This is a genomic window from Nocardioides sp. Leaf307 (genome assembly GCF_001423135.1).
Classification (GTDB): domain Bacteria; phylum Actinomycetota; class Actinomycetes; order Propionibacteriales; family Nocardioidaceae; genus Nocardioides; species Nocardioides kribbensis.
The window spans coordinates 622,046-733,784 of sequence record NZ_LMNY01000001.1 but is presented as its reverse complement, the minus strand read 5'-3'; the positions used below and the strand labels follow the sequence as shown (position 1 = coordinate 733,784).

The 111,739-nt window shown below is 74.1% G+C and carries 109 protein-coding genes, 1 tRNA gene and 1 riboswitch (2 of these 111 cut by a window edge); of the genes, 53 read left to right on the top strand and 57 right to left on the bottom strand.

All coding sequences use genetic code 11. The annotated features are described in order from the left end of the window. Nucleotides 1–985 carry the 5' portion of a CaiB/BaiF CoA transferase family protein gene (locus ASF50_RS03425; RefSeq protein ID WP_082500575.1) on the bottom strand. Its footprint begins 251 nt before the window's first position, so 985 of the gene's 1,236 nt are visible here — the first part of the coding sequence; it begins with the start codon at nt 983–985; its stop codon lies off the left edge, out of view. Between the two features lie 17 nt (nt 986–1,002). Next, entirely contained in the window at nt 1,003–2,331 is a 1,329-nt protein-coding gene (locus ASF50_RS03420) for an SLC13 family permease (RefSeq protein ID WP_056903486.1), read from the bottom strand. A gap of 105 nt (nt 2,332–2,436) precedes the next feature. Between ASF50_RS03420 and ASF50_RS03415 the strand changes: the two genes are divergently transcribed. Both ASF50_RS03415 and ASF50_RS03410 read left to right on the top strand, forming a co-directional pair. Continuing rightward, nucleotides 2,437–3,159 carry a FadR/GntR family transcriptional regulator gene (locus ASF50_RS03415; protein ID WP_056865872.1) on the top strand — a complete coding sequence of 241 codons (723 nt, stop codon included), beginning with the start codon at nt 2,437–2,439 and terminating at the stop codon, nt 3,157–3,159. Then, nucleotides 3,156–3,920: a sulfite exporter TauE/SafE family protein gene (locus tag ASF50_RS03410; RefSeq protein WP_056903485.1), complete on the top strand. Its 765-nt coding sequence runs from the start codon at nt 3,156–3,158 to the stop codon at nt 3,918–3,920. The genes ASF50_RS03415 and ASF50_RS03410 overlap by 4 nt, the downstream gene beginning before the upstream one ends. Here ASF50_RS03410 and ASF50_RS03405 read toward each other — a convergent pair. Together ASF50_RS03405 and ASF50_RS03400 are read right to left on the bottom strand one after the other, a co-directional pair. After that, a complete protein-coding gene (locus ASF50_RS03405; RefSeq protein WP_056903484.1) occupies nt 3,917–4,771 on the bottom strand; it encodes an SDR family NAD(P)-dependent oxidoreductase in 855 nt (284 codons plus the stop codon). The two genes, ASF50_RS03410 and ASF50_RS03405, sit on opposite strands and share 4 nt — an antisense overlap. A 9-nt stretch (nt 4,772–4,780) precedes the next feature. Continuing rightward, nucleotides 4,781–6,193 (bottom strand): amidase, encoded by a 1,413-nt coding sequence (locus tag ASF50_RS03400; protein ID WP_056903483.1) that lies wholly within the window; start codon nt 6,191–6,193, stop codon nt 4,781–4,783. A gap of 86 nt (nt 6,194–6,279) precedes the next feature. On the opposite strand from ASF50_RS03400, the gene ASF50_RS03395 reads away from it, so the two are divergent. Then, a complete protein-coding gene (locus ASF50_RS03395) occupies nt 6,280–6,669 on the top strand; it encodes a tautomerase family protein (RefSeq protein WP_056903482.1) in 390 nt (129 codons plus the stop codon). 12 nt (nt 6,670–6,681) lie between these two features. On the opposite strand, the gene ASF50_RS03390 is transcribed toward ASF50_RS03395, so the two are convergent. From ASF50_RS03390 to ASF50_RS03365, 6 genes are read right to left on the bottom strand one after another with little or no spacing between them, the layout of a single operon-like run. Then, on the bottom strand, nt 6,682–8,508 hold the full coding sequence (locus tag ASF50_RS03390) for an ABC transporter ATP-binding protein (protein ID WP_056903481.1): 1,827 nt from the start codon (nt 8,506–8,508) through the stop codon (nt 6,682–6,684). After that, on the bottom strand, nt 8,505–10,313 hold the full coding sequence (locus ASF50_RS03385; protein ID WP_056903480.1) for an ABC transporter ATP-binding protein: 1,809 nt from the start codon (nt 10,311–10,313) through the stop codon (nt 8,505–8,507). Before ASF50_RS03385 ends, ASF50_RS03390 begins: the two co-directional genes overlap by 4 nt. Before the next feature lie 43 nt (nt 10,314–10,356). Then, nucleotides 10,357–15,279, bottom strand: coding sequence for an NAD-glutamate dehydrogenase (locus tag ASF50_RS03380; RefSeq protein WP_056903479.1), 4,923 nt, complete (start codon nt 15,277–15,279; stop codon nt 10,357–10,359). Nucleotides 15,280–15,289: 10 nt separating this feature from the next. Then, entirely contained in the window at nt 15,290–15,598 is a 309-nt protein-coding gene (locus ASF50_RS03375) for a hypothetical protein (RefSeq protein WP_056903478.1), read from the bottom strand. Continuing rightward, nucleotides 15,595–16,335: a hypothetical protein gene (locus ASF50_RS03370; protein ID WP_056903477.1), complete on the bottom strand. Its 741-nt coding sequence runs from the start codon at nt 16,333–16,335 to the stop codon at nt 15,595–15,597. Before ASF50_RS03370 ends, ASF50_RS03375 begins: the two co-directional genes overlap by 4 nt. After that, nucleotides 16,332–16,676 (bottom strand): hypothetical protein, encoded by a 345-nt coding sequence (locus tag ASF50_RS03365; RefSeq protein WP_056865862.1) that lies wholly within the window; start codon nt 16,674–16,676, stop codon nt 16,332–16,334. The genes ASF50_RS03370 and ASF50_RS03365 overlap by 4 nt, the downstream gene beginning before the upstream one ends. 93 nt (nt 16,677–16,769) lie before the next feature. On the opposite strand from ASF50_RS03365, the gene ASF50_RS03360 reads away from it, so the two are divergent. Beyond that, nucleotides 16,770–17,129, top strand: coding sequence for a hypothetical protein (locus ASF50_RS03360; protein ID WP_056865861.1), 360 nt, complete (start codon nt 16,770–16,772; stop codon nt 17,127–17,129). 27 nt (nt 17,130–17,156) lie between these two features. Here ASF50_RS03360 and ASF50_RS03355 read toward each other — a convergent pair whose 3' ends face one another. Further along, on the bottom strand, nt 17,157–17,876 hold the full coding sequence (locus ASF50_RS03355; RefSeq protein ID WP_056865860.1) for a GntR family transcriptional regulator: 720 nt from the start codon (nt 17,874–17,876) through the stop codon (nt 17,157–17,159). A 104-nt stretch (nt 17,877–17,980) separates the two neighbouring features. Here ASF50_RS03355 and ASF50_RS03350 point away from each other — a divergent pair, with 104 nt between their 5' ends. The 6 genes from ASF50_RS03350 (at nt 17,981) to ASF50_RS03325 (ending at nt 23,242) form a co-directional block, all read left to right on the top strand. After that, nucleotides 17,981–18,424: an SRPBCC family protein gene (locus tag ASF50_RS03350; RefSeq protein ID WP_056903476.1), complete on the top strand. Its 444-nt coding sequence runs from the start codon at nt 17,981–17,983 to the stop codon at nt 18,422–18,424. 61 nt (nt 18,425–18,485) lie between these two features. Continuing rightward, nucleotides 18,486–19,100, top strand: coding sequence for an alpha-ketoglutarate-dependent dioxygenase AlkB (locus ASF50_RS03345; RefSeq protein ID WP_056903475.1), 615 nt, complete (start codon nt 18,486–18,488; stop codon nt 19,098–19,100). 60 nt (nt 19,101–19,160) lie between these two features. Continuing rightward, the gene (gene gndA, locus ASF50_RS03340) at nt 19,161–20,615 is read left to right on the top strand and encodes an NADP-dependent phosphogluconate dehydrogenase (RefSeq protein WP_056903474.1); all 1,455 of its coding nucleotides are present in this window, start codon (nt 19,161–19,163) and stop codon (nt 20,613–20,615) included. A gap of 1 nt (nt 20,616) precedes the next feature. Continuing rightward, a complete protein-coding gene (locus ASF50_RS03335) occupies nt 20,617–21,468 on the top strand; it encodes an aldo/keto reductase (RefSeq protein ID WP_056903473.1) in 852 nt (283 codons plus the stop codon). A 29-nt stretch (nt 21,469–21,497) separates the two neighbouring features. After that, the gene (locus ASF50_RS03330) at nt 21,498–21,863 is read left to right on the top strand and encodes a lipopolysaccharide assembly protein LapA domain-containing protein (protein ID WP_056865855.1); all 366 of its coding nucleotides are present in this window, start codon (nt 21,498–21,500) and stop codon (nt 21,861–21,863) included. Nucleotides 21,864–21,922: 59 nt separating this feature from the next. Next, nucleotides 21,923–23,242, top strand: a complete 1,320-nt coding sequence (locus ASF50_RS03325) for an MFS transporter (protein ID WP_056903472.1) — start codon at nt 21,923–21,925, stop codon at nt 23,240–23,242. Here the strand turns inward: ASF50_RS03325 and mftF are convergent. After that, nucleotides 23,190–24,644 carry a mycofactocin biosynthesis glycosyltransferase MftF gene (gene mftF / locus ASF50_RS03320; protein ID WP_056903471.1) on the bottom strand — a complete coding sequence of 485 codons (1,455 nt, stop codon included), beginning with the start codon at nt 24,642–24,644 and terminating at the stop codon, nt 23,190–23,192. The genes ASF50_RS03325 and mftF overlap by 53 nt on opposite strands. A 182-nt stretch (nt 24,645–24,826) precedes the next feature. On the opposite strand from mftF, the gene mdo reads away from it, so the two are divergent. The 3 genes from mdo to mftM are packed head-to-tail and all read left to right on the top strand — an operon-like array spanning nt 24,827 to nt 29,878. Beyond that, nucleotides 24,827–27,382: an NDMA-dependent methanol dehydrogenase gene (gene mdo, locus ASF50_RS19585; protein WP_235557538.1), complete on the top strand. Its 2,556-nt coding sequence runs from the start codon at nt 24,827–24,829 to the stop codon at nt 27,380–27,382. A gap of 4 nt (nt 27,383–27,386) precedes the next feature. Further along, entirely contained in the window at nt 27,387–28,925 is a 1,539-nt protein-coding gene (locus tag ASF50_RS03310; RefSeq protein ID WP_056903470.1) for a VWA domain-containing protein, read from the top strand. Beyond that, nucleotides 28,922–29,878: a mycofactocin oligosaccharide methyltransferase MftM gene (gene mftM / locus ASF50_RS03305; protein ID WP_056903469.1), complete on the top strand. Its 957-nt coding sequence runs from the start codon at nt 28,922–28,924 to the stop codon at nt 29,876–29,878. The genes ASF50_RS03310 and mftM overlap by 4 nt, the downstream gene beginning before the upstream one ends. Before the next feature lie 2 nt (nt 29,879–29,880). On the opposite strand, the gene ASF50_RS03300 is transcribed toward mftM, so the two are convergent. From ASF50_RS03300 to ASF50_RS03285, 4 genes are all read right to left on the bottom strand, one after another. Continuing rightward, complete coding sequence (locus ASF50_RS03300) at nt 29,881–30,564, bottom strand: MadR family response regulator transcription factor (RefSeq protein WP_056865848.1); 684 nt, start codon at nt 30,562–30,564, stop codon at nt 29,881–29,883. Then, complete coding sequence (locus ASF50_RS03295; RefSeq protein WP_056903468.1) at nt 30,552–31,955, bottom strand: MadS family sensor histidine kinase; 1,404 nt, start codon at nt 31,953–31,955, stop codon at nt 30,552–30,554. The genes ASF50_RS03300 and ASF50_RS03295 overlap by 13 nt, the downstream gene beginning before the upstream one ends. Next, entirely contained in the window at nt 31,952–33,187 is a 1,236-nt protein-coding gene (locus ASF50_RS03290; protein ID WP_056865846.1) for an iron-containing alcohol dehydrogenase, read from the bottom strand. The genes ASF50_RS03295 and ASF50_RS03290 overlap by 4 nt, the downstream gene beginning before the upstream one ends. A gap of 83 nt (nt 33,188–33,270) precedes the next feature. After that, nucleotides 33,271–33,540: a DUF4242 domain-containing protein gene (locus ASF50_RS03285; RefSeq protein WP_056903467.1), complete on the bottom strand. Its 270-nt coding sequence runs from the start codon at nt 33,538–33,540 to the stop codon at nt 33,271–33,273. A gap of 165 nt (nt 33,541–33,705) precedes the next feature. On the opposite strand from ASF50_RS03285, the gene idi reads away from it, so the two are divergent. The 3 genes from idi to ASF50_RS18310 are packed head-to-tail and all read left to right on the top strand — an operon-like array spanning nt 33,706 to nt 37,711. Beyond that, nucleotides 33,706–34,338 carry an isopentenyl-diphosphate Delta-isomerase gene (gene idi, locus ASF50_RS03280; protein ID WP_056903466.1) on the top strand — a complete coding sequence of 211 codons (633 nt, stop codon included), beginning with the start codon at nt 33,706–33,708 and terminating at the stop codon, nt 34,336–34,338. Further along, the gene (locus tag ASF50_RS03275; protein WP_056903465.1) at nt 34,335–35,858 is read left to right on the top strand and encodes a phytoene desaturase family protein; all 1,524 of its coding nucleotides are present in this window, start codon (nt 34,335–34,337) and stop codon (nt 35,856–35,858) included. The genes idi and ASF50_RS03275 overlap by 4 nt, the downstream gene beginning before the upstream one ends. Then, entirely contained in the window at nt 35,855–37,711 is a 1,857-nt protein-coding gene (locus ASF50_RS18310) for a DUF5914 domain-containing protein (protein WP_082502714.1), read from the top strand. Before ASF50_RS03275 ends, ASF50_RS18310 begins: the two co-directional genes overlap by 4 nt. A 16-nt stretch (nt 37,712–37,727) precedes the next feature. On the opposite strand, the gene ASF50_RS03260 is transcribed toward ASF50_RS18310, so the two are convergent. From ASF50_RS03260 to ASF50_RS03205, 12 genes are all read right to left on the bottom strand, one after another. Continuing rightward, a complete protein-coding gene (locus ASF50_RS03260) occupies nt 37,728–39,242 on the bottom strand; it encodes an FAD-dependent oxidoreductase (RefSeq protein ID WP_056865889.1) in 1,515 nt (504 codons plus the stop codon). A 58-nt stretch (nt 39,243–39,300) separates the two neighbouring features. Continuing rightward, nucleotides 39,301–40,107 (bottom strand): class I SAM-dependent methyltransferase, encoded by an 807-nt coding sequence (locus ASF50_RS03255; RefSeq protein ID WP_056903464.1) that lies wholly within the window; start codon nt 40,105–40,107, stop codon nt 39,301–39,303. Further along, on the bottom strand, nt 40,104–40,448 hold the full coding sequence (locus ASF50_RS03250; RefSeq protein ID WP_056865841.1) for a lycopene cyclase domain-containing protein: 345 nt from the start codon (nt 40,446–40,448) through the stop codon (nt 40,104–40,106). Before ASF50_RS03250 ends, ASF50_RS03255 begins: the two co-directional genes overlap by 4 nt. Continuing rightward, nucleotides 40,448–40,828 (bottom strand): lycopene cyclase domain-containing protein, encoded by a 381-nt coding sequence (locus ASF50_RS03245; RefSeq protein WP_056865840.1) that lies wholly within the window; start codon nt 40,826–40,828, stop codon nt 40,448–40,450. The genes ASF50_RS03250 and ASF50_RS03245 overlap by 1 nt, the downstream gene beginning before the upstream one ends. Nucleotides 40,829–40,983: 155 nt before the next feature. After that, entirely contained in the window at nt 40,984–41,730 is a 747-nt protein-coding gene (locus ASF50_RS03240) for an SRPBCC family protein (protein WP_056903463.1), read from the bottom strand. Between the two features lie 5 nt (nt 41,731–41,735). Continuing rightward, entirely contained in the window at nt 41,736–42,590 is an 855-nt protein-coding gene (locus ASF50_RS03235) for an FAD binding domain-containing protein (protein WP_056865838.1), read from the bottom strand. Further along, nucleotides 42,587–45,091 (bottom strand): xanthine dehydrogenase family protein molybdopterin-binding subunit, encoded by a 2,505-nt coding sequence (locus ASF50_RS03230; RefSeq protein WP_056903462.1) that lies wholly within the window; start codon nt 45,089–45,091, stop codon nt 42,587–42,589. Before ASF50_RS03230 ends, ASF50_RS03235 begins: the two co-directional genes overlap by 4 nt. Continuing rightward, complete coding sequence (locus tag ASF50_RS03225) at nt 45,088–45,594, bottom strand: (2Fe-2S)-binding protein (protein ID WP_056865836.1); 507 nt, start codon at nt 45,592–45,594, stop codon at nt 45,088–45,090. The genes ASF50_RS03230 and ASF50_RS03225 overlap by 4 nt, the downstream gene beginning before the upstream one ends. 95 nt (nt 45,595–45,689) lie before the next feature. Then, nucleotides 45,690–46,931 (bottom strand): histidine kinase, encoded by a 1,242-nt coding sequence (locus ASF50_RS03220; protein ID WP_056904209.1) that lies wholly within the window; start codon nt 46,929–46,931, stop codon nt 45,690–45,692. A gap of 136 nt (nt 46,932–47,067) precedes the next feature. Further along, entirely contained in the window at nt 47,068–48,216 is a 1,149-nt protein-coding gene (locus ASF50_RS03215) for an XdhC family protein (protein WP_056865835.1), read from the bottom strand. After that, the gene (locus ASF50_RS03210; RefSeq protein ID WP_235557537.1) at nt 48,209–49,396 is read right to left on the bottom strand and encodes a vWA domain-containing protein; all 1,188 of its coding nucleotides are present in this window, start codon (nt 49,394–49,396) and stop codon (nt 48,209–48,211) included. The genes ASF50_RS03215 and ASF50_RS03210 overlap by 8 nt, the downstream gene beginning before the upstream one ends. Then, nucleotides 49,393–50,274 (bottom strand): AAA family ATPase, encoded by an 882-nt coding sequence (locus ASF50_RS03205; RefSeq protein WP_056865834.1) that lies wholly within the window; start codon nt 50,272–50,274, stop codon nt 49,393–49,395. Before ASF50_RS03205 ends, ASF50_RS03210 begins: the two co-directional genes overlap by 4 nt. Nucleotides 50,275–50,335: 61 nt before the next feature. On the opposite strand from ASF50_RS03205, the gene ASF50_RS03200 reads away from it, so the two are divergent. After that, complete coding sequence (locus tag ASF50_RS03200; protein WP_056903461.1) at nt 50,336–50,716, top strand: DUF2256 and DUF3253 domain-containing protein; 381 nt, start codon at nt 50,336–50,338, stop codon at nt 50,714–50,716. 5 nt (nt 50,717–50,721) lie between these two features. Here ASF50_RS03200 and ASF50_RS03195 read toward each other — a convergent pair whose 3' ends face one another. From ASF50_RS03195 to thrC, 11 genes are all read right to left on the bottom strand, one after another. Further along, a complete protein-coding gene (locus ASF50_RS03195; RefSeq protein ID WP_162242361.1) occupies nt 50,722–51,678 on the bottom strand; it encodes an aminoglycoside phosphotransferase family protein in 957 nt (318 codons plus the stop codon). A gap of 11 nt (nt 51,679–51,689) precedes the next feature. Beyond that, complete coding sequence (locus ASF50_RS03190) at nt 51,690–52,259, bottom strand: NTP transferase domain-containing protein (RefSeq protein WP_082500570.1); 570 nt, start codon at nt 52,257–52,259, stop codon at nt 51,690–51,692. A gap of 10 nt (nt 52,260–52,269) precedes the next feature. After that, nucleotides 52,270–52,971 (bottom strand): hypothetical protein, encoded by a 702-nt coding sequence (locus ASF50_RS03185; RefSeq protein ID WP_056903459.1) that lies wholly within the window; start codon nt 52,969–52,971, stop codon nt 52,270–52,272. Beyond that, nucleotides 52,968–53,540, bottom strand: coding sequence for an RNA polymerase sigma factor (locus tag ASF50_RS03180; RefSeq protein WP_056903458.1), 573 nt, complete (start codon nt 53,538–53,540; stop codon nt 52,968–52,970). The genes ASF50_RS03185 and ASF50_RS03180 overlap by 4 nt, the downstream gene beginning before the upstream one ends. A gap of 93 nt (nt 53,541–53,633) precedes the next feature. Further along, nucleotides 53,634–55,262 carry a chaperonin GroEL gene (gene groL / locus ASF50_RS03175; protein ID WP_056865829.1) on the bottom strand — a complete coding sequence of 543 codons (1,629 nt, stop codon included), beginning with the start codon at nt 55,260–55,262 and terminating at the stop codon, nt 53,634–53,636. A 193-nt stretch (nt 55,263–55,455) separates the two neighbouring features. Further along, entirely contained in the window at nt 55,456–56,325 is an 870-nt protein-coding gene (locus ASF50_RS03170; protein WP_056903457.1) for an ATP-grasp domain-containing protein, read from the bottom strand. Nucleotides 56,326–56,351: 26 nt separating this feature from the next. After that, nucleotides 56,352–57,221 carry an SGNH/GDSL hydrolase family protein gene (locus ASF50_RS03165; RefSeq protein WP_082502711.1) on the bottom strand — a complete coding sequence of 290 codons (870 nt, stop codon included), beginning with the start codon at nt 57,219–57,221 and terminating at the stop codon, nt 56,352–56,354. A gap of 1,345 nt (nt 57,222–58,566) precedes the next feature. Next, nucleotides 58,567–59,508 (bottom strand): hypothetical protein (locus tag ASF50_RS19580; RefSeq protein ID WP_235557536.1); only part of this gene is annotated, 942 nt, incomplete at its 3' end. Next, a complete protein-coding gene (locus ASF50_RS18775; RefSeq protein ID WP_156718052.1) occupies nt 59,417–59,722 on the bottom strand; it encodes a hypothetical protein in 306 nt (101 codons plus the stop codon). The genes ASF50_RS19580 and ASF50_RS18775, both read right to left, overlap by 92 nt. Nucleotides 59,723–59,954: 232 nt before the next feature. Beyond that, nucleotides 59,955–60,230, bottom strand: coding sequence for a MoaD/ThiS family protein (locus tag ASF50_RS03150; protein ID WP_056863510.1), 276 nt, complete (start codon nt 60,228–60,230; stop codon nt 59,955–59,957). A 60-nt stretch (nt 60,231–60,290) separates the two neighbouring features. Further along, on the bottom strand, nt 60,291–61,526 hold the full coding sequence (gene thrC / locus ASF50_RS03145; RefSeq protein ID WP_056863601.1) for a threonine synthase: 1,236 nt from the start codon (nt 61,524–61,526) through the stop codon (nt 60,291–60,293). A 66-nt stretch (nt 61,527–61,592) separates the two neighbouring features. Beyond that, a riboswitch (SAM riboswitch) is annotated at nt 61,593–61,737 on the bottom strand. A 200-nt stretch (nt 61,738–61,937) separates the two neighbouring features. On the opposite strand from thrC, the gene ASF50_RS19230 reads away from it, so the two are divergent. Next, nucleotides 61,938–63,725 (top strand): PHP domain-containing protein, encoded by a 1,788-nt coding sequence (locus ASF50_RS19230; protein WP_056903454.1) that lies wholly within the window; start codon nt 61,938–61,940, stop codon nt 63,723–63,725. Further along, complete coding sequence (locus ASF50_RS03135; protein WP_056903453.1) at nt 63,722–64,333, top strand: hypothetical protein; 612 nt, start codon at nt 63,722–63,724, stop codon at nt 64,331–64,333. The genes ASF50_RS19230 and ASF50_RS03135 overlap by 4 nt, the downstream gene beginning before the upstream one ends. Before the next feature lie 43 nt (nt 64,334–64,376). Here the strand turns inward: ASF50_RS03135 and otsB are convergent, their stop codons facing one another. From otsB to ASF50_RS03120, 3 genes are read right to left on the bottom strand one after another with little or no spacing between them, the layout of a single operon-like run. After that, nucleotides 64,377–65,222, bottom strand: coding sequence for a trehalose-phosphatase (gene otsB, locus ASF50_RS03130; RefSeq protein ID WP_056863507.1), 846 nt, complete (start codon nt 65,220–65,222; stop codon nt 64,377–64,379). A gap of 26 nt (nt 65,223–65,248) precedes the next feature. Then, nucleotides 65,249–65,764 carry a LytR C-terminal domain-containing protein gene (locus tag ASF50_RS03125; RefSeq protein ID WP_056863506.1) on the bottom strand — a complete coding sequence of 172 codons (516 nt, stop codon included), beginning with the start codon at nt 65,762–65,764 and terminating at the stop codon, nt 65,249–65,251. A 54-nt stretch (nt 65,765–65,818) separates the two neighbouring features. Continuing rightward, nucleotides 65,819–66,109 carry a DUF3263 domain-containing protein gene (locus ASF50_RS03120; protein ID WP_056903452.1) on the bottom strand — a complete coding sequence of 97 codons (291 nt, stop codon included), beginning with the start codon at nt 66,107–66,109 and terminating at the stop codon, nt 65,819–65,821. A 121-nt stretch (nt 66,110–66,230) separates the two neighbouring features. Here ASF50_RS03120 and ASF50_RS03115 point away from each other — a divergent pair, with 121 nt between their 5' ends. From ASF50_RS03115 to ASF50_RS03095, 5 genes are all read left to right on the top strand, one after another. After that, the gene (locus ASF50_RS03115; protein WP_056903451.1) at nt 66,231–67,295 is read left to right on the top strand and encodes a Gfo/Idh/MocA family protein; all 1,065 of its coding nucleotides are present in this window, start codon (nt 66,231–66,233) and stop codon (nt 67,293–67,295) included. Nucleotides 67,296–67,375: 80 nt separating this feature from the next. Then, a complete protein-coding gene (locus ASF50_RS03110; RefSeq protein WP_056903450.1) occupies nt 67,376–68,800 on the top strand; it encodes an alpha,alpha-trehalose-phosphate synthase (UDP-forming) in 1,425 nt (474 codons plus the stop codon). Nucleotides 68,801–68,822: 22 nt separating this feature from the next. After that, entirely contained in the window at nt 68,823–69,923 is a 1,101-nt protein-coding gene (locus tag ASF50_RS03105; RefSeq protein ID WP_056903449.1) for an alpha/beta fold hydrolase, read from the top strand. 9 nt (nt 69,924–69,932) lie between these two features. Then, nucleotides 69,933–70,625, top strand: coding sequence for a uracil-DNA glycosylase (locus ASF50_RS03100; RefSeq protein WP_056903448.1), 693 nt, complete (start codon nt 69,933–69,935; stop codon nt 70,623–70,625). A 34-nt stretch (nt 70,626–70,659) separates the two neighbouring features. Then, on the top strand, nt 70,660–71,469 hold the full coding sequence (locus ASF50_RS03095; RefSeq protein ID WP_200920026.1) for a dioxygenase: 810 nt from the start codon (nt 70,660–70,662) through the stop codon (nt 71,467–71,469). A gap of 16 nt (nt 71,470–71,485) precedes the next feature. Here the strand turns inward: ASF50_RS03095 and ASF50_RS03090 are convergent, their stop codons facing one another. Continuing rightward, the gene (locus tag ASF50_RS03090; RefSeq protein ID WP_056863500.1) at nt 71,486–72,025 is read right to left on the bottom strand and encodes a GNAT family N-acetyltransferase; all 540 of its coding nucleotides are present in this window, start codon (nt 72,023–72,025) and stop codon (nt 71,486–71,488) included. 46 nt (nt 72,026–72,071) lie between these two features. Between ASF50_RS03090 and pdxY the strand changes: the two genes are divergently transcribed. From pdxY to ASF50_RS03075, 3 genes are all read left to right on the top strand, one after another. Next, a complete protein-coding gene (gene pdxY / locus ASF50_RS03085) occupies nt 72,072–72,923 on the top strand; it encodes a pyridoxal kinase PdxY (protein ID WP_056903447.1) in 852 nt (283 codons plus the stop codon). Between the two features lie 22 nt (nt 72,924–72,945). Beyond that, a complete protein-coding gene (locus tag ASF50_RS03080) occupies nt 72,946–73,380 on the top strand; it encodes a hypothetical protein (RefSeq protein WP_156718051.1) in 435 nt (144 codons plus the stop codon). Nucleotides 73,381–73,453: 73 nt separating this feature from the next. Then, the gene (locus ASF50_RS03075) at nt 73,454–74,149 is read left to right on the top strand and encodes a DUF305 domain-containing protein (protein WP_082502709.1); all 696 of its coding nucleotides are present in this window, start codon (nt 73,454–73,456) and stop codon (nt 74,147–74,149) included. A gap of 21 nt (nt 74,150–74,170) precedes the next feature. On the opposite strand, the gene ASF50_RS03070 is transcribed toward ASF50_RS03075, so the two are convergent. Then, nucleotides 74,171–74,246: transfer RNA gene (locus ASF50_RS03070), tRNA-Thr, on the bottom strand. An 88-nt stretch (nt 74,247–74,334) separates the two neighbouring features. Here ASF50_RS03070 and ASF50_RS03065 point away from each other — a divergent pair. Beyond that, on the top strand, nt 74,335–76,212 hold the full coding sequence (locus tag ASF50_RS03065; protein WP_056903445.1) for a glycoside hydrolase family 13 protein: 1,878 nt from the start codon (nt 74,335–74,337) through the stop codon (nt 76,210–76,212). A gap of 40 nt (nt 76,213–76,252) precedes the next feature. Next, entirely contained in the window at nt 76,253–77,464 is a 1,212-nt protein-coding gene (locus tag ASF50_RS03060) for a DUF4032 domain-containing protein (protein WP_056903444.1), read from the top strand. Between the two features lie 22 nt (nt 77,465–77,486). Here ASF50_RS03060 and ASF50_RS03055 read toward each other — a convergent pair whose 3' ends face one another. Then, nucleotides 77,487–79,040, bottom strand: a complete 1,554-nt coding sequence (locus ASF50_RS03055; RefSeq protein ID WP_235557535.1) for a metallophosphoesterase — start codon at nt 79,038–79,040, stop codon at nt 77,487–77,489. A gap of 121 nt (nt 79,041–79,161) precedes the next feature. Between ASF50_RS03055 and ASF50_RS03050 the strand changes: the two genes are divergently transcribed. Further along, nucleotides 79,162–80,220, top strand: coding sequence for an aldo/keto reductase (locus tag ASF50_RS03050; protein WP_056904205.1), 1,059 nt, complete (start codon nt 79,162–79,164; stop codon nt 80,218–80,220). A gap of 10 nt (nt 80,221–80,230) precedes the next feature. On the opposite strand, the gene rlmB is transcribed toward ASF50_RS03050, so the two are convergent. Both rlmB and cysS read right to left on the bottom strand, forming a co-directional pair. After that, on the bottom strand, nt 80,231–81,184 hold the full coding sequence (gene rlmB, locus ASF50_RS03045) for a 23S rRNA (guanosine(2251)-2'-O)-methyltransferase RlmB (RefSeq protein WP_056863494.1): 954 nt from the start codon (nt 81,182–81,184) through the stop codon (nt 80,231–80,233). Further along, nucleotides 81,174–82,592: a cysteine--tRNA ligase gene (cysS, locus tag ASF50_RS03040; protein ID WP_056903443.1), complete on the bottom strand. Its 1,419-nt coding sequence runs from the start codon at nt 82,590–82,592 to the stop codon at nt 81,174–81,176. The genes rlmB and cysS overlap by 11 nt, the downstream gene beginning before the upstream one ends. 85 nt (nt 82,593–82,677) lie before the next feature. On the opposite strand from cysS, the gene ASF50_RS03035 reads away from it, so the two are divergent. Then, nucleotides 82,678–83,991 (top strand): C39 family peptidase, encoded by a 1,314-nt coding sequence (locus ASF50_RS03035; RefSeq protein ID WP_056903442.1) that lies wholly within the window; start codon nt 82,678–82,680, stop codon nt 83,989–83,991. A 4-nt stretch (nt 83,992–83,995) separates the two neighbouring features. Here ASF50_RS03035 and ASF50_RS03030 read toward each other — a convergent pair whose 3' ends face one another. Continuing rightward, entirely contained in the window at nt 83,996–85,558 is a 1,563-nt protein-coding gene (locus ASF50_RS03030) for a molybdopterin-dependent oxidoreductase (RefSeq protein WP_056903441.1), read from the bottom strand. A gap of 31 nt (nt 85,559–85,589) precedes the next feature. On the opposite strand from ASF50_RS03030, the gene ispF reads away from it, so the two are divergent. After that, nucleotides 85,590–86,117 carry a 2-C-methyl-D-erythritol 2,4-cyclodiphosphate synthase gene (ispF, locus tag ASF50_RS03025; protein WP_056903440.1) on the top strand — a complete coding sequence of 176 codons (528 nt, stop codon included), beginning with the start codon at nt 85,590–85,592 and terminating at the stop codon, nt 86,115–86,117. Nucleotides 86,118–86,138: 21 nt separating this feature from the next. Here ispF and nirD read toward each other — a convergent pair whose 3' ends face one another. Next, on the bottom strand, nt 86,139–86,510 hold the full coding sequence (gene nirD, locus ASF50_RS03020) for a nitrite reductase small subunit NirD (protein ID WP_056863489.1): 372 nt from the start codon (nt 86,508–86,510) through the stop codon (nt 86,139–86,141). Nucleotides 86,511–86,718: 208 nt separating this feature from the next. Between nirD and ASF50_RS03015 the strand changes: the two genes are divergently transcribed. The 12 genes from ASF50_RS03015 (at nt 86,719) to ASF50_RS02960 (ending at nt 96,382) form a co-directional block, all read left to right on the top strand. Beyond that, nucleotides 86,719–87,696, top strand: coding sequence for a thiamine pyrophosphate-dependent dehydrogenase E1 component subunit alpha (locus ASF50_RS03015; protein ID WP_200918988.1), 978 nt, complete (start codon nt 86,719–86,721; stop codon nt 87,694–87,696). Between the two features lie 43 nt (nt 87,697–87,739). Beyond that, nucleotides 87,740–88,765 (top strand): alpha-ketoacid dehydrogenase subunit beta, encoded by a 1,026-nt coding sequence (locus ASF50_RS03010; RefSeq protein WP_056863487.1) that lies wholly within the window; start codon nt 87,740–87,742, stop codon nt 88,763–88,765. Continuing rightward, nucleotides 88,765–90,069, top strand: coding sequence for a dihydrolipoamide acetyltransferase family protein (locus ASF50_RS03005; protein WP_056903439.1), 1,305 nt, complete (start codon nt 88,765–88,767; stop codon nt 90,067–90,069). Before ASF50_RS03010 ends, ASF50_RS03005 begins: the two co-directional genes overlap by 1 nt. A gap of 203 nt (nt 90,070–90,272) precedes the next feature. Beyond that, on the top strand, nt 90,273–91,259 hold the full coding sequence (locus tag ASF50_RS03000; RefSeq protein WP_056863485.1) for a sugar-binding transcriptional regulator: 987 nt from the start codon (nt 90,273–90,275) through the stop codon (nt 91,257–91,259). Nucleotide 91,260: 1 nt separating this feature from the next. Continuing rightward, nucleotides 91,261–91,665, top strand: coding sequence for a transcriptional regulator GutM (locus ASF50_RS02995; protein WP_056863484.1), 405 nt, complete (start codon nt 91,261–91,263; stop codon nt 91,663–91,665). Between the two features lie 152 nt (nt 91,666–91,817). Next, nucleotides 91,818–92,444, top strand: coding sequence for a PTS glucitol/sorbitol transporter subunit IIC (locus ASF50_RS02990; protein WP_082500122.1), 627 nt, complete (start codon nt 91,818–91,820; stop codon nt 92,442–92,444). After that, nucleotides 92,441–93,037, top strand: coding sequence for a PTS glucitol/sorbitol transporter subunit IIB (locus ASF50_RS02985; protein WP_082500121.1), 597 nt, complete (start codon nt 92,441–92,443; stop codon nt 93,035–93,037). Before ASF50_RS02990 ends, ASF50_RS02985 begins: the two co-directional genes overlap by 4 nt. Nucleotides 93,038–93,069: 32 nt before the next feature. Beyond that, nucleotides 93,070–93,441, top strand: a complete 372-nt coding sequence (locus ASF50_RS02980; protein WP_056863483.1) for a hypothetical protein — start codon at nt 93,070–93,072, stop codon at nt 93,439–93,441. Nucleotides 93,442–93,443: 2 nt separating this feature from the next. Further along, nucleotides 93,444–93,845: a PTS glucitol/sorbitol transporter subunit IIA gene (locus tag ASF50_RS02975; protein WP_162242360.1), complete on the top strand. Its 402-nt coding sequence runs from the start codon at nt 93,444–93,446 to the stop codon at nt 93,843–93,845. Further along, nucleotides 93,842–95,173, top strand: coding sequence for an NAD(P)H-dependent oxidoreductase (locus ASF50_RS02970; RefSeq protein WP_056903437.1), 1,332 nt, complete (start codon nt 93,842–93,844; stop codon nt 95,171–95,173). The genes ASF50_RS02975 and ASF50_RS02970 overlap by 4 nt, the downstream gene beginning before the upstream one ends. Before the next feature lie 112 nt (nt 95,174–95,285). Further along, on the top strand, nt 95,286–96,077 hold the full coding sequence (locus tag ASF50_RS02965) for an IspD/TarI family cytidylyltransferase (protein WP_228942833.1): 792 nt from the start codon (nt 95,286–95,288) through the stop codon (nt 96,075–96,077). Next, complete coding sequence (locus ASF50_RS02960; protein ID WP_056863480.1) at nt 96,074–96,382, top strand: hypothetical protein; 309 nt, start codon at nt 96,074–96,076, stop codon at nt 96,380–96,382. The genes ASF50_RS02965 and ASF50_RS02960 overlap by 4 nt, the downstream gene beginning before the upstream one ends. Nucleotides 96,383–96,403: 21 nt before the next feature. Here ASF50_RS02960 and ASF50_RS02955 read toward each other — a convergent pair whose 3' ends face one another. The 3 genes from ASF50_RS02955 to ASF50_RS02945 all read right to left on the bottom strand — a co-directional run bounded on the left by ASF50_RS02955 (nt 96,404) and on the right by ASF50_RS02945 (nt 98,343). Continuing rightward, on the bottom strand, nt 96,404–97,111 hold the full coding sequence (locus ASF50_RS02955; protein WP_082502705.1) for a 2-C-methyl-D-erythritol 4-phosphate cytidylyltransferase: 708 nt from the start codon (nt 97,109–97,111) through the stop codon (nt 96,404–96,406). 31 nt (nt 97,112–97,142) lie between these two features. Next, nucleotides 97,143–97,739: a hypothetical protein gene (locus ASF50_RS02950; protein ID WP_056903435.1), complete on the bottom strand. Its 597-nt coding sequence runs from the start codon at nt 97,737–97,739 to the stop codon at nt 97,143–97,145. A 118-nt stretch (nt 97,740–97,857) separates the two neighbouring features. Continuing rightward, entirely contained in the window at nt 97,858–98,343 is a 486-nt protein-coding gene (locus ASF50_RS02945) for a CarD family transcriptional regulator (protein ID WP_056863477.1), read from the bottom strand. A 268-nt stretch (nt 98,344–98,611) separates the two neighbouring features. Between ASF50_RS02945 and ASF50_RS02940 the strand changes: the two genes are divergently transcribed. The 3 genes from ASF50_RS02940 (at nt 98,612) to ASF50_RS02930 (ending at nt 101,077) form a co-directional block, all read left to right on the top strand. Further along, on the top strand, nt 98,612–99,577 hold the full coding sequence (locus ASF50_RS02940) for a UbiA family prenyltransferase (RefSeq protein ID WP_056903434.1): 966 nt from the start codon (nt 98,612–98,614) through the stop codon (nt 99,575–99,577). Nucleotides 99,578–99,641: 64 nt separating this feature from the next. Continuing rightward, nucleotides 99,642–100,322: a hypothetical protein gene (locus ASF50_RS18765; RefSeq protein ID WP_056903433.1), complete on the top strand. Its 681-nt coding sequence runs from the start codon at nt 99,642–99,644 to the stop codon at nt 100,320–100,322. 2 nt (nt 100,323–100,324) lie between these two features. Beyond that, the gene (locus tag ASF50_RS02930; RefSeq protein WP_056903432.1) at nt 100,325–101,077 is read left to right on the top strand and encodes a phosphoglyceromutase; all 753 of its coding nucleotides are present in this window, start codon (nt 100,325–100,327) and stop codon (nt 101,075–101,077) included. A 28-nt stretch (nt 101,078–101,105) separates the two neighbouring features. Here the strand turns inward: ASF50_RS02930 and phoU are convergent, their stop codons facing one another. Beyond that, the gene (gene phoU, locus ASF50_RS02925) at nt 101,106–101,762 is read right to left on the bottom strand and encodes a phosphate signaling complex protein PhoU (RefSeq protein WP_056863473.1); all 657 of its coding nucleotides are present in this window, start codon (nt 101,760–101,762) and stop codon (nt 101,106–101,108) included. A gap of 121 nt (nt 101,763–101,883) precedes the next feature. Between phoU and ASF50_RS02920 the strand changes: the two genes are divergently transcribed. The 3 genes from ASF50_RS02920 (at nt 101,884) to ASF50_RS02910 (ending at nt 104,739) form a co-directional block, all read left to right on the top strand. Next, nucleotides 101,884–103,032, top strand: a complete 1,149-nt coding sequence (locus ASF50_RS02920; protein WP_056903431.1) for a sensor histidine kinase — start codon at nt 101,884–101,886, stop codon at nt 103,030–103,032. Then, on the top strand, nt 103,029–103,706 hold the full coding sequence (locus tag ASF50_RS02915) for a response regulator transcription factor (protein ID WP_056863471.1): 678 nt from the start codon (nt 103,029–103,031) through the stop codon (nt 103,704–103,706). Before ASF50_RS02920 ends, ASF50_RS02915 begins: the two co-directional genes overlap by 4 nt. Before the next feature lie 79 nt (nt 103,707–103,785). Beyond that, nucleotides 103,786–104,739, top strand: coding sequence for a DMT family transporter (locus ASF50_RS02910; RefSeq protein ID WP_082502703.1), 954 nt, complete (start codon nt 103,786–103,788; stop codon nt 104,737–104,739). A gap of 36 nt (nt 104,740–104,775) precedes the next feature. On the opposite strand, the gene ASF50_RS02905 is transcribed toward ASF50_RS02910, so the two are convergent. Together ASF50_RS02905 and mshA are read right to left on the bottom strand one after the other, a co-directional pair. Next, nucleotides 104,776–105,291 (bottom strand): YbjN domain-containing protein, encoded by a 516-nt coding sequence (locus ASF50_RS02905; RefSeq protein WP_056863469.1) that lies wholly within the window; start codon nt 105,289–105,291, stop codon nt 104,776–104,778. Next, on the bottom strand, nt 105,288–106,541 hold the full coding sequence (gene mshA / locus ASF50_RS02900; RefSeq protein ID WP_056903430.1) for a D-inositol-3-phosphate glycosyltransferase: 1,254 nt from the start codon (nt 106,539–106,541) through the stop codon (nt 105,288–105,290). Before mshA ends, ASF50_RS02905 begins: the two co-directional genes overlap by 4 nt. 204 nt (nt 106,542–106,745) lie before the next feature. Between mshA and ASF50_RS02895 the strand changes: the two genes are divergently transcribed. Both ASF50_RS02895 and ASF50_RS02890 read left to right on the top strand, forming a co-directional pair. Further along, nucleotides 106,746–107,546 carry an SDR family NAD(P)-dependent oxidoreductase gene (locus tag ASF50_RS02895; protein WP_082502701.1) on the top strand — a complete coding sequence of 267 codons (801 nt, stop codon included), beginning with the start codon at nt 106,746–106,748 and terminating at the stop codon, nt 107,544–107,546. Nucleotides 107,547–107,579: 33 nt separating this feature from the next. Then, nucleotides 107,580–108,269 carry an aspartate/glutamate racemase family protein gene (locus ASF50_RS02890; RefSeq protein ID WP_056903429.1) on the top strand — a complete coding sequence of 230 codons (690 nt, stop codon included), beginning with the start codon at nt 107,580–107,582 and terminating at the stop codon, nt 108,267–108,269. A gap of 16 nt (nt 108,270–108,285) precedes the next feature. On the opposite strand, the gene ASF50_RS02885 is transcribed toward ASF50_RS02890, so the two are convergent. Continuing rightward, nucleotides 108,286–109,647, bottom strand: a complete 1,362-nt coding sequence (locus ASF50_RS02885) for a protealysin inhibitor emfourin (RefSeq protein WP_056903428.1) — start codon at nt 109,645–109,647, stop codon at nt 108,286–108,288. Between the two features lie 184 nt (nt 109,648–109,831). Between ASF50_RS02885 and ASF50_RS02880 the strand changes: the two genes are divergently transcribed. Next, nucleotides 109,832–111,397, top strand: coding sequence for a sulfatase (locus tag ASF50_RS02880; protein WP_056903427.1), 1,566 nt, complete (start codon nt 109,832–109,834; stop codon nt 111,395–111,397). A 31-nt stretch (nt 111,398–111,428) separates the two neighbouring features. On the opposite strand, the gene ASF50_RS02875 is transcribed toward ASF50_RS02880, so the two are convergent. Beyond that, nucleotides 111,429–111,739, bottom strand: partial view of a PPOX class F420-dependent oxidoreductase gene (locus tag ASF50_RS02875; RefSeq protein ID WP_056863465.1) — the 3' portion only. The gene runs 160 nt beyond the window's last position; only the last 311 of its 471 coding nucleotides appear in the window; its start codon lies beyond the right edge, outside the window; it ends in the stop codon at nt 111,429–111,431.

Below are 111,739 nucleotides of genomic sequence, written 5' to 3'. Positions count from 1 at the left end.
GCCGCGCGAGCAGGGGCTCGCTGTCCCAGTCGGCGAAGACCGACTCGACTAGGGCCACGACCTGCTCGCGCACGGCGACGCGCTCGGGGTTGGTGGCCAGGCCCTCGGCCTCCGGGTCGAGTCCGAAGCCGGCGCAGAAGCGGCGCCACAGGCCCTCGCTGCCCAGCGCGATCTGCACCGCGCCGTCGCGGCAGCGGAACAGGCCGTAGGGCGAGATCGAGGGGTGGTGGTTGCCCTGGGCGCGGCCGACCTCGCCGGCCACGGTCCAGCGGGTGCCCTGGAAGGCGTGCACGCCGACCAGCGAGGCCAGCAGGGACGTGCGCACGACGCTGCCGCGCCCGGTGCGGTGGCGCTCGTTGAGGGCGGCCAGCACGCCGTAGGCGCCGTACATGCCCGACAGGAGGTCGGCGATGGGCGTGCCGACCCGCTGGGGGTCGTCGGGCCCGGAGCCGGTGAGCGACATCAGGCCGGCCTCGCCCTGGGCGATCTGGTCGTAGCCGGCCCGCCCGCCCTCGGGACCGTCGTGGCCGAAGCCGGTGATGGAGAGCACCACGAGACGCGGGTTGCGCCGCTGCAGCTCCTCGATGCCCAGGCCGAGCCGCTCGAGGACGCCGGTGCGGAAGTTCTCCACCAGCACGTCGGCGCGGTCGACCAGGCGCAGCAGGACCTCGCGGTCGCCGCCCTCGCTGTCGTCCTTGAGGTCGAGGGCGATCGACTCCTTGTTGCGGTTGGCGGAGAGGAAGTACGTCGACTGCCGCTGGTCGGGCTCGCCCACGAAGGGCGGGCCCCAGCCGCGGGTGTCGTCGCCGCCCTGCGGGGTCTCCACCTTGACCACGCGGGCGCCGAGGTCGCCCAGCATCATCGTGGCGTGGGGGCCGGCCAGGGCGCGGGTCAGGTCGACGACGAGCACGTCGGCCAGGGGGGTGCCGCTGGGGCCGGCACCGGGGGTCCGGCCGGGGGTCTGGTCGGGGGTCTGGTCGGTCATCGGTGTGGTCGTCCCTCTCACCAGTGCGGCAGCACGAGCGCGGCCCAGACCAGGAGCGGTCCGAGGACGACCACGATCACGCTGTAGGTCAGGATCTGCTTGTAGTAGACGGGCTCGCTGATGGTGTCGGGCCGGTTGGCCAGCATCAGGGCGCCGTTGGTCGAGAACGGGCTCACGTCGACGATGGTCGAGGAGACCGCGAGGGCCGCCACGAAGAGCGCGGCGTTGATGCCGCCGTCGGCGATGAGCGGCACCGCGATCGGGATGATCACCGGCAGCAGCGCCGTGGAGGAGGCGAAGGCCGAGACCACACCACCGACGTAGCAGAGGATCAGCGCGCCGAGCGCGGCCGCACCCAGGCCGGCGGCCCACGTGCCGACGAACTCCGGGGAGCCCGCGGTGGTGAGGATCGTGGCGTAGGTGCTCACGCCCGCGACCAGGAGCACCGTGGGCCAGGCGACCTGCTTGACGGCGTCCTTGTGCTGGTTGGGCGAGAGCATGGCCAGGATGACCGCGGCCGTGATGGCCACGAAGCCGATGTTCTTGTCGAAGGCCAGCGCGATGACGGCGACCGCGACGAAGGCGATGAGCGTCAGCACCTGGTCGCTGCGCACGCCCAGCGACTGCGTCGGCGTCGCGGTGGTGGTGCCCGTGCCGCGGGCCGGGATCGAGGCGCCGCCGCGGTGGAGGTCCTCGGTGAGGGTGTCGGGCCCCTGGGCCTCGTCGGCGTCGATGCGGCGGCTGACGAGCTCGCGACCGCCGAGGACGGCGAAGAGCACGACCGCGAGCAGGAAGTTGACGATCAGGCTGGAGAGGAACACCACGATCTCGTTGGACGGCAGACCGGCGTCCTCCATCACCGAGTTGGTGATGATGCCGTAGATGCTGATCGGCGAGAACCCGCCGGCCTGCGCGCCGTGGACGACGAACATGCCCATCATCAGCGGGCTGATGCGGTAGCGACCGGCGAACCCGAGGGCGATCGGGCCGATGATGGCGCAGGCGGCCGGGCTGGCCGCGCCGATCGCGGTCAGCAGCGCGGTCACGAAGAACATCACCCACGGGATGAGCGCGACGCGCCCGCCCACGGCCCTGACCGCGCTGCGCACGATGAGGTCGACGGTGCCGTTGTTCCTCGCGATCGCGAACAGGTAGGTGACGCCGATCAGCGTGAGGATCAGGTCACCGCTGACCCCGGCCAGGATCTCCTTCTCGTCGAGCTCCAGGGCGTACATGCCCACCAACCACGCGGCGACGTAGGCCAACGCTCCCATGTTGATCGGCAGCAGCGTGCCGATCACGAACAACGCGACGAGCGCGATGATCGCTACCCATTCCGGTCCCATCAGGTCCCTCTCTCCCGAGCCCCGGCGGTCCCGGTGACCGCGATCACATCTGGCTCAGTGGCCTAGCCAATAGCCCAATGACCCATTAGTCAATACGCTGGCCGCATGTCCGACGCCGCCTTCCCGCGCCGCCTCGCCCGCACCCGGCTCTACGAGCAGGTGGCGGAGCAGATCACCGGGTGGGTGCAGGAGAACGGACTCGTGGCCGGCGACCGGCTGCCGCCCGAGCGCGAGCTCGCGACCCGGCTCGGGGTGAGCCGCGCGACGCTGAGCCAGGCCCTGGTGGCCCTCGAGGTCATCGGGGTGGTCGCGGTGCGCCACGGCGACGGCACCGTGGTGACCGGTTCCCCGGGCTCCCCGGGCGTGCCGGCCACCACCCGCATCACCGACGCGATCCGCGCCCACGCCGACCGGCTGCCCGAGATCCTCGAGACGCGCGACGCGCTCGAGACCAAGATCGCCTCGCTCGCCGCGGCGCGCCGCACCGACGACGACCTGGCGCGCATCCACGACGCCCTGGCCGCCATGGAGGCCGACATCGCCGCCGGTGGTCGCGGCGTGGAGGGCGACGAGCGCTTCCACGGCGCCGTCACCGCGGCCGCCCACTCGCTGCTGCTGGCCCGGCTGATGGGCGAGATCGGCGACCTCGTCCGCGAGTCGCGCATCGAGTCGCTCTCCCAGCCCGGGCGCCCGCGGGACTCCCTGGCCGGCCACCGCGCCATCGCCGACGCCATCGCCGCGGGCGACCCCGTCGCCGCGGCGGCGGCGATGCACCGCCACGTCGAGATGGTCAGCGACGTCGCCGTGCTGCGCGACGAGGAGCGGTGAGCGGGCTCGAGCAGCTGGCCGTGCTGGCCGCCGGCCTCGGGGCCGGCGTGCTCACCTCGACGGTGGGGGTGGCGTCGCTGCTGAGCTTCCCGGTGCTGCTCGCCGTCGGGCTGCCGCCGGTGGTGGCCAACGCCTCCAACACCGTGGGCCTCCTGCCCGGCGCCGTCAGCGGCTCGCTGGGTTACCGCGCGGAGCTGCGCGTGCACCCGCGGCTCACCTGGTCGGTGCTGCTGGCCTGCGGCACCGGCGCGGTGGCCGGGGCCTTCCTGCTGCTCTCCCTGCCGGCCGAGGTCTTCGGGGCGGTGGTGCCGTGGCTGATCCTCTTCACGTGCCTGCTGGTGGGCGTCCAGCCGCGCCTCTCGGCCCGGCTGCGGTCGCGCCACGACGGCGGGACCCCCGTGGACCGCACCGCGATGTCGCGCACCACCCGCGTCTTCTGCGCCCTCACCGGCGTGTACGGCGGCTACTTCGGCGCCGGCTCCGGGGTGATGGCGATGGCCGTGCTCGGCCTGGGACTCGACGTGGAGATGCGCGTTCTCAACGCCCTCAAGACCCTGGCGGTGATGGCCGGCAACCTCGTGGCCGGCGCGATCTTCGTCGTGTTCGCCGACCTCGACTGGACCGCGGTCGGGCTGCTCGCCCTCGGCTCGGTGGGCGGCGGCTACGTCGGCGCCCGCATCGGCCGGCGCCTGCCGCCGACCGTGCTGCGCTCCCTGGTCGTGGCCGCGGGCGTCGCCGCCGCCGTCGGGCTGCTGGTCTAGGGGCGGTCGGAGCCGCGCGCCGCGGCGGAGTCGGGGAAGCGCGCGTCGACGAGGGAGAACACCGCGTCGGAGAGCCGCGGGGCGGCGATGGTGACGATCTCGCCCAGCCGGCCCGCGAGGGTGTCGACGGTGACCGGGCGGTCCTCCAGCGCCCGCACGACCCGCGCGCCGGCCCGCTCGGGGGTCTCCCCCCGGCCGGCGTAGGCCTCGGTGGGGGCGATCATCGGGGTGCGGACCAGCGCGAAGCGCATGGCGGTGAAGGCGACGCCGTCGGCGTAGGTCTCGCGCCCGGCGATGCGGCCCCAGGTGTCGAGGGCGGTCTTGGAGGCGATGTAGGCGGAGAACTTCGGGGCCTTGACCTGCACGCCCCAGGTCACGACGTTGACCACGTGGCCGAAGCCCTGGGCCCGCATCGCGGGGAGCAGGCCCATGGTCAGCCGCACCGGGCCGAGGTAGTTGACCGCCATCGTGCGCTCCACGTCGTGCAGCCGGTCGTGGCTCAGGCGCAGCGAGCGGCGGATCGAGCGACCGGCGTTGTTGACCAGGTGGTCGACCGCGCCGTGCTCGGCCAGCACCTGCGCGACGAGGGCGTCGACGGCGTCGGGGTCGGTGAGGTCGCAGGGGTAGGTCGTGGCCCGGCCGCCGGCCGCCTCGATGGCGCCCTGCACGCGCGCCAGCTCCTCGGCACGACGGGCGACGAGCAGCACCGTGGCGCCCTTCGCGGCGGCCTGCACCGCGGTGGCCTCGCCGATGCCGGAGGAGGCGCCGGTGACGAGCACGACCCGCCCGGCCAGGGGGCTGGGGAAGCCCAGCAGACGACGGACGCGGGAGACGGGCGTGGTCAGCAGCACCCGCGGAGTCTAGGGCGCGGGCGGGAACGACCAGGGGCGTGCCGCCTCGAGCTGGGCGCTGAGGCTCAGCAGCGTCGGCTCGTCGTCGGTGCGGCCCACCAGCTGCACCGCCAGGGGCAGCCCGTCGGAGGCCAGCCCCGCCGGCACGGCGGCCGCGGGGTTGCCCGCGACGTTCCACAGCGCGGCGTAGGCGATCGAGGGCAGCGCCAGCAGCGAGCTGGCCACCGTGCCCCGGCCGTCGAGGACTCCGGCCCGGGCGGGACGGTGGGCCGTGGCGGGGGTGAGCAGCACGTCGACGGCGCCGTCGCCCTCGAAGACCCGGTTGGCCAGGGCGGAGACGGTGCGGGTGCGCCGCAGGGCGGCCTCCCGCACCCGCGGGGTCACCCACGCGCCCAGCCGCAGCGTCTCGCGCGTGCGGCGCTCCAGCCGCTCGGGGTGCTGCACCAGCTCGGCCTCCGAGCGGATGCCGGCGAGGAACTGCGGCACGAAGGCGGCGGTCGGGTCGGGGTAGCGCGGGTCGACCTCGCGCACCTCGTGGCCCAGCTCGGCCAGCAGCCGCGCGGTGTCGTGGACGGCCGCGACGTGCTCCGGGTGCGGGCGCACCCCACGGGTGACCGGTCGCACCGACCAGCCGACCCGCAGCCGCCCCGGGGCACGGCCGGCCGCCTCCACGAAGGACCCGGCCTCCCCGGCGTGGTGGAGGTCGGAGGGCAGGCTGCCGCGCACCACGTCGTAGACCAGCGCGGCGTCCCGGACGCTGCGGGCCAGCGGGCCGGTCGTGCCCAGCGCCCACCACAGGTGCGGCTGCGGCGCCGCGGTCACCCGCCCGCGCTGCGGCTTGAGGCCGAAGAGCCCGCAGCAGGCGCTGGGGATGCGGATCGACCCGCCACCGTCGCCGCCGACGGCCACCGGCACCATGCCCGTCGCCACCGCCACCGCCGTGCCCCCGCTCGACCCGCCCGGGGTCCGCGAGGGGTCCCAGGGGTTGCGGGTCAGCCCGCGCGAGGCGCCCTCGGTGAACGGGAACGCGCCGAACTCCGGCATCGTCGTCTTGCCGACCACCACCGCGCCCGCCGCGCGCAGCCGACGCACCAGCTCCGCGTCGGCCGGCGCCGCGGCGGAGTTGGCCTCGCCGCCGTACGTCGTCACGGCGCCGGCGACGTCGAGCTCCTCCTTGACCGCCACCGGCACCCCGTGCAGCGGCCCCAGCGGCTCCCCCGCCGCCTGTGCCGCGTCGCGCGCGTCGGCCTCGGCGCGGGCCGCCTCGGCGAGCACGACCGAGAAGGCGTTGAGCGGCGGGTCGAGCCGCGCCACCCGCGCGAGGCTCTCCTCGAGCACCTCCCGCGCGCTCGCCCGTCCCGAGGCGACCCGCTCGGCCACCGCCACCGCGTCGTGCTCGTCGACGCCCCTGCGCTCGTCCATGACCCGACCCTAGACCCGACCCTGGGGCCTGCTGCTTGACTCGGGCACGACCCGTCACCGCCGACCCCACCACCCCGAGGAGACCCATGCCGCTCGTCAGGATCGACGTCACCGCCGGCCGCACCCCCGAGGAGCTGCGGCGCCTCGCCGACGTCGTGCAGGAGGTGATGCTCGACGTCTTCGCCGCGCCGGCCCGCGACCGCTACCAGGTGGTGACCGAGCACCCGGCCGGGCAGATCATCGCCGAGGACACCGGGCTGGGCTACGAGCGCACCGACGGCATCGTCGTCGTGCAGGTCTTCCAGCAGGGCCGCGACGCCGAGCAGAAGCAGGCGCTCTACCGGGCGCTCGCCGACCGGCTCGAGGAGCACTGCGCGGTGAGCCCGCAGGACCTCATCGTCTCGGTGAGTGCCAACGAGAAGGAGGACTGGTCCTTCGGCGAGGGCAGGGCGCAGTTCCTCGACGGCGGCCTCTGACCCGCGCCGCGCTCAGGCCAGCGACTCCACCCAGGCGTCGTGGAGGGCGGAGTAGCGCCCGGTGCCGCCGGCGACCAGGTCGCCGGGCGCGCCGTCCTCGACGATGCGCCCGTGCTCCATCACCAGGACCCGGTCGGCGATCTCCACCGTCGAGAGCCGGTGGGCGATGATCACCGCCGTCCGGCCCGCCAGCACGGTGCGCAGCGCCTGCTGCACCAGGCGCTCGGAGGGCACGTCGAGCGAGGACGTCGCCTCGTCGAGGATGAGCACCGCGGGATCGGCCAGGAAGGCCCGGGCGAAGGCGACCAGCTGGCGCTGGCCGGCCGAGAGCCGACCGCCCTGGTTGGCGACGTCGGTGTCGTAGCCGTCGGGCATCGCGGCGATGAAGTCGTGGGCCCCCAGCGCGGTGGTCGCCTCGACCACCTGCGCCATCGTGGCCCCCGGGCGCCCGAAGCGGATGTTGTCGGCGATCGTGCCGGAGAACAGGTAGCTCTCCTGGGTGACCATGACGACGTGGTCGCGCAGGGTGTCGGAGGTCAGGTCGCGCACGTCGACCCCGTCGAGCAGCACCCGGCCGCCGGTGGGGTCGTAGAAGCGGGTCGCGAGCTTGGCCAGGGTGGTCTTACCCGCGCCGGTCGTGCCGACCAGCGCCAGGGTCTGGCCCGCCGGCACGACGAGGTCGAGGTCGGGCAGCACCGGGCGGTCCTCGACGTAGGCGAAGCGCACGTGGTCGAAGCGCAGCTCCCCGTGGGCGGCGGGCAGCGCGACCGGTGAGGTCGGCTCCGGCACGTCGGGCTCCTCCTCCAGCACCCCGGCGAGCTTCTCCAGCGCCGCGGAGGCCGACTGGAAGGTGTTGTAGAACTGCGAGATCTCCATCATGGGCTCGAAGAATTGGCGCAGGTAGAGCAGGAAGGCGGCCAGCACGCCCACGGTCACGTCGCCGCGGTAGGCCAGCAGGGCGCCGTAGAGCAGCACGACGGCGATGGTGACGTTGCCGATGAGGCGGATGCCGGGCATGAACCACGCGACGAGACGGAACGCGACGAGGTTGGCCGCGCGGTACTGCTCGTTGACGTCGTCGAAGATCTCCTGGTTGCGCGGCTCGCGCCGGAAGGCCTGCACCGCACGGATGCCGCCCATCGACTCCACGAAGTGGACGATGACCAGCGCGACCTTCTCGCGGGTGGCGCGGTAGCTGCGGGCCGAGGCCTTGCGGAACCAGTTGGTGAGCAGCGCCAGGAACGGCCCGCACAGCAGCGCCACCAGGCCCAGCTCGACGTCGAGGAAGAGCAGGATGGCCGCGGTGCCGACCAGGGTGAGCGCCGCGGTGACGAGCCCGTCGAAGCCGGTCTCGAGCATCTCGTAGACGGCGTCGACGTCGGAGGTCTGGCGCGAGATGACCCGGCCCGAGGTGTAGCCGTCGTGGAAGGCGGGGCTGAGGTCCTGGAAGTGGCCGAAGACCCGGCGCCGCACCTGGAGCAGGACGTCCTGGCCGATGCGCCCGGAGCGCACCAGGAAGAGCTGGCGCGCGACGGCCTGGAGCAGGGTCGCGCCCAGCACGGCGCCGACCACCACCAGCAGCACCGTCAGGTCGTCGTCGCGACGGATGGGCGGGATGCCCGAGTCGATGCCGACCTTGACCAGGTAGGGGATCGCCAGGCGCGCGGCGTTCTCGACGACGACGACCGCGACGAGCAGCCACAGCGCCCGGCGGTAGGGCGCGAGCAGCTCCCCCAGCAGCCGGCGGGCGCCCCCGCCCAGCCGCGCGGCTGTCATCGCCTCGGCGGCCTCGTCGGCGTCGACCGCCGCCGCGCCACGCCAGTCGGTCGCGGCGCTCACACCGACACCGCCGCGTCGTCGGCCCAGGCCTCGGCCGACAGCAGCCGGGCGTAGGCGGGCACGGTGGCCAGCAGCTCGCGGTGCTCGCCGACGTGGGTGATGGTGCCGTGCTCCACCAGCGCGACCCGGTCGGCCAGCATCACGGTGGAGGCACGGTGCGCGACGACGAGCCCCGTGGTCGACCCCAGGATGCGGCCCAGCGCCTCCTCGACCAGCTTCTCGGTGTGCACGTCGAGGGCCGACAGGGTGTCGTCGAGCACCAGCACGGCCGGGCGCGCCAGCACGGCACGGGCCAGGGCCAGGCGCTGCCGCTGGCCCCCGGAGAGCGAGAGCCCCTGCTCGCCGATGCGGGTGTCGAGACCCCACGGCAGGTCGTGGACGAACTGCGCCTGGCTGATCTCGAGGGCCTCCGCGACGTCGGCGTCGGAGGCGTCGGCGCGACCGAGGGTGAGGTTCTCCCGGGCGCTCATCGAGAAGAGCGTGGGGTCCTCGAAGGCGGTGGCGACCAGCGAGCGCAGGTGCACCAGGTCGAGCTCGCGCACGTCGATCCCGTCGAGCAGCACCCGTCCGCCGGTCACGTCCCACAGCCGCGGCACCAGGGCGGTCAGCGCGGTCTTGCCCGACCCGGTGGCACCGACGAGGGCCACGGTCTCCCCCGGCGCGACGTCGAGGTTGACGTCGCGCAGCACCGGCTCGTCGGGGGCGTCGGGGAAGGCGAAGTCGACGTGCTCCAGGCGCAGGTGGCCGCGGGGCCGCTCGATGCGGCGCGTGCCGCCGACGATGGCGGGCTCGGTGTCGAAGATCTCCAGGATCCGCGCGCTCGCCGTCATCGCCTCCTGGGCCATGGCGAGGATGACGCCGAGGGAGGAGATCGGCCAGACCAGCGAGAGCATCAGCGTGATGAAGGCGACCAGCTCGCCGGGCGTGAGCGCGCCGCGGCCCACACCGATCGCACCGAGCAGCAGCACCGCCGCGACCGCGAGGTTGGGCACCGCGCCGAGGAAGGTCCAGAAGCGGGCCGAGAGACGCACCTTGTCCATGCTCGTGGCGTGCAGGGTGCGGGCGGCCGCGGCGTACTGCTCGCCGACGTGGCCGCTGCGGCCGAAGGACTTGATGACGCGGATGCCGACGGCGCCCTCCTCGGCGAGGGTGGCGAGGTCGCCCTGCTCGTCCTGCACGCGGCGCGAGACGACGACGTACTCCTTCTCGAAGCGCATGCACAGCCACACGATGGGGGCGGCGGCCGCCGCGACGACCAGGCCCAGCGGCCAGTACATGTGCAGCAGCACCGCGGTCGTGGCGACCAGCTGCACGACGTTGACCAGCAGGAAGAGCACGCCGAAGCCGCTGAAGCGGCGGATCGCGGAGAGGTCGGTGGTGGCGCGCGAGAGCAGCTGACCCGAGCCCCAGCGGCTGTGGAAGGCCATGGGCAGGCGCTGGAGGCGCTCGTAGAGGTCGTGGCGCATCGCGGTCTCGATGCCGAGCACGGCGTTGGACTGCACCCAGCGGCGCCAGAAGACCAGCACGGCCTCGAGCACGCCGAGCCCCAGCGCGAGCAGGCCGAGCGGGAGGATCGCCCCCGCGTCGCGCTCGGTGATCGGCCCGTCGATGAGGGCCTTGGTGACCAGCGGCACCGCGATCGACAGGGCCACCACCCCGAGGCTGGTCAGCAGCATGATGGTCAGGGCCACCACGTGCGGCCGCAGGTACGGCGCCAGGCGCAGCAGCGAGCGCACGTCGGCCGGCGGCGGCGCGGCGGCCCCCGCCGGGGCCTCGGCGGGGGACGGCCCGAGAACAGTTGACATCGTCAAGCAGCCTAGGCGCGGGCGCCGACAACGGGCCAATCCGTCAGCCGGCCAGCAGTCCCCGCACGACACGGAGCGCGACCGACATCCGCGCCAGGTCGGCGCTCTCGTCGGAGCAGATCTCCTGCAGCGTGGCCGCGGCCCGCGAGACCACGACCTCGTCGCCGTCCTCCCACGAGCCGATGCGGGCGGTGGCCGACTCCTCCCCCGACGTCGCGGCCAGCACCTGACCGGTGAGCTGCACGTGCACCGCGTTGAGGTCGTCGCGCAGGGCGGCCCGGGCCATGGTCTGCCACCGGTCGTGCCTCGGCAGGTCCAGGATCCGGTCGACCAGCACCGGCAGACCGAGCCGCTCGCCCAGGGCCACGTGCACCCGGGTCACCTCGACCGGGTCGAGCCCGTCGCGCAGGGCGAGGTCGACCACGCCCAGCAGCGTGTAGGCCGGCTGCAGACCGGCCACGCGCGAGGCGAGCTCCTCGTCGAGCCCGCCGCGCACCAACCGGTCACGCCGGTCCTCGAAGGCCTGCAGCTCGCGCCCGGTGAGCAGGTCGGGCAGGGCCGCCATCGTCGCCTGCACCGGATCGCGGAAGTGCTCCACCGTGGCCGAGGAGTCGAGCGGGGGGCGGCGGTTGACCACGAGCCAGCGCGAGGCCCGCTCGACCAGCGTGCGCATCTCCAGCCGGGCCCGGGTCTGCACGCCGGCGTCGATGCGGGTGTCGAGGGTCGCGAGCCGCTCGCGCAGGTCGAGGGAGCCGAAGATCTCGCGGGCCACGAAGTTGGCCCGGGTCAGCTCGGCGGCGCTCGCGCCGGTCTCCCCGCCCAGGCGGGGCCAGAAGGTCATGCCGGCGCCGTTCACCAGGTCGTTGACCACCTGCGTGACGATGATCTGGCGTCGCAGCGGGTGGTCGGCGACCTGCGCGGCGAAGCGCTCGCGCATCGGCGTCGGGAAGTAGACCTCCAGGTCGTGGGCGAGGTAGGGGTCGTCGGGCAGGTCGGACTCGAGCAGCTCCTCGGCCAGGACGATCTTGGTCCAGGCCAGCAGCACCGAGAGCTCGGGCGCCGTGAGGCCCTCCCGGGCGTCGAGGCGCCGGCGCACCTCGGCGCTCGAGGGCAGGCCCTCGATCTCGCGCACGAGCACGCCGTCGCGCTCCAGGCGGCGCATCCAGTCCTCGTGCACGTGCAGCAGCGCGGCGGCGTGGTCGGCGGCGTTGGCCAGGGCGAGGTTCTGCTCGTAGTTGTCGGCCAGCACCAACGAGGCGACCTCGTCGGTCATCTCCGCCAGCAGGGCGTTGCGCTGCTTGCCCGTGAGGTCGCCGGCGGCCACCACCCGGTCGAGCAGGATCTTGATGTTCACCTCGTGGTCGGAGGTGTCGACGCCGGCGGAGTTGTCGATGAAGTCGGTGTTGATCGCCCCGCCCGAGCCGTCGCCGCCGCGCTGGGCGTACTCGATGCGGCCGGCCTGGGTCAGGCCCAGGTTGCCGCCCTCGCCGACGCAGCGGGCGCGGACCTCGCGACCGTCGACGCGGATGGCGTCGTTGGACTTGTCGCCGGCGTCGGCGTGGGTCTCCTGCGAGCCCTTGACGTAGGTGCCGATGCCGCCGTTCCACAGCAGGTCGACGGGGGCCTGCAGGATCGCCCGCATCAGCTCGGCCGGGGTCAGCCGGTCCACGTCGTCGGGCAGTCCGAGCGCCCGCCGCACCTGGGGGCTGACCGGCACGGACTTCAGGCCCCGGGACCACACGCCCCCGCCCTCGGAGATCAGGGAGGCGTCGTAGTCCTGCCAGCTGGAGCGCGGCAGGTCGAAGAGCCGACGGCGCTCGGCGTAGGACGTCGCGGGGTCGGGGTCGGGGTCGAGGAAGACGTGGCGGTGGTCGAAGGCGGCCACCAGCCGGGTCGTGGGCGAGCAGAGCAGGCCGTTGCCGAAGACGTCGCCGCTCATGTCGCCGATGCCGACGCAGGTGAACTCCTGGGTCTGGCAGTCGATGCCGCGCTCGCGGAAGTGGCGCTGCACCGAGACCCACGCCCCGCGGGCGGTGATGCCCATGGCCTTGTGGTCGTAGCCCACCGAGCCGCCCGAGGCGAAGGCGTCGCCGAGCCAGAAGCCGTAGTCGGCCGCCACCGCGTTGGCGAGGTCGGAGAAGGTCGCCGTGCCCTTGTCGGCGGCGACCACGAGGTAGGAGTCGTCGCCGTCGTGGCGCACCACGTCGCGCGGGGGCACGGTCACGCCGTCGACCAGGTTGTCGGTGAGGTCGAGCAGACCCCGGACGAAGGTGGTGTAGGCCGCCACCCCCTCCGCCATCCAGGCCTCGCGGTCGCCCGGGTCGGGCAGCTGCTTGGCGTAGAACCCGCCCTTGGCGCCGACCGGCACGATCACGGTGTTCTTGACCATCTGGGCCTTGACCAGGCCGAGCACCTCGGTGCGGAAGTCGTCGCGGCGGTCGGACCAGCGCAGTCCGCCGCGTGCGACCGCGCCGAAGCGCAGGTGCACGCCCTCGACCCGCGGGGAGTGCACGAAGATCTCGAAGCGGGGCCGCGGCTGGGGCAGGTCGGGCACGGCCTGCGGGTCGAGCTTGAAGGACAGGTAGGCGTGGGGCTCACCGTCGACGGTCTGGAAGTAGTTGGTGCGCAGGGTGGCGCGGACCAGCGTGAGGTAGGACCGCAGGATGCGGTCGTGGTCGAGGCTGGCGACGTCCTCCAGCGCCCGACCGAAGGCCGCGACGAGGTCGTCCTCCCCGCGTGCCCCGGCGCCGGGGTGGGGATCGAAGCGGGCCTCGAAAACCGCGACCAGGAGCCGGGTGAGGTCGACGTTGTCGCGCAGTGCGCCCTCGATGGAGTCCTGGGCGAAGGGCGAGCCGGCCTGGCGCATGTACTTGGCGTAGGCGCGCAGCACCGAGGTCTGGCGCCAGGTCAGCCCGGCGCCGAGCACGAGCCCGTTGAAGCCGTCGATCTCGCTGCGTCCCTCCCAGACCGCGCGCAGCGCGTCCTGGAAGAGGCCGCGCGCCCGCTCGGGCAGGGCGCGGCCGTAGCGCAGGCCGAACTCGTAGACGTAGGACGGCCGGTCGAGGCCGTCGAGCTCGTAGGGGCGCTCGTCGACGACCTCGACCCCGAGGGAGGACAGCATGGGCAGCACCTGCGAGAGGCTCAGCGGCTCGCCGACGCGGTAGACCTTGAGCCGGGCCTCGCCGCGGCCGGCGTCGAGCTGCTCGTAGAGCGACAGGTCGATGCCCTCCTCGCCCTCGACGTCCTCGAGGCGACGCAGGTCGACCGCCGCGGTGCGCGGGGAGAAGTCCTCCTTGTAGGCCTCCGGGAAGGAGTCGACGTAGCGCCGCCCGAGGCGGGCGCCGGCCTCCTCGCCGTACTCCGCGATGACCGCGGAGGTGAAGTCGTCGCGCCAGCTGCGGCTGGCCTCCGAGAGCCGACGCTCGAGGTCGGCGGCGTCGATGTCGCCGCTCCCCCCGGCCGCGTCGGCGGACAGGTGGACGACGAAGTGCACGCGCGCGGTGGTCGACTCGTTGATCCGCACGGTGAACTCGACCGACTCGCCGTGGAGACGGTCGAGGAGGATCTGGGAGAAGCGCTCGCGCACCGCGGTGTTGTAGCGGTCGCGCGGCAGGTAGACGAGCACCGAGACGTAGCGCCCGTAGGTGTCGCGCCGGGTGATCGTGCGCACCGCGCGCCGCTCGCGGGCGTGCATGGCCGCCTCGGCGCGCGGCGCCAGCTCGTCGACGCTGGTGTGGAAGAGCTCGTCGCGGGGGTAGGTCTCGAGGGTGTCCATGAGGGCACGTCCGGCGTAGCTGCGCGGGTCGTAGCCGCTGCGGCGCAGCACGGCGGCCGCGCGCTCGCGCAGCAGCGGGATGCGGGTGAGGCTCTCGGCGTAGGCGGTCGAGGAGAACAGCCCGAGGAAGCGACGCTCCCCGACCACGGCCCCCGAGGCGTCGAACGTCTTCACCCCGACGTAGTCGAGGTACGCCGGGCGGTGCACGGTCGCCCGGGAGTTGGCCTTGGCCAGCACCAGCAGGCTGCGCTCGCGCGCGCGGGCCTTGACCGCCTCGGGCAGGCGCGCGAAGGACTCCGACTGGTCCTGGTCGGCGCGCAGGATGCCCAGGCCCGTGCCCGGCACCGCGCGCAGCACCTCGTCCTCGGCCGAGCCCTCCGAGCCGCCGGTCGAGCCGCCGGCGGAGCCCTCGGACGGCACGGTCTCGAGGTGGTACTCGCGGTAGCCGAGGTAGGTGAAGTGGTCGTCGGCGAGCCACTCCAGCAGCTCGGCGCCCTGCCGGACCTCCTCGGGGTCCAGCGGCGGCGGGTCCTGGCGCAGCTCCTCGACGATCTCGAGCATCCGGCCGCGGGTGCGGCTCCAGTCCTCGACCGCCTCGCGGACGTCGCGCAGCACCCGCTGGACGTCGGCGACCAGGTCGCGCGCGAGCTGCTCCCCGGTCTCGCCCTGGGGCAGCCGGTCGATCTCGACGTGCATCCACGACTCGCGCACGGCCTCGCCGTCGGGCTGCAGCGCGCCGTCGTCGACGACGCCGACGTGCTGCAGGGCTCCGGTGATGTCGCGCCGCACGTCGAAGTGGGGGTGGACGACCACGTGCACGTCGTGGAGCTGCCGGGCCAGCTCCATGGTGAGGGAGTCGACCAGGAAGGGCATGTCGTCGGTGACGACCTCCACGACCGTGTGACCGGAGGCCGACCAGCCGTGCTCGGCGAGCGTCGGGGTCAGCACGCGCACCGCCGCGGTGCCCTGCGGCCGCTCCGTGGCCAGCCGGTGGTGGGAGGCGAGGGCGCCGTAGACGTCGGCCTCGCTCCGACCGGCGAGGTCCTCCGGGGCGACGTGGCGGTAGTAGGCGGCCAGCAGCGCGCCCACGTCGTCGTGGGGCGGACCGCCCGTGCCCTTCCCGGCCCGGGCCAGGTCGGTCGCCTTCGCGAGGAGGTCGGACTTGTCCAGATCATGCGTCGTCGTTGACACGGGACCGACCCTAGGACCCCCGGACGGGTGGGGCCAACGCGCCCCGCCCGGTCTCGACCACCGCGGCGCGCACGAGGTCGACGCCCTCGCCCGCCCCGAGGCTCCAGGGGTCGCGCCACAGCGCTTCCCACGTGGTCTCACCGCGGTCGACCGAGGCCGCGTGGCGCCGCTGGGCGAGCGTCCCGCCGCGCGCAGCGCGCTCCAGCGCACCGAGCACCGGCCGCGGGACACCGCGGTCGAGCTCCGCGGCGCGCCGCAGGGTGCGACCCGACCGCTCGAGCGCGGCGGCGAGGAGCCTGTCGGCCTCCGAGCCGCTCACGGCACCAGGTCGGGCAGGGCGGCGAGCAGCGCGAGCCGGTCGCCCACGTGGCGGGCCCAGACCGGCACCGTCTCCTTGAGCTCCAGCAACCGCTGGACCAGGTCGACCACGAGCAGGACGTCGTCGACGAGGTCGGTGATCGCGTCGAGCCCCTTCATCGCCACCTCGGCGGCCAGGGCGGCCCACCCTGCCGGTCCGGAGGCGCGGCTGAGCAGCGCGCGCACGAGCCGCGCCATGGCCTTGCCGAGCTCGACGACGAGGTGCTCGACCTCGACCCCGAGCCGCTCGGAGACGTCGGCGACCTCCTCCAGCACGAGCGCGCCGCGCTCCACGACGGCGCCCACCGCGCGGCCGGCGAGGGCGAGCCCCTCGATCCGTGCCGCGCAGGCGGCCCCGGCCAGCCCGCTCCACCCGAGCGCGACGTGCACGGCGAGACGGTCGAGGTTGCCGGCCCAGGCGACCCACGCCGACCCGGTGGTCACGCAGGCCGTCGCGTTCTGCCGGATCGCGGTGTAGTCGCCGCTCAACGGCAGCACGACCAGCTCCTCGAGGCTGCCGCCCGGCAGCTCGGGCAGCCCCGCGCCCACGCCGTTGAGGGCGCGCACCCCCAGGTTGATCGTGTCGCGCATGGCCGAGAAGGCGGCGTCCCACGACTCGAAGGCGGCGTCGTGGCGGCGCTGGGGGTCGCTCTCCCCGGGCGCGAGGAGCACCGGGTCGAGCAGCACCGGGCCGCTCACGCCCCGGCTCCCGCCACGTCGCGGTGCACGAGCGCGGCCGACGCCGACGCGTCGAGGTCGGCGGCCTCGAGCCCGGCCAGGGCCGACTCCACGTCGTCGACCGCGTCGGCCCAGACCGCCGCGAAGCGCCGGTCGAGCGCGTCGAAGGCGGCCGACACGAGGTCCATGGCCTCGGCCAGGGGCCGCAGCACGCACACCGGGCTCGGCTCGAAGCCGTCGCGCCGCGCCACCCACTCCCGGGCGTAGTCGCTCACCGCGCGCTCCTGCTCGGCCAGCACCGCGAGGTGACGCGGCACCCGCCACGTCTCCGCCCAGCTCGTGATCTCCGGTCCACCCGTCATGACCCACCTCCCGCTCCCCGCCGGCGCACGGTGCGCCGGCCCCCTCCAGGTGCCCGGCGGGGGCGGGCTTTGAAACGGGAGCATGATGGGGCTGTGGACAACGCGCTGCTCTTCGACGCCCGGGCGCGGGTGCTGGCCGACCTCCGGGCCCGCGACCACGCCACGCCACCCGCCGTGTCGGCGCTGGAGGACGCCGTCTCGGCGCGCTCGTGGTGGGCGGGGCAGTGGCCCGAGGGGGCGCAGTACGTCGCCGGCCTGGTCGCCCAGGACGTGCAGGACGCGCTCTTCGAGAGCACCGGTCGCTGGCCCCTGTGCGTCGGCTGCCCCGGCGCGCCGGAGCACTCGCTCTACATCCAGCCCGACCTCGGGGGCCCCGACCCGCACTGGGTGTGCGAGGAGACCGGCCAGACGGTCGCCGACCTGGGTCGCCTCGGTGAGTGGCGCCCCTTCTGAGCCGACCCCTCCCAGGCGTCGTGGCCCTCAGGCGTCGTGGCCGAGCTGGACCCAGAGCGTGAAGCGGTCGGCGCGGTAGACGGTGCGCGAGACCTCGACGACCTTGTCGCCGGCCAGCGCGCGTCGCGAGTGGCGCAGCACCGGCGCGCCCTCGTCGACCTCCAGGAGGGTCGCCTCCTCGGGCGTCGCCCGGTCGGCGGTGATGGAGTCCTCGGCCCAGGTCGGGCGCAGGCCGCGGCCGTCGAGGGCGTCGTAGAGGCTGGTCGGCATGCCGCTCTGGAGGAAGCCGGGCAGGAGGACCTCGTTGAGATAGGCGTCCTCGAGGCACATCGGCGTGCCGTCGGCGCGGCGCAGCCGCCGCCAGTGGATGACGGCGTCGCCCTCGGTCAGGCTCAGCGCACGGGCCACGCCGGGACCGGCCTGCTCACGACGCGCGAGGAGGGTCTGCGACTCGGCCAGCAGCCCGCGCCGCGACATCTCCTCGGTGTAGCCGGTGATCCGGCTGGCCGCACGCCGCGGGCGGGCGACGAAGGTGCCCCGCCCGGGGATGCGCTCGAGCAGCCCCTCGACCACGAGCGCGTCCATCGCCTGGCGCACCGTCATGCGGGCCACGCCGAACTGGTGCACGAGCTCGCGCTCGGAGGGAGCGGGCGACCCGGGAGCGCTGCCGGTCACCAGGGAGCGGACGTACTCGCGCACCGCGACGTGCTTGAGGCCACGCCCGTCCGGCGCCAGAACGTCTTCCACGCCCCCCAGATTAGGGAGGCGCGCGGCGCCCTGTCCGGCGAATGCGCAACCTCGGGCGCCCCAGGGGTGAGCCCGTGCCGTGTCCCCCTCCCTACCCTCGACCCATGCACGTCGAGCGCACCTTCACCGTCCCGCGGCCCGTCGAGGCCGTCTTCGACTACCTCAGCGACTTCGCGCACACCACCGAGTGGGACCCCGGCACCGTCACCACCACCCGCACCTCCGGCGACGGCGGCGTCGGCACGACGTACGCCAACACCTCGCAGTTCATGGGCCGCACGGTCGACCTGACCTACGAGACGACGGCCTTCGAGCGGCCCTCGCGCGTGCAGTTCCGCGGCACCAACAAGTCGGCGACCGCGACCGACACGCTGAGCTTCTCCCCCGACGCCGACGGCAGCGCGACCCGCATCCACTACCGGGCCGACTTCGACTTCGGCTTCCTGCTCAACCTCGTGGCACCCGTCGTGCTGCGCGGCAAGCTCGACACCCTGGCCGACGAGACCGTCGAGCAGATCACCCGCACGCTGCTGAACAAGGCCGTCTGACCGGCGGCGCGCCGCCCGGTCGGTCGAACACGCGTTCGACCGACCGGGCTAGGGTGGTCGCGTGGACTTCCAGTCGTCGCTCTTCGAGGCGCCGGTCGCGCAGGTCGGTGACCTGAGCGCCCTCGAGCGTCACCCGCTGTCGCACGGCGCGTGGGTCGACGTGCACCGCACGTGGCTCCCCGAGCCCGACGACGTGCTCGCCACCTTGGTCGCCGACGTGCCGTGGCGCGCCGAGCGACGCCAGATGTACGACCGTCTCGTCGACGTGCCGCGGCTCGTGCACACCTACCTCGTCGGCGACGCCCTGCCCCACCCGCGGCTCGCACAGGCCCGTGACGCGCTGAGCGCGCACTACGCCGACGAGCTCGGTGAGCCCTTCCGCACCGCCGGCTGCTGCTACTACCGCGACGGGCGCGACAGCGTGGCCTGGCACGGCGACACCATCGGGCGCGGCTCGACGCAGGACACGATGGTCGCGATCGTCTCCCTCGGCGACCCGCGGCGCCTGGCGCTGCGCCCCCGTGGCGGCGGGGCCTCGCTGTCCTTCGAGATGGGCCACGGGGACCTGCTCGTCATGGGCGGCTCCTGCCAGCGCACCTGGGAGCACGCCGTGCCGAAGGTCGCCTCGGCCGGGCCGCGGGTCTCGGTGCAGTTCCGCCCGCTCAACGTGTTCTGACCGCACCCACTCACCCCCTTGGGCGGAACAGCGGCCCCCCACCCGTGGTTGTGTCGAACCATGGACGCCACTGCCACCATCGGCCTGACCGGCCTCGCTGTCATGGGCCGCAACCTGGCCCGCAACATCGCCCGCAACGGGCACACCATCGCCGTGCACAACCGCACCGCAGCCAAGATGACCGCGCTCGTCGAGGAGTTCTCCGACGAGGCCCGCGAGGGCGGCGGGGAGCTGGTGGGCTCGGAGAGCCTCGAGGACTTCGTCGCCTCGATCCAGCAGCCCCGCACCATCCTGGTGATGGTGAAGGCCGGCGAGCCGACCGACGCCGTCATCGACGAGCTCGTGCCGCTGCTCGACGAGGGCGACATCGTCGTCGACGCCGGCAACGCGCACTTCACCGACACCCTGCGCCGCCAGCAGGCCCTTGAGGAGAAGGGCCTGCACTTCGTGGGCATGGGCGTCTCGGGCGGCGAGGAGGGCGCCCTCAACGGGCCCTCGATCATGGTGGGCGGCTCCGAGCACGCCTACGAGAACCTCGGCCCCGTGATGGAGTCGATCGCCGCGGTCGTCGACGGCACCCCGTGCAGCACCCACGTCGGTCCCGACGGCGCCGGGCACTTCGTCAAGATGGTGCACAACGGCATCGAGTACGCCGACATGCAGCTGATCGCGGAGTCCTTCGACCTGCTGCGCACCGTCGGCGGCCTCGAGCCCGCCGAGATCGCCGACGTCTTCGACGAGTGGAACCGCGGCGACCTCGAGTCCTTCCTCATCGAGATGACCGCCGACGTCCTGCGCCACACCGACGCCGAGACGGGCAAGCCCTTCGTCGACGTCGTGCTCGACCAGGCCGAGCAGAAGGGCACCGGCCGCTGGACCGTGCAGAGCGCCCTCGACCTCGGCGTGCCGATCACCGGCATCGCGGAGGCGACCTTCGCCCGCAGCCTCTCGGGCCACGCCGAGCAGCGCGCCGCGGCCCGCGAGATGTTCTCCACCACCTCCGAGGAGCACACCGTCGAGGTCGACCGCGACGTCTTCGTCGACCAGGTGCGCGCGGCGCTCTACGCCTCCAAGGTCGTGGCCTACGCGCAGGGCTTCGACCAGATCGCGGCCGGCGCGGAGGAGCACGGCTGGGACATCGACCTCGGCAGCATCGCCACCATCTGGCGCGGCGGCTGCATCATCCGGGCGCAGTTCCTGGACCGCATCAAGGAGGCCTACGCCGAGGAGCCCGACCTCACCACGCTGCTGACCACGCCCTACTTCGCCGACGCGGTCAAGGACGGCGTCGACGCCTGGCGCGACGTGGTGGCCACCGCGGCGCAGGCCGGCGTGCCGATCCCGGCCTTCGCCTCCTCGCTGTCCTACTTCGACGGGCTGCGGCGCGGCCGCCTGCCCGCCGCGCTCATCCAGGGCCTGCGCGACAACTTCGGCGCCCACACCTACCAGCGGGTCGACCGCGACGGCTCCTTCCACACCACGTGGGCGGGCGACCGCACCGAGCAGGAGGCCTGACATGACCGGCACGAGCGACACCTTCCGCATCGGCGGCGACCTGCCCGTGAGCCGGTTGGGCTACGGCACGATGCAGCTCACGGGCGAGGGCGTCTGGGGGCCGCCCGAGGACCACGACGGCGCGATCGCCGTGCTCCGTCGCGCCGTCGAGCTCGGCGTCACCCTCTTCGACACCGCCGACTCCTACGGCCCCGAGGTCGCCGAGGACCTGCTCCGCGAAGCACTGCACCCCTACGCCGACGACGTCGTCATCGCCACCAAGGCCGGCCTGACCCGCACCGGTCCCGGCCAGTGGATCCCGGTCGGTCGCCCGTCCTACCTGCGCCAGCAGTGCGAGCTGAGCCTGCGCCGCCTCGGCCTCGAGCGCATCGACCTCTTCCAGCTGCACCGCATCGACCCCGAGGTCGCGCTGGAGGACCAGGTCGGGGAGCTGGCCGCGCTGCAGCAGGAGGGCAAGATCCGCCACATCGGGCTCTCCGAGGTCAGCGTCGAGCAGACCCGGGCCGCCCGCGAGGTCGCCACCATCGCCACCGTGCAGAACCTCTACAACCTCGCCGACCGCAGCGCCGAGGAGCTCGTGGACTACTGCGAGGCGGAGGGGATCGGCTTCATCCCGTGGTTCCCCCTCGCCACCGGCGCCCTGTCGAAGGACGACGGACCGCTGGCGGCGGCGAGCTGCGAGCACGACGCCACGCCCTCGCAGCTCGCGCTGGCCTGGCTGCTGCGCCGCTCCCCTGTCATGCTGCCGATCCCGGGCACCAGGAGCCTGGACCACCTCGAGTCCAACACCGCGGCGGCCGGGATCGAGCTGAGCGACCCCGAGTTCGAGGCGCTGGCCCGGGCCACGGCCTGACCCCCTTCCCCACCACCAGGAGACGACCGATGAGCACCCAGTCCCACGAGCCCACCGCGGGCGACCGCGGCCCCGGCACCGACCCCACGCCCACCCCGACCGACACCGGCTCGAGCCGCCACGAGGACCCGCTGCGCGGCTCACGCACCAGCGGCCTCTGGGTCGCCGTCATCGCCTCGATCGTGGTGCTCGTGCTGCTGGTGGTCTTCATCATGCAGAACACCGAGCGGGTCACCGTGGCCTTCCTGCCCTGGGAGGCCGAGCTGCCCCAGGCCGCCGCCCTCCTCATCGCCGCCGCCGCGGGCATGCTGCTGGCCGGCATCGTCGGCAGCATGCGCATCCTGCAGCTGCGACGCCGCGTCAAGCGCGAGGTGAAGGTCAACCGCAAGGGCTGACCCCGGTCGGTTCCGCTCGATTCCGCCGTCTCCGGCGCAGGTGCGAGACTGCGCCGGAGATGAGCACCAGCACCCCCGGCAGCACCGGCACGACCGACCGCCCGACCCTCGCGTCCTTCTGGCACGACCTGCCCCGGGAGGGGCGGCTGCTGCTGTCGGTGGTGGTCCTGGAGTTCTTCGGCACCGGTCTGGTGCTGCCCTTCCAGGTCGTCTACCTCAACGAGGTCCGCGGCTTCGCCCTCGCCGACGTCGGGCTGCTGCTCGCGGTGCCCCCGCTGATCGGCTTCCTCATCGTCGGTCCCGGCGGCGCCCTCATCGACCGCATCGGGGCCCGGCGGGTGCTGCTCGCCTCGCTGCTCCTGCTGGTCGCCGGCAACGCCCTCCTCGCCTTCGCCTCGACCATGCTGTTGGCCGGGGTGGCGCTGACGCTGAACGGCGTCGCCTTCGGCGTCTCCTGGCCGGCCTCCCAGAGCTTCATCGCCGCCGTCGTGCCGGCCGCGCTGCGCCAGCGCTACTTCGGCGTCAACTTCACCCTGCTCAACCTCGGCATCGGGATCGGCGGGATCCTCGGCGGGGTGCTGGTCGACGTCGAGCAGGTCTCGACCTTCCAGGCCATCTACCTCGGCGACGCCGCGAGCTACCTGCCCGCGATCGTCCTGCTCCTCGGCCCGCTGCGCCACGTGGCCGGGCGGCCTGACCACGACACTGCGACCACCGGGCCGTCGGTCGGCTACCTGGTGGTCCTGCGCCGGCCCGCCGTGGCCTCGCTCATGGTGCTGGGCTTCGTGTCGTCCTTCGTCGGCTACTCCCAGCTCAACGCCGGGATGCCGGCCTACGCCCGCGCCGTCGGCGAGGTCTCGACCCAGGGGCTGGGCCTGGCCTTCGGCGCCAACACCCTGGTCATCGTGGTGCTCCAGCTGTTCGTGCTCCAGCGCATCGAGGGCCTGCGGCGCACCCGGGTCATCGCGGTGATGGCGGTGATCTGGTCGTTGGCCTGGCTCTGCCTCGGCGCCACCGGGCTGGTCGCCGGCACCGTCGCGGCCACCGTGCTCGTCGCCGCCTGCGCCTCCGTCTTCGCCCTCGGCGAGACCCTGCTCCAGCCGACCATCCCGGCGCTGGTCAACGACCTGGCCCCCGACCACCTGCGGGGTCGCTACAACGCGCTCAGCTCGGCCTCCTTCCAGGCCGCCGCCGTCATCGCGCCGCCGGTCTCCGGCTTCCTCATCGGCCACGCGCTGGGCGAGGTCTACATCGGGCTGCTCGTGGTCGGGTGCCTGCTCTGCGGCGCCCTGGCCGTGCTGCGCCTGGAGCCCCAGCTCGACCCCGTCACCAACGGGGTGCGGCCCCGCCCCGACCGGTCGGGCGCCGCGGTCGACTGACCCGCACGGGCACCAGCGCGCGCACCGATCCCTCCCGCAGGGCGCCGGCCCACACACCGGCCCCGTAGGCCACGTCGTCGAGGCGGCGCAGGGCGGCGTACGGGAGCAGGCCGAGGCGCGGGCGGGTGCGGCGGTGGTCGGCGACGGCGTCGAGCACCCCCACCACCACGACCGTACGGCGGGCCCGGCGCGAGACGACCGCGGCGAGCAGGGCCGTGAGCCACTGCTCGCGCAGCAGCACCGACCCGCTCCCCCACAGCGCCGCCACCGCCTCCTCGAGCACCACGACCGCGGCCGCCCGCACGGGCCGGGGCGACCCGTCGCGCCGCAGGCCGCGGGTGCGCCCGACGAGCGCGACGCCCGCCGCGGCGCCGGTCACCGCCAGCGCCTGCCGCCCGAGCAGGGGCGCGCCCACGAGCCCGCCCAGCAGCGCGACGGTCCACGGCCGCAGCACCAGCGAGGCCGCCGCCTGCGGGTGGCGGGCGGCCAGCGGAGCCGCGGAGGTGCCGTAGAAGGCCTTGCGCCCGGCCCAGGCCGCCACGCCGGTCCGGTGCTCGTGACGCACGTGGGCGCCGGGCTCGTAGCGCACCCGCCAGCCCGCGGCGAGCAGGCGGCGCACCAGGTCGACGTCCTCACCGCAGCGCAGCCGGGCGTCGAAGCCCTCGCCCAGGGCCGCGGTGCGGGCCACGAGACAGGCCCCCGGGAGGTAGGAGACGAGGCCGCCCGCACGCACCGCCGCCGGCGCCGGGCCCAGGTCGAGGGAGGAGCGCGCCTGCTCGTAGCGGGCGACCGCGCCGTCGCCGGGGCGCGCGGCGGGCCCCAGCACCCGCGGTGCGACCACGGCCAGCGACGGGTCGTCCAGGTACGGCAGCAGTCGCTCGAGCCAGCCCGGCTCCGGCACGACGTCGACGTCCACGAACGCGACGCAGGGCGCGGTCACCTCCCGCAGGCCGCTGTCACGGGCCGCGGCGGGGCCGCGGTTGCGCCGGTGCGCCACCACTCGCGCGCCGTGGGCCAGCGCCACCGCCGCGACCTCGCCCGGGGCGCGCGAGGCGTCGTCGACGACCACGACCTCCACCCCGGGTGGGAGGTCCTCGCGCAGCGCGGCAAGCAGCCGGCCCAGTCGCACCGCGTCGTCGCGCACCGGCACCACCACGCTGACCTCGCGGGCGTCCACCGGCCGCGGCGTGACCAGCGGGTCGGCCAGGTCGGCGTCGAGGAGCCGGCGGGCGAGCTCGCCCCCCACCGGTCCGGCCGCGACAGCGGCGGCCTCCGCGTCGTCGAGGCGCACCAGACCGGACTCGCCGCCGACCCCGCCCCCGACCCCGAGCAGGGAGCGGCCGCCGTCGCAGACGTGGGTGCGCGGCGAGAGCGTCGCGAGGGGCTCGGTCGGTGGCCGCACCCGCTCACGCTAGGCACCGGCGCGACCCGGCGCACCCCTCCCCGGGCCGTGGCCGACCTGTCCCGACGGGCAGGTCCCCACTGCCCCGCCGAGGTGTTTCCGCGTCCTCGTCTGTCGGTGCGGTCCGCACGCTCCTAGCGTCCGCAGGGCGAGCACCAGCCAGCGCGACCAGGAGGTCCCACATGCAAGTCGACGAGCTGCTCAAGCCCTTCCCGATCAAGGAGTTCCACCCCTTCCCCCGTGCCCTCATGGGTCCGGGCGCCCACGAGATGATCGGCCCCGAGGCCCTCAAGATGGGCTTCCGCAAGACCCTCGTGATGACGTCGGGCCTGCGCGGCACCGACATCGTGCACAAGATCGTGGAGTCGATGAAGTACCACGGCCTCGAGGTCGTCGTGTACGACAAGGTCGAGTCCAACCCCAAGGACTACAACGTCATGGACTCCGTGGCGCTCTACCAGCAGAACGAGTGCGACTCCTTCGTCTCCATCGGCGGCGGCTCCTCCCACGACGCCTGCAAGGGCGCGCGGGTCTCGGTGGCCCACGACGGGCGCAACGTCAACGAGTTCGAGGGCTTCAACATGTCCGAGAACCCGAAGAACCCACCCCACATCGCGGTCTCGACCACGGCCGGCACCGGCTCGGAGACCTCGTGGGCCTACGTCATCACCGACACCACGACCGACCCCGACAACCCGCACAAGTACGTCGCCTTCGACGACGCCTCGGTGACGAGCCTGGCCATCGACGACCCGGTGCTCTACTTCGACTGCCCGGTCGACTACACCGCCCAGTGCGGCTTCGACGTGCTCGCCCACGCCAGCGAGCCCTACGTCTCGCGGCTGAACTTCGAGCCGTCGCTCGGCAACGCGATCCGCGCGATCAAGCTGACCTCGGAGAACCTGCGCGAGGCGGTCTGGAACGGCCAGGACCTCAAGGGCCGCGAGGGCATGATGTACGCCCAGTACATCGCCGCCCAGGCCTTCAACTCCGGCGGCCTCGGCATCATCCACTCCATCTCGCACGCCGTGTCGGCCTTCTACGACACCCACCACGGCCTCAACAACGCCATCGCGCTGCCGCGCGTGTGGGCCTTCAACATGCCCGCGCAGTACGCCCGCTTCGCCGACATCGCCGAGGCGATGGGCATCGACACCCACGGCATGACCAAGCCGCAGGCCGCCGACGCCGCGCTCGCCGCCGCCATCCGGCTGCTGCGCGACGTGGGCATCACCGAGAAGTTCACCGACGTCACCAAGGACAGCTACTCCAAGAACCGGCTCGGCGAGGGACCCACCGCGTTCTACGAGAACGCCGGGGTCATCACCGGCGACGCCGCCGACGTCGACCGCATCACCCACCACGTCCTCGGCGACGCCTGCACCCCGGGCAACGCCAAGGACGGGTCGGCTTCGTCGTCAGCAAGGCCGTCGGCAACGCCGTGGCGCGCAACAGCGTCAAGCGGCGCGCCGCGCGCCGGTCAGGTCCCGCCCACCCCCAGAGCCCAGGAGCAGCGCGTGAGCGACGCACCCACCACCCCGTCCGACAGCGAGTTCCGCGACGTCGACGAGACCCGCGAGCGCTTCCGCGACGCCGGCTACCTCGCCGACGACCGGCTCGCCACCACCGTCTTCCTGCTCTCGCGGCTGGAGAAGCCGGTGCTGCTCGAGGGACCGGCCGGCGTCGGGAAGACCCAGCTGGCCACCAGCTTGGCCCAGGTCACCGGCCGGCGCCTGATCCGGCTGCAGTGCTACGAGGGACAGGACGAGACCAAGGCGCTCTACGAGTGGGACTACGGCAAGCAGATGCTCTACACCCAGATCCTGCGCGAGAAGATCGGGCAGGTCGTCGAGGACGCCGCCACCCTCTCCGAGGCCGTGGAGCGCATCGCCGACCAGGACAGCATCTTCTTCTCCGAGCGCTTCCTCGCCGCCCGGCCGCTGCTGGAGGCCATCACCTCGGCGGAGCCCGTGGTGCTGCTCATCGACGAGGTCGACCGCGCCGACGAGGCGCTGGAGGCCGTGCTGCTGGAGCTGCTCAGCGAGTTCCAGATCTCCATCCCCGAGATCGGCACCGTGCGCGCCACCCACCTGCCCTACGTCGTGCTCACCTCCAACAACACCCGCGACCTGTCGGCCGCCCTCAAGCGACGCTGCCTGCACCTCTTCCTCGACTACCCCGAGGCGACCCGCGAGCTGGAGATCATCCGCTCCAAGGACACCGGCCTGGCCGAGGCCCTCGCGGTCCGCCTGGTCGACGTCGTGCGCGGGCTGCGCGAGCTCGACCTGCGCAAGTCGCCGAGCATCTCCGAGACCATCGACTGGGCCCGCACCCTCGCGGTGCTCGGCGTGGAGGAGCTGACCGCCGACGTGCTGTCGTCGACCCTCAGCGTGGTCGTGAAGTACGAGCGCGACCTCGACAAGGCCCGCAAGGCCCTGCCCGGCCTGGTCGACCCCAACGCCACCGTGCCCGACCACCTCGACCACGGCCACGGCCACGGGCACGGCCACGGCCACGACGCGGACGACCGCGCCGGCGGCCCCGGCGGCCCCGGCGACCCCGGTGACGGGCCCGACGGTCGCGACGTGCGTGCGGCCAAGGACCGTCCCGGGCGCCACGACGCGGCGTACGCCGGCGGCGGCCGGACCTCCAGCGAGGGCAAGCCCGCCAAGGCGGTGCCCGCCGGACAGGGCGCGCGCTCCTTCGCGGCGCGCGGCGCCCGCAAGCGTCCGGTCTGATCCCGTGGAGGGCGCGGTCCACCGGTTCATCCGGCTGCTGCGGCTGCTCGGAGTGCGCGTCAGCACCGCCGAGGCCATCGACGCCATGCACGCCGTGGCCCAGCCCGGCGTGCTGTCGGACCGCGAGGTCCTGCGCTCCGCGCTGGCGGTGAGCCTGGTCAAGGACCGGCGCGACCTGCCGACCTTCGAGCGGGTCTTCGACCGCTTCTTCGGGCTGCGGGCCGTGGTCGAGGAGGAGACCGGCCACGGGCACTCCCACGCCCACGACGACCTCACCGACGACGGCGAGCTCGAGCAGTTCACGCTCTCCGAGGAGCCCGGCGACACCCCGGAGGACGGGCACTCCCACGGCAAGCCCGACGACATCAAGGAGTTCTTCAAGCCCGAGGACATGGCCCAGCAGTACAACCTGCACCAGGAGGCCAACAAGATCGACATCGCCGCCCTGACCGACGAGATCGTGCTGTCCAACGACACCCAGGACAGCGCCGGCGAGGCCGCCCGCGTGCAGATCTCCACCCAGCGCATGCACAACCCCGGGGCGCCCGGCGACCTCGTGCGCCGACCCGGGATGACGCTCGACACCGAGCTGACGGTGGCCGAGGAGATGATGCTGCTCGGCTGGCTGGAGGAGGCGATGCCCGACGGGCCCGAGGACCCCGACGACGAGGGCCCGGCCGGCGAGGGCCTCGCCGCGCTGCGCGAGGCGCTCGCGCCCTTCCTGGCCAGCCTCCCCGAGCGGCTCAAGCAGCACCTCGAGCGGCTCATGGAGCTCGAGCACGACATCGAGGAGCGCGAGATCGCGGCGGCCCGGGCCGAGAGCGTCGAGGAGCACGAGCGCGCCGACCTCGAGGAGTCGCTGCGGCGGCTGCTGCGCAGCCTGCGCGGCGCACCCCGGCCCCGCCGCAAGGCCGCCGCCCGCGGCGTCGTCGACGGCGCCCGCACGATGCGCGCCAACATGCGCTACGACGGCGTGCCCTTCCGGCCGGTGACGGTCAGCAAGGTCGAGGACCGGCCCAGGCTGCTCGTGCTGTGCGACGTGTCGCTGTCGGTGCGCTCCACCGCCCGCTTCACCCTCCACCTGGTGCACGGCCTGCAGTCGGTGGCCTCGTCGGTGCGCACCTTCGCCTTCGTCAAGGACCTCGTCGAGATCACCGACCTCTTCGCCGAGCACCGCACCGAGGACGCGCTCAGCCTGGTGATGTCGGGCCTGCCGGCCGGAGGGGTCCTCGACGTCGACGCCGACTCCGACTACGGGTCGACCTTCGAGCAGTTCCTCGAGCAGTTCGGGTCGGCCGTCACCCGCCGCACGACGCTCGTCGTGCTGGGCGACGGCCGCGGCAACGGCAAGGACCCCGGCCTCGGCGCCTTCGAGGAGCTCAGCCGCCGGGCCCGCGAGACCGTGTGGCTGACCCCCGAGCCGCGCTACTCCTGGGGCCTCGGCTCCTGCGACCTCCCCCTGTACGCCGAGCACTGCAGCCGGGTGCAGGTCGTGCGCAGCCTGCACGGCCTCGACCTGGTGTCCACCGCCGCGGCGCCATGAGCACCCCGGCGGACCACACCACCCGGGGCGAGCTCGAGCGCATCGACCCCCTGGCCCCGCTGCGCGACGGGGCCTACCGCGACACCCTCGTCGAGGTCCGCCGCGTGACGGGGGCGCGCCCGCGTCGCTCGCTGCACATGGTCCGCACCCCCCACTTCGACGTGGTCCAGGGCCCCGAGCGGGTGCAGGTCGACCACGTCGTGCCCCCCGAGCTGGTCGACGACGACCTCGCCGGGCTGCTGGCCGCGGAGCTGTTCAGCCCCGGCTGGCTGCGCGGCCCCGAGCTCTTCGAGCGGCTCCTGACCGGCGTCGTGCTGACCTCCGGCGGCAGCGCCCTGGACTGCTGGACCCGCTTCTACCGCACCACGCTGGCCCGCATCGAGGAGTCGCTGGCCGCGGGCGGGACCGGCAGCGACGCACCGGCCGGGAGCGGCAGCAGCAGCGGCCACGGCACCATCGACGGCTACGCCCCGGTCTACGCCTTTGCCGAGCAGCAGGTGGCCCCCGGGTCGGTGCTCGAGCTGGGCTGCTGCTTCGGCTTCCTCTCGCTGCGGCTCGCGGCGGCCGGCCACGACGTCCTGGCCTCCGACCTGTGCGAGGGCACCGTGGGCCTGCTCGCCGCGGTGGCGCCGCGCCTGGGTGCGACGCTCGGCACCTGCGCCGCCGACGCCGCGCGCTTCCCCGCCCCCGACGCCACCGCCGACACCGTGCTGGCGGTGCACCTGCTCGAGCACCTCGACGCCGAGCACGGCGAGCGGGTGCTGGCCGAGGCCGTGCGCCTGGCGCGACGCCGGGTCGTGGTGGCCGTGCCCGTCGAGGACGTACCCGACGAGACCTGGGGCCACGTGCGGACGTTCACGACCGCCGACCTCGAGGCGGCCGGACGCCGCAGCGGCCTGCCCTACGCCGTGCACGAGCACCACGGCGCCTGGCTCGTGCTCGACACGGGCTGACCTCAGATCACGCCCATCTTGGAGGCCTCGTAGACCGCCTCGGCGCGGCGGGTGACGTCGAGCTTGCGCAGGATGTTGCCGACGTGGAACTTGGCGGTGGTCTCGGAGATGAAGAGCTGGGCCCCGATGTCGCGGTTGGACAGCCCCCGGGCCAGCAGCCGCAGCACCTCGCACTCGCGCGGGGTGAGGTGGCGGGCCTCCTCGGGCGGCGGGGTGTTGAGCCCGCGCACCATGGCGGCGGCGCTGCGGGCGTCGAAGGCGCTCTCGCCCCGGGCCACGTCGCGGATGGCGCGCACGAGGCCGGAGGTGTCGACGTCCTTGACGACGTAGCCCCGTGCCCCGGCCCGCACCGCACGCAGCACGAGCTGGTCGTCGAGGAAGGTGGTGAGCACGAGGATGCCCAGGCCCGGGAAGCGCTCGACGAGCGCCTCGCACAGGTCGAGGCCCTCGGTGTCGGAGGAGGTCGAGAGCTTGAGGTCGAGCAGCACCACGGCCGGGCGGGCCCGGCCGATCACGGTCATCGCCTCCGCCGCGGTGGAGGCCTCCGCCACCACCCGCAGGTCCTGCTCGCGCTCGAGGATCGAGCGCAGGCCCTGGCGCACGATCGCGTGGTCGTCGACGAGCATGATGTCGACGCCCGCCGACCGCGCGGGGCGGGTGGGCTGGGGTGGGCTCAGCGTGGCCATGGTGGTTCCTTCTGCCCGGTGCCGACCAGGCCGTGGATGACCCCCGCGTGGCGGGACGCCACGAGGGGTAGCGGCAGGCGCATCTCGACCCGCACGCCGCCGAGCCGCGCCCGGCGGAAGACGACGCTGCCGCCCAGGTCGCCGATGCGGCTCTCGATGTTGACCAGCCCGCGGTGCCGGCCGTCGACCACCGGGCCGCGCTCCAGGCGCAGGCGGCGGGCGAGCTCGGTGGGGTCGCCGGTGCCGTCGTCGGCGACGCTCACGAGGATCTCCTCGGCGCGGTAGCGCAGGCGCACCACCGCCCGCGTCGCCTCGGCGTGGGTGGCGACGTTGAAGAGGGCCTCGCCCACGGCGCGGGCGATCTCGTGGTCGGCGTCGGCGGCCAGCACCTGGGCGTCGCCCTCGACCCGCACGCTCACCGACAGCTGGGGGCGGTGGTGCGCGGCGACCTCGTGGAGCAGCTCGGGCAGCGTGCCCACGGTGTCGCGGTGGGGCTGGTGGAGGGCGTAGATGGCGCGGCGCAGCTGGTCCACCGCCTCCTGGCTCAGGGCCTTGGCGGTGGCCAGCCGCTCCAGGATCGGGGCGCCGGCGGAGCCGAGGTCCTCGGCCTCGCCCCGCGCGACCTCGACGGCCATCCCGGCCGACAGGACGTACTGGGTCACGCTGTCGTGCAGCTCGCGGGCGATGCGGTGGCGCTCGTGGTCGACCAGCTCGCGCTGGTGGGCCACGACGAGACGCTCCTCGGCCTGGCGCAGCTCACGGGTGCGGTCCTCGAGGTCGCGGGCGCGGTCGGTGGCCTCGTCGTAGAGCCGCTGGGCCCGGCGGTGCAGGGCCAGGCCGGCCTGGTACTGCTCGGAGGTGTGCAGCGAGACCGCAGCCTGGTTGGCCAGGATGCGCAGCACGGACAGGTCGCGCGGCTCGGGGTCGTCGTCGAGTCCGTGGAGCCCGGCCAGGCTGCCGATGTGGCGGCCCTCCAGGCTCATCGGCACCCGCACCCAGCGCTGGTCGGCCCGGCTGCGGGTGACGTGGCCGGCCCGCACGGCGCCCAGCTCGCGCCGCACCTCGGCCGGCACGGCCGCGACCTCGTCGTGCACCCCGCCGTCGGGCCCCACCAGGAGGAAGCGCGGGCGGGCGCCGGGCAGGTGACCGTCGGCGAGCGCCAGCATCGTCCAGGTCGCGTCGAGGTGGGAGCCCGCGGCCCGCACGACCTCCTCGAGCAGGCTGCGCGGCCCCTCCACCGTGCGCACGAGCGCCCGGGAGATCGAGTCCATCGCCCGCACCGCGCGCTGCATGCGCTCGTCGGAGCGGACGTAGGCGCGGTAGTAGGAGCCCTTGCCGGAGCGGACCCCGGTGAGGGTCGCGACGTCGAGGGGACGCTCGGTGCTGCTCACAGCGCGTCTCGGAAGAGCTGCTCCACCTCGGCCGCGCTCGCCGGGCGCGGGTTGGTGGTCAGGCAGGCGTCGTCGAGGGTGGTCGCCGCCAGGCGCGGCACGTCGTGCTCGCCGACCCCCAGTGCGCGCAGCCCGCGGGGGACGCCCACGTCGTCGGCCAGCCGTCGCACGTGGGCGGCGAGGAGCTCGGCCGCCTCCACCCCGGGCAGGCCGGCGACCGGGAGGCCGGCGGCGGCGGCCAGGTCGACGAAGCGGTCGGGGGTGGCGCGGGCGTTGTAGCGGATGACGTGCGGCAGCAGGACGCCGTTGACCACCCCGTGGGGCGCGTCGAGCAGCCCGCCGACCTGGTGGCTCATCGCGTGGGTGGCGCCCAGGATGGCGTTGGTGAACGCCAGCCCCGCCTGCAGGCTGGCCTGCGCCATCTTCGTGCGCGCCGCCTCCTGCCGCGGGTGGCTCATCGTCGTGCGCAGGTGGGCGCACACCAGCCCGACCGCCGCGAGGGCGTGGGTGTCGGCCAGGGGGTTGTGCGCCAGCGACACGAAGGCCTCCACGCCGTGGGTCAGCGCGTCGAGCCCGGTCGCGGCGTTGAGCTGCTCGGGCATCGTCATCAGCAGCCGCGGGTCGGTGATCGAGATGTCGGGCACCAGGGCGCGGCCCATGATGGTGATCTTCACCGAACGCTCGGTGTCGGTGACGATGCAGAACTGCGAGACGTCGGCACCCGTGCCCGAGGTGCTGGGGATGACCAGCAGCGGCGGGATCGGTGCGGTCGCCCGGTCGACGCCGGCGTAGTCGAGGATGTCGCCGCCGTTGCCGCTGAGCAGGGCCACGCCCTTGGCCGCGTCGGCGCACGAGCCGCCGCCCAGGGCGATGATGACGTCGGCGCCCTGCTCGACGTAGCGGCGGTGGGCGGCGCGGACCTCGTGGTCCTTGGGGTTGGGCGTGATCTCCGACCACACGACCGGCGTGAGCCGCGCCTCGCGCAGGTGGCCCAGCAGGGCGTCGACCCAGCCCGCCTCGATGATGCCGGGGTCGGTCACCACGAAGGGGCGCCGGGCGCCCAGCCGAGCGGCCGCGAAGCCGGCCTCGGCCAGCGACCCGATCCCGAACACGACCTCCGGGGCGTGGAACTTCACCAGCGGCACCCGCTCGGTGGCCGGCTCCGTGCTCGGGCCCGGCGTCGGACCGGTGACGGCGTCCGGCGCGCGTCGCGGCGAGAGCGTTGCGGACATGACGGCCTCCCCCTGCGTGACGTGGACCACACTGCCCGCCCGACGTTGTCAGAACGTTGGTCGGCGACGCGCCACGGGCCGGGTCAGCGCCCCGTCTCGGGCGAGATAGTGGAGCGGACCTCGCTGATCCGGTCGCACGGGAACCCCCCGCGGCTCGCGTGCTCCGCGATGAGGGCGGGGTCGGCGGCGTCGTAGACGCAGAACAGCTTGTCGTCGGTGACGTAGGACTCGACCCAGCTGATGTCGTCGAGGCCGGCGAGCACCTCGTTGGACCGGGCACTGAGGTCGTGCAGCGCCCGGTCGTCCAGGTCCCCGGCTCCGGGCAGGTCGCGCTCGATGACGTATCGGCTCATGGGTGACCTCCTTCACACCCCACCCTAGGAACGCCGCTCGGCGTGGCCACCGCCCGCACGGGCAGGCCCACCTGCCCGACCGGTGAGGAGCCGCGAGGGTGAGATCGTGCGTGGTGGGCCCGGCTACCGTCGGAGCCGCACGCCCCGCCTCCCGAGAGGTCAGCCATGACCGCGCCCGCCCGTCCCGACCGCCTGGCCGACGACCCGGCCGACGACCCGGCCGACGACGTCGTGCTGCTCGACGACGAGGGTCGCCCGACCGGCTCGGCGCCGCGGCTCGAGGTGCACACCACCGACACCCCGCTGCACCTCGCCTTCTCGGTGCACCTGCTCGACCCCGACGGCCGCACGCTGCTGACCCGGCGCGCCCTGGGCAAGCAGGCCTGGCCCGGGGTGTGGACCAACTCGTGCTGCGGCCACCCGCGACCGGGCGAGCCCGTCGCCGACGCCGTGCGCCGACGCACCCGCGAGGAGCTCGGCCTCGCGCTGACCGGGGTCGACGTGGTGCTGCCCGACTTCCGCTACCGCGCGGTCGACGCCTCCGGCGTCGTCGAGCACGAGGTCTGCCCCGTGCACGTCGCCCGGGTGGAGCGCGACCCGGTGCTCGACCCGCACCCCGGGGAGGTCGCCGAGCACGCCTGGGTGCCCTGGGCCGACGTCCACGGCGCCGTCACCCGCACCCCCGCCGTCTTCAGCCCGTGGCTCGTCCTCCAGGCGCGCGCCCTGGGCCCCGACCTGACCGCACACGCCACCACCGCCCGCACCACCGCCCACACCGACACCAGGAGCCGAGCATGAGCAGCGTCGTCGTCATCGGAGGAGGCCTCGCCGGCCTCGCCACCGCGTGCCACCTCTCCGGCAGCGGGCACGAGGTGACGGTCGTCGAGCGGGAGCCGATCCCCGGTGGCCGCGCCGGCCGCATCCACCGCGAGGGCTTCACCTTCGACACCGGCCCGACGGTGCTCACCATGCGCAACCTGCTCGACGACGTCGTCTCCGCGGCCGGCGGCGACCTCGACACGCTGCTGCCGATGCGTCGCCTCGACCCGGGCTACCGCGCCCGCTACGCCGACGGCTCCGAGATCCTGGTGAAGTTCGGCCACGACGCCATGCGCGAGGAGATCGCCCGCGTCGCCGGCGCCCACGACGCCGCCGCCTTCGACGGCTTCGTCGACTGGCTGCGCGACCTCTACGACGTCGAGATGCCCCACTTCATCGACCGCAACTTCGACTCCCCGCTCGACCTGCTCTCCTCCCCCGGCGCCGCCGCCCGGCTCGTGCGCCTCGGCGGCTTCGGCCGCCTCGGCCCCGCCATCCGCCGCCGCTTCGACGACGACCGCCTGCAGCGGCTGTTCACCTTCCAGGCGATGTACGCCGGGCTGCCGCCCTCCGACGCGCTGGCCCTCTACGCCGTCATCACCTACATGGACTGCATCGAGGGCGTGTGGTTCCCCGAGGGCGGCATGAGCCAGGTGCCGGTCGCCTTGGCCCAGGCCGCCTCCGACGGCGGCGCCGAGCTGCGCTACGGCACGACGGTGACCCGCGTGCTGCGCCGCGGTGACGGCGGGGTGGCCGGCGTCGAGCTCGACGGCGGCGAGCAGCTGCGCGCCGACGCGGTCGTCTGCACCCTCGACCTCCCGGTGGCCTACTCCCAGCTGCTGCCCGACCTCAAGCCCCACCGCGCCGTGCGCAAGGGGGTCTACTCCCCCTCCGCCGTCGTGTGGCACGTCGGCGCGCGCGGGTCGCTGCCCGAGGGCGTGCACCACCACAACATCCACTTCGCCGACGCCTGGGACTCCTCCTTCGACGCGCTCATCAAGCGCGGCGAGATGATGCCCGACCCCTCGCGCCTGGTCACGGTGCCCTCGCTCAGCGACCCGTCGCTGGCCCCCGAGGGCGCCCACACCCTCTACGTGCTGGAGCCGGTGCCCAACCTCGACGGCGTCGTCGACTGGCGCACGCAGCGCCCGAAGATCCGCGAGTCGCTGCTGCGCTTCCTCGACCGCGAGGGCTACCCCACCGACGTCGTGGCCGAGGAGCTCGTCGACCCGGTCGACTGGCAGCGCATGGGCATGGAGCGCGGCACGCCGTTCGCGCTGGCCCACACCTTCCCGCAGACCGGCCCCTTCCGCCCGCCGAACGTGGAGAAGCGGGTGCCGGGGCTGTTCTTCGCCGGCTCCGGCACCACTCCCGGCGTGGGCGTGCCGATGGTGCTCGTCTCGGGGCGTCTCGCCGCCGAGCGGGTCACCACCTTCCTGCCCGCGGCCGGACGCAGCCGGCGACCCCAGCGGCCCGCCGCCGGTACGGTGGGCCGATGACGGCTCTGCTCCACCACGACGACGACCTCCTCACCGAGGGTTACCGCCGCTGCGCCGAGCTCACCCGCCGTCACGGCACGACGTACTTCTGGGGCGCCGCGATCCTGCCGGCCCCCCAGCGTCGCCACGTGCACGCGGTCTACGCGCTGTGCCGCCTGGCCGACGACATCGTCGACGCCGCCGGCGCCACCACCGAGGGCCACGTCGCGACCACGACCGCGGCGCTCGAGGCCTTCCGCGGCCGTTTCCAGGACGCCGTCGCCGCGGGCACCAGCGACGACCCCGTGCTCGCGGCGGTCGCGCGCACCGTGCTCGACGCGCGCATCGACCCCGAGTGCTTCGACCGCTTCTTCGGGGCCATGGCCCAGGACCTCGACACCACCCGCTACGCCCGCTGGGACGACCTGCTCGACTACATGGAGGGCTCCGCGGCCGTCATCGGCGAGATGATGCTGCCGGTGCTGCAGCCCACCAGCCCGGCCGCGCGCGAGCCGGCCCGCGCGCTCGGCCTGGCCTTCCAGCTCACCAACTTCCTGCGCGACGTCGACGAGGACCTCGACCGGGGCCGGGTCTACCTGCCCCAGGAGGACCTCGAGCGCTTCTCCGCCGACCCCGCGGCCCGGGCCGTCACGCCGGAGTGGCGCGAGCTGATGCGCTTCGAGATCGCCCGCAACCGCGAGCTCTACCGCGAGGCCGACGCCGGGCTCGCCCACCTGCCGGGCCCCTCGCAGCGCTGCGTGCGCACCGCCCGTGTCCTCTACGCCGGCATCCTCGACCGCATCGAGGCCGCCGACTACGACGTCTTCTCCTCCCGCGCCCGGGTGCCCACGTGGCGCAAGGCCGGCGTGGCCGCCCGCTCGCTGGCCCAGCGCGACCCCGAGGCCCCGCCGCGGGTGCCGCTCGCCCTGCGCCCGATGCCGAAGCGCACCGAGCTGACCCCGACCTGGCGCGAGGCCCGCCCCGCCCGGATCCGGCGCGCCCTCGACGTGGCGCTCGCCGCCGACCCGGGCGGCTGGTACGTCGTGGGCGCCAGCCGCGACCTCGGTCGGCGCTCGCTGGTGCGCTCGGTCGGCGGGCGCGAGGTCGTCGTGTGGCGCACCTCCACCGGCGTCGCGGCCGGGCCGGGCTCGTGCCCCCACCTCGGGGCCCTGCTCACCGACTGCGAGGTCATGTCCGACGCCGTGGTCTGCAGGTGGCACGGCCTGGCCCTCGACCCCGCGGGCGCCCCGGGCTGGCCGGCGTACGCCGCGCACGACGACGGGGTGCTGCTGTGGGTGCGCGTCCCCACCCAGGGCGAGGTCACCGCCGACGCGCCGAGGATCACCCGGCGGCCCGACGCCGCGAGCTCGGTCGCCGCGGTGGTGGAGGTCGCCGGCACCTGCGAGCCGCGCGACATCATCGCCAACCGGCTCGACCCGTGGCACGGCTCGTGGTTCCACCCCTACGCCTTCAGCCACCTCACCGTCGACGAGGCGGCCAGCACCGACGAGGTGCTGACCGTCGACGTGACCTTCCGCGTCTCGCGCACGTGGGGCGTGCCGGTGCGTGCGGAGTTCGCCTGCCCCGACGCCCGCACCATCGTCATGACCATCACCGACGGCGAGGGCGCCGGGAGCGTCGTCGAGACCCACGCGACCCCCCTGGGGCCCGACGCCGCCGGCCGGCCGCGCACGATGATGGTCGAGGCCACCGTCGCGACCTCCGAGCGCACCGGCTTCGCGGTGGCCCGCCACCTGGCCCCGCTGCTGCGACCGGCGATGCGCTCCACCGCGCGCCGGCTGTGGGTCGACGACATGGTCTACGCCGAGCGGTCCTACCTGCTGCGCTCGCGCGGGGAGTCCTACGGCGTGTAGCCGGCCCGGTCCCGCGTCAGCGGGCGACCCGAGCCAGGCCGCGGCGCAGCGCCGGCACTACCCGGTGGCGCCCGGTGACCGGCACGCTCCAGACCCCGTGACCGGCGACCTCCCACCCGGCCAGCAGCGCGTCGGCGGCCTGCCACCCGGTGGTGGCGGCGCGCTCCATGAGCGCCACCGGCAGGGCGCAGCGCACGCCGTCGCCGGCGAGCACGACGCGGGGGTCGGGGGTGACGACGCCCGGGCGCGCGGACCACGGGTCGGTGCCGGCCATCGGGCAGTCCTCGCGCACGAGCCACTCCTCGTGCACGACCCCGGCGCCGTCGAGCTCGGGGTGCAGGCGCGAGAGCTCGGCGCGCAGCCGCGCGCGCAGGTCGGCGTCGTCGGTGCCGGCGGGCACGGCGTAGGCGTGCAGCTCGACCACGGACCCCGCGTGCCGTCGCGACCAGCGCGCGGCGCCCTCCTCGAAGAGCTCGAGCACCGAGACGTTGTCGAGGGGACCGAAACCGCTGGTGGCCAGGAAGGGCGGGCTCCCCGCGGCGACGCGGCGGTCGAGCCACAGCCGCCAGACCGCGAAGGACGGGGCCGAGGTCTGGGCGGCCAGCGCGCCGCGCCAGGTCGCGTCGCCCAGCCATCCGGCGTCGCCCACGAGGCGCTGCAGCGGAGCCCGGTCGGTGGCCAGGACGACGGCGTCGGCCGTGAGCTCCTCACCGTCGCCGGTGACCACGACGACCCGCCCGTCGGCTCCCTCGCGCAGGGCCGCGGCGGCGCAGGAGGTGCGCACGTCGACCCCGAGCCCGGCCAGGTGGCGTCCCAGGGGCGCCCACAGCGAGGTGTCGTAGTCGTCGGTCGGCACGTCGAAGAGCAGGCCCTCCGACGAGCCGAGGAAGTAGGCGTGGAACATCGCCACGAGCTCGCCGCCGGAGAAGTCGCGGGGGTCGGCGAAGAACGAGCGGGCGAAGACCTCCAGGGCGAGGTGCCGCGCGTCGTGGGGGAAGCGCAGCCGGTCGAGCACCTCGGCGGCGCTGATGCCGTCGTGCTCCACGAACGTGCGCGGGAAGGCGACGTCGAGCAGGCCCATCGCGGCGTGCACGTCGACGGCGGCGAGGTCGCGCAGGCGGAAGCTCGGCGAGCGCGCGACGAAGGCCATCATGTTCAGCGGCGGGGTCCGCGGGATGTCGCTGAAGGAGTCGGTGGGCCCGTCGGCCAGCACCAGCGGGTAGTCCTCGACCGCGCGCAGCCGCTCGAGCGCGGGGTCGGCGCGGCGCAGCAGCGACCGCAGGTTGTAGTACTGGCGGAAGAAGGCGTGGAAGCCGCGGCTCATCGTGGTGGTGCCGCCCCCGGCCTCGACCGGCCAGGCCGCCACGCGTCCGCCGAGCTGCGGCGTCGACTCCAGCAGCCTCACGCGTACGCCGCGCTCGGCCAGCCCGGTCGCGGCGGCCAGGCCGGCGATGCCGCCGCCGACCACCACCACGTGGTGGCGACCCGCGTCGTCGGCGTCGTGCGGGCCGTCGACCGGCGGGTGCCACACGGCCCGAGGGTCGACGCCGGGGCGCCAGGCGCCGGTCGCGCCGCTCGCGGCGGGCACGTCAGGCCGTCCCTGCGGCGCGGGGTCGGCGTCCGTGGAACGTGTGCAGCACGTCCTTCTGCCAGCCCCCGAAGGTGCGGCTGCGGACCTGCTCGAGCCCGGCGGCGACCATGCGGCTGCGGAAGCGCTCGGCGCCGTCGAAGTCGACCACGCTGCGCCACAGGTAGCGGTAGATGCTGCTGCGGGGGGCGGTCAGCAGGCCCAGCGGCACGACCACGCCCCAGCACACGACGTCCCACTTGACCCGTCCCGAGCGGCTCTCCTCGACGCTGTACTCGTGCACCACGAGCGACCCGCCCGGCACGAGCAGGTCGCGCACCTGGGCGAGCAGCCGGTCGCGGGCGTCGACGTTGCGGAAGAGGTAGGCCGCGAAGACCCCGTCGTAGCCCTCGACCGGGGCACCGCTGGGCGCACCGGGCGCGAGCGAGGCGGGGGTCAGCGTCTCGGCGTTGCCCTGGAGGAACCGCACGGCCCCGCGCCACGGCTTGCGACGGGCCTGGGCGAGCATGCCCGCGGAGCCGTCGACGCCGAGCAGCTCGTAGTCGAGGCCGGCGTCGCGCAGCGCGGCCTCCAGGGCCGCGGTCGAGGCTCCCGAGCCGCAGCCGAGGTCGGCGACGCGCACCGGCCGGTCGAGGTCGCGGGGCAGCGCGGCGACCAGCACGTCGGCCGACGCGCGCAGGTGGGCGTGGTAGCCCGGGTTGAGCGCGACCATGAGGTCGTAGGTCGAGGCGACGCCGTCGAAGGCGTCGGGCACCGCGTCGTGGTCGACCCCGGTGGTGCGGGAGCTGGCGGCGGTCGAGGGGGTCACGGGGTCTCCTGGAGGGACGGGGTGCGGGCGCGGCGGTCCTCGCGCTCGCCGAGGCGGAGCCAGACGAGCATGGTCAGGGTGACCATGCCGAAGCCGAAGGCGAAGTCCTCGACCGGGATGTCCCACGGGAAGCGGATGCCGGTCATCTCGGCCTCCTCGTAGAGCACGATCGGGTCGGAGAGCTTGGTCAGCCAGCCGTCGACGGGCACCTGGAAGCCCAGCACGATGAGCATGGCCAGCCAGTAGCGGGCGGTGCGGAAGACGCCGGTGCGCAGCCACAGCAGCTCGACCAGGACCACGACGAGCACCGACAGCACGGCCGGCACGGTGTAGAGCAGCATCAGCGCGCACCTCCGCGGTGCACGACCAGCGCCGCCTCGCGCAGCCCGGCCCCGGCGCGCAGGGCCCGCAGGCCCGCCAGCACGTTGCCGACGGCCTCCAGGGTCAGCAGGCCGCAGATCGGGATGACCACGAAGAAGGCCAGCTCCTCCAGCGGCATCGCGAAGGGCAGCAGGATGCCGGTGGTGAAGCGCTCGCTGTAGTCCCACATGCCGCTCTCGATGGCCAGGACGTCCCAGACGGAGTAGACGACCACCACCGGCAGCAGGGTGAGCAGGAGTCGTCGGGGCCGGCGCCAGACCCGCGCGCCGAGCACGAGCTCGAGCGGGAGGGTGATCAGCAGGCAGCCGGCCAGGACGAGCAGGTACTGGTACTGGTCCACGCGCTCCCCCGGGTCAGGGCGGCCGGCGGCCGCTGCTGCGACTCTAGAGGACCGCCGGGAACGCCCCGCACGCACGACGACGCCCTCCCCGCGGGTGCGGGGAGGGCGTCGGGTCGGTCGTGACGGGTGGGTCGCGGCGGGTGGGTCGTGGCGGGTCAGCGCCGCCCGAGGAGCCAGCGCAGGACCAGGAGCACCCCGAGGCCGGCGGCGGCCTGGCGCCAGTAGGTCCTGGCCAGGATCGGGATGACCGCGGCGCCCAGGTCGAGCGCGTCGTCCTGCGGCGGGGGCGCCGCGTGGCGCGGGACCGCCGAGACCGGCGCAGGGGCCGCGGGTGCCGCAGGCGCGCCCATGGCCGACGGGGCGCTGGTCTCCCCCGCCGGGGCCGAGGCCGCCGCCGGGTCCACGGGCGGGGCGGCCGCGGCCGACTGCGCCGCGACCTCCTCGGCCGATGGTCCGCTCAGCCGCTGCTCCAGGCAGCCCACGAACTGCCCGAGCAGCTTGTCGGAGACGTCCTGCATGACGCCACGGCCGAACTGCGCCGGCTTGCCGGTGATCGCCAGGTCGGTGAGCACCTCCACGTCGGTCGACCCCGGGGTCTGCGACGAGGCCTGCATCGAGAGCTTCACCTTGGCGCCGGCCGTGCCGTTGCCGCGCTTGTCCTTGCCCTTCGCGTCCACGACGAACCGGTGGTCGGTGTCGTCCTTCTCCACGAAGGTGCCCGAGCCGTTGTAGACCAGGGCGATCGGGCCGAGCTTGACCTTGCAGGAGCCGGTGAAGGTGCTGTCCTCGACCGAGGTGACGGTGGCGCCGGGGAAGCACTCGGCCAGCCCCTGGATGTCCTGGAAGTGCGCCCAGGTCTCCTCGACGCCGGTGGGCACGGTGAAGCGGTGGGTGAGGTCCACGGGCCTCAGGCCCCCGCTGCCGCGAGCACCGCGCGGCGGGTCAGCACCGTGGCCAGGTGGCTGCGGTACGCCGCGTCGCCGTTGAGGTCGGAGGGCGGGTTGGCGCCCTCCGTGGCGTGGGCGGCGGCCGCCCGCACGGCCTCGTCGGTGGCCGGCTGCCCGCGCAGGGCGTCCTCCACCGCACGGGCGCGCAGCGGGGTGGAGCCCATGTTGGTCATGCCGACGCGGGCCTCGGTGATCACCCCGCCCTCGGCCTTGACCGTGGCCGCGATGGCCACGATCGGCCACTGGTGGGCCACGCGGACGAACTTCTCGTAGTGCGCGCCCCAGCCGGTGTGCTTGGGCACCCGCACCGCGGTGAGGATCTCGTCCTCGCCGATGGCGGTCTCGAAGAGGTCGACGAAGAAGTCGTCGGCCTCGACGGTGCGCGAGCCGTTCGGGCCCTGGATGACGAACTGCGCCCCCAGCGCGAGCGCCGGCGCGCCCAGGTCGCCGGCGGGGTCGGCGTGGGCCAGGGCCCCACCGAAGGTGCCGCGGTGGCGGATCTGGAGGTCGGCCAGGTGCTCGACCGCGCGGTGGATGAGCAGCGCGTGCTCCTCCACCAGCGGGTCGTGCTCCACGACCGAGTGCTGGGTCATCGCGCCGATGCGGATCGCGTCGCCGTCGTCGGTGATCCCGCGCAGGGAGTCGATGCGGTTGAGGTCGATCACCATCTCGGGGGCGTTGAGCCGCATCCGCAGCACGGGGAGCAGGCTCTGGCCTCCGGCCAGGATCTTGGCGTCGTCACCGTGCTCGACGAGGGCCGCGACGGCCTCCTCGACGGTGGTGGGCGCCAGGTAGTCGAACTGTGCGGGGATCATGCGTCCGCTCCTCCGGTCGTGCGGTCGACGGTGCCTTCCATGCCGGTCGAGGGGTCGAAGTGCGGCGCGGCCGCACCGACCGTCTCGGCCTTCTGCCCACCTCGGGCGTCGTTGATGGCCTTCCACACGCGCTCCGGCGTGCACGGCATGCGCACGTCGTCGACGCCCAGCGGGCGCAGCGCGTCGACCACGGCGTTGACCACGGCCGGGGTGGAGGCGATCGTGCCGGCCTCGCCCACGCCCTTGGTGCCCAGCGTGTTGGTCGTCGCCGGGGAGGTGGTGTGGTCGAGGTCGAAGCTGATCGTGTCGGCCGCCGTCGGCAGCAGGTAGTCGACGAACGAGCCGGTCACCAGCGTGCCGGCGTCGTCGTAGACCGCCTCCTCCCACAGCGCCTGGGCGATGCCCTGCACCAGGCCGCCGTGCAGCTGGCCCTCGACGATGAGCGGGTTGATGATGTTGCCGATGTCGTCGCAGGCGGCGTACTTGCGCATCGTCACCTGACCGGTCTCGGTGTCGACCTCCATCGCGCACAGGTGCGTGCCGTGGGGGTAGTTGAAGTTCACCGGGTCGAAGGTCGCGTCGGAGTCGAGCGAGGGCTCCACGCCGTCGGGCAGGTTGTGCGCCGCGAAGGTCGCCAGCGCCACCTCGGCCATGGCCAGGCCCTGGTCGGTGCCCTTGACGCTGAAGCGTCCGCCGGAGAACTCCAGGTCGTCCTCGGAGGCCTCCAGCAGGTGGGCCGCGATGACCTTGGCCTTGTCGATGACCTTGTCGGCGGCCTTGACGATGGCCTCGCCGCCGACGACCAGCGAGCGCGAGCCGTAGGTGTCGAGGCCCTTGTGGGCCACCTGGGTGTCGCCGTGCAGGATCTCGACGTCCTCGAAGGCCACCCCGAGGCGGTCGGCCACGATCTGGCTGAAGGCCGTCTCGTGGCCCTGGCCGTGGGCGGAGGCCCCGGTGAGCACCTCGACCTTGCCGGTGGGCAGCATCCGCACGCTGGCGTGCTCCCAGCCGCCGGCGCCGTAGTCGAGGGAGCCGAGCACCCGCGAGGGCGCCAAGCCGCACATCTCGGTGAAGGTCGACACGCCGATGCCGAGCTGGACCCGGTCGCCGGAGTCGCGGCGCCGCTTCTGCTCGGCGCGCAGCTCGTCGTAGCCGAACATCGCCTTGGCGTTGGCCGTGGCGGCCTCGTAGTTGCCGGAGTCGTACTCCAGGCCGGCCACGGTCGTGAACGGGAACTCCTCGTGCTTGATCCAGTTCTTCTCGCGCAGCTCGAAGGGGTCCACGCCCAGCTCGGCGGCGAGGTCGTCCATGATCCGCTCGATGCCGAAGGTGGCCTCCGGGCGCCCGGCGCCGCGGTAGGCGTCGGTCCAGGTCTTGTTGGTCAGCACGGTCTGGCAGTTGAACTGGTAGGCCGGGAACTTGTAGATCGCGTTGAACATGAAGGCGCCGAGCACGGGCACGCCGCCGCCGATCAGCGAGACGTGCGAGCCCAGGTCGGCCAGCAGCTCGACCTTGAGCCCGGTGACGGTGCCGTCCTTCTCGGCCGAGATGGTGAGCTTCTGCCACTGGTCGCGCCCGTGGTGGGCGGCCATCAGCGACTCCGAGCGGGTCTCGGTGTACTTGACCGGCTTGCCCAGACGACGCGCCAGCAGGAAGGTGATGAACTCCTCCGGCGTCGTCTGCAGCTTGCCGCCGAAGCCGCCGCCCACGTCGGGGGCGATCACGCGGATCTTCGACTCCGAGACGCCGGTGACGGCCGCGAGCAGGAACTTCAGGATGTGCGGGATCTGGGTGGCCGACCACATGGTGATCTGCTCGCCCGTGGGGTCGACGACCGTCGAGCGCGGCTCCATGAAGGCCGGGATGAGGCGCTGCTGGCGGTACTCCCGCTCGAGCACGACGCCGTCGGCGCGCGCCTTGGCGATGGCCTCGTCGACGTTGCCACCCGTGCCGGCCTCGGCGGAGTCGAACTTCCAGAACGCCGACTTGTTGGTGCCCAGGTCGGGGTGCGCGAGCGCGCCGCCGTTCTCCGGGGTCGCCTCGGCGGCGGCCTTGAGCTCGAGGGCGGCGGGCAGCTCGTCGTAGTCGACGTCGACCAGCTCGGCGGCGTCGCGCGCCTCGGCGGCGCTGCGGGCCACGACGACGGCCACGATCTCGCCGGCGAAGACGACCCGGTCGACGGCGATGGGCGGGTGGGCCGGCGCGACCTGGTCGGGGGTGATGGGCCAGGCGTTGGGCAGTGCGCCCTGCACGTCGGCGACGTCGGCGCCCGTGATCACGCTGACCACGTTGGGCGAGGCCTCGGCCGCGGACTTGTCGATGCCGGTGATCCTCGCGTGGGCGAAGGGGCTGCGGACCATGGCCACGTGGACCATGCCGGGCAGCACGATGTTGTCGGTCCACCGGGTGCGCCCGGTGATGAGGCGCTGGTCCTCCTTGCGGCGGCGGTCGCGCCCGATCTCCTTGGCGGCCTCGGCGGGACGCTCCTGGGTGGCGGTCACTGGGCACCTCCGGCGGCCTGGGTGACGGCGGAGCCGCCCGCGGCGCCCTGCGAGGCCGCGTGCTGCACCGACTTCACGATGTTGTGGTAGCCCGTGCACCGGCAGAGGTTGCCCTCGAGCCCGAGGCGGATCTCCTCCTCGCTCGGGTCGGGGTTGTCCTTGAGCAGGTCGACGCTCTGCATGATCATGCCCGGGGTGCAGAAGCCGCACTGGAGGCCGTGGCACTCGCGGAAGGCCTCCTGCACGGGGTGCAGCCGGCCGTCCTGGGCCAGGCCCTCGATCGTGGTGACCTCCGAGCCGTCGGCCTGCACGGCCAGGACGTTGCAGGACTTCACGCTGGTGCCGTCGAGGTGCACGGTGCAGGCGCCGCAGTTGCTGGTGTCGCAGCCGATGACGGTGCCGGTCTTGCCGAGCTTCTCGCGGAGGTACTGCACGAGCAGCATGCGCGGCTCGACGTCGTCGGCGACCGTGGCGCCGTCGACGGTGAGGTTGATCCGGGTCATGGACTCTCCCTGAGGGTGACTGTGGTGCGCATCACGCTAGGTCGGTCTGGTTGGTGCTGGGTTGGCCTCCGGCGGGCCGTCTCATCCGGGAGGGATCAGCCGTCGGCGGCGGCGAGGCGGCCCTTCAGCAGCGGCAGCGCGGGGTGGGGGCCGGGCTGCGTGGACAAGGTCGCCACGCAGCGCTCGACGACCTCGGTGTCGTAGGGCGCGAGCTCGCCGTAGCGCAGCACCGCGTCGGGCTGGGGGTCGGCCAGGAGGGCCTCGCGCAGGGCGACCGCGACGTACTCCCCCAGCTCGCTGAGGGCCGGGGAGTTGGTGCCGGGCAGCAGGTCGCCGCCGTAGGCGTCGACGGCCGCGCGGACCTGGCCGCGGCGCAGGAGGGCGAGCACCTGCTCGACGTCGGTGGCCACCGGCATCAGCAGCCGGTAGGGCCGCGAGGAGAGCTGCCCGCCCAGGGCGGCGCGCAGGTGGGAGACCTCCGCCTTGAGCGTGGAGAAGGTGACGGCCTGGTCGCCGTAGACCATCGCGTGCAGCTGCTCCAGCGACAGCCCACCGGGGTGCAGCGCCAGCAGCGCCAGCACCTCGGTCTGGCGGCGGTTGAGCAGCAGGCGCTGGCCGTCGAGGCGCGACTCGGCCGTGCCGAGCAGGGTCATCACCAGCCCGGGGTCGCCGGTCTCCTCCAGCAGTGCCGCGGCGGGGTCGTGGTGGGTGTGGGGCATCGCGCCCTCGATGAGGCGCGCCATCACGCGCGCCGTGGCCATGCCGATCGGGTGGGTGCGGTCCCAGGTGGTGGAGAGGTCGAGCACGCCGAGCTGGCGCCCGGTCACCGGGTCGTGCAGCGGGGCGGCCCAGCAGACCCAGTTGTGCACGATCGAGGCGTAGTGCTCGGCGCTGAAGACCATGCTGGGGGCGTCGAGGCGGTTGGCCAGGTCGAGGGCGTTGGTACCGGCCGAGCGGTCGTCCCAGCGGGCGCCGGCGACGAAGTTGACACTCTCGGCCTTGCGGCGCATCACCCGCCCGCCGTAGGTCCACAGGATCCGGGTCTCGGGATCGGTGACCGCGACGACCAGGTCGCCGTCCTCGGCGGTGCGGCGCAGCTCGGACTCCACCCGCTCGACGGCGACGGCCAGCGGCGACTCGCGCCAGTAGGCCTCGGTCTCGCCCTCGTCGGCCAGGGGCGCCTCGGTGAGGTCCTTCGAGACCGCACGCGACGAGCGGGTCCAGCTGGTGAGGATCTCCGGGCGCACCAGGGACTCGGCCTCGTCACCACGCTCGACGAAGGAGGTCCAGGCGCGGACCGCGTCGTACCTGCGCGCCTGGAGGTCGCTGCCCGTCATGCCCACCCCTGACCTCTCCGCCCGGCACGAGCCGGCATCCCGCCTGGTCTGGGCCCAACGTAGCACCGGGCGGGTGATCGCGGTCACACCTGTTCACCTCGTCGTGACGGCCCCGGGCGCCGCCCCGGCCCGGGGGTCAGACCCCCAGCGCGGGCCGGTCGTGGTGGTGGATCCGGCCGTCGGTGCTCGCGAGCCGCTCGCCGCTGCCGCCCCAGCGCCCGGCGATGATCTCGGCGGCGATGCTGATCGCGGTCTCCTCGGGGGTGCGGGCGCCCAGGTCGAGCCCGATCGGGCTGGAGAGCCGGGCGATCTCGGCCTCGGTGAGCCCCACCTCGCGCAGCCGCGCGAGGCGGTCGTCGTGGGTGCGGCGCGAGCCCATCGCCCCGACGTAGGCGACCTCGGGCAGGCGCAGGGCCACCTCGAGCAGCGGCACGTCGAACTTGGGGTCGTGGGTCAGCACGGCGAGCACGGTGCGCCCGTCGACGCGACCCGCCTCGTGCTCGGCGGTGAGGTAGCGGTGGGGCCAGTCGACGACGACCTCGTCGGCCTCGGGGAAGCGGCTGGCCGTGGCGAAGACGGGCCGGGCGTCGCAGACGGTGACGTGGTAGCCGAGGAACGCCCCGACCCGGGCCACGGCCGCGGCGAAGTCGATGGCGCCGAAGACGAGCATCCGCGGCTTGGGCGCGAAGGCCCACACGAAGACCCGCATGCCCTCACCGCGGCGCTCCCCGTCGGGGCCGTAGCCGAGGACGGCGCTGGTGCCGGTGGCGAGCAGGCCGAGGGCGTCGTCGCGCACCGCGTCGTCGGCGCGCGGCGAGCCGATGCTGCCCGCGGCCAGTCCCTCGGTCTCGGGGCGCACCACGACGCGGCGCCCGCGCCACGCGGGGTCGGGGTGCTCGATGACGGTGGCCACGGCCACCGGCCGCCCCTGCGCGATGTCGTCGGCGATCTCGGCCAGCTCGGGGAAGGTCTCGCGGCTGACCTTCTCGACGTAGACGTCGAGGATGCCGCCGCAGGTCAGCCCCACGGCGAAGGCGTCGTCGTCGGAGACGCCGTAGCGCTCGAGCTGCGGGGTGCCCGAGCCGACCACCTCCTGGGCCAGCTCGTAGACCGCGCCCTCGACGCAGCCGCCGGAGACCGAGCCCACCGCCGAGGCGTCGGGGCCCACCAGCATCGAGGCGCCGGGCGGGCGCGGCGCCGACTGGAAGGTCGCGACGACGGTGGCCACGCCGACGGTCTCGCCGGCCTCCCACCACTCCATCAGCTCGGGCAGCACCTCACGCACGACCGATCACCTCGCACAGCTCCGTGTAGGTCGCCAGCGAGTGGCCGGCGACGAAGTCGTCGACGTGCGGCAGCACGGCCAGCACGCCCTGTTGCACCGGCGCGTAGCCGGCCTTGCCGCGGTGAGGGTTGACCCACACCACGCGGTGGGCGACGCGGTGCAGCCGCTCCACCTGCTCGGCCAGCAGCGCGGGGTCGCCGCGCTCCCAGCCGTCGCTGAAGACGACCACGACGGCCCCGCGGGCCATGCCGCGCTGGCCCCAGCGGTCGAGGAAGAGCCGCAGCGACTCCCCCAGCCGGGTGCCGCCCGACCAGTCGGGCACCGTCTCGCCGGCGGCGACCAGCGCCCGCTCGGGGTCGCGCAGCCGCATGGCCCGGGTCAGGTGGGTCAGTCGGGTGCCGACGGTGAAGGTCTCGACCGACCCCGCGCGCCCGGCCGCGTCGGCGGTGGCCAGGGTGATGCGGTGGGCCAGGCGTAGCAGCGCGTCGGCGTAGCCGCTCATCGACCCCGACACGTCGACCAGCAGCACCACGCGCCGCGGGCGGGTGGCGCGGCGGCGCCACGCGATCTCCGAGGGCTCCCCCATGCGGCGCAGGCTGGCGCGCAGCGTGCGGGCCGCGTCGACGTCGCCGCGGTGCCACCCCTGGTGCCGTGGCGTACGCCGCCGCGGCGGGCGCACCCGCAGCGTCGCGAACATCGCCGCGAGCCGCGCCTTCTCGTGGTGGGTCATGCCGGCCACGTCGCGCTGGCGGAGCACCTCGGTGTCGCTGGCCATCGCCCGGACCAGGTCGGCGTCGGCCTCGGAGCCCGCCCCGCCCGCGGCGTCGGACTCCGGCAGCTGCGACGCGGTCGGGGCGGTCGGCGGGGTGGGCACGGTGCGGGGCAGGCCGTCGCGCGCGTTGAACCACGCCTCGAAGACCTGGTCGAAGCGCACCAGGTCGTCGGGGCCGGCGCACAGCGTGGCCCGGCCGGCCCACCGGGTGGCGTCGACGTCGTCGAGCCCGACCACCGACGCGGCGGCGAGGAAGGTCTGGGCGCGGTCGGAGGTGACCCCGACCCCCGCGGCGCGCAGCGCGCGGGTGAAGGCCAGCAGGATCTCGTCGGCCCCGTGACCGGCCCTGTGACCGGCCCCGCGACCGGCCTCGTCGGGGGCCTCCCGGGTGTCGGTCGGCACGCTCACGCCGTGAGCACCCGGTCGAGCGCGTGGCGCACGCGCTCGGCGTCCTCGCGGTACTTCACCAGGGCGCCTAGCGTGCGGGCGGCGGTCTCCAGGTCGAGGTGCTCGGCACCGAGGTGCTCCAGCGCGCGCGCCCAGTCGAGGGTCTCCGCGACGCCCGGCGGCTTCTGCAGCGAGCCGCCCTCGCGCAGCTGCTGCACCAGGGTCACCACCTGGCGGGCCAGGGTCTCCGACACCTCGGGCGCGCGGGAGCGCACGATCTCCACCTCCCGCTCCAGGCCCGGGTGGTCGATCCAGTGGTAGAGGCAGCGCCGCTTGAGGGCGTCGTGGAGCTCGCGGGTGCGGTTGGAGGTGAGCACCACGATCGGCGGGGTCGCCGCCGCGACGGTGCCGAGCTCGGGGATCGAGACCTGGTAGGTCGAGAGCACCTCGAGCAGGAAGGCCTCGAACTCGTCGTCGGCGCGGTCGACCTCGTCGACCAGCAGCACGGCCGGGCTCTGCTGGAGGGCCGCGAGCACGGGACGGGCGAGCAGGAAGCGCTCGTCGTACAGGCTCTTCTCGGCCTCCTCGGCGTCGGCGCCGCCGGCGGCCTCGAGGGCGCGCAGGTGGAGGATCTGGCGGGGGAAGTCCCAGTCGTAGAGCGCCTGGGTGGCGTCGATGCCCTCGTAGCACTGCAGCCGCACGAGGGGCAGATCGAGGGTCTGCGCGAGCGCCTCGGCCAGCGCGGTCTTGCCCGTGCCGGGCTCGCCCTCGAGCAGCAGCGGGCGCTCCATGCGCAGGGCGAGGAAGGCGACGGTGGCGAGGTCGTCGTCGCAGAGGTAGCCCGTCGAGCCCAGCAGCGTCGCGACGTCGGACGGGCTCGCGGGAGGGGTCGGCTGCATCGGCCCACCGTAGACGGGGCGGTGTTGGTCCCGGGTTGGCCGGTGGAGGCAGACTCGGGGCGTGAGCGTGCCCGAGCCCAAGACCTGCGCGTCGTGCGGGCGCGCCATCGAGTGGCGCAAGAAGTGGGAGCGCGACTGGGACTCGGTGAAGTACTGCTCCACCTCGTGCCGCCGTCACGGCGTCACCGACACCGACCGCCGGCTCGAGGCCGCCATCCTCGACCTGCTCGCCGCCCGCGCCCGCACGTCGACGATCTGCCCCTCCGACGCCGCCCGGGCCGTCGGGCCGGCCGAGGACGAGGGCTGGCGCGAGCTGATGGAGCCGGCGCGGCGCGCGGCCCGGCGGCTCGTGGCGGCCGGCGAGGTCGAGATCACCCAGGGCGGCCGCGTCGTCGACCCCTCCACCGCCAAGGGCGCGATCCGGATCCGCCGGGCCCGCTGAGCCGGTCAGTCGACCAGCGCGCGGGCGGAGTCGAGGAAGCGCCGACCCAGCGTGTCGGCGCCGAAGGAGAGCACGTAGAGCCCCGTGGAGACCCGCTCGAGGTAGCCCCAGTCCCAGACCGCGTCGGCGTCGTGACCGGTCGCGTCGGCGAGCCTGGCGGCGTAGTCGCGCAGCACCCCGCGCGGGTCGGGACCGACCAGCCGCGAGGTCCAGTCGCGCAGCGCGACCCCGAGGTCGTGGGCGGGGTCGCCGCGCACCCCGTCGGGGTCGACGAGCACCCACCCCGTAGGGGCGCCGGGTCGCGGGGTGCGCACGCGCAGCGCGTTGGCCGGGTGGGGGTCGCCGTGCAGCACCACGTGGCGGGCGGGGTCGTCGGCCCCGGCGCGCCGCTCGGCGGCGTCGAGGGCGGCGGTCAGCACGCGGGGGTCGCAGGGCCGGCCGAGGTCGGCGTCGCGGCGGCGCAGCAGTGCGGCCAGCGCGAGGGCGCGCTCCCCCGGGGGCGGCGGCGGGCCCTCGGGCAGCGGCACGGTCCAGGCCTCGCGCAGGGTGGCCGCCAGCACCGCGAGGGCGTCGTGCGGCGCGAGGGGCGACTGCTCCAGCGACCCGCCCAGCGCCTCGAGCAGCAGCGCGTCGTGGCGCTCGTCGTGGTCGTGCAGCAGCACGTGGCCGCGGCCGTCGGCCCGTCGCAGGGCACCGGCCTCGTCGGCCAGCGCGGGGTCGGGCAGGCGCAGCTTCAGCACCCGCTCCTCGCCGCGGGCGGTCCTCGCGCCCACGACGTACGACGCGCTGCCGCCGGGCAGCCTGCGCCCCGGTGTCAGCCCCCAGCGCGCGCAGAGCTCGGCGAGCACGGCGGGCAGGCCGGCGGCCCAGGCGCGGGCCGGCTCGCCGAGGTCGGCGACCCGCGCGCGCGTGAGCGGCTGCAGCCGCACGGGGGCGGTCGGTGCGGGGGGCACGGGGTCCACCGGGGTCACGCTCAGCGGCTGTCGACGTCGCGGCCGGTGGCGAGGTCGGAGCAGTCGACGAGCTCGACGGGGTGGCTGCGCAGGTAGTCGCGGGCCCCACGGTCGCCGGTGGCCCCGGCGCGCACCCCCGCCCAGTGGTCGCGACCGAGCAGCACCGGGTGGCCGGGTCCCTCGGCGTAGGAGGCCCGGGCGAGGGTGGCGGCACCGCGGGGCTCGGCCAGCAGCCGCCGCAGCACCGCGGGACCCACGTCGGGCAGGTCGACCAGGCTGACGACGGCGACCTCGGGCGGCCCGCCCCCGTCACACCCGTCACGCCCGTCACTCCCGAGGGCGGCGAGACCGGCGGCCAGCGATGCCGACATGCCGCGGTGCCAGTCCTGCGCCACCACGTGGTCGGCGCCGGTGCCCTCGAGCCTGGCCACGGCCTCCTCCACGGCGGCGCCGAGCACCACGGTCACGGTGTCGCATCCGCCGTCGCGCAGCGTGGCGACCCCGCGCACCAGCCAGTCGTCGACGAGCGCCTTCGGCGTACCCATCCGCCGACCGGCGCCGGCGGCCAGCAGCAGGCCGGCGACGGTCACGGTCGTGCGCTCACCGGTTGAAGGCCTCGGCGTAGAGCTGCTCCTGGGCCGGGGTGGCCAGGTCGCTGAAGCCGCAGACCATCACCTGGGCGCCGTCGGCGGCCACGAGGTAGCGCTCGCCGACCTGGAAGTCGACCGCGGAGACGAGGGCCTGGAGGTCCTCGCTCGGCGCGGTCACCTCGACGGTGTCGGTGGAGCGGCCGGCGAAGAACTCCGAGGGCTCGAGCACCGCCGTGCCGTCGACCAGCTCGGTCACGGTGCCCTCGAAGGCCAGCGAGGCGCCCGCCAGGACCTCGGGGGTCGGCACCATGCAGCGACCGGCCGGGGCGTCGGCGACCTCGAGGCGGGTGACGCTGGGCTCCGCGTCGTCGGAGACGGCGGGGGCGTCGCCGGCGGTGGGCACGTCGTCCTCGTCGTCGGCGCCGAGCAGGGCGCCCACCCCGAGCACGCCGATGAGGGCCACCGCGGCCGCGGCGACCAGCCAGGTCAGCGGGCTGCGGCCGCGGGTGCCGCTGGCGCGGTTCTCGCCGGTGGTGGTCGAGACGTCCTCACCGTGACGGGGCTTGCTCATGACGTCCTCCAGGAGTTGGGCCACCCGCGCGGGGTCGGCCGGCGGCAGGGAGGCGGCCGGGTCGGCGCCGCGCAGGAGCGCGCGCAGCTCGGGGTCGTGCTCCGCGTCGGGCTGCGGGTCGGGCTGCGGGTCGTCGGTCATCGGCTGCTCCTCCCTCTCGTCCTCTCATGTCCGGCAGCGCGCCCGTCCTTTCGGGCGGCGAGCTCCTCGCGCAGCCGGCCGCGGGCGCGGTGGAGACGGATGCTCGCGGCGTTGGCGCTGATGTCGAGCACGACGGCGAGCTCGGCGGGCGCGAGCTGCTCCCATGCCCACAGCCGCAGCAGCTCGGCCTCCTCCTCCCGCAGCGCGGCGAGGGCGGCGTCGAGGTCGGCGGCGAGGTCGGGGTCGGTGACGGCGTCATGCCCCGGCCCGGCGGTGCTGGCCCGCGGCGGGTCGACCACGGCGATGCGCGCGGCCACGCGCTGCTGGCGACGGCGGCCCCGCTCGGCGTTGGCCAGGCAGTTGCGCGCGACGCCGTAGGCCCAGGGCAGCGGCTCGTCGGGCAGCTGGTCGGCGCGGCGCCAGCAGACCAGCAGCGTGTCGGCCAGCACGTCCTCGGCGGTGTCGGCGTCGGTGCGGCGGGCGAGGAAGCGACGCAGCGGCTCGACGAGGGTGGGTGCGAGCTCCTCGAAGCGCGCGCGGTCGCGGGCGTCCTGCTCGGCGGGGTCCACCACTCCAGCCAAGCACAGCAGGGCCCCCGCCGGAGCGGGGGCCCTGCCGGTGGTGCGGGTGCTACGGGTGCTGCGGGTCGTGCGGGGCGGGACTCAGAAGTCCATGCCGCCCATGCCGCCGGAGGGGTCGCCACCCATGGGGGCGGCCTTCTCGGGCTTGTCGGCCACGACGGCCTCGGTGGTGAGGAAGAGCGCCGCGATGGAGGCGGCGTTCTGCAGCGCGCTGCGGGTCACCTTGGCGGGGTCGATGATGCCGGAGGCCAGCATGTCGACGTACTCGCCGGTCGCGGCGTTGAGGCCGTGGCCCGGGGTCAGGTTGCGCACCTTCTCCGCCACGACGCCGCCCTCGAGGCCGGCGTTGACCGCGATCTGCTTGAGCGGGGCCTCGGTGGCGTAGCGCACGATGTTGGCGCCGGTGGCCTCGTCGCCCTCGAGCTCGAGCTTGTCGAACGCGGTGGCCGACGCCTGCACCAGGGCCACGCCGCCGCCGGCGACGATGCCCTCCTCGACGGCCGCCTTGGCGTTGCGCACGGCGTCCTCGATGCGGTGCTTGCGCTCCTTGAGCTCGACCTCGGTGGCCGCGCCGACCTTGATGACGGCCACGCCGCCGGCCAGCTTGGCGAGGCGCTCCTGGAGCTTCTCGCGGTCGTAGTCGGAGTCGGACTTCTCGATCTCGGCGCGGATCTGGTTGACCCGGCCCTCGATCTGGGCGGCGTCGCCGGCGCCCTCGACGATCGTGGTCTCGTCCTTGGTGATGACGACCTTGCGGGCCTGGCCGAGCAGCTCGATGCCGGTCGACTCCAGCTTCAGGCCGACCTCCTCGGAGATGACCTGGCCGCCGGTGAGGATCGCGATGTCCTGCAGCATGGCCTTGCGGCGGTCGCCGAAGCCCGGGGCCTTGACGGCGACGGACTTGAAGGTGCCGCGGATCTTGTTGACGACCAGGGTCGACAGGGCCTCGCCGTCGGTGTCCTCGGCGATGATCAGCAGGGGCTTGCCCGACTGCATGACCTTCTCGAGGATCGGCAGCAGGTCCTTGACGCTGGAGACCTTCTGGTTGGCGATGAGGACGTAGGGGTCCTCGAGCACGGCCTCCATGCGCTCCATGTCGGTCGCGAAGTACGCCGAGATGTAGCCCTTGTCGAAGCGCATGCCCTCGGTCAGCTCGAGGTCGAGCCCGAAGGTGTTCGACTCCTCGACCGTGATGACGCCTTCCTTGCCGACCTTGTCCATCGCCTCGGCGATGATCTCGCCGACGGTGGTGTCAGCGGCGGAGATCGACGCGGTGGCGGCGATCTGCTCCTTGGTCTCGATCTCGGTGGCCATCGAGAGCAGCTGCTCCGAGACGGCGGCCACCGCGGCCTCGATGCCGCGCTTGAGACCCATCGGGTTCGCGCCCGCGGCCACGTTGCGCAGGCCCTCGCGGACCATCGCCTGGGCGAGGACGGTGGCGGTGGTGGTGCCGTCGCCGGCGACGTCGTCGGTCTTCTTGGCGACCTCCTTGACGAGCTCGGCACCGATCTTCTCGTAGGGGTCCTCGAGCTCGATCTCCTTGGCGATGGAGACACCGTCGTTGGTGATCGTGGGTGCGCCCCACTTCTTCTCGAGGACGACGTTGCGCCCCTTGGGGCCGAGGGTCACCTTGACGGCGTCCGCGAGCGTGTTCATGCCACGCTCGAGGCCGCGTCGGGCCTCCTCGTTGAAAGCAATCAGCTTCGACATAACTCCTGCGATCCTTCGCATGGGACGTGCGTGGACGGACCGGCTCGTTGCCCGCGACGGACGATCTGGCCGATCCGGCGGACCCTTCCCGCCGACGCTGCAGACCTCAACCCGCCGGTCCTGATGTCTTGGCAGTCTCCAGAGGAGAGTGCCAGCATCATGTTTAGCACTCGCCCTGGGCGAGTGCAAGAAATCAGGGGGCGGTCGACGCCGCGCCGAGGGCGCCGACGACGACGTCGGCGAACGCCTCGGCGTTGCCCGGCACGAGGTCCAGGTAGAGCCCGGGCTCGATCAGCTCGACCTCGCTCACCGCCAGGGCGCCGTCGACCTCGAGGAGGTCGACGCGGGCGTAGGGCAGCGGGCGGCCGAAGCGCTCGCCCAGCCAGGCGGTCGCGCGCTCCGCGAGGTCGACCGCCGCGGGGTCGAGGGGCACCGGACGCGAGCTCCCGCCGTACTGCGGGTGGACGCGGAGGTCGTCGGAGGGAGCCACCTTGTCCACCTGCGAGACCACGGCGCCGTCGAGCACGAACAGCGAGCGCTCCCCCGTCGTGCGCACCGACGCCACGACCGGCTGCAGCAGCCAGGGCCCGGCGCCGAGGTCGGCCAGCCGGGGGTCGTCGGTGCGGGCGGCCACCACCAGGCCCACGCCGCCGGCACCCGTGCGCGGCTTGAGCACGACCTCACCGTGCTCGGCCAGGGCCGCGGCCAGCGCGACGGCGAGGTCGGTGTCGTCGACGAGCCGGGACGGCACGACGGGCAGGTCGGCCGCGAGGTCGAGCAGGTAGGCCTTGTCGGCGTTCCAGGCGAAGACGTCGGCCCCGTTGAGCAGCGGCGCCTGCCGGCCCACGCGCTCGGCCCAGGCCAGGAACTCCGGGAGCCGGCGGTGGTAGTCCCAGGTCGACCGCACGGCGACCAGGTCGGCCCCTGCCCAGTCGACGGTGTCGTCGGACCAGGAGACCCACCGGGCGTCGACGCCGCGCCGGGCCAGGGCGGGCGGGAGCAGGTCGCCCCCGCGCTCGCCGTCGGGCAGGAGGTCGAAGGTGGCCAGCAGCACGGTCGTCACACCACGAGCCTGCCGCACCCGCGGGCTCAGCCCGGCGGCAGGGCCGGGGCGCGGTGACCGAACGGCACCTGCTTCGCAACGCCCAGGGCGGCGAGCACCGAGGGCAGCATCGCCTTGGCGGTGCGCTTGTAGCCCAGGGCGCTGGGGTGGAAGCGGTCGAGGCTGAACATCTCGTCGGGGTTGGTGATGAAGAACGGGCCCACGCAGTGCGCCAGCGACACCGCGTGGGCCCCGGCGGCCACCGCCGCCGTCATCTGGGCGGCGGCCAGCTGGCGCGAGGCGCGCGAGCCCAGCGCCCGCAGCGGCTGCGGCACCGGCCGCAGCAGCCCGAGGTCGGGGCACGTGCCGACCACCACCGCCGTGCCGCGCTCGCGCAGCAGCGCGATCGCCTCCTCGAGGTGCTTCACGCTGTCGGCCACGGGCACGCGGTGGGTCACGTCGTTGCCGCCGACGACGATGACGGCCACGTCGGCGCGGTACGACGCGGGCAGCCCGGCCAGCTGCGCGGTGAGCATCGAGCTCTCCGACCCGACGACCGCCCCCGTGCGCAGCCGCACCGACCGGTGGGTCGCCCTGGCCAGCCCCTTGGCCAGCCGGCCGCCGAGGGTCTCCTTGGGCCGGTCGGCGCCCAGACCTGCTGCGATCGAGTCGCCGAGCAGCAGCAGCTGCACGGGGTCGCCGTAGGACTTCTTCCACGTGCGGTCGGCGTCGGGCGCCACCTCGCCCAGGGGCTTCCCGATCAGCCGGCGCGCGTGGTCGGCCTGGCGGTGGAGCAGCTCGCGCGCGCCGATCCCGAGCCCCCCGGTGGCCGCGCCGACCGCCGCGGCGGCCACACCGACCGCGACGAGCCGGTTGCGCGTCGAGCGGGCGTGGGTCGTGGAGGGGGCGTGGGGCATGGGGACGTTCAACCAGGTGCTCCTGAACGGGCGGTGTCGTGGGCGTGGAGGCGACGTGTCGCCCAGCCGGACCCCTCGACCCGGACCCCGACCGCACCACGGTCGCAGACACCCCCGCATCGGGCCGCTTCCCCAGGAGCCGCACCTCGGCGCCGGGGGCCGACAGGGCTCAGCCGACAGGGCTCAGCCGACGCGGACCAGCGTGGTCCATCCGTGGGGGTTGGTCCAGGTGTAGGTGCCGTCGGGATGCCGGTGGTAGCTCCAGGGTGGGCTGCCCTCGGAGCCGGTGGTCTTGAGGCGGTGGTGGTGGCGGCACAGCGGCGCGAGATTGGAGGGGTGGGTCTGACCGTGGCGTCCGCCGTGGTCGAGGCATCGGTAGGGGGTGATGTGGTCGAGGTCGCAGCGTCGTGAGGTCACGGTGCAGCCGGGGAATACGCATCGGGGGTCGCGGATGACCACGTGTTCGCGCATCCAGGGTGGTGGGTCGTGCCGGTCGACGGCGCCGGCGGTGGTGGGGTCGAGGTCGATGACNATCGGGGGTCGCGGATGACCACGTGTTCGCGCATCCAGGGTGGTGGGTCGTGCCGGTCGACGGCGCCGGCGGTGGTGGGGTCGAGGTCGATGACAGGTCTCACAAAGACCTTGGTGCCGTCCAGCCAGCGGCGCAGGGTGGTGGTGGAGACGACGCCGAGGCCCTCGACGACCGCGGTGCCGGGTGGTGGGCCGGTGCGGTCGATCTGGGACAGATGGCTGGTCTCGTGGTGGCGATGGACCGGCGTGGGGCGCAGGTCGGGTCCAGTGGTGCGGTACGGGTCGCCCGCAGGCTGCTCGTCGGCGGGGTGCTCGTCCGCGCGCTGCTCGTCGGTGGCCGGGGCTTGGCTTCGAGACGCTCGCTGCGCTCGCTCCTCAGCCACCGGGGCCGGGGCCTGTCCGGCGGTGGTCTCGGGGTCGTTGCCCGCGGCGGGGCTTCGAGACGCTCGCTGCGCTCNGCTCGCTGCGCTCGCTCCTCAGCCACCGGGGCCGGGGCCTGTCCGGCGGTGGTCTCGGGGTCGTTGCCCGCGGCGGGGCTTCGAGACGCTCGCTGCGCCCGCTCCCCGGACACCGGGGTCGCGGCCTGTCCGGCGGTGGTCTCGGGGTCGTTGCCCGCGGCGGGGCTTCGAGACGCTCGCTGCGCTCGCTCCTCAGCCACCGGGGCCATGGCCTGTCCCGCGGGGACGGTCTCGTGGTCGGCGGGGGTGGAGAGGCGGCGTCCTCGACCTCGCCGGAGCGGCTCAGCTGGTCGACCTCGGCCAGACGGCCCGAGCAGGCGGGGTCGTGGTCCTCGGGCTCGTCGCCGTCGAGCACNGCCCGCGGCGGGGCTTCGAGACGCTCGCTGCGCTCGCTCCTCAGCCACCGGGGCCATGGCCTGTCCCGCGGGGACGGTCTCGTGGTCGGCGGGGGTGGAGAGGTCCCGGGGGTCGGGTGGGGGTTCTTCCGCCGGGGCCTCGACGGGTGGCGGGAGATCCTCGGGTGCCGGGGGCCCCTCTCCACTCATGCGGGTGGCTTCAAGGGCGGCGAGGGTGTCGGCACGCTCGAGGTCCTCGGGGCGCAGGTGGAGGTAGACCACCCGTTCCTTCGCAGTCGTGGGCTCCACCGAGTCCAGCGCGGTCAATCCTTGGGCGCGGTCGGTGATGACGCCGATGGCACGTGCCTTGCGGACCTCCAGCGACTCGACCACTGCTCCGATCGAGGTCTGGTGGCGGCCGAGCTCGGCGGCGGTGGCGCAGATCAGGTCGTGGAAGCGGGTGAGGTCCTGGGTGTCACCGGTCGCCTCCAACCACGAGGTGCCCGACGCGGACCCGCGGTCGACGTCGTGGGTCACCCTCACGTTCCACCCACCGCGGGCCCGCTCCTCCAGCGCGGCCTGGGCGTGGGGGTCGTGCCTGGCGGCCGCCTCGGCCACGAACAGCTCGATGCGCCGCGATCCGAGTCCTTGGACCTTCGCCCCGAGGGCGGCGACCTTGCGGTCCACGAACGCGGCCCCGGTGTCGTTGAGCACCTGGGTCTGGGAGGCGATCCGGCGCGCCCGCCAGCCGGGGAGGGTGAGGTCCTCGACCATCGCCCAGATCCGGGGCAGGCGGTGGACCAGCTCCATGACCTCGGCCAGGTTGCAGCCGGCGTTGACCGGCGACATCTCCAACGCCAGGGCCAACGGCTCAGCTGCGAACTCGTCGAGGCCGTGGCGGATCATCCCGGGCACCGACCACGCGTAGGCCCGGTCGGGGTTCAGCGCTCCCCAGCGGGCCATGACGCGCAGGGTGGCCGTGGCGGATCATCCCGGGCACCGACCACGCGTAGGCCCGGTCGGGGTTCAGCGCTCCCCAGCGGGCCATGACGCGCAGGGTGCGGCGCTCGGCGGCACGCACCGACCTCGCGGTGTCGGCGGCGTACTCCAGAACCTCGTCGGCCTCGAGGGAGTCGACGTCGACCACGGCGCCGGTGGTGTCGAGATCGAGGAGCATGCGCCTAGTTTATTCGAACACGCATTCGATGACTAGGTGTATGGATCGATCTGTGGAAGGGGTTCTGCTGTCGCGCGAGGGTGGTTTCGAGACGGTCGCTGGCGCTCCCTCCTCAACCACCGCGGGGATGGCGCTCCCTCCTCAACCACCGGGGCGCGGGCGCTCCCTCCTCGACCACCGGGGCGCTGGAGGTCCCGCCTCGACCGCCGCTCCGGGCAGGGATCGGGGCGGGTCAGCCGCCGGCGACGGCGGGGATGACCGAGACCTGGGTGCCGTCGGGGGTGGGGGTGGCGAGGTCGTCGAGGAAGCGGACGTCCTCGCTGCCGACGTAGACGTTGACGAAGCGGCGCAGCTTGCCGTTGTCGTCGAGCACCCGGGCGCGGATGCCGGCGTACTGCGTCTCGAGGTCGTCGAGCACGTCGGCCAGGGTGGCGCCGGAGGCGGTCACCTCGGACTCACCACCGGTGTAGGTGCGCAGGATGGTGGGGACGCGGACGGACACGCTCATGGGGTCGATCTCCTGGTGCTGGTGCGGCGAGGGCTGGGAGGGGTGCGGCGGACCGGCCGGTCAGGCGATGCCGGTGGCGGTGAACGCCGCGTAGGACGCGTCGATCGTGGCGGCCGGGCCGACCTGGTCGGAGACGGCGTCGAGGGTCTTCAGGCCCATGCCGGTGTTGATGACGACGGTCTCGAGGGTGGGGTCGAGCTGACCGGTCTCGACGAGCTTCTTCAGCACACCGACGGTCGTGCCGCCGGCGGTCTCGGTGAAGATGCCCTCGTGGCGGGCCAGCAGCAGGATGCCCTCGCGGACCTCGTCGTCGGTGATGTCCTCGACCGCGCCGCCGGTGCTGCGGCAGATGTCGAGCACGTAGATGCCGTCGGCGGGGTTGCCGATGGCCAGGCTCTTGGCGATGGTGTCGGGCTTGACCGGGCGGATCGCGTCGACCTCGGCCTTGTAGGCGGTCGAGACCGGTGAGCAGCCGGTGGCCTGGGCGCCGAAGATCTTGACCGGCTTGTCCTCGACCAGACCGAGGCGCACGAGCTCGCCGAAGGCCTTGTGCACCTTGGTCAGCTGCGAGCCCGAGGCGACGGGGATGACGACCTGGTCGGGCAGGCGCCAGCCGAGCTGCTCGGCGATCTCGTAGCCGAGGGTCTTGGAGCCCTCGGCGTAGAAGGGGCGGACGTTGACGTTGACGAACGCCCAGCCGTCCTCCTCGCCCGCGATCTCGGAGGCCAGCTTGTTGACGTCGTCGTAGTTGCCGTTCACCGCGACGAGGGAGTCGGTGTAGACCGCCGAGTTGACCTGCTTGGGCTTCTCGAGGTTGCTCGGGATGAAGACCACGGTCTTGATGCCGGCGCGGGCGCCCGCCGCGGCGACGGCGTTGGCCAGGTTGCCCGTCGAGGGGCAGGCGAAGACCTTCGAGTGGAACTCGGTGGCGGCGCTCAGCGCGCAGGCCACGACGCGGTCCTTGAAGGAGTTGGTGGGGTTGGTGCTGTCGTCCTTGACCCACAGCTTCTCCAGGCCGAGCTCACGGCCGAGGTTGCGGGCCTGGAGCAGGCGGGTGAAGCCCGGCTCCATGTTGGGGCTCTGCTCGATGTCGTCGGGCACCGGCAGCAGCGCCTTGTAGCGCCAGATGTTGCGCGGGCCGGCCTCGATCTCCTCGCGCGTCACGACCGGGAAGTCGTAGGACACCTCGAGCGGACCGAAGCACTCCGGACAGGCGTAGTGGGGGCCGAGCTCGACCTCGTTGCCGCACTCGCGGCAGGCGAGGGCCCGGGCGTTGCCGAACGCACCCTCGCGGATCCCGGGCTGGTCGGCCGGGGTGGGCTGGGCGGTCTCTACTTCAGCGACGGTGCTCACGCGTCCTCCTTCTCATCTTCCCCGGCTGCGACTCTCGCGCCGGGCGGAATTGGCACCGTCTCCACGTCCGTTTCACCGATGTGCCGGGTGGCGGAGGCTCGTGGCGGTTGCCGGGACTTCACTGGGCCGTTCCCTCAGTCCCTCTGGATGAGCTGTTGAAAACAGTACGACGCCGTCTCAGCATGCGCACATCGGTCCCGCGATGTGGACCCGCCCACCGGGGTGAGACGTACGCCGGGCGCGCGTCGTTCACCGGCGGGCCGCGCACAGCGGGGCCGGCGTTCACCGTCGCGGTGGAACGTCGCAGGGCTGGCCCGCGGCGGCCGGCTCCCCCACGTCTCGAGGAGAGCGACAGTGAGCACGCACGACGGCCACACCCACGACCCCCACCACCCGCACGACCACTCCCACGGGCACTCCCACGGGCACACCCACCACCGCCACACCACCGACGAGGCCACCGCGCTGACGTCGGCGGCGCTGGCGAGCGACACCGCCGACACCGACCTCTCCCCCGGCGAGCTGTCACGGCGCAACCTGCTGCGCGCGGCCGGGCTCACCGGCGCGGCGGCGGCCGGCATGGCCGGCATGAGCGGTGTCACCGCGGCCACCGCGGAGGAGGCCGCCCGACGCGGCCCCGGCCCCTCCGGCGGCGCGGTCACGCAGTGGCTGGCCGGCGACCACCACATCCACACCCAGCACAGCTCCGACGGTCAGTACACCGTGCTCGACCAGGCCCAGCACGCAGCGGCCTACGGCCTGGACTGGCTGGTCATCACCGACCACGGCGGCGCCACCCACGCCCGCATCGGCGTCGACCTGGTCAACCCCGACATCCTGGACGCCCGCGCCGAGCTGCCCGGCACCCTGGTCTTCCAGGGCCTGGAGTGGAACATCCCCGCCGCCGAGCACGGCACGGTCTTCGTCGCTCCGGGTCCGCACGAGGTCGCGGTGCTCAAGCAGTTCGAGAACGACTACGACGGCTCGGTCAAGGGCGCCTCCGCCAGCAGCCCGGAGAACGAGGCGCTGGCCGTGGCCGGCATCCAGTGGCTGGGCCGGCAGGTCAGCCGCAAGCGGGTCACCGACGCGCTCTTCCTGGCCAACCACCCCGCCCGCAACGGCATCGACAGCCCCCACGAGATCCGCGCCTGGCGCGACGCCGACCCGAGCGTGGCCATCGGCTTCGAGGGTGCGCCCGGCCACCAGGCCGCCGGTCTGCCCGAGGGCTACGGCGCCGGCTCCTCGCGCGGCTACTACGGCAACGCGCCCGGCCCGAACTCCTTCGCCGCCTACCCGCCCGAGAGCTACCGCACGTGGGGCGGCTTCGACTGGATGACCTCCACCGTCGGCGGGCTGTGGGACTCCCTGCTGGCCGAGGGCAAGCCCTGGTCGATCAGCGCCAACTCCGACTCCCACGTCAACTGGACCGACACCTCGCGGCGCCCCGACGGCTCCACCTCCGAGCAGTTCAACGCCGACGGCCGCTACGGCGACCCGGTCTACGCCGGCCGGGTCAACACCACCGCGGGCGACTTCTGGCCCGGCTTCTACAGCCGCACCCACGTCGGCACGACCTCGCGGTCCTACCGCGCGGTGATGAAGGGCATGCGCGACGGGCGGGTGTGGGTCGACCACGGCGGCCTGGTGAAGTCGGTCGACGTCAAGGTGGTCGCGACGCGGGGCAACGGACGGCGCCCCGGGCGGCTCACCGAGACCCTCGGCGGCACGCTGGTCGCCCCGCGCGGCGCCCGCCTCAGCCTGGTGGTGACCATCACCGCCCAGGACGTCCCGAACTGGGCGATGTTCACCCCCCGGCTCAACCGCGTCGACCTCGTGCGCGGCGTCGTGGACCCGGCCTCGGCCAGCGACCGCGACACCTTCACCGCCCCCGACACCACGGTCGTCGAGCAGTGGGACACGTCGGCGCGCACCGGCACCTTCCAGATCCGCCACGACCTTGGCACGGCCGAGGAGGCCTTCTACGTGCGCCTGCGCGGCACCGACGGCAACCGCCAGCAGCCGGGCTACCTCGGCGCCGGCGTCGACCCGGCCGGTCCGGCGCTCGACGTCATGGGCGACGCCGACCCGTGGGTGGACCTGTGGTTCTACACGAACCCGATCTGGGTCGTCCCGGCGAGGTGACCCCGCCCCTGCGCACCACGCTGGGCGTCGACGGCGGCACCCGCGACCACGGCGCCGCCGAGCACCTCGTCCACGCGGTGGGCGAGGTGCTCGCGCAGGTCGCCGGCACCGGGTCGGACCGCTGGGCCAGCACCCACGTGGTGCGCGTGCCCGACGCGCACACCGCGGTCGCCCTCTCCTGGGCCGATCCCGGCGAGGGCGCGGGACCCCCCGCCCGGGCCGACGTGCTCTGCCGTCTGGCCGAGGCCCTGCCCGGGGTCGCGCTGGTGCTCGACGGCGCCAGCGCCGGGCCGCCCGAGCTGCTCGGCGGCGCCCGGGCGGCACTGGGCGAGCACCGCGCCCGGCGGGCGGGGCGGCTGGTCGACTACCCCGGCCGCGCCGCCGTCGAGCGGGTCACCACGCCCGCCGCCGTCGAGGCCGACAGCGGCGTCGACGCCGTGGAGGGCCTGGCCGGGAGCGACGTACGCCGCGACGCGGCGCTCGACCTCACCGGCTTCGCCCGGCCGGTGTGGCGGGAGGGCCGGTGCGTGCTCCTCGTGCAGCCGGGTCGTGGCGGCCTGGTCGCCTTCGAGCAGCGCGTGCAGATCCCCTGCTGCTCGGCGCACTGAGCCGCCCGGTCCAGGGGGGCACCGCCAGGGGCGGACGGCGGCGTCAGGCCCGCGAGTCGCGCGCGTCGGCGGTGAGCTGGGCCAGCAGCGCGAGGACGCCCTCGGGCCCGGCGACCACGACGTCGGACATCGCGACGAGCGTGCTCTCCTCGTCGCTGGCCGAGCACACCCGCAGCGTCGGCAGCCCCGCGTCGTCGAGAGCGCCGACGGCCTCGAAGGCCTCGACGTCACCGAGGTCGTCGCCGGCGAAGAGGAAGCCGCCGGCGCCCAGCTCCTCGACCAGCCGCTCCACCACCAGCCCCTTGTGCATGCCCGCCGAGCGCACCTCGATCACGTGGCGGCCGGGCTCGACGCTGAGGTCGTGGCTGCGGGCGAGGTCGCCCACAGGGCCGAGCAGCGCCTCGAAGGCCGCGTCGGGGTCGGGCAGGCGGCGGGTGTGCACGGCCACCGCGAGGCCCTTGTCCTCCAGCCACGCCTCCCCCGCGCCGGCGCTGCGCAGCGTGCGGGGCAGGTCGCGCAGGAAGGTCGCCAGGCCGTGCGGCGGGCGCGGCCCGACCACGCGGCGCCGTGTGGAGCTCCAGCGCTCGTTGCCGTACTGGCCGAAGACGTAGAGCTCCTTGCCGGCCTCGCCGACGGCGTTGCCGACCTCCTCGAGCCCGCCGAGGTCGAGGGCCTGGCGCGCGGGCCGCCCGGTCACGACGGCGACCGCGGAGACCTGCGTGGCCAGGTCGACCAGCACCGCGCTGGCGTCGGGGTGGATGTGGGCCTGCTCGGGGTCGTCGACGATGGGCGACAGCGTGCCGTCGAAGTCCAGGCCCACGACGGTCTCGGCGGCGGCGCGGACCAGGGCGGCGTAGCGCTGCTCGCCCCGGGTCGAGGTGAACTCCATGGACCCAGCCAACCACGCCCCCGCGCTCAGGACAGGGGCGCGGTGAGGATCAGGGTGAGGCGGTCGGGCTTCATGACGCCGACCGCCGGCATGATGCGGTCCACGCCGAGGTCGAGGGCGAGCAGCTCACCCTCGCGCTTGAGGCCGGCGGGGTAGTAGACGGTGGTGGCCGGCACGGTGCCGTACCAGTTGTCGGTGCCGACGACCTGCCAGCCGACGTCGGAGGCGCTGGCGCCCGCCTCGGCGGCCAGGCCGGAGATGCTGGAGTTGTTGTAGACCTCGACGTAGACCGCGCTGCGCTCCACGGCGGGCTTCGGCTTCTTGGTCTTCTCCGGCTCCGCCGGCTCGGTCGTCTCGTCGGCCTCGGGCGTGGCGCTCGGCGAGGGGCTGGCCTCCTCGCGCGCGATCGGGGTGATCTCGCGCTCGGTGGGCTCGCTGCCCTGGGTCGCGAAGAACGCCACGGCCGCCATCGCGACGGCGATGATGGAGAGGATCACCACGGGCGAGGGGTAGACGACGCCTCGCTGGTCACGCACCCGCATGGGAGCTCCCTGTCAGGGTCTGGTCGTGCTGGGGAAGTCGTGCTGGGGAAGGGGTCAGACCTCGAAGCCGAGGCGGCGCGCCGAGCGCTGGCGCTGACGGGCGGCCCGCAGCCGCCGCAGCCGCCGCACGAGCAGCGGGTCGGCCTCGAGCGCCTCGGGGCGGTCGATGAGGGCGTTGAGGACCTGGTAGTAGCGCGTGGAGCTCATGTCGAACTTCTCGCGCACCGCCGACTCCTTGGCGCCGGCGAACTTCCACCACTGCCGCTCGAACTCGAGGATGTCGCGGTCGCGCTCGCTGAGCGCGGCGTGGCCGGGGTCGCGCTGGGTGTCTCGCTGCGGCTCCATGCGTTGCGCTCCGGGAGGTCGTGGTGGGGGTGGCCGGGGCTCACTGTAGTCGCCGAACCACAACGGTGTCATTCGAACCGCCGCCGGACCCGCCGCGCGTCGCGCTCCTAGGGTGGGGCCCATGAGCGCCCCCACCCCGACGCCCGACGCCGCCCCGGTCCCCGAGCTGCGGTGGGGCTTCCTGGCCACCGGCAAGATCGCGCGCAGCGTGGCCCAGGACCTCGCGCTCACCCCGGGCGCCCGGCTGGTGGCCGTGGGCTCGCGCCGCCAGGAGGCGGCCGAGGAGTTCGCCGACTGGTACGCCGGGATCGGCCCCCGGCCGACCGCCCACGGCTCCTACGAGGCCCTCGTGGCCGACCCCGAGGTCGACGTCGTCTACGTCGCCTCCCCCCACGCCCTCCACCTCGAGCACGCCCGCCTGGCCTTCGAGGCCGGCAAGCACGTGCTGTGCGAGAAGCCGCTGACCCTCGACGCCGCCCAGGCCGAGGAGATGGTGCGCCTGGCCGGCGAGCACGACCGCTTCCTCATGGAGGCGATGTGGACCGCGACCCACCCGGTCGTGCGCGAGGTCGCCGCCCGGCTGGCCTCCGGCGAGCTCGGCACGCCGCGCCACCTCCACGCCGAGCTCGGCTTCCGCGTCGACGCCGACCCCGGCGACCGGATGCTCGACCCCGCGCTGGGGGCCAGCGCCCTGCTCGACATGGGCATCTACCCCCTCATCGTGGCCCACCTGCTGCTCGGGGAGGCCGAGGCCCTCACCGCGACCGCCACGCTCTCCGAGGGCGGCATCGACCTCGACATCGCGGTCGCCGGTCGCTACCCCGGCGGCGCCCTGGCCACGATGACCGCGTCGATGACGTCGTGGTCCTCGCGCGCCGCCGCCGTCGCCACCAGCCTCGGCCGCGTCGACCTGCCCGACTTCCACCACCCGGCCGCCGCCACCTTCACGCCGTACGCCGAGGGCAGCAGCAACGACGGCGGCGGGCTGGGCGAGGTGCTGCTCCTCGAGGGCGCCGAGCCGGTCGTCGGGCGCGGCTACGGCAACGAGCTGCTCGAGGTGGCGCGCTGCGTCGCGGCGGGGCTGCGCGAGAGCCCGCTGGTGCCGCACGCCCAGACCCTGGCCCTGCTGCGGCAGATGGACGACCTGCGCGCGCAGGTCGGTGTGCGCTTCCCCCACGAGCGCTGACCCCGCCCCCCCTCCGATCCGCCCCCGATCCACCCCACCGGGGGGACGCGCCGCCCCCGAGGACTGACTAGGGTCGCCCCGTGCCCTACGACCTCGTCATCGTCGCCAACCGCCTGCCGGTCGACCGGGTCACCCAGCCCGACGGGTCCTCGGGCTGGCGCACCTCCCCCGGCGGCCTCGTGACCGCCATCGAGCCCGTGATGCGCGCCAACGACGGCGTGTGGATCGGCTGGCCCGGCGGCACCGAGGAGGGCCTGGAGCCCTTCGAGCACGACGGCCTCGAGCTGGTGCCGATGTCGATGACCCAGGCCGACATCGAGGGCTTCTACGAGGGCTTCTCCAACGGCACCCTCTGGCCGCTCTACCACGACCTCGTGGCCAAGCCGGAGTTCCACCGCGAGTGGTGGGACTCCTACGTCCACGTCAACCAGCGCTTCGCCGAGAAGGCCGCGTCGCTGGCCGCCGAGGACGCCACGGTCTGGGTCCACGACTACCAGCTGCAGCTGGTGCCGCAGATGCTGCGCACGCTGCGCCCCGACCTGCGCATCGGCTTCTACCTCCACATCCCCTTCCCGCCCGCGGAGCTCTTCCAGCAGCTGCCGTGGCGCCGCCAGCTGCTCGAGGGCCTGCTCGGCGCCGACCTGGTCGGCTTCCAGCTGCCGGGGGCGGCGCAGAACTTCGTGCGCCTCGTGCGCCAGCGCGTGGGCCACAAGACCCACCGCGACCTGGTCTACCTGCCCGACGGCCGCACCGTGCGGGCCTCGCCCTTCCCGATCTCCATCGACGCGGCCGGCTTCGAGGAGATGGCGCGCTCCGAGCCGGTCGTCGCGCGCGCCGCGGAGATCCGCGAGGCGCTCGGCGACCCGCGCAAGGTCTTCCTCGGCATCGACCGGCTCGACTACACCAAGGGCATCTTCGCCCGGCTGCGCGCCTACGCCGAGCTGATCGAGGACGGCCAGCTCGACGTCGAGGACGCCGTCTTCGTGCAGGTGGCCGTGCCCTCGCGCGAGCAGGTCGAGGAGTACCGCATCCTGCGCGACGAGATCGACCGGCTGGTCGGCCGCATCAACGGCGACCTGGGCCGCATCGGCCGCCCGGCGATCTCCTACCTGCACTCCTCCTACCCCCGCGAGGAGATGGCCGCGCTCTACACCGCCGCCGACGTCATGGTCGTCACGCCCTACCGCGACGGCATGAACCTCGTGGCCAAGGAGTACGTCGCCTGCCGCTACGACAACGACGGCGCCCTGGTGCTCTCGGAGTTCGCCGGCGCCGCCGACGAGCTGCGCCAGGCGTGGCTGGTCAACCCCTACGACATCAACGGCATGAAGTCGGCGCTGCTGGAGGCCTTCAACGCCGAGCCCCGCGAGACCACCCGGCGCATGAAGGCGATGCGCAAGACCGTCACCCAGCACGACGTGGCGGCGTGGGCGGCCTCCTTCATGTCGGAGCTCTCCGACGTCGGCACCCACGGCAAGGCGGTCAAGCCGGCCCGCCGCTCGTGACCCCCGGGGTAACTTTCGCAGCATGGATCTGATCCCCAAGCCCGATCAGGTCGTCTCCGCGGCCGGCAACGTCGCCCAGAAGGTCCTCTACGGCGGCCTCGCCGACCTGCGACCGATGCCGCGCACCCTCATCGACGAGGGCACGCTGCGCGAGGTCTACCACTACCGGCCCGCCGCCGCGGTCAAGCAGACCGGCGACCCGGTGCTGCTGGTGACGCCGCTGGCGGCGCCCGCGACCTGCTACGACCTGCGCCGCGGCTGCTCGCTGGTCGAGCACTTCGTGCGCGCCGGCCGCCCGACCTACCTGGTGGAGTACGGCCAGGTCTCCTTCCGCGACCGGGCCCTGGGCATGGAGCACTGGGTGGAGGAGGTCGTGCCCACGGCCGTGCGCGAGGCCTCGGCCCACGCGGGCGGGCGCCCGGTGCACGTGGTGGGCTGGAGCCTGGGCGGCATCTTCTCGATGCTCGCGGCCGCGGGCTCCCCCGACCTGCCCATCGCCTCGCTCACCGTGGTCGGCTCCCCGGTCGACGTCAGGCTGGTGCCGCTGGTGGCGCCGCTGCGCCCGCTGCTCAACCTCAGCGACGGCCGCGGCCTGGTCACGCGGGGCTACCAGGCCCTCGGGGGCGCCCCGAAGCCGCTGGTGCGCTGGGCCTTTCAGCTCTCGTCGTTCCAGAAGGTCGTCACCAAGCCGCTCGCGGTGGCCCGCAACCTCGACGACGGCGAGTGGCTGGCCCAGATCGAGGCGGTCGACCGCTTCACCGACGGCATGATCGCCTACCCCGGGCGCACCTTCGGCCAGCTCTACCACCGCTTCGTCAAGGGCAACGCCCTGGTCGGCGGCATCTTCGACGTCGAGGGACGCACCCTCGACCTCGCCGACATCGACGTGCCCGTGCTCGTCTTCGCCGGCGCCACCGACGGCATCGCCCCGGTGCCTGCGGTCAAGGCCGTCGTGCCGCTGCTGTCGGGCTCGCCCGAGGTCCGCTTCGAGATCGTGCCCGGCGGCCACCTCGGCATGCTCACCGGTCGCGCGGCCCGGGGGACGACGTGGGTCGCGCTCGACGAGTGGATCGCGCAGTGGTCCTCCGACGCCGCCGGGGCGACCCCCTCCGGCGCTGGGTAGCGTCACGGCATGAGCGCACTCGCCGGACTCGTGGAGAAGGGCCTCATGGCCCCCGACTGGGCCGAGGCGCTGGCCCCGGTGGACGCGCAGGTGGCGGCGATGGGGGCCTTCCTGCGCGAGGAGGTGGCGGCGGGCCACGGCTACCTGCCGGCCGGCGAGCACGTCTTCCGCGCCTTCCAGCGGCCGCTGGCCGACGTGCGGGTGCTGGTGGTGGGCCAGGACCCCTACCCCACCCCCGGGCACCCGATCGGGCTGAGCTTCGCCGTCGACCCCCACGTGCGGCCGGTGCCGCGCAGCCTGGCCAACATCTACGCCGAGCTGCGCAGCGACGTCGGCGTCGAGCCGCCGCAGCACGGCGACCTGACGGCCTGGGCCGACGCCGGGGTCATGCTGCTCAACCGCGTGCTGACGGTGCGTCCCGGGGAGTCGGCCTCGCACCGCCGCAAGGGCTGGGAGCAGGTCACCGACGCCGCGATCGCGGCGCTGGCGGCCCGGGGCGGGCCGCTGGCCGCGATCCTGTGGGGTCGCGACGCCCAGTCGCTGCGCCCCGCACTGGGTGACGTGCCGGCGGTGGAGTCGGTGCACCCCTCGCCGCTCTCGGCGAGCCGGGGCTTCTTCGGCTCCCGCCCCTTCTCGACGGTCGACCGGATGCTCGTCGAGCAGGGTGGCTCCCCGGTGGCGTGGGCGCTCCCGAAGGAATAAGGTTGAATCCTCAACCATTGATCTGGACGTGACCATGCCTGACGCAGCACCCACCGCCTCACCCACGCCCGCCACCGGGCGCGTGCCCGCCCTCTACATCGGCCACGGCGCGCCGCCGCTGCTCGACGACCCGCTGTGGTCCTCGCAGCTGGCGGCCTGGGCCGGTGACCTGCCGCGCCCCACCGCCGTGCTCATCGTCAGCGCCCACTGGGAGTCGGCCCCGATCAGCCTGAGCGCCAGCGGCGCCCCGCTGGTCTACGACTTCGGCGGCTTCGACCCGAAGTACTCCCGGATGACCTACCGCACCCCCGACGCCAGCGCGCTGGCCGCCCGGGTCGCGGCGATGATGCCCGCGGGCGAGCCGGTGCACCAGCACACCTCCCGCGGCCTCGACCACGGTGCGTGGGTGCCGCTGAAGGTCATGTACCCCGACGCCGACGTGCCCGTGCTGCAGATGTCGTTGCCCACCCACGACCCGGCCCGCCTGCTGGCGATCGGCGAGCGGCTGCGCCCGCTGCGCGACGAGGGTGTCCTGGTGATCGGCTCGGGCTTCCTCACCCACGGCCTGCCCTTCCTGCGCGACTTCCGCATCGACGCCGAGGCCCCTGCCTGGTCGCAGGACTTCGACGCGTGGGCCGCGGAGGCGCTGGCCCGCGGCGACGTCGACGAGCTCGCGGCCTACGCCGACCGCGCACCGGGCCTGCCCTACGCCCACCCCACGGTCGAGCACCTCTCGCCGCTCTTCGTGACCCTCGGCGCGGCGACCCGCGCCGACGACCCGGGCGAGCAGCGCATCGACGGCTTCTGGATCGGGCTCTCGAAGCGCTCGCTCCAGGTCGCCTGAACCCGGGTCCGCCGCCTCAGCCCGGCTCGGGCTCGAGGGGGCGGTCGCTCCACGCGTGGCGCTCCACGCCGTCGTTGACGTCGACGCGGGGCCCGCGGTCGACCAGGCCGACGGCTGCGGCGACCCGCGCCGAGGCCGTGTTGGCGGCCAGCACGAAAGCCACCACGGGGCTGGTGGGGTCGGCCAGGCGTGCGGCCTCCACGCCCGCGGCGGCCAGCTCCGTCGCCAGGCCCCGGCCCCACTGCCCGGTGGCCACGCGGTAGCTGAGGTTCCACGCGCCGCTGCGGTGGCGCTGGGCTCCGCCGAGGCCCACCACGTCGCCGGTGCGCAGGTCGCGGGCGGTCCAGTAGGACAGCCCGTCGGCGGGCCACCGCGCGGCAGCGCGCTCGGCGTACGCCCGGGTGCGGGCGAGGTCGACGTGGCGTGCCGCGGGGTCGAACCACCACCCGCGCGGGTCGGAGAGGATCGCGAAGAGCTGCTCGGCGTCGTCGGGTCCCATCGCGGTGAGCGCGAGCCGCGCGGTGGAGCGCGTGCGCAGGTCGGGAGCCGGGGGCACGCCCCCAGGCTCGCACGCCGCCCACCCGGCCCGCGATGATGGTCCCGTGCAGATCCTCTCGATCCAGTCCTCGGTCGCCTACGGCCACGTCGGCAACTCCGCCGCGGTCTTCCCGCTGCAGCGCCTCGGCCACGAGGTGTGGTCGGTCAACACCGTGCACTTCTCCAACCACACCGGCTACGGCGCGTGGCGCGGCCCGCTCCTCGCCCCCGACGACGTGCGCGACGTGATCGCCGGGATCGACGACCGGGGAGTGCTCGGGCAGGCCGACGCGGTGCTCTCGGGCTACCAGGGCGACCCCGCCGTCGGGGCGGTCGTGCTCGACGCCGTGGCGCGGGTCAAGGAGCTCAACCCCGCCGCGGTCTACTGCTGCGACCCCGTGATGGGCGACGTGGGGCGCGGCATGTTCGTGCGACCAGGGATCCCCGAGTTCATGCGCGACACCGTGGTGCCGGCCGCCGACGTCGTCACCCCCAACCACTTCGAGCTCGACTTCCTCGCCGGCACCACCACCACGACGCTGGAGGAGGTGCTGGCCGCGGTCGACGTCGTGCGCGAGCGCGGCCCGCGCGACGTGCTGGTCACCTCGGTGCTGCACGACGCGGTGCCCGAGGGCCACCTCGACGTCGTCGCCGTCTCCGACACCGGCGCGTGGGCGGTCACCACCCCCCTGCTGCCCCTCGCCCCCAACGGCTGCGGCGACGTCACCGCCGCGCTCTACCTCGCCCACCTGCGCACCACCGGCTCACCCGCCGAGGCGCTCGCCCTCACCACCGGCACCGTGTTCGCGGTGCTCGAGGAGACCCTCGCGGCCGGCACCCGCGAAATCCAGCTGGTGGCCGCCCAGGGGGCCATCGCCTCCCCGCCGAGGACGTTCGCCCCTCGACGGCTGCGCTGAGCGCCTCGCTACCCTGGAGGACGTGACGAGGTCGAGGTCCCGCTGGGCCCTGGCCGCACTCTTCCTGGTGCTGGCCGGGCTGTTCGGCATGCACGGGCTCGGCGACCACTCCGCGGGCCACTCCGCCCACGTCGCCCCCGCCGGTGCCACCGACCACGGGACCGACCACGGGACCGGCCACCGGACCGGTCACGAGACCGAGACGGCCGGCGCGGCGGCCCCGGGCACCGGCCCGGACACGGCGGTGCTGTCGGCGCCCCCGGTGGACGACGGGATGGCCGGGCTGTGTCTCGCGGTGCTGCTCGGCGGCCTCGGCGCCCTGCTGCTCCTCGGTCGTGGACTGCGCCGCACCCCCTGGCTGCTGCCGCGGCTGACCCTCCTCGGTGTCGCCCCGCCGGCCCGCGGTCGCGACCCCGACCCACCGCTGCTCTCCGCGCTCTGCGTGTGCCGCTGCTGAGGAGCCGGTCGTCGACGACGACCGGCACCTGCGCGCCCGCACACCTGCACCACCGACGAGAGACGAGACAGCCATGACCACCACCCGCACCACCCCTGCCCGCACCAACCACGCCCGCACGCGACGGGCCCTCGCCGCCGGCCTCGCGGCCGCGGCCCTCGCCACGGGCCTGGCGGCCTGCGGCGACGACGACGGCTCCGGCTCCGACACCGGCTCCGACAGAGGGTCCGCCGCGGTCTCGGTGCCCGAGAGCGCCGACTTCAACGAGGCCGACGTCGTCTTCGCCACCGACATGGTCCAGCACCACGCCCAGGCCCTGGCCATGGTCGACATGACCACCGGCCGCGACCTCGACCCCGAGGTGGCCGACCTCGTCGAGCAGATCCGCTCGGCCCAGGCCCCCGAGATCGAGCAGATGGTCGACTGGCTCACCGCCTGGGACCAGCCCGTGCCCCCCACCGTCAACGACCACGCCAACGCCCACGCCGAGGACGGCACGGGCACGGACGGGTCCGGCGGCATGGACATGGACTCCGACATGCCCGGCATGATGAGCGACGCCGAGATGGACGCGCTGGAGGAGGCGCCCGACGCGTCCTTCCAGGAGGAGTGGCTGGAGATGATGGTCGCCCACCACGAGGGTGCGGTGGAGATGGCCGAGACCGAGGCCGCCGAGGGCGAGGACGCCGACGCGGTGGCCCTGGCGGAGTCGATCGTCGACTCCCAGAGCGCGGAGATCGAGCAGATGCGGGCGCTGCTCGGCGCGTGAGAGCGGTGGTGGGGCGGGTCGTGGAGCCGGTGACAGGAGTCGAACCCGCGACATCTTCTTTACAAGAGAAGCGCTCTACCTACTGAGCTACACCGGCGTGCGCTCGTCGAGCGCGGCGTCATCCTAGACGCCGCGCCCGACGGCGGCGCGAGCCGGGCGGCGCACGGTGAGGGAGAATCCGCGCCATGAGCCTGCTGCGCGAGCCCCACCACGACGGGTCCCCCGCCTACCTCGACGACGAGTCCCCGACGCTGGGCTGGTCGGTGCGGGTGCGCTGCCGGGTCGCCGCCGACGACCCGGTCGAGCGGGTGTGGATCCGCACGACGTACGACGCGGAGCCCACCTTCCACGCCTGCACCGTGGTCGCGCGCGACGCCCGCGCCGACGGGTCGGTGTGGTGGGAGGGCGAGCTGCCGCTGCACAACCCGGTCACCCACTACCGCTTCCTGCTGGTGGGTCCCGAGGCCGACGGCTCCCCGCAGCGCTGGCTCACCGCCGCCGGCGTCGTCGAGCACGACGGCCCCGACAGCCTCGACTTCCGCGTCACCACCCACGCCGGGGCGCCCGACTGGGGCAGGGAGGCGGTGGTCTACCAGGTCTTCCCCGACCGCTTCGCCCGCTCGACGGCCGCCGACGAGCGCGAGACCCCGGCCTGGGCGGTGCCGGCGCACTGGGACGACGAGGTCGTCTTCGAGGGCTCCGACCCGCGCACGCCGCTCCAGCTCTTCGGCGGCGACCTCGACGGCGTCACCGAGCACCTCGACCACCTCGTCGAGGTCGGCGCCACCGTGCTCTACACGACGCCGGTCTTCCCCGGCGAGAGCAACCACCGCTACAACGCCTCCACCTTCGACGGCGTCGACCCGCTGCTCGGCGGCGACGCGGCCTACGCGCGGCTGGCCGAGGCCGTCCACGCCCGGGGGCTGCGCCTGCTCGGCGACCTCACCACCAACCACACCGGCGACACCCACGAGTGGTTCACCCGGGCCGCGTCGGCCCCCGACTCCCCCACCCGCGGGTGGTACTACTTCGCCCACGACGGCAGCTACGAGTGCTGGATGGGCCACGGCACGCTGCCCAAGCTCAACCTCGCCGACCCCGACCTGCGCGCGGCCATGGTCGAGGGCCCCGACAGCGTCGTGGCGCGGTGGCTGCGCCCGCCCTTCTCGGTCGACGGGTGGCGCATCGACGTCGCCAACATGACCGGGCGCCTCGGCGCGGTCGACGTCAACCACGCCACCGCCCGGGCCGTGCGGCGCACGGCGGAGGCCGAGCGCGGCGACGCCTGGGTCATCGGCGAGCACAACCACGACGCCTCCGGCGACCTCGACGGCGACGGGTGGCACGGCACCATGAACTACTCCGGCTTCTCCTGGCCGGTGTGGTCGTGGCTGCGCGACCCCGACTCCCCCGCACGCCCCTTCGGCCGCCCGGTGCCCGTGCCGCGACGCCCGGGCCAGCAGGTCCACCGCACCCTGCGCGAGTGGCAGGCGCGCTACGGCTGGCAGGCCACCGCCCAGTCGTGGAGCATCCTCGGCAGCCACGACTCCGCGCGCATCCGCACGTTGACCGGCTCCGCCCCGGTCCACCGGGTCGCGGCCGGGCTCCAGTTCACCCTGCCCGGCGTGCCCATGGTCTTCGCCGGCGACGAGATCGGCCTCGAGGGCGTCAACGGCGAGGACGCGCGCCGCCCGATGCCGTGGCACCGCCGCGACGACTGGGACCACGACACGCTCGCGACGTACGCCGCCCTCGCGCGGCTGCGCGCCGCGGAGCCCGCGCTGACCCGCGGGGGCCTGCGGTGGGCCCACGTCGACGACGACACCCTCGTCTTCGTGCGCGAGCACCCCGCGGGGTCGCTCCTGGTGTGCGCGCGACGCGCCGCGGGCGGGAGCGTCGACCTGCCCGAGGGTGCCCTGCTCGCCACCGGCCAGGAGGCCCTCGGCGACGTCGAGGCGCTGCTCGGCACCGAGCCGGGGGGCCCGGGCGGGCGGCTCAAGGTCCGCCGCGGCACCCTGCGCGTGCCGGCCGACGGGGTCGGCGTGCGGGTCTGGCGGCTCTGAGCCGCCCGGGGCCGGCCGGGCGAGGGTCTAGGTTGTGGCCATGGCGCTACGCATCGTCGCGAGCAGGCCCGATCCCGCGATCGTGACCCTGCCCTGGTCGACCCCGCTGGAGGAGTGGGACGACCGGTTCGTCGTGCCCCTGCCGCGCGGGCTCTCGCGCCACGTCGTGCGCATCGTGCGGCTGCGCGGGCGCACCTACGCGGTGAAGGAGACCGTGGAGGCGATCGCCTTCCGGGAGTACCGGATGCTGCGCGACCTCGGCCGGCTCGGCCTGCCCGCCGTGGTGCCCCAGGGGGTGGTGGCCGGCCGGGTCGACGCCGACGGCGAGGAGCTGCCCGCGGCGCTGCTCACCGAGCACCTGCAGTTCTCGCTGCCCTACCGCAGCCTGTTCAGCCACGGCCTCGACGCCGACGACCTGCCCTCGCTGGTCGACGCGCTCGTGGTGCTGCTGGTGCGCCTGCACCTCGCCGACTTCTTCTGGGGCGACGTCTCGCTGTCCAACGTGCTCTTCCGCCGCAACGCGGGCGGCTTCGCGGCCTACCTCGTCGACGCCGAGACCGGGGAGCTCAACGCCACGCTGTCCGACCAGCTGCGCCAGCACGACCTCACCGTCGCCACCGAGAACGTCTTCGCCGAGCTGCTCGACCTCCAGGCCAGCCAGTCGGTGCGCCACGAGATCGACGCCCACGCCGTCGTCGAGCTGCTGGGGCGTCGCTACACCGAGCTGTGGGACGAGCTGACCGGTGTCGAGCAGTTCTCCGCCGAGGAGATGTGGCGCATCGAGCAGCGCATCGAGCGGCTCAACGACCTCGGCTTCGACGTCGACGAGCTCGACATCGTCACCGACTTCGACGGCGACCAGGTGCGCATCCAGCCCAAGGTCGTCGACCTCGGCCACCACCGTCGCGAGCTGCAGGCCCTCACCGGGCTCAACGTCGAGGACGGTCAGGCCCGACGCCTGCTCAACGACCTCGCCTCCTTCACCGCCCACCACGACCTCGGCCGCGAGGACCGCTCGCTGGTGGCCAACCGCTGGCTGACGCGCATCTACGAGCCGGTGACGGCCCTGGTGCCGCCGGAGGCGCGGGGCAAGCTGGAGCCGGCCGAGGTCTTCCACGAGATCCTCGAGCACCGGTGGTACCTCTCCGAGCAGGCCGGGCGCGAGGTCGACATCTTCGACACCGCCCGCGACTACATCGCCACCCAGCTCACGCGCCGCCCCGACGAGGTCGTCGCCGTCGAGCCCGAGTGAGCCCCGAGCCGGGCACCGGCCCTCACTCGGCCGCGACCAGCTCCAGCTCGGCGTAGTCGCGCACGGTGAAGGCGCCGTTGGTCTGCAGCTGCACCGACTGCACCCCGGCGGGCCGGCCGTCCTCGGCGTAGGTGACCAGCGTGACGTCGGCGGCGCGACGGATCTTGCTGCCGATCGCCAGGGCGTAGGCCGCGCCGCCGGTGGTGCCGTTGGTGACGGTGTAGCCGACCTGGTCGCCGTCGGTGGCCTCGACCCGGTCGGGCCCGCCCTGCACGTGCAGGTGCCCGCCCAGGACGAGGTCGGCGCAGCCGCGCTCGAGCACCTCGCGGGCCATGTTGGCGTCGTGGACCACGACGGTCTCGACGCGGTCCTCGGCGCCGCAGGCGGCGTCGGCCAGGCGGGTGCCGACCTCGTCGAAGGACAGTCCGGTCTCGTCGCGCCAGCTGCCCAGGCCGCTCGCGCGGGGGTCGGAGACGCCCAGCAGGTCGCCCCCGCCGGGGCCGTCGACGACCTCGCCGTCGAGCAGGGTCCAGCCACGGTCGGCGAGGTAGCGGCCCACGAAGTCGCCGTTGTCGTGGTTGCCGGTGACGGCCCAGCGGCGGTCGTCGTAGGGATCGCCTTCGAAGGCGGCGTTGAGGGAGTCGAGGGAGAAGGCCTCCCAGGGCTGGCCGGTGGAGGTGTCGTCGCCGAGGTCGAGCACCGCGCTGGCGCCGGCGGCGTCGCCGATGCCGCGGGCCACGGCGTCCATGCCGACGTTGTCGTGGCGGTCGGAGACGACGACCGCCACGGTCTCGCCCTCCGCCGGCTCGTGGAGGTCGAGGTCGGCGGCGGCCTGCGCGGCGTCGGCGTAGAAGACCCGGCTCTTGTCGTAGGTGTCGACGGCGCTGGCGACCAGACGGCTGGTCTCGTCGGTGGTGACGTCGCCGAGCACCTCGACGTCGGCCAGCTCCTCGGGCACGGGCACCCCCGGGCCGAGGAAGTCGTCGAGCGCGACCCAGCGCTGCTCGTCGGTGAGCCGGTCCTCGCGCGGCGCCCACGGCTGCCACAGCCCCGCGACCATCAGCCCCACCAGCGCCACGGCGAGCGGTCCCCGCGGCGTGCGCGCCACGCCCAGCAGCTCGCGGCGGCGGTCAGCGCCCACCAGCACCCACACCAGGAGCGGCACCAGCCCGAGCACCGCGCCCCGCAGGGCGGCGTCGACGGCCATGTCCTCGACCGCCTCGCGCAGCTTGGCCTCCAGCCCCTCGGGCTGGGCGGCGATGACGGCGTAGCGGTCGAGCAGCGCCCCGGTCGTCGTGGCGTCGGTCTTGCCGAGCCTGACGTCGATGCCGATGCGGCTGTCGGAGGCGACCCGCACGTCGGGCAGCACCGGACCGGTCCGCACGACGACCTCGCCGGTGAGGTCGGGGCGCACGACGGCGTCGTGGCTGGCCAGGTTGACCTCGCGGTCGCTGCCGAGGAAGAGCAGCACGGCGGCGAGGGCGGCCAGCACCAGCCAGGCGCCGAGGTAGCCCGCGACGACCGCGGCCGTGCTCCACGGCCGTCGCCGCGCCGGGCCGGTCTGCTCCTCGTGCACGGGGTCGGCTCCTGGAGGTCGGGGGGCTGTGCTGGTTGGCCGGGCGGCCTAGCGTGGGCCCATGGCCGCCGACACCGCAGCAGACACCGCCCCCGACAGCACGCAGCAGCCCACGCCCTCGATGTCCCAGTATCGCAGCCTGGGTCGCACCGGCATGCAGGTGAGCCCGCTGTGCCTGGGCGCGATGATGTTCGGCGCCTGGGGCGAGCCCGACCACGCCGAGTCGACGCGCATCATCCACCGCGCGCTCGACGCGGGCATCACCATCGTCGACACCGCCGACGTCTACTCCCGCGGGGAGTCGGAGGAGATCGTCGGCAAGGCGCTCTCCGGCGGGCGCCGCGACCGGGTCGTGCTGGCCACCAAGTTCCACGGCCCCATGGACGTCGACATGGGCCAGCCCGGCGGCGACCCGCTCCAGCGCGGCAACTCGCGCCGCTGGATCGTGCAGGAGGTCGAGCACAGCCTGCGCCGCCTGCGCACCGACTGGATCGACCTCTACCAGGTGCACCGCCCCGAGCGGGAGACCGACGTGGAGGAGACGCTCGCCGCCCTCACCGACCTCCAGCGGGCCGGCAAGATCCGCGCCTTCGGCTGCTCCACCTTCCCCGCCCACGAGGTGGTCGAGGCCCACTGGACCTCGGAGCGCCGCGGTCTGGGGCGCTTCGTGACCGAGCAGCCGCCGTACTCGCTGCTGGCCCGCGGCATCGAGCGCGACCTGCTCCCGGTGGCGCAGAGGTACGGCATGGGTGTGCTCCCGTGGAGCCCGCTGAACGGCGGCTGGCTCACCGGCCGCTTCCGCCAGGGCCAGGACGCCCCCGACAACCACCGCTCGCGCCTGCGCGCGGGCCAGTACGACCTCACCGACCCCGCCAACCAGCGCAAGCTGGAGGCGGTCGAGCAGCTCGCGCTGCTCGCCGAGGAGCTCGACCTGACGCTGGTGCACCTCGCCCTGGCCTTCGTGCTCCAGCACCCGGCGGTGACCGCGCCGATCATCGGCCCGCGCACCATGGAGCAGCTGGAGACCCAGCTGGGCGCCGTCGAGGTGCGGCTGACCCCCGACGTGCTCGACCGCATCGACGAGATCGTGCCGCCCGGCACCGACCTCGCCACCGCCGACCGGGGCTACGTGCCGCCCTCGCTGGAGGACCCGTTCCTGCGTCGGCGGCGCACCGCCTGACCCGCCTGGGTCAGGCGCGCGCCCGGGCGATGGCGTAGAGGGTGACCGAGGCGGCGACGCCGGCGTTGAGCGACTCCACCTGGTTGGCCATGGGGATCGACACCAGCTGGTCGCAGGTCTCCGACACCAGGCGCGAGAGGCCGTTGCCCTCCGAGCCCACCACGACGACCAGCGGGCCGTCGGCCAGGTCGAGCTCGGGCAGGGTGACGTCGCCGTCGGCGGCCAGGCCGATGACCATGCAGCCGGCGTCCTGGTAGGCCTTGAGCTGGCGCACGAGGTTGACCGTCTGGGCCACCGGGATGCGCGCTGCGGCGCCCGCGCTGGTCTTCCACGCCGAGGCGGTCATGCCGGCGGCGCGGCGCTCGGGGATGACGACGCCGTGCGCGCCGAAGCCGGCCGCGCTGCGCACGACGGCCCCGAGGTTGCGGGGGTCGGTGACCTGGTCGAGCACCACGATGAGCGGCTTCTCGCCGGCCTCCTCGGCGCGGTCGAGCAGGTCGTCGGCGTGGGCGTACTCGTAGGCCGGGATCTTCGCGGCCAGGCCCTGGTGGACCGCGCCGGCGGTGAGGCGGTCGAGCTCCTGGCGGCCCACCTCGAGCAGGCTGATGCCCTTGTCCGCGGCCAGGGCGAAGGCCTCGCGCAGCCGCCCGTCGCGCTCGGCACCCTCGGCGACGTAGACGCCGGTGACCGGCACGCCCTCGCGCAGCGCCTCGACCACCGAGTTGCGCCCGGCGATCCACTCGATGTCGGTCGAGCCGGTGCGTCGCCGCTTCTGCGGGGTGCGCTCGGCCGACTTCTCGGCGCGCTTCTTGGCCTTGTGGGCCTGGTGGTAGGGCCGGTCGGTGGCCTTGGGCGTGGGGCCGCGACCCTCCAGGCCGCGGCGGACCCGCCCGCCGGAGCCGGCGGTGGGGTTGCCCTTGCCGGTCTTCTTGATCGCGCCCTTGCGCTGGGAATTACCGGGCATCGGTCAGGCTCCACTTCGGTCCGTCGGGGGTGTCCTCGATCGCGATGCCGGCGTCCTTGAGCCGGTCGCGCAGCGCGTCGGCCGTGGGCCAGTCCTTGGCGGCCCGGGCCGCGTCGCGCTGCTGGAGGAGGCCGGCGACGAGGACGTCGACGGCATGGGTGAGCTGGTCGTCGGCGCCCGCGGCCGGACCCCAGGCGGGGTCGGCGGGGTCGAGGCCGAGCACGCCGAGCATGGCGCGCACCCCGCCCGCGAGCTCCCGGGCGCCGGCGTGGTCGCCCGCGGCGAGCAGGCGGTTGCCCTCGCGCACGGCGTCGTAGAGCACGGCCACCGCCGCCGGGGTGCCGAGGTCGTCGTCCATCGCCGCGACGAAGGCCGCGGGCAGGGCGTCGGCGGGCTCGACCGGACCGCCGGCGGCGGCGACGCGGTCGAGGAGGCCCTCGATGCGCCGGAAGCCCTGGGCGGCCTCGTCGAGCGCCTCGAAGCTGAACTCCACGTGGCTGCGGTAGTGGGCGGCCACGAGGTAGAACCGCAGCTCCACCCCACGCACGCGCTGGAGCACCGAGGGGATGGAGAGGGTGTTGCCCAGCGACTTGCTCATCTTCTCGCCGGCGGTGGTGATCCACGCGTTGTGCAGCCAGTACGACGCGAACGCGTGACCGGCCGCGCGGGACTGGGCCTGCTCGTTCTCGTGGTGGGGGAAGCGGAGGTCGACGCCGCCGCCGTGGATGTCGAAGGCGGGGCCGAGGTACTTGCCGGCCATCGCGGAGCACTCGATGTGCCAGCCCGGCCGGCCGCGGCCCCACGGGCTGGGCCACGACGCGGTCTCGGGCTCGGTGGTCTTGCGGCCCTTCCACAGCGCGAAGTCGCGGGGGTCGCGCTTGCCGCGGGGGTCGGCGTCCTCGGCGGCCTCCATGTCGTCGATGCCCTGGCGCGTCAGCTCGCCGTAGGACGGCCACGACCGCACGTCGAAGTAGACGTCGCCCGAGCCGTCGGCGGCGGCGTAGGCGTGGCCGCGCTCCACCAGCGCGCCGATCAGCTCGACCATCTCCGGCACGTGGCCGGTGGCGGCGGGCTCGTAGGTCGGCGGGGCGACGTTGAGCGCGGCGTAGGCGCGGTCGAGCTCGCGGTGCATCGCGTAGGCCAGATTGAACCAGGGCCGGCCCTGGTCGGCGGCCTTGGTGAGGATCTTGTCGTCGATGTCGGTGACGTTGCGGATGAAGGTGACGTCGTAGCCGCTGTGGCGCAGCCAGCGCTGGAGCACGTCGAAGTTCACCCCCGAGCGCACGTGGCCGACGTGCGGCTCCGACTGCACGGTGAGACCGCAGAGGTAGAGACCCGCCCGACCCTCGACGAGGGGGACGAAGTCGCGCACCTCGCGCGTCGCGGTGTCGTAGAGCCTGAGCGTCACGGGCCCAGTCTAGGAGCGCGGGGCCCCGCCCGGCGCATCCCCGGATCCTGTGACTGCTGTGACGGGAGTGACTTATCGTGGCGGCATGCGTCCTCCCCGCCGTCCCGCCGCCTCCCGCCTGCTCGGCGCCCTGCTCGGCGCCGCCCTCGTCGCGCCGCTGGCCCCCGCGACCGCCGCGACCGGCTCCGCGTCGGCGGACCCGGCGCCGGCCGAGCGGCGCGCCAGCACCCGGCAGGTCGACCAGACCCGCTTCGAGGGCGCGAAGGCCTTCCGCGCGGGACAGCTGGCCGGCACCCGCGTCGCCCGCGACCGCGTCTTCCTCGGCGAGCCCGTGGCCACCCGCGGCTACGACGGGCGCACCTACGACGTGGGCCGCTGGACCGGCCGCTGGGTCGAGCCGGGCTTCGGCCTGACCCAGCTCGTGGCCTCGTGGGAGGCGCGCACCCCCGGCGACAGCTGGGTCGAGGTCGAGGTCCGCGGCCGCGGCCCCGCCGGGAGGGTGACCGGCTGGGACACCCTCGGCCGCTGGGCCGCCGACGACCGCTTCGTCCAGCGCACCACCGTCTCCGGCCAGGACGACGACGACACCTCCGTCGACGTCGACACCTGGAAGGTGGGCGGCACGGCCGGCATGGCGGCCTGGCAGGTGCGGGTCTCGCTGATGCGGCGAGCGGGCGCGTCGACCAAGGCGCCGTCCTTCGGCTCGGTCGGGGCGATGTCCTCGCGGCTGCCCACCGGCGACGTCACCACCTCCAGGCCCGGCGTGGCCCGCGGCGTGGTGCTCGACGTGCCCCGCTACTCCCAGATGATCCACCAGGGCCACTACCCGCAGTGGGGCGGCGGCGGCGAGGCGTGGTGCTCCCCCACCTCGACCTCGATGGTCCTGGCCTACTACGACGCCCTGCCCTCCCCCGGCTCCTACTCCTGGGTCGGCGAGGGCCACGTCGACCCGTGGGTCGACGCCGCCGCCCGCAGCACCTACGACCACGCCTACGACGGCACCGGCAACTGGCCCTTCAACACCGCCTTCGCCGCGCTGCACACCACCTCGCCCGAGGGCGGCGGCGCCTTCGTGACCCGGCTGCGCTCGCTGCGCGAGGCCGAGCTGATGATCAAGGCGGGCATCCCGGTGATCGCCTCGATCTCCTTCGGCTCCGGCGAGCTCTCGGGCGCGCCGATCTCGGCCTCCAACGGCCACCTGCTGGTCATCGTGGGCTTCACCGCCTCGGGCGACGTGGTGGTCAACGACCCCGCCGCCCGCGACCGCACCGGCGTGCGCCGCACCTACGACCGCGGACAGTTCGAGGACGCCTGGCTGCCCACCTCCGGCGGGCTGGCCTACCTCGTCACCGACGCCGAGCACCCCCTGCCCGCGCCGCGCGAGCACACCAACTGGTGACGCCCTAGGCGGAGGCGGTGAAGTCGCGGGCGTCGAGGCCGGTGGCCCCGTCGGGCAGCACGTCGCGCTCGACGGCGGTCTGCACGAGGCCGTCGGCGTCGGTGGCCCGCACCCGCACGAGGTGGTCGCCGGGCTCGACCTCGGCCGTGCCCGTCCACTGCACCCAGGTGTCGTCGCTCGGCACCCGGCCCAGCTCGGCGGGCAGCCACGGTCCGCCGTCGACGCTGAACTCCACCGCCGAGATGCCGGTGTGCTGCGACCAGGCGACGCCGCCGAAGCGGACCTCGCCGGCGGCGACCTCGGCCCCGGAGGCGGGCACGTCGACGCGCGAGGACATCTTCACGGGGCCCATCTCGCCCCAGCCGCGCTGGGTCCAGTAGGCGTCGACGTCCTCGAAGCGGGTGACCTCGTAGTCGACGACCCACTTCGTGCCCGAGACGTAGCCGTAGAGCCCGGGCACGATCGTGCGCACGGGGAAACCGTGGTCGATGGGCAGCGGCTTGCCGTTCATGGCCACCGCGAGCATCGCGTCGCGCCCGTCGGTGAGGGCCGCCAGCGGGGTCGAGCAGTTCCAGCCGTCCTCCGAGGTCTGGAGCACGCAGTCGGCACCGTCCTGGACCCCGGCGCGCTCGAGCAGGTCGGCGACGCGCACCCCGCTCCACCAGGCGTTGCCGATGAGCGTGCCGCCGACCGGGTTGGACACGCAGTTCAGGGTGATCCAGGCCTCGGTGGTCTCTCTGTCGAGCAGGTCCTGGTAGGTCACGACGACCTCGCGGTCGACCATCCCGTGGATGCGCAGCGACCAGTCGACCGGCTCGATGGTCGGCACCACGATGGCGGTGTGGATGAGGTAGAAGTCGTCGTTCGGGGTCATCCACGACGAGATGCCCTCCACCGGCAGCCGCGCCCCGGTCGGCAGCGTCGGCTCCGTGACGCCGTCGAGCTTCAGCAGCCGCCGGGTCTCCTCCACGTGGCGTCGCCCGGAGCCGAGGACGCGCCCGGCCACGCCGAGCACGACACCGACGCCGGCGATCAGCCCCGCCCGCAGCAGGAACGTACGCCGCGTCGCGCGGTCGGCGCCCTGCGCGACCGGGTCGGTGCCGTCGACCTCGGCGGCCGCTGCCGTGAGCCGCTCGGCGCGGCGCAGCGGCTCGGTGAGCAGCGAGAGGCACACCACCCAGGTGACGTAGCCGACCGCGACGGGCACCAGGTCGATCGAGCCGGCGCTGCGCTGGAGCAGCACCGCGGTCGCGGCGAGCGCCGCGAGCAGCGAGTAGACGAGCACCGGCGCCCACCAGCGGGTGCGCGCCAGGCGACCCGTGCCCCAGAAGAGCCACGAGACCAGCAGCAGGATGACGAGCACCAGGAAGGGCTTGTCGAAGGTGCCCAGGAAGCGGATGGCCCGCTCGGCCACCGGGCCGGGCGTGAGGCGGATGACCAGCTCCGCGATCGCCACGACCGGCGACTCGCGGATGGTCATGAGCATCGCCGCCGCGTAGCTGGTCAGCAGGCCGGCCCAGCCGGCGACGAGGCCGGCCGGGGGCCAGAGGTCACGGGGGCGTTCCACCTCTTGATTGTGGCTCAGGCATCATCATCGCGTGCACGAACCCCCGTCAGGACCCCGCGTCGGCATCGGCACCGACGTCCACCGGCTCGTCGAGGGCCGCGCGATGCACCTGGCCGGGCTGTCCTGGCCCGAGGAGACCCACGGGCTGGAGGGCCACTCCGACGCCGACGTCGCCGCCCACGCCTGCTGCGACGCGCTGCTCTCGGCGGCCGGGATCGGCGACCTCGGCTCCCACTTCGGCACCGCGGAGCCCGCCTGGGCCGGCGCCTCGGGGGCCACGCTGCTCGCCGAGACCGCGCGACGGGTCCGCGAGGCCGGCTTCACCATCACCCACGTCGCCGTGCAGGTCATCGGCAACCGGCCCAAGGTCGGCCCGCGCCGTGCCGAGGCCCAGGCCGCGCTCGGCGCCGCCGTGGGCGCGCCGGTGTCGGTCTCGGCCACCACCACCGACGGCCTCGGCCTCACCGGGCGCGGCGAGGGCGTCGCGGCCGTCGCCACCGCGCTGCTGCAGGCGCTGGGCGAGGAGACGACACCACGGACCGCCCACCAGCAGGAGTGACCCCGGGCCGCGGCGGCCGGATCAGGCGGCGTCGACCTTGCGGTGCCCGACGTGCACGACGCCGTCGAGCACCTTGACGCAGTAGACCGGCACCGAGACCCCGAGGTCGTCGAGGCAGCGGCCGGTGCGCAGGTCGAAGGCGTGCTTGTGCGCCGGGGAGGCCACGAAGGGCACCCCGGAGCGCTGACCCACGATCCCGCGGGCGAGCACCGAGGCCTTGGCGAACGGGTCGTGGTTGCCGAGGGCGTAGACGGTGTCGTCGGCGCGCCGGAACAGCGCGACGGCCTGGCCGTGGACCAGCGCGGTGGCGCCACGGTCGACCTCCAGGTCCACGACGCGGCAGACCGGCTGCCACTCGTCCTGGCTGGCTGCGCGTGCCGGACGCGGGGTCATCCGCGCCCTCCGGCGGGCCGAGTCATCGCCATGGAGGTGCCTCCTTCACCCGGTCGACGCTAGGTCTGGCGTGTTCGGTGCCGGTTTCGCCGTGTTACGGGCGTGAAAACCCTTCCTGCGCGGCGACCTCTTGTGGGCGGTGACCTGGGTCACCTACAGTCTGAACATCCGTGACTGACATATGCACATATGTGCAAAGGAGCCTCCTGTGACCTCTGCCCCTCTCGCCGACGCCGGACGCGCGCGTCACGCGCTGCTGACCATGTGGACCATCCGCCGCTTCGAGGAGGCGGTCGACGACCTCTTCGCTCGCGGGCTCATGCACGGCACGATGCACCTCTCGATCGGCCAGGAGGCGTCGGCTACCGGCGCCTGCATGGCCCTGCGCAGCGACGACGCCATCACCTCCACCCACCGCGGGCACGGACACTGCATCGGCAAGGGGGCCGATCTGACGCGGATGATGGCCGAGCTCCTGGCCAAGGAGACCGGTTACTGCCGTGGTCGGGGCGGCTCCATGCACATCGCCGACGTCGCCACCGGCAACCTCGGCGCCAACGGCATCGTCGCGGGCGGCATCCCGATCGCCACGGGCGCCGCGCTGGCCTACCAGCTGCGCGGCGAGGACCGCGTGGTGGCCTGCTTCTTCGGCGACGGCGCGGCCAACGAGGGCGCCTTCCACGAGGCGGTCAACCTGGCGGCCATCTGGAAGCTGCCGGTGGTCTTCATCTGCGAGAACAACAAGTACGGCATGTCCTTCTCCACGGAGAAGTCGATGGCGGTCGCGCACGTCGCCGACCGTGCCTCGGCCTACGGCATCCCGGGCGTCACGGTCGACGGCAACGACGTCGAGGCGGTCCACGCCGCGGTCGCCGACGCGGTCGCCCGGGCCCGCTCGGGCGCGGGACCCACCCTGGTCGAGAACGTCACGTACCGGTGGAAGGGCCACTCCAAGTCCGACAAGAACCTCTACCGGACCAAGGAGGAGATCGCCGAGTGGCGGGCCCTGGACCCGATCGTGCGGTTCGAGGCCGTCGTCCAGGAGCGCGGGCTCCTCGACGAGGCCGCCGTGCAGGCCGTGCGCGACGAGGCCATGCAGGCCATGCGCGAGGCCGTGCGTGCCGCCAACGCCGCACCCGACGCCGACCCCTCCGACCTCCTCGACGCCGTCTTCGCCCCGGCCTGACCCGCCGCGGCCCACCCGACCCCACCGCACAGGAGCAACGACCATGACCAGCACCACCCTCGACCCGGGCGCACCGACCGCCGGCGAGCGCGACCTCACCTACTCCGAAGCCGTGCGCGAGGCGATCGGCCAGGCCATGGAGGCCGACGACCGCGTCTTCATGCTCGGCGAGGACATCGGCGTCTACGGCGGAGCCTTCGGCGTGAGCGGCGACCTCTTCCACCGCTTCGGCGGCGAGCGCATCCGCGACACGCCCATCTCCGAGCTCGGCATCGTCGGCGCCGCCGTCGGCGCCGCACTGGCCGGCATGCGTCCGATCGTCGAGATCCAGTTCTCCGACTTCACCAACCAGGCGATGGACCAGATCGTCAACCAGGCCGCCAAGATCCACTTCATGCTCGGGGGCGCGGCGAGCGTGCCGATGGTGCTGCGAGCCCCTCTCGGCTCCGGCACAGGCGCCGCCGCCCAGCACTCCCAGAGCCTCGAGGCGTGGTTCGCGCACGTGCCGGGCCTGAAGGTGGTCATGCCGGCCACCCCCGCCGACGCCAAGGGCCTGCTGCTCTCGGCCATCGACGACCCCAACCCGGTCATCTTCCTCGAGCACAAGCTCCTCTACCGCACGTCGGGGCCGGTCCCCGTCGAGCCGCTCCGCGTCCCGCTCGGACGGACGGCGGTGCACCGCAGGGGCGCCGACCTCACCGTCGTGGCCACCGGCGTGATGGTCTCCCGGGCCCTCGACGCCGCCGCCGTCCTGGCCGACGAGGGCGTGGACGTCTCCGTGCTCGACCCGCGGACCCTCACCCCGCTCGACGACGCCCCGATCCTCGAGGACGTCTCCCGGACCGGGCGCGCCCTGCTCGTGCAGGAGGCGCCGGGCCATGCCGGCTTCACCGCGGAGATCGCCGCCCGCATCACCGAGTCCCCGACGCTCTACCGCCTCCTCGCTCCCGTGCGCCGCCTCAGCGGCCTCGACGCCCCCATCCCCTACGCGCCACAGCTGGAGCGCGCCTCCGTGCCACAGGTCGACGACATCGTCGACGCGGCCCTGACGCTCATGAAGGAGTCCTGATGGCACGACTGGCCATCCGCATGCCCAAGATGTCGATGACCATGACCGAGGGCGAGGTCTCGTCCTGGATGGTCAAGGTCGGCGACGTCGTCGAGACCGGCGATGTCGTGTGCGAGGTCATGACCGACAAGGTCGACATGGAGGTCGAGAGCACCGTCTCCGGCACCCTGGTCGAGATCGTGGTCGAGACCGGCCTGGTCGACGTGGGCGAGCCGATCGCCTGGGTCGAGGGAGAGGATGACGGCGGCGCCTTCGGCGACCTCCTGTCCGAGCCGGACCCGGAGCCCGAGCCGGTCACCCCCTCGACGGACCCCGGCGACCTGGGCGTCCCGGACACCGAGGCCCCCTCGACCACGCTAGCCGCGGAGACCCGGGCCCCGCTCGCCCCGCCCGAGGCGGACCAGGGAGCGTCTGCCGGACCGGCCGCCGCGGTCCCGCGGGCGCGCGCCCTGGCCCGGCAGCACGGCATCGACCTCGGCGCCGTCACCGGCACCGGGCCCGAGGGCCTCGTGCGCGTCGGCGACATCGAGGCCCTCGTCGCCTCGGCGGCGGACTCCCCCGCGGCCCCGACGCCCGCCACGCCCGCCGTGACCGCCGTGACCGCCGGGCCCGCACCCGCGGCCCCCCGGGCGCCGAGCACGACCGACGCGGCCTCTCGGCCGGCCAAGGCCCCGCAGGACCGGCGTACGGCGATCCGGGTCGCCGTGGCCCGCGCGATGGCCCCGAGCGCGGCGGTGCCGCAGTTCACCGTGTGGCGCGAGCTGCGACTCGACGCCGCCGACGCTCGCCGCGGGCGGCTGTCCTGGACCACCGTGCTGCTGCGTGCCTACGCCGCATCGCTGCGCGAGGTGCCCGAGCTGCTCAGCCGGTGGGAGGACGGTCGGCCCGGCCCCTCCACGCCGCCGTCGATCGCGCTGGCCGTGGCCACCGACCGCGGACTGCTGGTCCCGACGTTCACCGAGCCCGACGTCGACACCGCCGCGGATCTCGACGGCGAGATCCGCGCCGTCGTCACCTCCGCCCACGCCGGACGCCTCGACCCGAGCTACATGGGGGTGGCCAACGCCTCGCTCTCCAATCTCGGAGGCATGGGCGTCGACCGCTTCCAGGCACTGCTCACCCCGCCACAGGCGAGCGTGCTCAGCCTCGGCGGCATCGCACAGCGTCCGGTCGCCGTGCCCGGCGGCGTCGGACTGGCCCTGACCCTCCACGCAGGCCTGACGGTCGACCACCGGGTGGCCGACGGGGCGCACGCCGCGCAGCTGCTCGAGAGGATCCAGCACCGGCTCGACGGCGCACTCTGAGACCGCCGCTGGCGCGACCGCCCGACCCGGGCGGTCGCGCCCTCGGTCGCGCCCACGCCCGGATCCCCCCGCCCCGCGGCCCGTTTCCTGCCGACCGCGCCCGACCGTTCCCAAGATGATCACGTTCGACCCTTGACGTGACCCGGCTCACACGCTTACATGATCGAGCACATATGTGATCGACCTTCCGCACAGAGGTGAACATGCCCACTCCCCGCGATCCCGCGATGCTGCTCGCCGCAGCCCGGATGTACTACGTCCAGGGCCGCTCGCAGGCGCAGGTCGCAGACGCCCTGGGCACGAGCCGGTCCAACGTGTCGCGCATGCTCACCGAGGCGCAGAACCAGGGCATCGTCGAGATCCGCATCAACGACCCCGAGGGACGCGTCCACGACCTCGAGGACGAGTTGCGCGACCGGTTCGGTCTGCGTGACGTGCGTGTGGCCCACGCCGGCCTCGTGGCGGGTCTGCGCATCGAGGACCAGGTCGGCACCCAGGCGGCGCGCCTGCTGCTGGACAACCTCAAGGACGCCATGACCGTGGCCCTCTCGTGGGGCCAGGCCCTGCAGGCCATGGTCTACGCGACGACCGCCCAGACCGAGCACCACCGCCTCTCCCTCGTCCAGCTCGTCGGAGGCCTGTCATCGATCAGCAACGAGATCAGCGGGCAGGAGCTGGTCCGCGAGCTCGCCGTGCGTCTCGGTGCCGAGTACCGGTTCCTGCACGCCCCGGCGACCCTCGAGACGCGACGCTCACGCGACGCGCTGCTCGGCGAGTCCTCGATCGCCGACGCGCTCACCGAGGCCGCCCGGGCCGACCTCGCGCTGGTGGGCATCGGCACCCCGACCCACGGGTCGTCGTCGGCGATCCTGGAGTCCCTGAACCTCGCCCCGGCCGAGCTCGACGCCTTCTGGGCCGCGGGCCCGGTCGGTGACGTCGCCGCGCGCTACTACGACGCCGAGGGCCGACCGATCCAGGGCGCGGTCGACGACCGCGTCCTCGGTGTGGACCTGCCCACGCTCCTCGAGATCCCCCACGTCGTGGGCGTCACCTGGGGCCGGGCCAAGATCCCCGGCGTCCTGGGAGCACTGCGCGGCCACCTCATCGACTCGCTCGTCTGCGACGAGACCCTCGCGCGCGGCCTCATCAGTGCCGCACGCACCCGCCCCGACAGCACCGGAGGTGCCTGAGATGCCCGCTTCATGGATCCTCGTCCTCGCCGCCGTCGTCGCCGGTTGGGCCGTGCAGCTGCTGCTCGCCTACAAGCAGTCGATGGCCTTCAACGCCGCCGTGCGGGACCTGCGCCGCTCGGGCACGGTGAGCGTCGGCGCGGCCGGTCGGCGCTACCGCGGCGGCCGCGCCTTCGTCGCGCTCGCCGTCGACGAGCACGGCATCATCCGCGAGGCACTGACGCTGCGCGGCTTCACCACCTTCGCCCGGGCCCGACCGGTGCCCGCGCTGATCGACGCCAGGACCAACCACGTCCTCGGCGACAAGGACTTCCCCACGCTCTCCACACAGCAGCGCGACGCGGCCCGCCAGGCCGTCGAGCTCCTGCGGGCGCGGGACAGGACGGCGGCTCGGGCCACGGCCTAGCAGCACCACTCTCACCGGACCCGGGGTGGAGCCCGGAGCCGGCGAGAGGCACCTCGGTCGAGCGGGCCCACCCGCCGACCACACACACGATGCCGGGCAAGCATCACCGACTGGCCCTCCTGAGGGAGGCCTACTCGACGAGGAGTTCCATCATGCCATTCACCTTCACGGCCGCGGCCCTGCTGCCGCTCGCCGCCGATCCCCAGATCGAGGAGCCGTCCGGCGTCTTCGGCGCGCTGGCCCACGGCGCCGAGTGGTTCATCGGGCTGTTCCAGGCGGGCGGCGAGGTCTTCGTCGGCCTCGTCACCGGCATCCTGCCGACCCTGATCGTCCTGCTGACCGCGGTCAACGCCCTCATCCGCTGGATCGGGCCCGAGCGCATCGACAAGCTCGGCGAGTACGCCGCGCGGCCGGGTGTCCAGTGGTACCCGGTCCGCTACCTGCTGTTCCCCATGCTGTCGGTCTTCTTCCTCACCAACCCCATGTGCTACACGATGGGGCGCTTCCTGCCCGAGCGCTACAAGCCGGCCTTCTACGACTCGGCCGTCAGCTTCGTGCACCCGATCACCGGCATCTTCCCGCACGCCAACGCCGGTGAGCTGTTCGTCTACCTCGGCATCGCCGCCGGCATCACCACCCTGGGGCTCGGCACCAGCGACCTCGCGGTCCGCTACCTGCTGGTCGGCCTCGTGGTGATCCTGATCCGCGGCATCCTGACCGAGCTCATCACCGCCCGGATGCTCTCGCGCCGCGGCACCACCCAGGAGGTCGCGGCATGAGCACCACCACCCCCACCCCGAACAAGGGCGGCTCGGGCAAGAGCGTCGATGCCGTGAACCGCGCCCTGGTCGGTGTCGGCAAGTCCGTCGGCGGAGTCGTCAACACGCTCTACCAGTCGGGTCGCGACACGATCGAGACCGTCATCCGCAACATCCTGCCGTTCATCGCCTTCATCGCGGTGCTGATCGGCATCATCCAGGAGTCAGGACTCGGCGACCTGCTGGCCCACCTCGTGGAGCCGCTGGCCGGCAACCTGCTCGGCCTGCTCGCGATCAGCGTCTTCTGCTCGATCCCGATCCTCTCCCCCGTCCTGGGCCCGGGAGCCGTCATCGCCCAGGTCGTCGGGGTCATCCTCGGCACGCGCATCGGCGAGGGCGACATCCCGCCGCAGTACGCGCTTCCGGCGCTGTTCGCGATCGACCCGCAGGTCGGGTGCGACTTCATCCCCGTCGGTCTCGCCCTCGGCGAGGCGGAGCCGGAGACCGTCGAGGTGGGCGTACCCGCCGTGCTGATCTCACGCCTGGTGACGGGTCCGCTGTCGGTCGTCATCGCCTACTTCGCCAGCTTCGGCCTCTACAGCGCCTCGAGCTGACCCACCACCCCCACCAACACACAAGGACAACCATGAGCGACTACAAGTCCGTCAAGGTCAGCAAGGGCCGGGGAGGATGGGGAGGGCCCCTCACCATCACGCCCACCAGCGAGAAGCCCCTCATCGCCTCCATCACCGGCGGCGGGATCCACCCGGTGGCCCAGCGCATCGCCGAGCTCACCGGCGGCGAGGCCTTCGACGGCTTCAAGAGCTCGGCGCCCTTCGACAAGATCGCGGTCGCCGTCATCGACTGCGGCGGGACGGCGCGGGTCGGGGTCTACCCGATGAAGAAGGTCAAGACGGTCGACATCCACGCCACGAGCCCGGCCGGGCCGCTCGCGCAGTTCATCACCGAGGACCTCTTCGTCTCGGGCGTCAAGACCGAGGACGTGCAGGAGTCATGACGGTGACCAGCCCCGCGACCACGACGGTCTACGAGTCGGTCGTGACCCAGGTCGGCGACCAGGTGGAAGCCTTCCTGGCCCACGGTCTCCTCATCTTCTTCGCCGACGGCTCTCCCGCCGAGCTCCACGACATCTCCGTGCTGCACACGGCGAGCACCGCGGTCGACGGGCCCCGCCCCGGCGACACGGTGCACATCGGCGACACCTCCCTGGAGGTCCTCGCCGTCGGTGACGTCGTCGGCGACAACCTGCTCAACCTGGGTCACCTCGACCTCAAGGCCGACGGACGCAGCCAGGCCAAGCTGCCCGGCGACGTCTGCGTGCGCAAGGGCGACCTGCCCCTGCTCGCGGTCGGCGACACGTTCCGCATCACCCGCACCGCGGGAGAGGAAGGCAGCCCATGAGCTACCGAGACAGGCTCCAGCTCCGCCTGGAGGAGACAGGACGCCCGCTGCGCATCGGCCTCGTCGGCGCGGGTCAGATGGGTCGCGGCTTCGCCGCCCAGCTGCTGCGCATGCCCGGCATCACGCTGTCCGCCGTGGTCGACGTCCAGCACGAGCGTGCGGTGGAAGCCCTCACCCAGGCGGGGATCACCCCCGTCGAGACGCTCGGGCCCGACGACGCGGCCCGAGTGGTCGAGGCCGGCGGCAGCGTCGCTCTCACCCGTCCCGAGGACCTCGGCTCCCTGCCCCTGGACGTCGTGGTCGAGGCCACCGGCGTGCCCGAGGTGGCCGTCAACGTCGCGGTCCAGGCGCTGGCAGCGGGGATCAACGTCGCCACCCTGACGGTGGAGGCCGACGTCACCGTCGGCCGCTACCTGACCCACCTCGCGGGCCAGTCCGGTGCCGTCTACTCTGTGTGCCGGGGCGACGAGCCGGTGGAGACCAAGATCCTGGTCGACTACGCACGCGACCTGAACTTCGAGGTCATCTGCGCCGGCAAGGGCAAGAACAACCCGCTCGACCCGTACGCGACCCCCGAGTCGCTGGCCGAGCGCGCCGGGACGAAGCAGATGAACCCGAAGATGCTCACCAGCTTCGTCGACGGGTCGAAGGCCATGATCGAGATGGCGTCGCTGGCCAACACCACCGGTCTGGGGGTCAGCACCCGCGGCATGCACGGCCCGCCGTCGACCGTGCCGACCCTCCACGAGACGTTCTCCCTCGTCGAGGACGGCGGCGTCCTGGAGAAGGCCGGGGTCGTCGACTACTGCACCGGCCCGGTCGCACCGGGCGTCTTCGTCGTCATCCGCACCGAGGACCCCTACGTCCACCACGAGATGAGCTACCTGCAGATGGGCGACGGGCCCTACTTCGCCCTCTACCGGCCCTACCACCTGGCGAGCATCGAGGCGCCGCTCACCGTCTACGAGATGGTGCTCGACGGGCGTGCCAGCCTCACCACGGAGCACTGGACCGCGGAGGTGGGCGCGCAGACGAAGCGGGCCATGTCGGCCGGTGAGCGGATCGACGGCATCGGCGGCGCGACCGTGCGGGGCATGATCGATCCCGCGGAGGACTTCGCACGGGAGGGACTGGTCCCGCTCGGGGTGCTGTCGGGTGCCGTGCTGACCCGCGACGTCCCTGTCGACCATGTCCTCACCTACGACGACGTGGCCCTCGAGGAGTCCTCGCTCATCGTGCGGATGCGACGCATCCAGGAGGCGATGGACACCCCTGGAGCCGAGGTCCCGGCGCTGGGCGACCTGCAGCGACGGCTCGTCGCGGGCTGAGCAGACCCACCCGGCACGACGTCCGGGCGGATCGGGAGGAGGACGACGTGACCGCTACGCTCCGTGCGTGCGACCACGCCCCTCCCGTCCGCTCGGACGGTCCTCGCAGGACGTGTCCGCTCCCCGTGCCGCCGTCGTCATGCTGGCCGCCGGCGAGGGCCGCCGCTCCGGCTACCAGACCAACAAGGTCCTGCTGCCCCTCGCGGGTCGCCGGGTCTTCACGTGGGCGGTGCGCTGGGCACGTGGGCTGGCGTCGGTGGAGCGCACCGTGATCGTCATCCGCGAAGCCGACCGCGACGACGTCGTCGCCGCCGTGGGTCGCGAGGTCGGCCCCCCCGAGGTCACGATCGTCACCGGCGGCGACAGCCGCCACGCCTCCGAGTGGGAGGCCCTCCAAGCACTCGCGCCCGACATCGAGGCCGGCCGGGTCGACGTCGTCGTCATCCACGACGCCGCGCGTCCCCTCGCCGGCACGGCTCTCTTCGCCTCGGTGGTCGACGCCGCCTGGGAGCACGGCGGAGCACTCCCGGTGCGAGAGCAGGCGCACCTGACCGCTCTCGACTCCGGCAGCGAGCCTCCGGACCGCGTCGTCGCCGTGCAGACGCCGCAGGCCTTCCGAGCCGCTCCCCTGCTCGAGGCCTACCGCCGCGCCCATCGCGACGGCTTCGTCGGCACCGACACGGCCAGCTGCATGGAGCGCTACACCGACCTGCCCGTGCACTGCGTCGAGGGCGACGCACGCAACGTCAAGATCACCTTCCCCGAGGACCTGTTCCTGGCCGAGCGCCTTCTCGCCAAGGCCGGCTACGACCTGTCGGGCACCCACGATCCCGATCCCGCTGCCGCCCCGCCGTCGCGACGCTCGGCACTGCGCCACCTCTGGCCGGGGGGTGACCACGAGTGAGCGTCGAGCAGGCCTCCCTGCGCTGCGAGAGCTGCGAGGAGCTGACCGTGCACGAGCTGCACTACGCGGGCCGGCTCCTCGACGCGGTGCGGTGCACGCGGTGCGGTCGACACCTGGAGCTCTCGCAGCGGGCCCTCCTCCCGGCGTACGTCGTCGACCTCGAGCAACGCGTGGTCAGCAAGCCGGGCCGGATGCTGCGACGCGCCGGCGACGACCCGCTCGGTTTCCTCCGCCAGCTACCGCGAGCGGTGCTGCGTCAGCCGGTGAAGTTCCTCGGCGAGTTCCGCGAGCTCCTGCGCCGCTGACGGCGGGGCCGGCCGCCCTGGTCAGTGCCGCACGGTGCGGCTGAGCTCGTCGACGCACTCCAGCAGCTCGACGGCGGAGCGGTCGTCGACCCGGCGTGCCAGGGAGGGGCCCTTGACCAGCTCCACGTCGCCCCTCTCCCGCATCCACCTGACCAGGGCCGCGGTGTCGTCGAGCGGCGGGACCGCCCCCTCGCTCAGTGCTCGCCCGACGACCGCGCCGGACACGACCGTCGGCACGATCAGCGCTCCGAGCCGCTCGCGGTCGATGGTGCCGGCGATGCGTCCCTCGTCGACCGTCTTCACCGTGTCGGTGACCGGGCGGAAGGTCGCCAGCGAGACCTCAGGGGCGAGCAGCTGCTGGTCCAGCACCGAGCGCAGCAGCTCCGCGGAGGCCAGCGGGCACCGGGCGTCGTGCACCAGGAGGGCCCCCGCAGGGCGGGAGGAGCGCGCGCTCCACCACTCCTGCTGGGTCATGACCTCGACAGCACCGCCGCCCCGGGAGGAGCAGACGACTCCCGACCACCCGGCGGCCACCCGGGCGTGGTCCGCGTCGGACACGAGGAGCGTGACCGGGACCTCGGTGCCGGCGAGGGCCGCGACCAACGAGGTGGCGGCGTGCAGGTAGAGCGGTCGACCGTGGAGTGCCTCGAAGGCGAGGCCGTCGCGTCGGCCCACGACGAGCACCGCCTCGGTCCCCCGTGGGTGCGTCGATCGCGCGGCCGGGCTCATGGGCCCCACGGTAGACGGCCCCAGCGCGACCTCAGCCCTCGGCCGACGCCGGGCGGGTCTCGCGCTCGAGCAGTACGACGTCCTCGCGCGTGGTCACCCGACGGCCCGCGGTCGGCGCCCTGACCCGGACCACCTCGTGGTGGGTCTCCAGCGCCGTCACCAGCGCGTCCAGGTCGCCGTCGTCGACGAGTCCGGAGGGACTGTCGCCGAACGACCCGAGCGCGACCTGCGCCACCACCGCGGCCGGCAGCACCACCGGCGACGCGGCGTCGGGGCGTCCCTCGGAGCCCCCGGTCACGCCGACCACGACGGCGTCGCGCTCGACGGCGGCCCGCACGCAGGCGGCCAGGAACGACGCGGGGGTCATCGGGCACAGCGCGTCGTGGAGCACGAAGGGCTCGCCGGCGTCGGCGACCCCCTCCCAGCCGGTGCCGAGGTCGACGGCGGTGATGCCGGCGTCACCGAGCGCCCAGGAGGCGCAGGCGACCAGCGCCTCGCCGTGGATGAGCGCGTAGGGCAGCGAGCCGCGCCCCTGCTCGACGACCGCCCCGAGGGCGGGCTCGGGCTCGACGTCGGGGTCGGGGTCGGGGAGGACGACCGGGACGGCGTCGTGCGGCGCGGTGCTCATGACCGCCCACCGTACGGCGTCCCGGGCCCGGCGTGACGGCTCGCGACGCGACGAGGCCCCCGGGTGGTCCCGGGGGCCTCGTCGGTGGTGCGGGTGACCCGACGCGTCGGGTCGGGGCTCAGGACGCGAGCACCTCGTCGAGGAGGGTCTCGGCCTTGTCCTCGTTGGTGTGCTCGGCCAGGGCCAGCTCGGAGACGAGGATCTGGCGCGCCTTGGCCAGCATCCGCTTCTCGCCAGCCGACAGCCCGCGGTCGCGCTCGCGACGCCACAGGTCGCGCACGACCTCGGCCACCTTCATGACGTCGCCGCTGTGCAGCTTCTCCAGGTTGGCCTTGTAGCGGCGCGACCAGTTGGTCGGCTCCTCCACGTGGGCCGCCCGCAGCACGTCGAAGACGCGCTCCAGGCCCTCCTTGTCGACGACGTCGCGGACGCCGACCAGGTCGAGGTTGCAGGCCGGCACGCGCACGACCAGGTCTTGCTGGGCCACGATCCGAAGGACGAGGTACTGACGGTCCTCCCCCTTGATCGTCCGCATCTCGATGTCCTCGATGACTGCGGCCCCGTGGTTCGGGTAAACAACCGTTTCGCCGACGGTGAATGTCATATGTCAGGTACCCCTTCCTAGGCCTCTATCTTAACACGACCTGAGAATGTCGTCTGACACGTTTGCGCAGGTCAGAGGCCCCTTCGGGGCTTGACAGATATCGAGACGTGTGATGCGGACGACTCCGGGACCCCCGCCGGCACACCCTTCGGGACCCTCGTCCGTGCCGCCGGCGCGCCCGTCGCGAGCCTCCTCGGACCCCGGCGCCGACCGCGACCCGCGGGCTGGTTCTGCGCGGATCCGACCGGCCGTGGCCGATACTCCCCCCATGGCCAGACCGACCCCGTGGCGACGACGCCGCAGCAGCGGCGAGCAGCACGAGACCAGCACCCCGGCTCCCGCCTCCGCGCCCTCGCCCGCTCCGGCAGCTGCTCCGGCGCCTGCTCCGTCCCGCGACGTCACGGGTCCCGGGGCGCGAGCCGGCGGCACCCTCACCGCCGCGGCTCCCGCGACCACCTCACCGACCCCCGCCTCCCCGACCCCCGCCCCTCTGTCCGACGCCACGGCGCGCGGGGGTGCCCTGACCCGGCTGCGCGACCTCACGCCGCTGCTCCTGCTGCGCGCCGCCCACCCGCGCCAGGCGGTGCTCACGGCGGCGCTGATGGGCCTGGCCTCGGCCCTGGCCGACCGACCGACGCGCGAGCTGGGCCTGGTGCTCGCCACCGTCCTGGTGGGGCAGGCCGTCCTCGGCTGGCACAACGACCTGGTCGACCGCGGGCGCGACGCCGCCCACGCCGCGAAGGGCAAGCCGCTCGCCGACGGGCGCCTCGAGCCGGGCACGGCGTGGTTCGCGCTGGCCTGCGGGGTGCTGCTGCTCGTGCCGCTGTCGGTCTCGCACGGCGTCACCGCGGGGTCGGCGTACCTGGTCTCGGTCGCGCTGGGGCTGGTCGGCAACGTCGTCCTGCGCAGCGGCGTGCTGTCGTTCGTGCCCTGGGCGGCGGCCTTCGCCCTCTACCCCGTCTTCCTCTCCTACGGCGGGTGGGACGGCGAGGACGCCGGCTCCGCACCCACCGTGGTCATGGTGGTCCTCGCGGCGCTGCTGGGCGTCGGGGTCCACGTGCTGCGCGCCGTGTGGGGCCTCGTGGCCGACAACGAGGACGGCTGGACCTACCTGCCGCTGCGCCTGGGGCTCCGGCTCGGCGCCGCCCGGCTGCTGCTCCTCGTGGGCCTCTACCTCGCTCTCGTGGTCGCCGGGATGGTCGTGGCCGGCACCGCCGTCGGGCTGCGCGCCTGAGCCCCGTCGGCGCCCGCTAGGCTGGCGCCACACACGCGCCACGACGACCTGAGAAGGCCACCTCATGCACCTCCCCCGCAGGCTCACGCTCGCCGTGGGCGCGCTCGCGCTCGTCGCGCCCACGCTGACCTCGTGCGGCTTCAACCTCGGCACCGACCGGCCCTACACGCCGGCCGCAGGCACCAACTTCGTCGACGGCAGCTTCAAGGTGCTCGGGGCCACGGTCGTCTCGGCCGCCCCGGGAGCCGGCACCCTCGTCGTGGGCCTGAACAACGACGACCCGCTGGAGCCGATCACGCTCACCGCTGTCGACGCGCGCACCAGCCCCGACGACGCCAGCGAGCTGCCCATCGAGGTGGCCTCGTTCGACCCCGTCGAGATCGCGCCGCTGGGCTTCGTCAACCTCGTCGAGGTCGACCCCGCCATCGGCGTCACCGGCGACTTCATCGCCGGCGACGTCCTGCCCATGACCTTCACGCTCGACAGCGGCGAGACCGTCGACCTGGGCGTGCCGGTCGTCGCGGCCTGCGACGAGTACGAGGGCTTCGACGTCGCCGACACCGGCGAGACCCGCAGCGGGGAGGCCGCCGGGAGCGTCGAGGAGTCCTACGACTGCGAGTTCCCCGAGGCCGTGGTCGAGTACGGCCCCGAGACCGAGCCCCAGGGCGAGGTGGACGGCCCCGGCGGCAACGAGGGCACCGCCCCCGACGAGCCCGTCGAGACCGAGTCGACCCCGACGGAGTGACGATGACCGACACGACCCACACCCTCGTGCTGCTCCGCCACGGCGAGAGCGAGTGGAACGCCAAGAACCTCTTCACCGGCTGGGTCGACGTCGCCCTCACCGAGAAGGGACGCGCCGAGGCCGCCCGCGGCGGGGAGCTGATCAAGGAGTCGGGCCTGCTGCCCGACGTCGTCCACACCTCCCTGCTGCGCCGCGCCATCAACACCTCGGCCCTCGCGCTCGACGCCGCCGACCGCCACTGGATCCCGGTGAAGCGGTCCTGGCGGCTCAACGAGCGTCACTACGGCGCCCTGCAGGGCAAGGACAAGAAGCAGACCCTCGAGGAGTACGGCGAGGAGCAGTTCATGCTCTGGCGCCGCTCCTTCGACGTGCCTCCGCCGCCGATCGCCGACGACGACCAGTGGTCGCAGGTCGGCGACCCCCGCTACGCCGACCTCGGCGACGCGATGCCCGCCACCGAGTGCCTCAAGGACGTCATCGCCCGGATGCTGCCCTACTGGGAGTCCGACGTGGTGCCCGACCTGCGCTCCGGCAAGGTCGTGCTCGTCGCCGCCCACGGCAACAGCCTGCGCGCGATCGTCAAGCACCTCGACGGCATCTCCGACGACGACATCGCCGGGCTCAACATCCCCACCGGCATGCCGCTCGTCTACCGCCTCGACGACGACCTGCGCCCCACCGTGCCGGGCGGGGAGTACCTCGACCCCGACGCCGCGGCGGCCGCCGCCGCCGCGGTCGCCAACCAGGGCCGCTGAGCGACCCCGACCAGCGGGGCCGGCGCCCTCAGGCCTGCAGGGCCCGCGGGTGCTCGCCGGTGACGACGAAGACGATCCGGTTGGCGATCGACACGGCGTGGTCGGCGATGCGCTCGTAGTAGCGACCCAGCAGGGCCACGTCGACCGCGGCCTCGACGCCCTCGGTCCAGTCGTCGGAGAGCAGCTGCGCGAAGCTGCTGCGGCGCAGCTGGTCCATGACCTCGTCGTCGCGGCCCAGCTCGATGGCGGCGGTGACGTCCTGGCTGAGGATGATCTGGCCGACGCGCTTGACCATGTCCTCGGCGACCTCGGCCATGCGGGCGATGGTGGGGTGGATGGCCTGGGGCACGGCGACGTTGGGCACGCGCAGCCGGGCGATCTTGGCGACGTGCACCGACAGGTCGCCCATGCGCTCGAGCTCGCTGACCATGCGCAGCGCGGCGATGACCACGCGCAGGTCGCCGGCGACCGGCGCCTGCAGCGAGAGCAGCGCGAAGGCCTGGTCCTCGACCCGCTCGCGGGCCCGGTCGATCTCGACGTCGGCGCTGATCACCTGCTCGGCGACGGCGGCGTCGCCGCTCAGCAGCGCCTCGGTGGCGAGCCTGACGGCGGTCTCGACGTCGCGGCAGATGCCGGCGAGGTCACCGAGGACGGACTCGAGCTGGTCGTGGAAGGCGTCGCGCATGGAGGCAAACGTAGAGAGCCTAGGTGTCCGGCGCGCGAGGAGGGGTGAACGTGCGGTGAACATCGCGAAGCCGGCCGCTCCGCGGTGAGGGCGGGTCCGGGGCCTGCGTACCATTCCGCACGTGGACCCGACGACGCAGGCCTTCCTGGCCGCGATCATCGGGGCCGTCGTCGCCGGCGGCGCCGTGCTCGCGTGGCACGTCAGCGACCGTCAGCAGTACGCCGCGCGCCCGGTCGAGACGCCCGTGGTGCCGCCCGGGGTGGCCACCGTGCTGTCGGTGCTGCGCAGCAGCGCGGTGGTGGTCGACGACGACGACACCGTGCTCAAGGCCTCGGCCCCGGCCTACGCGCTGGGGCTGGTGCGGGGCACCCGGCTGCTCGCCGACGAGCTGGCCGAGATGGTGCGCCAGGTGCGCCGCGACGGCCAGATCCGCGAGACCGAGATCCTGATGACCCGCGAGGGCGTGCCGGTGCGCAACGTGACCGCACGCGTCGCGCCGCTGGGCTCGCGGCTGGTCCTGGCCCTGGTCGAGGACCGCACCCGCGAGCGGCGCGTCGAGGCCGTGCGACGCGACTTCGTGGCCAACGTCAGCCACGAGCTCAAGACCCCTGTCGGCGCGCTGCGCCTGCTCGCCGAGGCCGTCCACGAGGCCTCCGACGACCCCGAGGCCGTCGAGCGCTTCGCCGACCGCATGCTCACCGAGAGCGACCGGCTCTCCAAGCTGGTGCAGCAGATCATCGAGCTCTCCCGGCTCCAGGCCGACGCCCCGCTCGACGCGCCGGTGGCCGTCGACCTCGACGAGGTCGTGCAGGTCGCGGTCGACACCAGCAAGATCGACGCCGAGGACAAGCGGATCTCGGTGATCGTCCACGGCACCGAGGGCCTCGAGGTCTTCGGCAACGAGGGCCAGGTGATGGCCGCGGTGTCCAACCTCGTGGCCAACGCGGTGTCCTACAGCGAGCCCGACTCCACCGTGCTGGTCACCACCAAGGCCGACGACGGCACGGTGGAGATCTCGGTGGTCGACCAGGGCATCGGCATCCCCGCCGGGGAGCTCGACCGGATCTTCGAGCGGTTCTACCGCGTCGATCCCGCACGACACCGCTCGACGGGCGGCACCGGACTGGGGCTGTCCATCGTCAAGCACGTCGCCGCCACCCACGGCGGCGAGGTCCGGGTCTGGTCGGCGGAGGGTCAGGGCTCGACCTTCACCCTCACGCTGCCCCAGCACCACGCGCACGAACGACAGATGCAGGAGGAGAGCCCGTGACACGGGTACTGGTGGTCGAGGACGAGGAGAGCTACAGCGACGCCCTCGCGTACATGCTGCGCAAGGAGGGCTTCGAGGTGGCCATCGCCGCCGACGGCAACGCCGCGCTCACGGAGTTCGAGCGCAACGGCGCCGACATCGTGCTGCTCGACCTGATGCTCCCGGGGCTCCCGGGCACCGAGGTGTGCCGGCAGATCCGGCAGACCTCCCACGTGCCGGTGATCATGGTGAGCGCCAAGGACGACGAGGTCGACAAGGTGGTCGGGCTGGAGCTCGGGGCCGACGACTACGTCACCAAGCCCTACTCCCCCCGCGAGCTGGTCGCCCGCATCCGGGCCGTGCTGCGCCGCGGCACCGAGCCCGACCTCGCCCCGGCCACCCTCGAGGCCGGACCGGTGCGGATGGACGTGGAGCGCCACGTCGTGACCGTCGACGGCGAGGAGCAGCGGCTGCCGCTCAAGGAGTTCGAGCTGCTGGAGATGTTCCTGCGCAACCCCGGGCGGGTGCTGACCCGCGGTCAGCTGATCGACCGGGTCTGGGGCTCGGACTACGTCGGCGACACCAAGACCCTCGACGTGCACGTGAAGCGGCTGCGGGCCAAGCTCGAGCCCGACCCGGGCGAGCCGAGGTACCTCGTCACCGTGCGGGGCCTGGGCTACAAGCTCGATCTCTGACGCCGCGGTGCGCACGGCCCCGACCGCGCGGCCCGAAACCCGCGCGACCGGGCCGGGCACACGTCCCTAGGGTGGTCGCGTGAACACCCGTCCCTCGGCCCCGGCGACCACCTCCCCGACCTCCGACGCCGGCCCGGCTCCCGCCGCGTGGCTACCGGTCGCCGCGGTCGGGGTGACCCTGGTGCTGTGGGCCTCCGCCTTCGTGGCGATCCGTCACCTCGGGGCCGACTTCTCCCCCGGCGCCCTGTCGCTGGGGCGGCTGGTGGTGGGCTCGCTCGTCCTGGCGCCCTTCGCGCTGGCGCGGGGCCTGCCGCGGGCGACGCCACGGCAGTGGGTGTCGCTGGTCGTGATCGGGGTGCTGTGGTTCGGCGTCTACAACGTGGCGCTCAACGAGGGCGAGCAGCGGGTCGACGCCGGCACGGCGGCCATGCTCATCCAGGTGTCGCCGGTGCTCATCGCGCTCCTGGCCGCGCTCTTCCTGGACGAGCGGTTCACGCCCTACCTCGGGCTCGGACTGGCCCTGGCCTTCGGCGGCGTCGCCCTCATCGGGCTGTCGACCTCGGAGAGCGGCGAGCGCGACCTGCTCGGGGTCCTCCTCTGCCTGCTGGCCGCGGTCGTCTACGCCGTGAGCCTCGTGCTGCAGAAGCCCCTGGTGGCGCGACTGCCCGCGGTGCACGTGACGTGGCTGGCCTGCACGATCGGGGCGGTCGCCTGCCTGCCCTTCGCGGGCCGGCTGGTCGCCGAGACCGTGGCCGCGCCGGCCTCGTCGGTGGCCTGGGTGGTCTACCTGGGCGCCTTCCCCACGGCCATCGCCTTCACCACCTACGCCTACGCGCTGTCGCGGATGAGCGCGGGCAACCTCGGTGTCACCACCTACCTCGTGCCGCCGATCACCATCGTGCTCGGCCTGCTGCTGCTCGACGAGACCCCGCCGACCATCGCCTACGCCGGCGGCGCGCTGGCCCTCGTCGGCGTCGCGGTGGCCCGGCGCCGGCCACGGACGCGCGCGGCCACCCCATCGGCGCCCGCCTGACGCGGACCGCAACGGAGCAGACGGACCGTGCCGGTCTCAGTTCTCCGAGACCGGCTCGTGGTCGCTCTCCAGCCAGCCGCGGAAGGCCTCGAGGTTGGCGGTCGACTCCCCGCGCAGCTTGCGCCACTCCCACTCCTTGCGGATGGAGGAGGCGAAGCCGAGCTCGAGGATGGCGTTGAAGGACTCGTCGGCGTAGGTCAGCACCGAGCCGAGCAGCCGGTCGAGCTCGGTCTCGTCGACCGAGCGCAGCGGGAGACGGCCGTCGAGGTAGATGTCGCCGAGCCGGTCCACGGCGAAGGACACGGCGTACATGCGCAGGTTCTTCTCCAGCAGCCAGCGCCAGACGCGCTCGTGGTTCTCGTCGGGGTTGCGGCACACGAAGGCGTGCACCCCCAGGGCGTGGGCGCCGATGTCGAGGCGCACGGGGGTCTGGAGCTTCTTCTCGCCGGGCAGCGAGAAGGAGAAGACGCCCTCGGCCGACTCCTCCATCTCGATGTCGTTGCTGCTCAGCCAGGCCCGGACGGTCGCGGCGGCCGCGTCGCGTGTGGTCATGACACCGACTCTCGCATGCGGGTGCGCGCGCGCTCGTAGACCGCGAGCACCTGGGCGGCGGTGGCCTCCCACGAGAAGCGGCGTGCCTGGGCCACGGCGCCGGCCTCGAGTCGCGCGTGGAGGGCCTCGTCGCCGACCACCCGGGCCAGCGCGTCGGCCCAGGCCCGCGGGTCGTGCCCGTCGACCAGCAGACCGCTGCGACCGTCGTCGACCACCGTGGTCAGCCCGCCGACCGCCGCGGCGACGACCGGGGTGCCGGCCGCCTGGGCCTCGGCGGCCACCAGCCCGAAGGACTCGTTGTACGACGGCACCGCGACCACCGAGGCGGCGGCGTACCACCGGGCCAGGTCGGCCTGGGCGACCGGCGGCACGAAGCGCACCACGTCGGGGCGGCCGGGCGACCCGACCAGGCCGAGGTCGCGGGCCAGGGTCGCCAGGGCCTCGGGGCGGTCCAGACCGCTGCCCGAGGGCCCGCCGACGACCGGCACCACCAGCCGGTGGCGCAGGGACGGGTCGCGCTCGAGCATCACCGCCACGGCGCGCAGCAGCACGTCGGGAGCCTTGAGCGGCTGGATGCGCCCGGCGAACAGCAGCACGTGGGCGTCGCGGGCCAGGCCGAGGTCGTCGCGGGTGCGGGCGCGGTCGAGGGGCCGGAAGAGGTCGAGGTCGACGCCGGGGTGGACGACCTCCACGCGGCCGGGGTCGGCGTCGTAGAGGTTGATCAGCTGCTTGGCCTCGAGGTCGGTGTTGGCGACCAGCATGTCGGCGGCCTCGACCACCTGCTCCTCGCCGATGACGCGGGCGGCGGGCTCGGGGTGGTCGCCGACGGCGAGCGCGTCGTTCTTCACCTTGGCCATGGTGTGCATCGAGTGCACCAGTGGCACGCCCCAGCGGTCGCGGGCCAGGGCGCCGACCTGGCCGGAGAGCCAGTAGTGGGAGTGCACGGCGTCGTAGTGCCCCGAGGGCTGGGCGGCCTCGGCCCGCAGCACCTCGCGGGCGAAGACGCACAGCTGCGCCGGCAGCTCCTCCTTGGTCAGCCCCTCGAAGGGACCGGCGTGGATGTGGCGCACGACGAGGCCGTCGCCGGCCTCGACGACGGGCGGCAGCGTGGACCGCGTGGCGCGGGTGAAGATGTCGACCTCGACGCCGCGCGCGGCCAGGCGGCGGGCCAGCTCGATGACGTAGACGTTCATGCCGCCCGCGTCGCCGGTGCCCGGCTGGTCGAGCGGCGAGGTGTGCAGGCTGATCATGGCCAGCCGGCGGAGCTCTCCCACGCTGCGCCACCCTTCCTCGCGTCGTCGCCGGCGCCCCTGCGCCGACCTGCGGGCTCCCGCGGCGCGCGGAGGCCCACGGACCAGAGTGGTCCACCGGACAAGAACCCTGCGGCCCGCCCGGGGATTCCCGACCCGGCGACCGGGTCGTGGACACCTGGCGCCGCGCGGCAGGATGGAGCCATGAGCACCCCCTCCACCACCTCGACCTCGCCGACCACCGACCCCGGGTCGGGCTCCGCCGACCGGCCGCTCGCCGTGGTCACCGGCGCCAGCAGCGGGATCGGCGCGGCCACCGCGCGCCAGCTCGCCGCCGCGGGCTACCGCGTGGTCTGCGCGGCCCGGCGCGCCGAGCGGGTCGAGGAGCTCGCCGCCGAGATCGACGGGGTGGCCGCGGTCTGCGACGTCACCGACGAGGCGTCGGTCGCCGGGCTGGCCGAGCTCGTCGGCGGGCGCCTCGACGTGCTGGTCAACAACGCCGGCGGGGCCTTCGGCTCCGCCCCCGTGGCCCAGGCCGACGCCGAGGAGTGGCGCCGGATGTACGAGGTCAACGTCATCGGCCTCATGCAGGTCACCCGCGCCCTGCTGCCGGCCCTGCTGGCCAGCGGCGCGGGGGTGATCCTCAACGTCGGCTCCACCGCCGGGCGGGTGGCCTACGAGGGCGGCGCCGGCTACACCGCCGCCAAGCACGGCACCCAGGTCGTCACCGAGACCCTGCGCCTGGAGCTCTTCGACCAGCCGGTGCGGGTGTGCGAGATCGCGCCCGGCATGGTCCGCACCGACGAGTTCTCCCTGGTCCGCTTCGACGGCGACCAGGAGAAGGCCGACGCGGTGTACGCCGGGGTCCCCGACCCCCTGGTCGCCGACGACGTCGCCGACGCCATCGTGTGGATGGTGACCCGACCGGCGCACGTCAACATCGACCAGCTGGTCATCCGCCCCCGCGCCCAGGCCGCGCAGCACAAGGTCCACCGCATCGGCTGACGCGCTGATGCACCGGCTGTCACACTGACCCGCATGCAGACCATCGGACTCGTCGGCGGCATGAGCTGGGAGAGCAGCGCGGCCTACTACAAGGCGCTCAACCTGGGCGTGGCCCAGCGCCTGGGCGGCCTGTCCTCGGCCAAGGTCGTGCTCTCCTCCCTCGACTTCGCCGAGCTCACGACGCTGCAGGCCCAGGAGCGCTGGGACGAGGTCGCCGCGGTGCTGGTGGCCGCCGCCGAGGGCCTGGAGCGGGCCGGGGCCGACGTGCTGCTGCTGTGCACCACGACCTTCCACCGCGTCGCCGACGAGGTCGCCGCCGCGGTCGACGTGCCGCTGCTGCACCTCGCCGACGTCGTGGCCGAGGCCTGCCTGGCGCGCAAGGTCTCCGAGGTGGGCTTCCTCGGCACGACCTTCACCATGGAGCGCAGCTTCTTCACCGACCGCCTCGCCGACGACGGGCTGACCGTGCACGTGCCCGCCACCGAGCACCACGCCGAGCTGAACCGGATCATCTACGAGGAGCTCGTCCACGGGCGCGTCGAGGACTCCTCGCGCCGCTTCGTGGTCGACCTGATCTCCCAGCTCTGGGACGCCGGCGCCGGCGGCGTCGTGCTCGGCTGCACCGAGCTGGAGCTGCTCGTGCGCCAGGCCGACTCCGAGCTCCCGGTCTTCCCCAGCACCACGCTGCACGTCGAGGCCGCCCTCGACCGCGCCCTGGGCTGATCCGGCCGGGCGGCCCTCAGGCCGGGTCGCCCGGGGGCCGCAGCACGACCTCCACCAGCCGCGCGAGGTCGGCGCCGAGGGCCTGCTCGGGCACCCGCACGTGCGTGCCGGCCACGTCGACGTCGTAGACGAAGCGGTCGGCGCCGCCCGGCTCCTCCGCGCGCGCGGCGGCCGCCGCGAGGTCGACGCGCTCGAGCAGCGAGCGGGCCTCGGCCGCGCGCGGGTCGTCGTCGGCGTCGAGGTCGAGGTCGGCCTCGGCGCGCAGGCCGGCGAAGCCGCCCGTGCGCCGCACGGTCAGCCGACGGCCCGGGTCGGCGCCGCGACCGACCGCGCCGTCCTCCCCCGCGCGGCTGCCACCGGCCCGCGGGGTCACCCCGACCTGCTCCCACGCCGCGCCGACGGCGTCGGCGTGCACCCCGGCCGCCGCGACCGTCGCGGCCGCGAAGCCGGCGAAGTCGGTGCGCGGACCGACCCGGCCGCCGGTGAGCGCGGCGTACCAGATCGCGCCGGCGCCCTCGGCGCTCGACCCGCCGACCGCGACCGCGGCGAGCTGGAAGGCGCGGTTGGGGATGCCGGAGTTGAGGTGGACCCCGCCGTTGTCCTCGCTGGTCTCGACGTAGTCGTCGAGGTGGCCGGGTTGGGGGTCGGTGCCCAGGCGCGGGTCGTCGTAGGCCGTGCCGGGCGCGCGCATGTCGCGCAGGCCGCGCGCGGCCACCCCGGGCAGGAAGATGTCGGCCCCGATCAGCCAGTCGGCCTCCTGCGGCGACTGACCGAGCAGGCGCTGCGCGAGGCAGGCGGCGAAGACGTCGGAGACCGACTCGTTGAGGGCGCCCGACTGGCCCTGGTAGACCAGCCCCGCGCTGCGCTCGGTGACCGCGTGGGCCAGCTCGTGCGCGAGCACGTCGACCGCGGCGGTGAAGCGACCGAAGACCTCGCCGTCGCCGTCGCCGAAGACCAGCTGCGTGCCGTCCCAGAAGGCGTTGGCGTAGTCGCGGCCATAGTGGACGGTGAGGCTCACCGGTGCGCCGGCGTCGTCGTAGGAGTCGCGGCCGTAGACGTCGGCGAAGAGCGCCAGCGAGGCCGCGATGCCCGTGGCGGCCTCGTCGACCGCGGGGTCGCCGGTCGCGCCCTCGCCCGCGCGCCGCACCGGACGGCCCGGGAGGGTCGTCGTGGCCCCGGCGTCGTGCACGGTCCAGGCCGCGGTGGCGCGCGCGGCGAGCGGCGGCGGCGCCGACGCCGGGCCCGGGCGCGCCGCGCGGAAGCCGGCGTCGAGCGACAACGTCTGCTCCCAGCCGAGCCGGCGCAGCAGGTAGGGCGGCACGAAGCCGCAGCGACGACCGGCGAGCGGCCGGGGGGCGGAGGGGGTCCCGAGAGTCATGGCCCCAGCGAAGCCCAGGCCACCGACAGTGACAAGGCCCACGTCGCCCGGCCCACGTCGGCAGGCACCCGTCGCCCAGCGCGGGCAGGAGGATTCCCGCAGCGGGGGTGGGTCCGGGTTTACTTGCCGGCCAGCTGGTCCCTTCGTCCCGTACCTGCCCGCCCCCGCCCCCACGGAGTCCGACGTGAGCACACCTCCCGGTGCCCCGAGCCGCCGCCAGGCGCTCGCCCGACCGCTCGCCGGGGCGCTCGCCGGGCTGCTCGTGGTGGGCGGGCTGGTGTCGTGCCGTGCGGCCCCGGAGCGCGCCGACGGCGACCCGGCCACGGGCTCCGCGGTCACCGACGTCGCCGACGCCCGGGGCACCCGCCCCAACATCGTCCTGCTCAGCTCCGACGACCAGACCGACACCGAGCTGGAGCACATGCCGCTGACGCGGAGGCTGCTCGCCGAGGCGGGGACGGAGTTCACCGACGCGATCAGCCCCCACCCGCTGTGCTGCCCGGCGCGCGCGGAGATCCTCACCGGGGAGTACGCCCAGAACAACGGCGTGCGCCACAACCGCGGGGCCTACGGCGGCTACCAGGCCTTCGCCCGCCACAACACCGAGCAGAACCTCGCGGCCTGGCTGCACGACGCCGGCTACCGCACCGGGTTCGTCGGCAAGACGCTGAACTCCTACACCACGGGCTCGCGCCGGATGCGCGGCTGGGACTACTGGAGCCCGACGATCGCCGACACCTACCGCTACTACGGCACGCGCTTCTACGACGACGGGCGCCCGCGCACCTACGACGGCTACGTCGCCGACGTGGTGCGCGACCAGGCCGTCGACCTGGTCGAGCGGTGGTCGGCCGGCGACCGGCCGTTCTTCGTCTGGGCCTCCCACGTGGGCCCCCACGACGCCACCGAGAGCGACGGCACGTGGGGCCCGCCGGTGCCGGCCGAGCGCCACCGCGGCCTCTTCTCCGACGTCGGGCTGCCCAGCGCCGACGACCCGTCCTTCGACGAGCCCGACACCTCCGACAAGCCCCCCGCCGTGCGCCGCGGCCGCGACGGGGTGCCGGTGCGCACCGAGTGGTACCGCGACCGGCTGCGCAGCCTCCAGGCCGTCGACGAGGCCAACGCGGCCGTCATCGAGGCCCTCGACCGCGCCGGGGAGCTCGACGACACCGTGGTCGTCTACGTCTCCGACAACGGCTTCCTCACCGGCCAGCACCGCATCTACGGCAAGAACTACCCCTACGAGGAGGACCTCCAGGTCCCCTTCGTGCTGCGCGGCCCGGGCGTGCCCGGCGGCACGACGAGCACGGAGACGGCCACCGTCGTCGACCTGGCCCCCACCTTCCTCGACCTGGCCGGGGTGCTCGGCGCCGTGCGCTCCGCCGGGCACACCGACGGCGAGTCGCTCCTGCCCGCGCTGCGGGGCGGCTCACTGGGCGCCACCAGCCTCATCCAGGCCGGCACCTCCGAGCGCCGCGAGCTGCGGGCCTTCGGCTGGTCCTTCCGCGGGGTCCGCACGCCCCGCTTCACGTGGGTGCGGTGGTGGGACGGCGCCGAGGAGCTCTACGACCGCGAGCTCGACCCCTTCCAGGAGGGCAACCTCGTCGGGCCCGACGGCCAGGTGCGCGACCCGGCGTACGCCGCGGTGCGTGAGGAGCTGGAGCGGCGCTACCGCGCGCTGCGCTGGTGCCGTGGCGTCGCGGAGTGCGAGCGGCAGGACTTCGGGCCCGAGCCCGCGCCGGCGTCCTGAGCGCGCGTCCGCGCCGGCTCCGCGGGGCGGGTCAGGAGGGCACGCGGTCGGGCGGGAAGCCGCCCGTGGCGACCGGGCCCCAGCCCGTCACGGTGATGCGCAGCAGCGACTTGCCCTGACGGCGCATCGCCTCCCGGTACTCCTCCCAGTCGGAGTGCTCGCCGGCGATGCAGCGGAAGTACTCCACCAGGCCGTCCTCGGCCTCCTGGCTGGGCATGTCGAGCACCTCGGCGGTGCCGTCGACCTGCACCCACGGCCCGTCCCAGTCGTCGGAGTGCACCAGCACCGTCGCGGCGGGGTTGCGGCGCAGGTTGGTGGCCTTGGCGCGCGAGGGGTAGGTCG

Excerpts from the sequence above, each read along its gene's own strand:
- ASF50_RS03420 (WP_056903486.1), bottom strand. The coding sequence starts at position 2,331 with ATGGGACCGGAATGGGTAGCGATCATCGCGCTCGTCGCGTTGTTCGTG.
- ASF50_RS03415 (WP_056865872.1), top strand. The coding sequence starts at position 2,437 with ATGTCCGACGCCGCCTTCCCGCGCCGCCTCGCCCGCACCCGGCTCTAC.
- ASF50_RS03400 (WP_056903483.1), bottom strand. The coding sequence starts at position 6,193 with ATGGACGAGCGCAGGGGCGTCGACGAGCACGACGCGGTGGCGGTGGCC.
- ASF50_RS03395 (WP_056903482.1), top strand. The coding sequence starts at position 6,280 with ATGCCGCTCGTCAGGATCGACGTCACCGCCGGCCGCACCCCCGAGGAG.
- ASF50_RS03385 (WP_056903480.1), bottom strand. The coding sequence starts at position 10,313 with ATGTCAACTGTTCTCGGGCCGTCCCCCGCCGAGGCCCCGGCGGGGGCC.
- ASF50_RS03365 (WP_056865862.1), bottom strand. The coding sequence starts at position 16,676 with ATGACGGGTGGACCGGAGATCACGAGCTGGGCGGAGACGTGGCGGGTG.
- ASF50_RS03350 (WP_056903476.1), top strand. The coding sequence starts at position 17,981 with ATGCACGTCGAGCGCACCTTCACCGTCCCGCGGCCCGTCGAGGCCGTC.
- gndA (WP_056903474.1), top strand. The coding sequence starts at position 19,161 with ATGGACGCCACTGCCACCATCGGCCTGACCGGCCTCGCTGTCATGGGC.
- ASF50_RS03335 (WP_056903473.1), top strand. The coding sequence starts at position 20,617 with ATGACCGGCACGAGCGACACCTTCCGCATCGGCGGCGACCTGCCCGTG.
- ASF50_RS03330 (WP_056865855.1), top strand. The coding sequence starts at position 21,498 with ATGAGCACCCAGTCCCACGAGCCCACCGCGGGCGACCGCGGCCCCGGC.
- ASF50_RS03325 (WP_056903472.1), top strand. The coding sequence starts at position 21,923 with ATGAGCACCAGCACCCCCGGCAGCACCGGCACGACCGACCGCCCGACC.
- mdo (WP_235557538.1), top strand. The coding sequence starts at position 24,827 with ATGCAAGTCGACGAGCTGCTCAAGCCCTTCCCGATCAAGGAGTTCCAC.
- mftM (WP_056903469.1), top strand. The coding sequence starts at position 28,922 with ATGAGCACCCCGGCGGACCACACCACCCGGGGCGAGCTCGAGCGCATC.
- ASF50_RS03300 (WP_056865848.1), bottom strand. The coding sequence starts at position 30,564 with ATGGCCACGCTGAGCCCACCCCAGCCCACCCGCCCCGCGCGGTCGGCG.
- ASF50_RS03290 (WP_056865846.1), bottom strand. The coding sequence starts at position 33,187 with ATGTCCGCAACGCTCTCGCCGCGACGCGCGCCGGACGCCGTCACCGGT.
- ASF50_RS03285 (WP_056903467.1), bottom strand. The coding sequence starts at position 33,540 with ATGAGCCGATACGTCATCGAGCGCGACCTGCCCGGAGCCGGGGACCTG.
- idi (WP_056903466.1), top strand. The coding sequence starts at position 33,706 with ATGACCGCGCCCGCCCGTCCCGACCGCCTGGCCGACGACCCGGCCGAC.
- ASF50_RS03275 (WP_056903465.1), top strand. The coding sequence starts at position 34,335 with ATGAGCAGCGTCGTCGTCATCGGAGGAGGCCTCGCCGGCCTCGCCACC.
- ASF50_RS18310 (WP_082502714.1), top strand. The coding sequence starts at position 35,855 with ATGACGGCTCTGCTCCACCACGACGACGACCTCCTCACCGAGGGTTAC.
- ASF50_RS03250 (WP_056865841.1), bottom strand. The coding sequence starts at position 40,448 with ATGCTGCTCTACACCGTGCCGGCCGTGCTGTCGGTGCTCGTCGTGGTC.
- ASF50_RS03235 (WP_056865838.1), bottom strand. The coding sequence starts at position 42,590 with ATGATCCCCGCACAGTTCGACTACCTGGCGCCCACCACCGTCGAGGAG.
- ASF50_RS03225 (WP_056865836.1), bottom strand. The coding sequence starts at position 45,594 with ATGACCCGGATCAACCTCACCGTCGACGGCGCCACGGTCGCCGACGAC.
- ASF50_RS03220 (WP_056904209.1), bottom strand. The coding sequence starts at position 46,931 with ATGACGGGCAGCGACCTCCAGGCGCGCAGGTACGACGCGGTCCGCGCC.
- ASF50_RS03205 (WP_056865834.1), bottom strand. The coding sequence starts at position 50,274 with ATGCAGCCGACCCCTCCCGCGAGCCCGTCCGACGTCGCGACGCTGCTG.
- ASF50_RS03185 (WP_056903459.1), bottom strand. The coding sequence starts at position 52,971 with ATGACCGACGACCCGCAGCCCGACCCGCAGCCCGACGCGGAGCACGAC.
- groL (WP_056865829.1), bottom strand. The coding sequence starts at position 55,262 with ATGTCGAAGCTGATTGCTTTCAACGAGGAGGCCCGACGCGGCCTCGAG.
- ASF50_RS03165 (WP_082502711.1), bottom strand. The coding sequence starts at position 57,221 with ATGCCCCACGCCCCCTCCACGACCCACGCCCGCTCGACGCGCAACCGG.
- ASF50_RS18775 (WP_156718052.1), bottom strand. The coding sequence starts at position 59,722 with ATGCTCCTCGATCTCGACACCACCGGCGCCGTGGTCGACGTCGACTCC.
- ASF50_RS03150 (WP_056863510.1), bottom strand. The coding sequence starts at position 60,230 with ATGAGCGTGTCCGTCCGCGTCCCCACCATCCTGCGCACCTACACCGGT.
- otsB (WP_056863507.1), bottom strand. The coding sequence starts at position 65,222 with ATGGAGTTCACCTCGACCCGGGGCGAGCAGCGCTACGCCGCCCTGGTC.
- ASF50_RS03125 (WP_056863506.1), bottom strand. The coding sequence starts at position 65,764 with ATGCGGGTGCGTGACCAGCGAGGCGTCGTCTACCCCTCGCCCGTGGTG.
- ASF50_RS03120 (WP_056903452.1), bottom strand. The coding sequence starts at position 66,109 with ATGGAGCCGCAGCGAGACACCCAGCGCGACCCCGGCCACGCCGCGCTC.
- ASF50_RS03115 (WP_056903451.1), top strand. The coding sequence starts at position 66,231 with ATGAGCGCCCCCACCCCGACGCCCGACGCCGCCCCGGTCCCCGAGCTG.
- ASF50_RS03105 (WP_056903449.1), top strand. The coding sequence starts at position 68,823 with ATGGATCTGATCCCCAAGCCCGATCAGGTCGTCTCCGCGGCCGGCAAC.
- ASF50_RS03100 (WP_056903448.1), top strand. The coding sequence starts at position 69,933 with ATGAGCGCACTCGCCGGACTCGTGGAGAAGGGCCTCATGGCCCCCGAC.
- ASF50_RS03095 (WP_200920026.1), top strand. The coding sequence starts at position 70,660 with ATGCCTGACGCAGCACCCACCGCCTCACCCACGCCCGCCACCGGGCGC.
- ASF50_RS03075 (WP_082502709.1), top strand. The coding sequence starts at position 73,454 with ATGACCACCACCCGCACCACCCCTGCCCGCACCAACCACGCCCGCACG.
- ASF50_RS03065 (WP_056903445.1), top strand. The coding sequence starts at position 74,335 with ATGAGCCTGCTGCGCGAGCCCCACCACGACGGGTCCCCCGCCTACCTC.
- ASF50_RS03060 (WP_056903444.1), top strand. The coding sequence starts at position 76,253 with ATGGCGCTACGCATCGTCGCGAGCAGGCCCGATCCCGCGATCGTGACC.
- ASF50_RS03050 (WP_056904205.1), top strand. The coding sequence starts at position 79,162 with ATGTCCCAGTATCGCAGCCTGGGTCGCACCGGCATGCAGGTGAGCCCG.
- rlmB (WP_056863494.1), bottom strand. The coding sequence starts at position 81,184 with ATGCCCGGTAATTCCCAGCGCAAGGGCGCGATCAAGAAGACCGGCAAG.
- ASF50_RS03035 (WP_056903442.1), top strand. The coding sequence starts at position 82,678 with ATGCGTCCTCCCCGCCGTCCCGCCGCCTCCCGCCTGCTCGGCGCCCTG.
- nirD (WP_056863489.1), bottom strand. The coding sequence starts at position 86,510 with ATGACCCCGCGTCCGGCACGCGCAGCCAGCCAGGACGAGTGGCAGCCG.
- ASF50_RS03010 (WP_056863487.1), top strand. The coding sequence starts at position 87,740 with ATGACCAGCACCACCCTCGACCCGGGCGCACCGACCGCCGGCGAGCGC.
- ASF50_RS03005 (WP_056903439.1), top strand. The coding sequence starts at position 88,765 with ATGGCACGACTGGCCATCCGCATGCCCAAGATGTCGATGACCATGACC.
- ASF50_RS03000 (WP_056863485.1), top strand. The coding sequence starts at position 90,273 with ATGCCCACTCCCCGCGATCCCGCGATGCTGCTCGCCGCAGCCCGGATG.
- ASF50_RS02995 (WP_056863484.1), top strand. The coding sequence starts at position 91,261 with ATGCCCGCTTCATGGATCCTCGTCCTCGCCGCCGTCGTCGCCGGTTGG.
- ASF50_RS02990 (WP_082500122.1), top strand. The coding sequence starts at position 91,818 with ATGCCATTCACCTTCACGGCCGCGGCCCTGCTGCCGCTCGCCGCCGAT.
- ASF50_RS02985 (WP_082500121.1), top strand. The coding sequence starts at position 92,441 with ATGAGCACCACCACCCCCACCCCGAACAAGGGCGGCTCGGGCAAGAGC.
- ASF50_RS02980 (WP_056863483.1), top strand. The coding sequence starts at position 93,070 with ATGAGCGACTACAAGTCCGTCAAGGTCAGCAAGGGCCGGGGAGGATGG.
- ASF50_RS02970 (WP_056903437.1), top strand. The coding sequence starts at position 93,842 with ATGAGCTACCGAGACAGGCTCCAGCTCCGCCTGGAGGAGACAGGACGC.
- ASF50_RS02955 (WP_082502705.1), bottom strand. The coding sequence starts at position 97,111 with ATGAGCCCGGCCGCGCGATCGACGCACCCACGGGGGACCGAGGCGGTG.
- ASF50_RS02950 (WP_056903435.1), bottom strand. The coding sequence starts at position 97,739 with ATGAGCACCGCGCCGCACGACGCCGTCCCGGTCGTCCTCCCCGACCCC.
- ASF50_RS02945 (WP_056863477.1), bottom strand. The coding sequence starts at position 98,343 with ATGACATTCACCGTCGGCGAAACGGTTGTTTACCCGAACCACGGGGCC.
- ASF50_RS02940 (WP_056903434.1), top strand. The coding sequence starts at position 98,612 with ATGGCCAGACCGACCCCGTGGCGACGACGCCGCAGCAGCGGCGAGCAG.
- ASF50_RS18765 (WP_056903433.1), top strand. The coding sequence starts at position 99,642 with ATGCACCTCCCCCGCAGGCTCACGCTCGCCGTGGGCGCGCTCGCGCTC.
- ASF50_RS02930 (WP_056903432.1), top strand. The coding sequence starts at position 100,325 with ATGACCGACACGACCCACACCCTCGTGCTGCTCCGCCACGGCGAGAGC.
- phoU (WP_056863473.1), bottom strand. The coding sequence starts at position 101,762 with ATGCGCGACGCCTTCCACGACCAGCTCGAGTCCGTCCTCGGTGACCTC.
- ASF50_RS02905 (WP_056863469.1), bottom strand. The coding sequence starts at position 105,291 with ATGACCACACGCGACGCGGCCGCCGCGACCGTCCGGGCCTGGCTGAGC.
- mshA (WP_056903430.1), bottom strand. The coding sequence starts at position 106,541 with ATGATCAGCCTGCACACCTCGCCGCTCGACCAGCCGGGCACCGGCGAC.
- ASF50_RS02895 (WP_082502701.1), top strand. The coding sequence starts at position 106,746 with ATGAGCACCCCCTCCACCACCTCGACCTCGCCGACCACCGACCCCGGG.
- ASF50_RS02890 (WP_056903429.1), top strand. The coding sequence starts at position 107,580 with ATGCAGACCATCGGACTCGTCGGCGGCATGAGCTGGGAGAGCAGCGCG.
- ASF50_RS02885 (WP_056903428.1), bottom strand. The coding sequence starts at position 109,647 with ATGACTCTCGGGACCCCCTCCGCCCCCCGGCCGCTCGCCGGTCGTCGC.